The 115,343-nt window shown below is 48.9% G+C and carries 96 protein-coding genes (1 of these 96 running past the window's edge); 59 read left to right on the top strand and 37 right to left on the bottom strand.

Translation table 11 applies throughout. From position 1 onward, the window contains the following. The 19 genes from atpD to cyoE all read left to right on the top strand — a co-directional run. Window positions 1-179: the end of a F0F1 ATP synthase subunit beta gene (gene atpD, locus ABD07_RS08975; protein ID WP_160818002.1), read on the top strand. Its footprint begins 1,201 nt before the window's first position; 179 of the gene's 1,380 nt are visible here — the last part of the coding sequence; the start codon falls outside the window, past its left edge; its stop codon occupies window positions 177-179. Window positions 180-196: 17 nt separating this feature from the next. Continuing rightward, window positions 197-619 (top strand): F0F1 ATP synthase subunit epsilon, encoded by a 423-nt coding sequence (locus tag ABD07_RS08970; RefSeq protein WP_160818001.1) that lies wholly within the window; start codon window positions 197-199, stop codon window positions 617-619. Window positions 620-839: 220 nt separating this feature from the next. Further along, complete coding sequence (gene glmU / locus ABD07_RS08965) at window positions 840-2,213, top strand: bifunctional UDP-N-acetylglucosamine diphosphorylase/glucosamine-1-phosphate N-acetyltransferase GlmU (RefSeq protein WP_160818000.1); 1,374 nt, start codon at window positions 840-842, stop codon at window positions 2,211-2,213. 51 nt (window positions 2,214-2,264) lie between these two features. Then, window positions 2,265-4,121 carry a glutamine--fructose-6-phosphate transaminase (isomerizing) gene (gene glmS, locus ABD07_RS08960; protein ID WP_160817999.1) on the top strand — a complete coding sequence of 619 codons (1,857 nt, stop codon included), beginning with the start codon at window positions 2,265-2,267 and terminating at the stop codon, window positions 4,119-4,121. A 146-nt stretch (window positions 4,122-4,267) separates the two neighbouring features. Next, window positions 4,268-4,993 (top strand): YebC/PmpR family DNA-binding transcriptional regulator, encoded by a 726-nt coding sequence (locus ABD07_RS08955; RefSeq protein ID WP_160817998.1) that lies wholly within the window; start codon window positions 4,268-4,270, stop codon window positions 4,991-4,993. A 27-nt stretch (window positions 4,994-5,020) separates the two neighbouring features. Continuing rightward, window positions 5,021-5,539, top strand: a complete 519-nt coding sequence (ruvC, locus tag ABD07_RS08950; RefSeq protein WP_160818021.1) for a crossover junction endodeoxyribonuclease RuvC — start codon at window positions 5,021-5,023, stop codon at window positions 5,537-5,539. Continuing rightward, the gene (gene ruvA / locus ABD07_RS08945; RefSeq protein WP_160817997.1) at window positions 5,536-6,120 is read left to right on the top strand and encodes a Holliday junction branch migration protein RuvA; all 585 of its coding nucleotides are present in this window, start codon (window positions 5,536-5,538) and stop codon (window positions 6,118-6,120) included. Before ruvC ends, ruvA begins: the two co-directional genes overlap by 4 nt. Window positions 6,121-6,142: 22 nt before the next feature. Continuing rightward, window positions 6,143-7,189 carry a Holliday junction branch migration DNA helicase RuvB gene (ruvB, locus tag ABD07_RS08940; protein WP_160817996.1) on the top strand — a complete coding sequence of 349 codons (1,047 nt, stop codon included), beginning with the start codon at window positions 6,143-6,145 and terminating at the stop codon, window positions 7,187-7,189. 26 nt (window positions 7,190-7,215) lie between these two features. Continuing rightward, window positions 7,216-7,650 carry a hypothetical protein gene (locus tag ABD07_RS08935; RefSeq protein WP_160817995.1) on the top strand — a complete coding sequence of 145 codons (435 nt, stop codon included), beginning with the start codon at window positions 7,216-7,218 and terminating at the stop codon, window positions 7,648-7,650. A 125-nt stretch (window positions 7,651-7,775) separates the two neighbouring features. Further along, window positions 7,776-8,447, top strand: a complete 672-nt coding sequence (locus tag ABD07_RS08930; protein ID WP_160817994.1) for a Bax inhibitor-1/YccA family protein — start codon at window positions 7,776-7,778, stop codon at window positions 8,445-8,447. A gap of 89 nt (window positions 8,448-8,536) precedes the next feature. Next, the gene (locus ABD07_RS08925) at window positions 8,537-8,716 is read left to right on the top strand and encodes a hypothetical protein (protein ID WP_160817993.1); all 180 of its coding nucleotides are present in this window, start codon (window positions 8,537-8,539) and stop codon (window positions 8,714-8,716) included. A 465-nt stretch (window positions 8,717-9,181) separates the two neighbouring features. Next, window positions 9,182-10,003, top strand: a complete 822-nt coding sequence (coxB, locus tag ABD07_RS08920) for a cytochrome c oxidase subunit II (RefSeq protein WP_160817992.1) — start codon at window positions 9,182-9,184, stop codon at window positions 10,001-10,003. A 12-nt stretch (window positions 10,004-10,015) separates the two neighbouring features. Beyond that, entirely contained in the window at window positions 10,016-11,602 is a 1,587-nt protein-coding gene (gene ctaD / locus ABD07_RS08915) for a cytochrome c oxidase subunit I (RefSeq protein ID WP_108697686.1), read from the top strand. A gap of 127 nt (window positions 11,603-11,729) precedes the next feature. Then, window positions 11,730-12,272 (top strand): cytochrome c oxidase assembly protein, encoded by a 543-nt coding sequence (locus tag ABD07_RS08910; RefSeq protein ID WP_420813516.1) that lies wholly within the window; start codon window positions 11,730-11,732, stop codon window positions 12,270-12,272. Between the two features lie 12 nt (window positions 12,273-12,284). Next, entirely contained in the window at window positions 12,285-12,494 is a 210-nt protein-coding gene (locus ABD07_RS08905) for a DUF2970 domain-containing protein (RefSeq protein WP_160817991.1), read from the top strand. Between the two features lie 36 nt (window positions 12,495-12,530). Beyond that, complete coding sequence (locus tag ABD07_RS08900; protein WP_108697688.1) at window positions 12,531-13,388, top strand: cytochrome c oxidase subunit 3; 858 nt, start codon at window positions 12,531-12,533, stop codon at window positions 13,386-13,388. A 217-nt stretch (window positions 13,389-13,605) separates the two neighbouring features. Further along, window positions 13,606-14,328, top strand: coding sequence for an SURF1 family protein (locus tag ABD07_RS08895; protein WP_160817990.1), 723 nt, complete (start codon window positions 13,606-13,608; stop codon window positions 14,326-14,328). Continuing rightward, a complete protein-coding gene (locus ABD07_RS08890) occupies window positions 14,297-14,878 on the top strand; it encodes an SCO family protein (protein ID WP_160817989.1) in 582 nt (193 codons plus the stop codon). The genes ABD07_RS08895 and ABD07_RS08890 overlap by 32 nt, the downstream gene beginning before the upstream one ends. A gap of 76 nt (window positions 14,879-14,954) precedes the next feature. Then, window positions 14,955-15,848, top strand: coding sequence for a heme o synthase (cyoE, locus tag ABD07_RS08885; RefSeq protein WP_160817988.1), 894 nt, complete (start codon window positions 14,955-14,957; stop codon window positions 15,846-15,848). Window positions 15,849-15,931: 83 nt separating this feature from the next. Here cyoE and ABD07_RS08880 read toward each other — a convergent pair whose 3' ends face one another. Next, window positions 15,932-17,314, bottom strand: a complete 1,383-nt coding sequence (locus ABD07_RS08880; RefSeq protein WP_160817987.1) for an FAD-binding oxidoreductase — start codon at window positions 17,312-17,314, stop codon at window positions 15,932-15,934. A 22-nt stretch (window positions 17,315-17,336) separates the two neighbouring features. Next, window positions 17,337-17,915: a BON domain-containing protein gene (locus ABD07_RS08875; protein ID WP_160817986.1), complete on the bottom strand. Its 579-nt coding sequence runs from the start codon at window positions 17,913-17,915 to the stop codon at window positions 17,337-17,339. A gap of 154 nt (window positions 17,916-18,069) precedes the next feature. Between ABD07_RS08875 and ABD07_RS08870 the strand changes: the two genes are divergently transcribed. Continuing rightward, on the top strand, window positions 18,070-18,537 hold the full coding sequence (locus ABD07_RS08870; RefSeq protein WP_240142491.1) for a chemotaxis protein CheW: 468 nt from the start codon (window positions 18,070-18,072) through the stop codon (window positions 18,535-18,537). Window positions 18,538-18,598: 61 nt separating this feature from the next. Then, window positions 18,599-19,486, top strand: a complete 888-nt coding sequence (gene argB / locus ABD07_RS08865; protein ID WP_160817984.1) for an acetylglutamate kinase — start codon at window positions 18,599-18,601, stop codon at window positions 19,484-19,486. 22 nt (window positions 19,487-19,508) lie between these two features. Here argB and ABD07_RS08860 read toward each other — a convergent pair whose 3' ends face one another. Next, window positions 19,509-20,234 (bottom strand): RNA methyltransferase, encoded by a 726-nt coding sequence (locus ABD07_RS08860; protein WP_160817983.1) that lies wholly within the window; start codon window positions 20,232-20,234, stop codon window positions 19,509-19,511. A 317-nt stretch (window positions 20,235-20,551) separates the two neighbouring features. On the opposite strand from ABD07_RS08860, the gene rpmH reads away from it, so the two are divergent. The 5 genes from rpmH (at window position 20,552) to mnmE (ending at window position 24,775) form a co-directional block, all read left to right on the top strand. After that, window positions 20,552-20,686 carry a 50S ribosomal protein L34 gene (rpmH, locus tag ABD07_RS08855; RefSeq protein WP_090317686.1) on the top strand — a complete coding sequence of 45 codons (135 nt, stop codon included), beginning with the start codon at window positions 20,552-20,554 and terminating at the stop codon, window positions 20,684-20,686. 46 nt (window positions 20,687-20,732) lie between these two features. After that, entirely contained in the window at window positions 20,733-21,077 is a 345-nt protein-coding gene (gene rnpA, locus ABD07_RS08850; protein ID WP_164502804.1) for a ribonuclease P protein component, read from the top strand. After that, the gene (yidD, locus tag ABD07_RS08845) at window positions 21,065-21,274 is read left to right on the top strand and encodes a membrane protein insertion efficiency factor YidD (protein ID WP_160817982.1); all 210 of its coding nucleotides are present in this window, start codon (window positions 21,065-21,067) and stop codon (window positions 21,272-21,274) included. The genes rnpA and yidD overlap by 13 nt, the downstream gene beginning before the upstream one ends. A gap of 138 nt (window positions 21,275-21,412) precedes the next feature. Further along, window positions 21,413-23,341, top strand: a complete 1,929-nt coding sequence (yidC, locus tag ABD07_RS08840) for a membrane protein insertase YidC (protein ID WP_160817981.1) — start codon at window positions 21,413-21,415, stop codon at window positions 23,339-23,341. A 78-nt stretch (window positions 23,342-23,419) separates the two neighbouring features. Next, window positions 23,420-24,775 (top strand): tRNA uridine-5-carboxymethylaminomethyl(34) synthesis GTPase MnmE, encoded by a 1,356-nt coding sequence (mnmE, locus tag ABD07_RS08835; RefSeq protein WP_160818019.1) that lies wholly within the window; start codon window positions 23,420-23,422, stop codon window positions 24,773-24,775. 45 nt (window positions 24,776-24,820) lie between these two features. Here the strand turns inward: mnmE and ABD07_RS08830 are convergent, their stop codons facing one another. The 5 genes from ABD07_RS08830 to ABD07_RS08810 all read right to left on the bottom strand — a co-directional run bounded on the left by ABD07_RS08830 (window position 24,821) and on the right by ABD07_RS08810 (window position 29,095). Continuing rightward, complete coding sequence (locus ABD07_RS08830) at window positions 24,821-25,294, bottom strand: cyanophycin metabolism-associated DUF1854 family protein (protein WP_160817980.1); 474 nt, start codon at window positions 25,292-25,294, stop codon at window positions 24,821-24,823. Next, entirely contained in the window at window positions 25,291-27,585 is a 2,295-nt protein-coding gene (locus ABD07_RS08825; protein ID WP_160817979.1) for a cyanophycin metabolism-associated ABC transporter, read from the bottom strand. Before ABD07_RS08825 ends, ABD07_RS08830 begins: the two co-directional genes overlap by 4 nt. A gap of 213 nt (window positions 27,586-27,798) precedes the next feature. Then, a complete protein-coding gene (locus ABD07_RS08820; protein WP_108699640.1) occupies window positions 27,799-28,182 on the bottom strand; it encodes a DUF3106 domain-containing protein in 384 nt (127 codons plus the stop codon). Next, the gene (locus ABD07_RS08815; RefSeq protein ID WP_160817978.1) at window positions 28,164-28,532 is read right to left on the bottom strand and encodes a DUF3619 family protein; all 369 of its coding nucleotides are present in this window, start codon (window positions 28,530-28,532) and stop codon (window positions 28,164-28,166) included. Before ABD07_RS08815 ends, ABD07_RS08820 begins: the two co-directional genes overlap by 19 nt. After that, complete coding sequence (locus tag ABD07_RS08810; protein WP_108699638.1) at window positions 28,529-29,095, bottom strand: RNA polymerase sigma factor; 567 nt, start codon at window positions 29,093-29,095, stop codon at window positions 28,529-28,531. Before ABD07_RS08810 ends, ABD07_RS08815 begins: the two co-directional genes overlap by 4 nt. Window positions 29,096-29,372: 277 nt before the next feature. Between ABD07_RS08810 and ABD07_RS08805 the strand changes: the two genes are divergently transcribed. Together ABD07_RS08805 and ABD07_RS08800 are read left to right on the top strand one after the other, a co-directional pair. Further along, on the top strand, window positions 29,373-29,561 hold the full coding sequence (locus ABD07_RS08805) for a DNA gyrase inhibitor YacG (RefSeq protein ID WP_160817977.1): 189 nt from the start codon (window positions 29,373-29,375) through the stop codon (window positions 29,559-29,561). Further along, window positions 29,561-30,691 (top strand): GGDEF domain-containing protein, encoded by a 1,131-nt coding sequence (locus ABD07_RS08800; RefSeq protein WP_160817976.1) that lies wholly within the window; start codon window positions 29,561-29,563, stop codon window positions 30,689-30,691. The genes ABD07_RS08805 and ABD07_RS08800 overlap by 1 nt, the downstream gene beginning before the upstream one ends. 27 nt (window positions 30,692-30,718) lie before the next feature. Here ABD07_RS08800 and ABD07_RS08795 read toward each other — a convergent pair whose 3' ends face one another. From ABD07_RS08795 to argJ, 3 genes are read right to left on the bottom strand one after another with little or no spacing between them, the layout of a single operon-like run. After that, a complete protein-coding gene (locus ABD07_RS08795) occupies window positions 30,719-31,687 on the bottom strand; it encodes a Nudix family hydrolase (protein WP_160817975.1) in 969 nt (322 codons plus the stop codon). 3 nt (window positions 31,688-31,690) lie between these two features. Then, complete coding sequence (locus ABD07_RS08790) at window positions 31,691-32,566, bottom strand: ATP-binding protein (protein WP_160817974.1); 876 nt, start codon at window positions 32,564-32,566, stop codon at window positions 31,691-31,693. Between the two features lie 20 nt (window positions 32,567-32,586). Further along, window positions 32,587-33,813, bottom strand: coding sequence for a bifunctional glutamate N-acetyltransferase/amino-acid acetyltransferase ArgJ (gene argJ / locus ABD07_RS08785; protein ID WP_160817973.1), 1,227 nt, complete (start codon window positions 33,811-33,813; stop codon window positions 32,587-32,589). Window positions 33,814-34,117: 304 nt separating this feature from the next. On the opposite strand from argJ, the gene ABD07_RS08780 reads away from it, so the two are divergent. After that, on the top strand, window positions 34,118-34,525 hold the full coding sequence (locus ABD07_RS08780) for a DUF1353 domain-containing protein (RefSeq protein ID WP_160817972.1): 408 nt from the start codon (window positions 34,118-34,120) through the stop codon (window positions 34,523-34,525). 86 nt (window positions 34,526-34,611) lie between these two features. Here the strand turns inward: ABD07_RS08780 and ABD07_RS08775 are convergent, their stop codons facing one another. Next, window positions 34,612-34,815, bottom strand: coding sequence for a cold-shock protein (locus tag ABD07_RS08775; protein ID WP_090317641.1), 204 nt, complete (start codon window positions 34,813-34,815; stop codon window positions 34,612-34,614). Between the two features lie 597 nt (window positions 34,816-35,412). Here ABD07_RS08775 and ABD07_RS08770 point away from each other — a divergent pair. Continuing rightward, on the top strand, window positions 35,413-36,111 hold the full coding sequence (locus ABD07_RS08770) for a response regulator transcription factor (RefSeq protein WP_160817971.1): 699 nt from the start codon (window positions 35,413-35,415) through the stop codon (window positions 36,109-36,111). 81 nt (window positions 36,112-36,192) lie between these two features. Here the strand turns inward: ABD07_RS08770 and ABD07_RS08765 are convergent, their stop codons facing one another. Then, the gene (locus ABD07_RS08765) at window positions 36,193-36,834 is read right to left on the bottom strand and encodes an FxDxF family PEP-CTERM protein (RefSeq protein ID WP_160817970.1); all 642 of its coding nucleotides are present in this window, start codon (window positions 36,832-36,834) and stop codon (window positions 36,193-36,195) included. Between the two features lie 222 nt (window positions 36,835-37,056). Between ABD07_RS08765 and ABD07_RS08760 the strand changes: the two genes are divergently transcribed. Then, a complete protein-coding gene (locus tag ABD07_RS08760) occupies window positions 37,057-37,530 on the top strand; it encodes a DUF5658 family protein (RefSeq protein WP_160817969.1) in 474 nt (157 codons plus the stop codon). A 60-nt stretch (window positions 37,531-37,590) separates the two neighbouring features. Here ABD07_RS08760 and ABD07_RS08755 read toward each other — a convergent pair whose 3' ends face one another. The 8 genes from ABD07_RS08755 to ABD07_RS08720 all read right to left on the bottom strand — a co-directional run bounded on the left by ABD07_RS08755 (window position 37,591) and on the right by ABD07_RS08720 (window position 52,154). Continuing rightward, complete coding sequence (locus ABD07_RS08755) at window positions 37,591-38,877, bottom strand: TolC family outer membrane protein (protein ID WP_240142490.1); 1,287 nt, start codon at window positions 38,875-38,877, stop codon at window positions 37,591-37,593. 74 nt (window positions 38,878-38,951) lie between these two features. Beyond that, complete coding sequence (locus ABD07_RS08750; protein ID WP_160817967.1) at window positions 38,952-40,304, bottom strand: HlyD family type I secretion periplasmic adaptor subunit; 1,353 nt, start codon at window positions 40,302-40,304, stop codon at window positions 38,952-38,954. A gap of 60 nt (window positions 40,305-40,364) precedes the next feature. Further along, window positions 40,365-42,161: a type I secretion system permease/ATPase gene (locus tag ABD07_RS08745; protein ID WP_160817966.1), complete on the bottom strand. Its 1,797-nt coding sequence runs from the start codon at window positions 42,159-42,161 to the stop codon at window positions 40,365-40,367. An 83-nt stretch (window positions 42,162-42,244) separates the two neighbouring features. Continuing rightward, window positions 42,245-43,135: an NAD-dependent epimerase/dehydratase family protein gene (locus ABD07_RS08740; RefSeq protein ID WP_160817965.1), complete on the bottom strand. Its 891-nt coding sequence runs from the start codon at window positions 43,133-43,135 to the stop codon at window positions 42,245-42,247. After that, on the bottom strand, window positions 43,128-44,069 hold the full coding sequence (locus tag ABD07_RS08735) for a glycosyltransferase family 2 protein (protein WP_160817964.1): 942 nt from the start codon (window positions 44,067-44,069) through the stop codon (window positions 43,128-43,130). The genes ABD07_RS08740 and ABD07_RS08735 overlap by 8 nt, the downstream gene beginning before the upstream one ends. A gap of 74 nt (window positions 44,070-44,143) precedes the next feature. After that, window positions 44,144-45,154 carry a glycosyltransferase family 2 protein gene (locus tag ABD07_RS08730; protein ID WP_160817963.1) on the bottom strand — a complete coding sequence of 337 codons (1,011 nt, stop codon included), beginning with the start codon at window positions 45,152-45,154 and terminating at the stop codon, window positions 44,144-44,146. A gap of 46 nt (window positions 45,155-45,200) precedes the next feature. After that, window positions 45,201-47,306: a glycosyltransferase gene (locus tag ABD07_RS08725; RefSeq protein WP_160817962.1), complete on the bottom strand. Its 2,106-nt coding sequence runs from the start codon at window positions 47,304-47,306 to the stop codon at window positions 45,201-45,203. Window positions 47,307-47,429: 123 nt separating this feature from the next. After that, window positions 47,430-52,154, bottom strand: coding sequence for a rhamnan synthesis F family protein (locus tag ABD07_RS08720; RefSeq protein WP_160817961.1), 4,725 nt, complete (start codon window positions 52,152-52,154; stop codon window positions 47,430-47,432). Between the two features lie 516 nt (window positions 52,155-52,670). Between ABD07_RS08720 and ABD07_RS08715 the strand changes: the two genes are divergently transcribed. The 8 genes from ABD07_RS08715 to ABD07_RS08680 all read left to right on the top strand — a co-directional run bounded on the left by ABD07_RS08715 (window position 52,671) and on the right by ABD07_RS08680 (window position 72,172). Further along, entirely contained in the window at window positions 52,671-54,368 is a 1,698-nt protein-coding gene (locus ABD07_RS08715) for a hypothetical protein (RefSeq protein WP_160817960.1), read from the top strand. Between the two features lie 263 nt (window positions 54,369-54,631). Further along, on the top strand, window positions 54,632-56,188 hold the full coding sequence (locus ABD07_RS08710; protein WP_205010679.1) for a ShlB/FhaC/HecB family hemolysin secretion/activation protein: 1,557 nt from the start codon (window positions 54,632-54,634) through the stop codon (window positions 56,186-56,188). Between the two features lie 34 nt (window positions 56,189-56,222). Next, on the top strand, window positions 56,223-66,611 hold the full coding sequence (locus tag ABD07_RS08705) for a filamentous haemagglutinin family protein (RefSeq protein WP_160817958.1): 10,389 nt from the start codon (window positions 56,223-56,225) through the stop codon (window positions 66,609-66,611). A 39-nt stretch (window positions 66,612-66,650) separates the two neighbouring features. Continuing rightward, window positions 66,651-68,474 carry a DUF2341 domain-containing protein gene (locus ABD07_RS08700; protein WP_160817957.1) on the top strand — a complete coding sequence of 608 codons (1,824 nt, stop codon included), beginning with the start codon at window positions 66,651-66,653 and terminating at the stop codon, window positions 68,472-68,474. Next, a complete protein-coding gene (locus ABD07_RS08695) occupies window positions 68,471-68,875 on the top strand; it encodes an ExbD/TolR family protein (protein WP_132427258.1) in 405 nt (134 codons plus the stop codon). Before ABD07_RS08700 ends, ABD07_RS08695 begins: the two co-directional genes overlap by 4 nt. A 12-nt stretch (window positions 68,876-68,887) precedes the next feature. Continuing rightward, window positions 68,888-69,562: an energy transducer TonB family protein gene (locus tag ABD07_RS15280; protein ID WP_160817956.1), complete on the top strand. Its 675-nt coding sequence runs from the start codon at window positions 68,888-68,890 to the stop codon at window positions 69,560-69,562. Between the two features lie 67 nt (window positions 69,563-69,629). Further along, a complete protein-coding gene (locus ABD07_RS08685) occupies window positions 69,630-71,495 on the top strand; it encodes a putative porin (RefSeq protein WP_205010678.1) in 1,866 nt (621 codons plus the stop codon). A gap of 17 nt (window positions 71,496-71,512) precedes the next feature. After that, entirely contained in the window at window positions 71,513-72,172 is a 660-nt protein-coding gene (locus tag ABD07_RS08680) for a hypothetical protein (protein WP_160817955.1), read from the top strand. 129 nt (window positions 72,173-72,301) lie between these two features. Here the strand turns inward: ABD07_RS08680 and ABD07_RS08675 are convergent, their stop codons facing one another. The 3 genes from ABD07_RS08675 to ABD07_RS08665 are packed head-to-tail and all read right to left on the bottom strand — an operon-like array spanning window position 72,302 to window position 76,143. Next, window positions 72,302-74,125 carry a GNAT family N-acetyltransferase gene (locus tag ABD07_RS08675; protein ID WP_160817954.1) on the bottom strand — a complete coding sequence of 608 codons (1,824 nt, stop codon included), beginning with the start codon at window positions 74,123-74,125 and terminating at the stop codon, window positions 72,302-72,304. Continuing rightward, the gene (locus ABD07_RS08670; RefSeq protein WP_160817953.1) at window positions 74,118-75,392 is read right to left on the bottom strand and encodes an ABC transporter ATP-binding protein; all 1,275 of its coding nucleotides are present in this window, start codon (window positions 75,390-75,392) and stop codon (window positions 74,118-74,120) included. Before ABD07_RS08670 ends, ABD07_RS08675 begins: the two co-directional genes overlap by 8 nt. Continuing rightward, on the bottom strand, window positions 75,382-76,143 hold the full coding sequence (locus ABD07_RS08665) for an ABC transporter permease (RefSeq protein WP_164502803.1): 762 nt from the start codon (window positions 76,141-76,143) through the stop codon (window positions 75,382-75,384). Before ABD07_RS08665 ends, ABD07_RS08670 begins: the two co-directional genes overlap by 11 nt. Window positions 76,144-76,761: 618 nt before the next feature. On the opposite strand from ABD07_RS08665, the gene ABD07_RS08660 reads away from it, so the two are divergent. Together ABD07_RS08660 and ABD07_RS08655 are read left to right on the top strand one after the other, a co-directional pair. Continuing rightward, entirely contained in the window at window positions 76,762-79,407 is a 2,646-nt protein-coding gene (locus ABD07_RS08660; protein WP_160817951.1) for a beta strand repeat-containing protein, read from the top strand. Window positions 79,408-79,531: 124 nt separating this feature from the next. Beyond that, window positions 79,532-81,067, top strand: a complete 1,536-nt coding sequence (locus ABD07_RS08655) for a methyltransferase regulatory domain-containing protein (RefSeq protein ID WP_160817950.1) — start codon at window positions 79,532-79,534, stop codon at window positions 81,065-81,067. 7 nt (window positions 81,068-81,074) lie between these two features. Here the strand turns inward: ABD07_RS08655 and pyrF are convergent, their stop codons facing one another. The 6 genes from pyrF to aroA all read right to left on the bottom strand — a co-directional run bounded on the left by pyrF (window position 81,075) and on the right by aroA (window position 86,314). Next, complete coding sequence (pyrF, locus tag ABD07_RS08650; protein ID WP_160817949.1) at window positions 81,075-81,782, bottom strand: orotidine-5'-phosphate decarboxylase; 708 nt, start codon at window positions 81,780-81,782, stop codon at window positions 81,075-81,077. A 5-nt stretch (window positions 81,783-81,787) separates the two neighbouring features. After that, the gene (locus ABD07_RS08645; protein ID WP_160817948.1) at window positions 81,788-82,000 is read right to left on the bottom strand and encodes a lipopolysaccharide assembly protein LapA domain-containing protein; all 213 of its coding nucleotides are present in this window, start codon (window positions 81,998-82,000) and stop codon (window positions 81,788-81,790) included. Between the two features lie 138 nt (window positions 82,001-82,138). Then, the gene (locus ABD07_RS08640; RefSeq protein WP_090317579.1) at window positions 82,139-82,429 is read right to left on the bottom strand and encodes an integration host factor subunit beta; all 291 of its coding nucleotides are present in this window, start codon (window positions 82,427-82,429) and stop codon (window positions 82,139-82,141) included. A gap of 9 nt (window positions 82,430-82,438) precedes the next feature. Next, a complete protein-coding gene (gene rpsA, locus ABD07_RS08635; RefSeq protein ID WP_160817947.1) occupies window positions 82,439-84,151 on the bottom strand; it encodes a 30S ribosomal protein S1 in 1,713 nt (570 codons plus the stop codon). Between the two features lie 135 nt (window positions 84,152-84,286). Next, window positions 84,287-84,967 carry a (d)CMP kinase gene (gene cmk / locus ABD07_RS08630; protein ID WP_160817946.1) on the bottom strand — a complete coding sequence of 227 codons (681 nt, stop codon included), beginning with the start codon at window positions 84,965-84,967 and terminating at the stop codon, window positions 84,287-84,289. 39 nt (window positions 84,968-85,006) lie between these two features. After that, on the bottom strand, window positions 85,007-86,314 hold the full coding sequence (gene aroA, locus ABD07_RS08625; protein ID WP_160817945.1) for a 3-phosphoshikimate 1-carboxyvinyltransferase: 1,308 nt from the start codon (window positions 86,312-86,314) through the stop codon (window positions 85,007-85,009). A gap of 201 nt (window positions 86,315-86,515) precedes the next feature. Between aroA and ABD07_RS08620 the strand changes: the two genes are divergently transcribed. After that, window positions 86,516-86,764, top strand: coding sequence for a hypothetical protein (locus ABD07_RS08620; RefSeq protein ID WP_108699487.1), 249 nt, complete (start codon window positions 86,516-86,518; stop codon window positions 86,762-86,764). Between the two features lie 123 nt (window positions 86,765-86,887). Here the strand turns inward: ABD07_RS08620 and ABD07_RS08615 are convergent, their stop codons facing one another. From ABD07_RS08615 to ABD07_RS08600, 4 genes are all read right to left on the bottom strand, one after another. Then, window positions 86,888-89,404: a DNA topoisomerase III gene (locus ABD07_RS08615; protein ID WP_160817944.1), complete on the bottom strand. Its 2,517-nt coding sequence runs from the start codon at window positions 89,402-89,404 to the stop codon at window positions 86,888-86,890. A 165-nt stretch (window positions 89,405-89,569) separates the two neighbouring features. After that, a complete protein-coding gene (locus ABD07_RS08610; protein WP_090317565.1) occupies window positions 89,570-90,028 on the bottom strand; it encodes a Smg family protein in 459 nt (152 codons plus the stop codon). 55 nt (window positions 90,029-90,083) lie between these two features. Beyond that, window positions 90,084-91,190 (bottom strand): DNA-processing protein DprA, encoded by a 1,107-nt coding sequence (gene dprA, locus ABD07_RS08605; protein WP_160817943.1) that lies wholly within the window; start codon window positions 91,188-91,190, stop codon window positions 90,084-90,086. A gap of 17 nt (window positions 91,191-91,207) precedes the next feature. After that, complete coding sequence (locus tag ABD07_RS08600) at window positions 91,208-92,245, bottom strand: LysM peptidoglycan-binding domain-containing protein (protein WP_160817942.1); 1,038 nt, start codon at window positions 92,243-92,245, stop codon at window positions 91,208-91,210. A gap of 96 nt (window positions 92,246-92,341) precedes the next feature. Here ABD07_RS08600 and def point away from each other — a divergent pair, with 96 nt between their 5' ends. From def to ABD07_RS14795, 12 genes are all read left to right on the top strand, one after another. Then, a complete protein-coding gene (def, locus tag ABD07_RS08595; protein ID WP_160817941.1) occupies window positions 92,342-92,845 on the top strand; it encodes a peptide deformylase in 504 nt (167 codons plus the stop codon). Window positions 92,846-92,966: 121 nt separating this feature from the next. Beyond that, window positions 92,967-93,923, top strand: a complete 957-nt coding sequence (gene fmt, locus ABD07_RS08590; protein WP_160817940.1) for a methionyl-tRNA formyltransferase — start codon at window positions 92,967-92,969, stop codon at window positions 93,921-93,923. Continuing rightward, window positions 93,916-95,193 carry a 16S rRNA (cytosine(967)-C(5))-methyltransferase RsmB gene (gene rsmB / locus ABD07_RS08585; RefSeq protein ID WP_160817939.1) on the top strand — a complete coding sequence of 426 codons (1,278 nt, stop codon included), beginning with the start codon at window positions 93,916-93,918 and terminating at the stop codon, window positions 95,191-95,193. The genes fmt and rsmB overlap by 8 nt, the downstream gene beginning before the upstream one ends. Window positions 95,194-95,263: 70 nt before the next feature. Further along, window positions 95,264-95,800 carry a DUF4390 domain-containing protein gene (locus ABD07_RS08580; protein WP_240142488.1) on the top strand — a complete coding sequence of 179 codons (537 nt, stop codon included), beginning with the start codon at window positions 95,264-95,266 and terminating at the stop codon, window positions 95,798-95,800. Beyond that, window positions 95,800-97,977 (top strand): sensor histidine kinase, encoded by a 2,178-nt coding sequence (locus ABD07_RS08575; RefSeq protein ID WP_160817937.1) that lies wholly within the window; start codon window positions 95,800-95,802, stop codon window positions 97,975-97,977. The genes ABD07_RS08580 and ABD07_RS08575 overlap by 1 nt, the downstream gene beginning before the upstream one ends. Before the next feature lie 152 nt (window positions 97,978-98,129). Further along, a complete protein-coding gene (locus ABD07_RS08570) occupies window positions 98,130-99,392 on the top strand; it encodes a sigma-54-dependent transcriptional regulator (protein ID WP_108699508.1) in 1,263 nt (420 codons plus the stop codon). 188 nt (window positions 99,393-99,580) lie between these two features. After that, window positions 99,581-101,596, top strand: coding sequence for a transketolase (gene tkt, locus ABD07_RS08565; protein ID WP_160817936.1), 2,016 nt, complete (start codon window positions 99,581-99,583; stop codon window positions 101,594-101,596). Between the two features lie 79 nt (window positions 101,597-101,675). Further along, window positions 101,676-102,674, top strand: coding sequence for a type I glyceraldehyde-3-phosphate dehydrogenase (gene gap / locus ABD07_RS08560; RefSeq protein WP_108699497.1), 999 nt, complete (start codon window positions 101,676-101,678; stop codon window positions 102,672-102,674). A gap of 131 nt (window positions 102,675-102,805) precedes the next feature. Beyond that, window positions 102,806-103,984: a phosphoglycerate kinase gene (locus ABD07_RS08555; RefSeq protein WP_160817935.1), complete on the top strand. Its 1,179-nt coding sequence runs from the start codon at window positions 102,806-102,808 to the stop codon at window positions 103,982-103,984. Between the two features lie 15 nt (window positions 103,985-103,999). Continuing rightward, complete coding sequence (pyk, locus tag ABD07_RS08550; RefSeq protein ID WP_160817934.1) at window positions 104,000-105,451, top strand: pyruvate kinase; 1,452 nt, start codon at window positions 104,000-104,002, stop codon at window positions 105,449-105,451. 128 nt (window positions 105,452-105,579) lie between these two features. After that, complete coding sequence (fba, locus tag ABD07_RS08545; RefSeq protein WP_108699500.1) at window positions 105,580-106,644, top strand: class II fructose-bisphosphate aldolase; 1,065 nt, start codon at window positions 105,580-105,582, stop codon at window positions 106,642-106,644. A 533-nt stretch (window positions 106,645-107,177) separates the two neighbouring features. Next, the gene (locus ABD07_RS14795; protein WP_205010677.1) at window positions 107,178-107,597 is read left to right on the top strand and encodes a DUF4357 domain-containing protein; all 420 of its coding nucleotides are present in this window, start codon (window positions 107,178-107,180) and stop codon (window positions 107,595-107,597) included. A gap of 83 nt (window positions 107,598-107,680) precedes the next feature. Here ABD07_RS14795 and ABD07_RS08535 read toward each other — a convergent pair whose 3' ends face one another. The 3 genes from ABD07_RS08535 to ABD07_RS08525 form a co-directional block, all read right to left on the bottom strand. Beyond that, complete coding sequence (locus ABD07_RS08535; RefSeq protein WP_090317520.1) at window positions 107,681-107,953, bottom strand: oxidative damage protection protein; 273 nt, start codon at window positions 107,951-107,953, stop codon at window positions 107,681-107,683. Window positions 107,954-108,128: 175 nt separating this feature from the next. Continuing rightward, entirely contained in the window at window positions 108,129-109,475 is a 1,347-nt protein-coding gene (gene argA / locus ABD07_RS08530) for an amino-acid N-acetyltransferase (RefSeq protein WP_240142487.1), read from the bottom strand. An 8-nt stretch (window positions 109,476-109,483) separates the two neighbouring features. Continuing rightward, window positions 109,484-110,230, bottom strand: a complete 747-nt coding sequence (locus tag ABD07_RS08525; protein ID WP_160817933.1) for a 16S rRNA (uracil(1498)-N(3))-methyltransferase — start codon at window positions 110,228-110,230, stop codon at window positions 109,484-109,486. Window positions 110,231-110,394: 164 nt separating this feature from the next. Between ABD07_RS08525 and ABD07_RS08520 the strand changes: the two genes are divergently transcribed. The 5 genes from ABD07_RS08520 to ABD07_RS08500 are packed head-to-tail and all read left to right on the top strand — an operon-like array spanning window position 110,395 to window position 115,123. After that, complete coding sequence (locus ABD07_RS08520) at window positions 110,395-110,952, top strand: thioredoxin family protein (RefSeq protein ID WP_160817932.1); 558 nt, start codon at window positions 110,395-110,397, stop codon at window positions 110,950-110,952. Window positions 110,953-110,954: 2 nt separating this feature from the next. After that, a complete protein-coding gene (locus ABD07_RS08515; protein ID WP_160817931.1) occupies window positions 110,955-111,743 on the top strand; it encodes an inositol monophosphatase family protein in 789 nt (262 codons plus the stop codon). Window positions 111,744-111,752: 9 nt separating this feature from the next. Further along, the gene (gene trkA / locus ABD07_RS08510; protein ID WP_160817930.1) at window positions 111,753-113,201 is read left to right on the top strand and encodes a Trk system potassium transporter TrkA; all 1,449 of its coding nucleotides are present in this window, start codon (window positions 111,753-111,755) and stop codon (window positions 113,199-113,201) included. An 11-nt stretch (window positions 113,202-113,212) separates the two neighbouring features. Continuing rightward, a complete protein-coding gene (locus tag ABD07_RS08505; protein ID WP_160817929.1) occupies window positions 113,213-114,670 on the top strand; it encodes a TrkH family potassium uptake protein in 1,458 nt (485 codons plus the stop codon). Between the two features lie 57 nt (window positions 114,671-114,727). Continuing rightward, on the top strand, window positions 114,728-115,123 hold the full coding sequence (locus ABD07_RS08500; protein ID WP_338040577.1) for a response regulator: 396 nt from the start codon (window positions 114,728-114,730) through the stop codon (window positions 115,121-115,123). The last annotated feature ends 220 nt before the right edge of the window (window positions 115,124-115,343 follow it).

The following is a 115,343-nucleotide window of genomic DNA, read 5'->3' as shown; positions in this document are numbered from 1 at the left end:
AACCGTTTAACGTAGCTGAGGTATTTACCGGTTCACCAGGAAAATATGTTTCTCTTAAAGATACGATTAAAGGCTTTAAGGGAATTGTTGAAGGTGAATATGATGATCTACCTGAACAAGCATTCTATATGGTCGGCAGTATCGAAGAAGCTGTTGAGAAAGCGAAAACACTTCAATAAACCAAGAGGAAATAGAGATGGGTACCATATTTCATCTTGATATCGTTAGTGCTGAAGAATCTATTTATTCCGGTCCCGTTGAATTTCTGGTGGCACCGGCGCAAATGGGGGAAGTAGGTATTTATCCGCGCCACACACCGATGCTGACAAGAATAAAATCCGGAATGGTGCGAATCAAGGCGCAACTAAAAGAAGAAGAATTGATCTATGTATCGGGTGGAATGCTGGAAGTCCAGCCTGATGTGGTGACAATATTAGCGGATACCGCAGTGCGTAGTCACGATCTTGATGAAGCTAAAGCGCTCGAAGCAAAGCGGGCTGCTGAGGAAGCAATGAAAAATCGAGAATCCGAATTGGATTACGCAAAAGCGCAAGCCGAGTTGATAGAAGCCATGGCGCAATTAGCGGCGATTGATAAGTTAAGAAAACGCGGTCATTGATTGTGATTCATAAGTTCTAATGATGAAAAAGGCGACATAAGTCGCCTTTTTTGTATCTACTCATCAAGCATCGATCTGGTTACAATGGCTAGCTGTAAACGGCAAAAAATAATGCGCTGGATCACATCAAATCGGCGTAGAGATTTGACTGCATTTGTTGTTCAACCATGATGCATTTAGTTAAAATCCCTTAAGAACTTCATTCTGAAAGTAGATTATCGTGTCCAAGCTTAATGTAGTGATACTGGCAGCCGGTGCTGGAAAGCGGATGCAATCAGCTCTTCCCAAGGTGTTGCATACTTTGGCGGGGCGTCCACTGTTAATGCATGTCGTTGACACAGCGCGCATGCTCTCGCCAGAAAAAATCTGTGTTGTTATCGGTCATGGCGGCGACCAAGTAAAACAGTCGATCAACGGCGATGATTTGACTTGGGTGTTGCAGGCGCAGCAATTGGGCACCGGGCATGCGCTCATGCAAGTCTTACCGCAATTGAATACCGACGGATTCACGTTGGTTTTGTATGGTGATGTGCCATTGGTCCGGATTCAAACCTTGCAACAGTTAATCGCAGCAGCAGGAGAAAATAACTGTGCGCTATTAACTGCAATAATCGACGATCCTTTTGGCTACGGCAGGATTTTGCGCGACCGGGAAAGCGGAGAAGTTATTGCAATCGTTGAGCAAAAAGATGCCACAGCAGAACAACAGAGTATCCGTGAGATTAATACCGGAATAATGCTCATACCCAATCAGCATTTGCATCACTGGCTGCCAAAGCTTGAAAACAAAAACACACAACGTGAATATTACTTGACCGACATCATCGCGATGGCGGTAAAAGATGATGTATATGTCGCATCGTCACAGGCGGATAATTTCTGGGAAGTCATGGGTGTTAATAACAAGCATCAGCTGGCTGAGCTTGAGCGTGTTCACCAAAAGAACCGTGCTGAAAAGCTATTGGAAGAAGGGGTCAGCTTGCTCGATCCCAATCGCATAGACATACGAGGTGAACTGAGCTGCGGTACTGATGTTGAAATCGATGTTAATTGTATCTTTGAAGGAACCGTGACGCTGGGCGATTCCGTCCGCATAGGCGCGCATTGCATTTTAAGAAATGTAACAGTTGCGTCAGGGAGTATTATTCATCCCTTCTGCCTGATTGAAGATGCCGAAATCGGAGAAGATGGTAAGATCGGTCCTTATGCGCGCATCCGGCCAGGGACACGGCTGGCTCGGAAAGTTCATATCGGAAATTTTGTCGAGGTTAAAAATAGTCAGATTGCTGCAGGAAGCAAAGCGAATCACTTAAGCTACATTGGTGATTCCACCGTAGGGGAGAATGTCAATATTGGCGCTGGAACAATTACTTGTAATTATGATGGCGCAAACAAATATCGAACTGTCATTGAAGATGATGTGTTCATCGGATCCGATACACAGCTGATTGCGCCCGTGAAAATTTCAAAAGGGTCGACTATTGGCGCTGGATCTACTATCACGAAAGAAACCCCGGAGAATCAGCTTACCTTGTCCAGATCGAAGCAAGTCAGCATCACCGGATGGAAGCGCCCGCAAAAATCAAAAGCATAGTAAGTCTATGCAGTATCGTTCTTTTAGCTAGAGTTGTGAGGAGAATGCGCTATGTGTGGAATAGTTGGTGCAGTGGCTAATAACAATGTTGTTCCGGTATTGCTGGATGGATTATTACATCTGGAGTACCGCGGATATGATTCCGCCGGACTCGTCGTCACTTGCAACGGTCTGCAAAGACTACGAACAACAGGCCGTGTAACCGAGTTGCAGAAACTCGCACACGAAAAAAATACTCATGGCTTTGCCGGCATTGCCCATACCCGTTGGGCAACGCATGGCGCACCTTCCGAGCGCAATGCCCACCCGCATTTTTCCGGCATGCCCGATTCACCGGTGCGGATAGCCGTAGTGCATAATGGCATCATTGAGAATCACGAAGTTATGCGTAAGCGCCTGCAAGCGGAAGGATATGAATTTGTTTCCGACACCGATACCGAAGTCATCGCGCATCTCATTGCGTTTAATCTCAAGCACACCGACGATTTGTTAACAGCAGTCTGCGCTTCTATCGAGGAACTGCAAGGCGCATATGCCATTGCAGTAATGGAAGAAGCCCGGCCGGAAAGAATCGTGGTGGCGCGTAATGGCGCTCCATTGCTGTTGGGATTGGGTGAAAACGGTAACTATGCTGCTTCCGATGCCTCCGCGTTGTTAAAAGCGACCCGGAATATGATTTATCTGGAAGAAGGTGACGTAGCCGAGCTGACTCGCGACGGATACCGGATTGTAAATTGTTTGCATGGCAACTCGGTCAGGGAAGTCAAACGGACAGTCCACGAGAGTAATCTTTCCAGCGAAGCGATCGAGCTTGGGCCTTATACCCATTACATGCAGAAAGAAATTTTCGAGCAACCGAGTGCAGTGGCAAATACGTTGGAAATGGTCTTCAATGCGCAATCCATTTCACCCAATTTATTTGGTAGTGAGGCCGAGAAAGTATTCTCCCAAACCAAGAGCATTCTTATTCTGGCGTGCGGGACCAGTTATCATGCTGGGCTGGTAGCGCGTTACTGGCTGGAAACCGTTGCCGGTCTTCCGTGCAACGTTGAAATAGCCAGCGAATACCGCTATCGCGACCCGATTGCGGATCCTCATACGTTAGTGGTCGGTATTTCGCAATCGGGAGAGACCGCAGATACCTTGGCGGCGCTCAACTACGCAAAGAAACTCGGTCATCAATATAGTCTGGCGATTTGTAATGTGCCGGAGAGCGCGTTGATACGCCAAACCGACTTGCGCTTTCTCACACGTGCCGGGCCCGAGATCGGTGTCGCATCGACCAAAGCATTTACTACACAACTAGCTTCACTGCTGCTGCTGACTGTAACGTTGGCAAAAATGCGTCATAAATTATCCGCGCAAGACGAACAAGAGATGATTATGACGCTGCGCCATTTGCCGATGGCTTTGCAACATGCGCTGCAAGTTGAGCCGCAAGTACAGATCTGGGCAAAAAGTTTTGCGCAAAAACGTCACGCATTATTTCTCGGGCGCGGTGTTCATTACCCTATCGCCATGGAAGGCGCGCTTAAACTAAAGGAAATTTCGTATATCCATGCGGAAGCCTATGCGGCCGGAGAACTGAAACATGGGCCGCTGGCATTGGTGGATGATGAAATGCCGGTTGTTGCGATAGCGCCCAACGATCAATTGTTAGGGAAACTCAAATCGAATTTGCAGGAAGTACATGCCAGAGGGGGCGAATTATATGTATTCGCAGATGCGGATTCGCAGATTGCGCAGAGTGAAAACGAACATGTCATACGTCTGTCGGAACATGCCGGTTTGCTGAGTCCGATTCTGCATACAATACCGCTACAGTTGCTGGCGTATCATGTAGCTTTGGTGAAAGGCACGGATGTCGATAAGCCGCGAAATCTGGCAAAAGCAGTGACGGTCGAATAAAAATTGCTATTGCGTGCACCGGATTGGATTCAATAAGAGTGTCTGAACAGCGCTTTTTTCTTTCATGGTTCATGAAGTTTGATGCTTTATCCATGGGTTGCAGAGTGGTAATATAAAAATACTTAAACAAAAGGTATAAATAAAAAATGGCGGGTCATAGTAAGTGGGCTAACATTAAGCATAAAAAAGCTGCGCAGGATGCCAAGCGCGGTAAAGTGTTTACACGGTTAATCAAGGAGATAACCGTGGCTGCCCGCATGGGTGGCGGCGATCCGGACAGTAATCCGCGCCTGCGGCTGGCGGTGGATAAAGCATACGATCAAAATATGCCCAAGGATAATGTCGAGCGTGCGATCAAGCGCGGCAGCGGCGCGCTTGATGGTGTCGATTACGAAGAAATCCGTTACGAGGGCTATGGAATCGCAGGTGCCGCCGTCATGGTGGACTGTATGACGGATAATCGCGTCCGCACGGTGGCCGATGTGCGGCATGCATTTACTAAATATGGCGGAAATCTGGGTACGGATGGATCCGTCAGTTTCTTATTCAAGCATTGCGGACAGTTGATTTTCGCTCCGGAAACCGATGAAGATAAACTGATCGAGGCCGCGGTGGAGGCCGGTGCGGAAGATGTGATCAGTAATGACGACGGCAGTATCGAAGTGATTACAGCGCCGTACGAATTTATCAATGTAAAGGCAGCGCTGGAGAAAGTCGGATTTAAAGCTGAGCTGGCGGAAGTCACTATGAAGCCCGGTAATGAAGCTGTTTTAACGGGCGATGATGCGGTAAAAATGCAGAAACTGCTGGATGCCTTGGAAAATCTTGATGATGTGCAAAATGTATACACGACGGCCGTACTTGATGAATAAAAATTCCGCCGATCTGCAGGTGATAAAATCCGTATTTTGGGGATAGATCCGGGTTTACGCATTACTGGTTTTGGCGTGATCGATAAAAGCGGAAGTAATCTAATCTACGTCAGCAGCGGCAGTGTCAAAACCCTCGCGGGCGAATTGCCCATCCGTCTGAAATTGATTCTGAATAACTTGAGTGAAGTCATTGCACAGTATCAACCCGAGCATGTCGCCATCGAACAAGTCTTCGTCAATATCAATCCTAAAACTACCTTATTACTTGGTCAGGCCCGAGGCGCGGCGATTTGCGCCGCTGTCATGAATAATTTAACGGTGTCAGAATATACCGCGCTGCAAATAAAACAAGCCGTGGTCGGTAATGGGCATGCAAAAAAAAACCAAGTACAGGAAATGGTGGTGCGTTTGCTTAGATTGACCGGTAACCCCAGTACCGATGCCGCGGATGCCTTGGCCTGCGCGATTTGTCATGCGCATGGGGGGCTTGGTTTGGGGAAAATTGCGACAACCGGTTACCGTATGAAACGGGGGCGTTTGGTGTGATCGGGCGATTAACCGGTGTATTGCTGGAAAAACATCCGCCACAGGTTTTGCTGGATGTGCAAGGGGTCGGGTACGAGATCGACGTGCCGATGAGTACTTTTTATGAGCTTCCGGCGCTTGGCGCGCAAATAACCTTGCATACACATTTGGTGATACGGGAAGATTTGCATCTGTTATTTGGTTTTGCAACAGAACCGGAGCGGCAAACTTTCCGTCAGCTGATAAAAATTTCAGGCGTAGGTGCAAGAACCGCATTAGCAATTTTATCGGGGCTGAGTGTGTCGGATTTGCATCGTGCGGTCGTGGCTCAGGATAGTGCAAGGCTAATCAAAGTGCCCGGTATCGGCAAAAAAACGGCTGAACGTTTATTGCTGGAGTTGCGCGATAAACTCGACTCCGCCGCGATCAGTCTGGACCAAACCCACTCTGTACCTATACATGATAGTGACATACTCAATGCACTGTTATCGCTGGGTTATAATGATCGCGAGGCGGGTTGGGCGATCAAGCAGATCTCTTCGACCGCAACGGTATCGGAAGGCATACGCCAAGCATTGCAGTTATTATCGAAGGAAAGGTAGCCGACTGAATGAGGAGTAGTGAATGATCGAAACGGATCGACTGGTTACCGCAATTACTTCATCATCGCAGGAAGAAATTCTGGAGCGCGCGTTACGCCCGAAACAACTGGAGGAATATGTTGGCCAGGAAAAAATACGTGGGCAGTTGCAGATTTTTATTGAGGCCGCCAGGAAACGGCGCGAAGCCCTTGATCATGTGCTGTTATTCGGTCCTCCAGGTTTAGGTAAAACTACGCTCGCACACATTATCGCTAGGGAGATGGGGGTTAATCTGCGGCAAACTTCCGGTCCGGTTCTGGAGCGGCCGGGTGATCTGGCCGCTTTACTGACCAACCTGGAACCCAATGATGTATTGTTTATCGATGAAATTCACCGCTTATCCCCTATGGTGGAAGAAATCCTGTATCCGGCGCTGGAAGATTATCAGTTGGATATCATGATTGGCGAGGGACCGGCGGCACGGTCGGTTAAGTTGGATTTGCCGCCGTTCACCCTGGTGGGTGCAACGACACGTGCCGGTATGCTGACTAATCCATTACGCGATCGCTTTGGCATCGTTTCCCGGCTGGAATTTTATACACCGGAAGAGCTGAGCAAAATTGTGAGCCGTTCCGCAGGATTATTGAATGTGAGAATATCCCCGGATGGTGCGTTTGAAATTGCGCGCCGCGCCCGTGGCACGCCACGGATAGTGAATCGATTGTTGCGTCGGGTGCGTGATTATGCGGAAGTCAAAGCCGATGGGCATGTTACACGTGCAGTGGCGGATGCGGCCTTAAGTATGCTGGATGTAGATGCAATCGGCCTGGATATCATGGATCGAAAATTATTGTTGGCGGTGCTGGAGAAATTTAGCGGCGGGCCGGTAGGTGTTGATAATCTCGCCGCGGCGATCAGCGAAGAGCGGGATACAATTGAAGATGTATTGGAGCCCTATTTGATCCAGCAGGGGTTCCTGAAACGGACACCGAGAGGCCGCATGGCAACGGCAGCAACGTATCAGCATTTTGGTATTGCTTTGCCGGGAAATGGATTCAGCAATGATCTCTGGGAAGAAGATAATTTATAGTTATTTGTTTTAGTATCTCAAAATTTATGCAAATCCATACATTGCGCATTATCGTCGCTCTTTTGCTGACATTGGTTGTTATGTTGTATTTTTATACCGATCGCGAGAAAAGCTACTATACTAAAGCTGCAGAACCGGCCATTGTCCGGATCCTCACTGAAATTTCCAGCTGGGAAAAACAGAAATTGCTGCTTCACTTGGCGCCGGAAGCCAAGCAAACAATTAATGATGAGCAATTGGATGAGCTGTTGAAACTGTATCGCGGTTTTGGCCGATTTCAATCCATTCAGGAGCTTAATTTTTCCCGAACGGTGAGTGCATTCTCGCTGATGGGTGAGAAGCGGATCAATTATTCCGGCATAGCCAAATTTGATGCAGGCCTTGTCAGTTTGAATATTACTTTGATCGAGCGCGGTGGATTTTTTCTTGTTTATAACTTTACTTTGGCAAAAGCCAAGTAAAAATAATGTAATTAAAATATTGACATAATCCATGCTATGATAGTTTGAACTATATTCTGGATATAGTAGTCATAGCGGTCGTTAGAGGATAGTTTGGTATTAATTTCACAGGGGAGATTATTTAAATGAATCAAAATTACTCGACAGTTGCGCAAAGATCTACATCTGCGATTGCAACAAATAAAGTGCTGCGTAATACCTATTTGCTTTTATCCATGACATTGCTGTTCAGCGGATTCACCGCCGCGCTTTCAATGTTGATGAATACGCCACCGATGACCTATTTAATTTCTGTTATCGGCGGTATGGTGATCGCCATGTTTGTGTTGCCGCGTTTCGCCAATTCACCGGCGGGTATCGGGATCGTTTTTTTGATTACCGGCATGCTGGGATTTGGGCTGGGACCGGTACTGAGCATGTACGCATCTTTACCTAACGGTGGAAATATCATTACATTGTCGCTAGGTGGCACGGGAGTGATATTTATGGGCTTGTCCGCGTATGCATTGGCTACAAAAAAAGATTTCAGCTTTTTGGGCGGATTCCTGATGGTAGGCTTCTTGCTAGTATTGCTGGCAGCGCTGGCTAATATTTTTCTGCAGATACCGGCCATGTCATTAATGATTTCCGCAGTTGTCATTATGATAATGAGTGGTTTTATTCTGTACGATACTAGCCGCATTATTCATGGCGGCGAAACCAATTATGTGCTGGCTACAATTGGGCTGTACATGACAATTTTTAATATTTTCATCAGTCTGCTGCAAATATTGGGAATTATGAGCAACGATGATTAATTCCTAAGTGTTGTTGTTTGAGGCATTTGAAGCCCCGGTTTAGCCGGGGCTTTGTTTTGGAATGAGTGTGCATTAAATCAGGAGCAATTATGGATTGGATGGAAATTATTTCTGCCTTGGCATTAATCGCGTTCATTATCTTTTTTTTTCCGGCAGCTCGGGAAATGATAAAAAACAATCCGCAGGGAACATCATCCGATTGGATGGGGTTTGTCATTCCTGTAATAGCGATAGCTATATTTGTCACATTTTTGGCAATGTTGGTGTAACTTTAATTTTGTCGCAAGTGGATAGAGTTTCAATTAAAGAAAATTTCAGATTGGAATGCGGTGGTGATGTATTTTAACGTAGCATTTGTATCAATAATTAAGATGAAATTTTCTGCTTTTCGCAATGCTTTTAAGTAGCGTTCTCAGGGCAATACCATTTTATAAGCATGGGAATATTGCTATAAAAATCATGATTTTTCCTTGTTTGAGCAGCGGTGGCGTGCTAGAATTTCCATTCGATTAATTAGCATGTAGAAGATATCTATAACTAAGAAAATCTAAGTTGCGGATAATTAGGAAATTCGGCCAAGAAAATGTAATTGGCGTCAATCATGGTGTGGTTTTAACAAAGTAAGATTCTGGCGTATGACTTCCGTTAGCTGGCTGAACAAAAAAACGTACAGGTAGGTAGCGTTCTTGGTTGTACCTGAATCTGTAAAATTAGTAATCATGTGGGGGGGAAATATGAGAAGTAAATCAGTAGTAACGCTGTCGGGGATATCCGCTCTTGCTTTGTACTCAAGCATGGCGGTGGGATCTAAATACAATTTTCCAGAACCGCAGAGTGTCATAGCAAGAGATATCTACGATCAGCACATTTTGCTTATGTGGATCTGTCTGGCTATATTTGTAGCTGTGTTTGGAGTCATGTTCTATTCAATACTTAAACATAGAAAGTCTTTGGGCTATAAGGCGGCGAATTTTCATCACAGTACAGCCGTTGAGTTTATTTGGACCATCATACCTTGTATCATTTTGATTGCGATGGCTTATCCTGCAACAAAAACAGTAATTGCAATGAAGGATACATCGAGTCCTGATATGACCATTAAAGCAACTGGCTATCAATGGATGTGGGGCTATGATTATCTCCAAGGTGAGGGTGAGGGTATTAGTTTCTATAGCAAGCTTTCGACACCGCGCGCTCAAGTTGAGAATAAAGCACCCAAAGGCGAGAACTATCTGCTGGAAGTGGATAACCGTGTAGTTGTGCCAGTTGGGAAGAAAGTGCGCGTTATACTGACAGCAAACGATGTGATTCATGCGTGGTGGGTGCCGGCATTGGGTAGTAAGCAAGATGCTGTACCAGGTTTTATTCGTGACACATGGTTCACAGCGGATAAACCAGGGGTTTATCGTGGTCAGTGTGCCGAATTGTGTGGTAAAGATCATGGGTTTATGCCGATTGTGGTAGAAGTCATGGAAGCAGGTGAATATTCAAAATGGGTGGCCGCTCAGTTGAATGCATCTGCAGTTAAAACATCAATGCATGTAGAAAATAAGTAAAAGGAGATAACTATGGCAGCAGTACATGGTGACGCACACGGTCACGGACATGATGATCATCATCCCAGTGGGATAATGCGCTGGGTTAGAACGACCAATCATAAAGATATTGGTACGATGTACCTATGGTTCAGTTTTACCATGTTTCTTGTGGGTGGTTTTTTGGCTATGGGTATTCGAGCAGAGCTATACCAGCCAGGGATTCAAATCTTAGAGCCTGAATTATTTAATCAATTTACAACCCTGCACGGCTTGATTATGGTGTTTGGCGCCATCATGCCGGCTTTCGTGGGTTTTGCGAACTGGCAAGTGCCGCTGATGATTGGCGCGCCAGATATGGCATTTGCTCGCATGAATAACTGGAGTTTTTGGTTATTACCAGTAGCGGGAACTTTGCTTGTTAGCTCGTTCTTTGTGCCAGGTGGCGCCGCGGCGGGTGGTTGGACTTTTTATCCACCACTATCAACACAAGGTGGTTTGGGTGTTGATCTGATGATTTTCTCGGTACACATCTTGGGCGCATCCTCAATCATGGGCTCGATCAATATCATAACGACCATTTTGAATATGCGCGCGCCTGGTATGACGCTGATGAAGATGCCGATGTTTGTGTGGACATGGTTGATTACCGCTTATTTGCTGGTATTGGTAATGCCAGTGTTAGCAGGTGTGGTAACCATGTTATTGACTGATCGTCATTTCGGCACAAGCTTCTTCAATGCGGCTGGCGGTGGTGACCCGGTAATGTTTCAGCATATTTTTTGGTTTTTTGGTCATCCAGAAGTTTACATTATGATTTTGCCAGCGTTCGGGATCGTTTCTGAAATTATTCCAACGTTCTCACGTAAACCGTTATTTGGCTATTCATCAATGGTTTATGCTACTGCATCGATTGCTATTTTGTCGTGCGTAGTTTGGGCGCATCATATGTTCACAGCCGGTATGCCAACTGTTGGTCAGTTGTTCTTCATGTATGCAACGATGTTGATCGCAGTACCAACAGGGGTGAAAGTATTTAACTGGACAGCAACAATGTGGCGCGGATCGATGTCTTTCGAGACGCCGATGTTATTTGCAATAGGTTTTATTTTCTTGTTTGTGATCGGTGGATTCAGTGGCGTTATTTGCGCAATCGTACCGATTGATATTCAAGTGCAAGATACCTACTATGTAATCGCGCATTTCCATTATGTACTGGTTTCAGGCGCATTATTCTCATTGTTCGCAGGCGTATATTACTGGCTGCCAAAATGGACCGGTCATATGTATAGTGAAACATTGGGTAAATGGCATTTCTGGTTGTCGATGTTCTTCTTCAATCTGACATTTTTCGTTCAGCATTTCTTAGGTTTAGCCGGAATGCCGCGCAGAATCCCGGATTACAATATCCAATTTGCCGATTTCAATATGATTTCAAGTATCGGTGCATTTGGATTTGGATTGACACAATTGCTTTTCTTGTACATTGTGATTAATTGCATTCGTGGTGGTGAAAAAGCGCCACAAATGCCATGGGATGGTGCAACGACTTTGGAATGGACGCACTTGCCTTCACCGGCTCCATATCATAGTTTTGAAACACCACCTATTGTTAAGTAAACAAGCAGTTAGGAAATTGTATGTCACAAGAAACGGATTTGAGGCGCAAAAAAATTAGAACAGCAATGGTTCTATTAATGACAGTGCTAGCGCTTTATTTAACGGTAATCATAAAACAATGGGATTGATGAATAGCAATTCTAGAGCGAACGTGCTGATGTTCAAGAAACTAATGGTTTTTTCATTAGTGATGTTCGTATTCGGTTATGCATTAGTCCCATTTTATGAAAAGTTTTGTGAAGTAACTGGAATTAATAATCTGTTACAGCCAGATGTTCTAACTAAGGATAACTGGGTGGATGAAGCGCGTTGGGTCACAATTGAGTTTGATGCCAATATAAGAGGATTACCTTGGCAATTCAAACCTCTTCAGTCTAGCGCTCGCATTCATCCAGGAGAACCGATTACTGTGATGTACGAAATTACAAACAGCTCAAATCGTGAGATAGCAGGACAAGCAATACCTAGCTATAGTCCACGGTTTTTGGAAAAGCATTTAAAGAAATTTGAGTGTTTTTGCTTTACAAAACAAGTGCTGAAAGCAAATGAGACAAGGCAAATGCCGGTTCAGTTTGTAATTGAACCGGGATTGCCGGCCGATGTGGATACTGTGACGATTTCATACACTTTTTTTGAATTACCAGATGGCGGAAATACAGCCAAAAAATAGGGGATTGAGAAGTTGAGCAATGTTACTGATAAACAAGCCAGCGGAACAATTTGGCAGGTTGCAAAAGCAGTAATGTTCGCCTTTATGGGAATACGCAAAAAAAGTGATCTTGAAAAAGATGCAGCAACGTTGAAGCCAGTTCAATTAATCATCGGCGGAATTATAGGCGGTGCACTTTTTGTAATAGGCGTGATGCTTTTAGTCAGATTGGTTGTTAGTTAGAATTTGAGAAAAACATAAAAGTAGGAGGAGAGAAGAATGAGTCAAGAATCAGGACATTATTACGTCCCAGCTCCATCGTCATATCCAATTATTGGATCAACGGCGATTCTGTTCATGGGATCAGGCGCAGCTCTGACCATGAATAAAATGGAGTTAGGCTACGGTTTGTTAGCGATAGGTTTTGCAATTTTAATTTATATGTTGTTCGGTTGGTTCGGAACAGTAGCCAGAGAAAGTGAAAGTGGTAAGTATGGAGAGCAGGTAGATCGCTCTTTTCGTTGGGGGATGAGCTGGTTCATTTTTACTGAAGTTATGTTTTTCTGTGCATTCTTTGGTGCGTTGTGGTACATGCGCAACCTTTCGATACCATGGTTACAAGAAGAAAGTACGGTGTTAGGAAATACTTTCTGGTCAGCTTATGACGGTACATGGCCGACAGCAGGGCCTGGTGTGCATGAGAAATTCACGTCAATGGGTGCATGGGGATTGCCAGCATTTAATACAATGCTGCTTTTAACATCAGGCGTTACAGTGACATTTGCGCACTGGAGACTGAAAGAAAACAGACGTGACGGACTGAAATTATGGTTGTTGGCGACGATATTCTTAGGTGCATTATTTATTGGATGTCAAGCTTACGAATATATCCATGCATATAATGATCTGAATCTGAAACTAACGACAGGCGCATACGGTTCTACATTTTTCATGTTGACCGGGTTCCATGGCTTCCATGTGACAATCGGTACGATTATGCTGATTGTGATTTATTTCCGCAGCGTAGCTGGTCACTTTACGCCAGAACATCATTTTGGTTTTGAAGGTGTGGCATGGTACTGGCACTTTGTTGACGTGGTATGGCTTGGATTGTTTGTGTTTGTATATTTGATGTAAGTTATTCAGTCATAGTAAGTTAAGATTCCAGCCTTTGCACCGGAAAGTTGTAAGTTTCGAGTTTAAGTGAAAGCGCAACAGCAAAGTGTGTAAATGGCTGGAATCTTTGTTTAAATGATTAATAACTAATCTGGATTGCATCTTTCAATAAAAAATTCCGGATTCCGGCAGCTCACTCAGAAGTAATTCACAATTCTTATAGCAATATTCAAATAAAATGAATCTATTGGGGTATCGCTTTGAGCCAAGATTGTGGGCAATCGTAATCACCATTGTTTCGGTAATAATTTTTATTGAATTGGGCAAATGGCAATTATCGCGTGCGGAAGAAAAAAGTGCGCAATTTGAGCAGTTGGAACAATACGCAAAACAACCCGCCGTTTTATTGCCGGGTACCTTGGTAAAATTAAAAGACTTTCAATATCGTGATGTAGAAGTAAGTGGAGAGTACTTACCAGAGCATACAATTTATCTTGATAACAAAACATATCATGGTCGAGCAGGTTATCACGTTATTACGCCGCTTAAAATTTTGAACAGCGCGCTTCATGTGGTTGTAAATAGAGGTTGGGTTGCCACAGGATCGGATCGATCAGTATTACCAGCCGTAGCGGAAGTAAGCGGTGAAGTAAAAATTACAGGAATTGCAGCTTCGCCTGAAATCAGAACACTCGAACTTTCGGATAGAGCTACTGAAGGGCAGGTTTGGGATAGTTTCGACTTACAGCGCTATCAAGAAATCACTGGCTTAACATTGCAGCCACTGATGCTGCTACAGAAAAGTGAAGAAAAAGACGGATTGATAAGGGATTGGAGTAGGCCTGATTCGGGAGCGTCTAAAAATATTGGTTATGCGGTTCAATGGTTTTCATTAGCTGCGACAGCAGTAATTATTTTCATAGTGTTGAATGTCAAACGAAAAAATTCAAAAAACGAATAGACGTAAGTTTTTATTATTGTTAGCACTGATGTGCTCTCCGGTAATAATTTCATATGCGCTTTATTTCTTCGAATATGAGCCTAAAAGTACACATTATGGTGATTTGTTACCAATCGTGAAGGTTGCGGGAAAAGGCACCAATCTCACGGATAATACGATTTTGCGCATGAAGGATCTGCATGGCAAATGGGTGTTAGTAACAGTGGACTCAGGTCATTGCGATGAAGCGTGCAAGGAAAAATTATATTTCATGCGTCAAGTTAGGCTTGTACAAGGAAAGCAAAAGCATCGAATTGAACGGCTATGGCTTATTAATGACGATAATGCGCCCGATGCCGAGCTCATTAAAGAACATGAAGGCACATTTTTTGTGACTGCGAAAGATAGTGAGATTTTAAGTTTTATAGAAAATGCTGAAACGCAGACAAAACATATTTATCTCATCGATCCGATGGGTAATTTAATGATGCGCTTTCCAGAAAAAGTTAATGGAACAAAAATGGGGCAGGATCTAAAAAGACTGCTACACGTATCACAGATAGAACATTAAAAATGGCAGTTTTCTCCTCGTGGGAAACTATGTATTAATAAACTAAAGATATTCGATTTGCAAGGAGGTTAATAAGATGGCTATCAGTATGGCATTGCATGAGACAGCATCACGAATCAACCAGTTTTACCGGTTGACCAAACCGCGTGTTGTATCTCTCATCGTATTCACCGCAGTTATAGGAATGTTTATGGCTGTTCCTGGTGCCGTGCCTTTAGATATTCTGCTATTGGGCACCATCGGTATTGCATTGGTTGCAGGGGCTGCGGCCGCACTGAATTGCTTGGTTGAACAAAAAATGGATGCTGTCATGGCTAGGACAAAAGGCCGTCCATTACCACAAGGTAAAGTAAGCGTGCCTGAGACACTGTTCTTCTTGATGATCGTTGGCGGGACAGGGCTTTTCATATTATATGAATGGGTCAATGAATTGACCATGTGGCTGACATTAGGCACTTTTGTAGGTTATGCCATCATTTATACCGTCATACTGAAACCATTGACACCGCAAAATATCGTCATTGGCGGCGCATCTGGTGCTATGCCTCCGGTGCTTGGATGGACAGCGGTGACTGGAGAGATCGCGAGTGACGCATTATTGCTTTTTCTGATTATTTTTGCATGGACCCCACCCCATTTTTGGGCACTTGCGCTATACAGAAAGAATGAATATGCCTCAATTGGCATGCCGATGTTACCAGTGACCCATGGCGACCAATTCACAAAATTGCAAGTATTGCTGTATACCGTCATTCTGTGTGTAGTCGTCTTCCTGCCTTATGTGACTCAAATGAGCGGGATGATCTATTTGGTGAGTTCAACGATATTAAATGGCATTTTTATGTACTACGCCATAGAAATTTATCGTAATTATAGCGATCAATTGGCTCGGGAAGCATTCCGCTACTCGATACTTTATCTAGCACTGCTGTTTGTTGCGCTGCTTGTGGATCATTATTTCTTTTTTTAGATGTATAGCTAAGCTGTGCCTGTGATATTTGAAATTGCCTGGTAATGATCAAATATCACAGATGCAGTTTTGCAGTTGAAACTTTATACTTGTTCGGCTGCGGGAAATAATTTTCCCGGATTAAGAATGTTGTTGGGATCAAACAGTTGTTTGATGTTACGCATTAAATCTAAAGTCACACTATCAATTTCTTTGCTCACAAAAGCTCTTTTCTCACTGCCTACGCCATGTTCTCCTGACAGTGTACCGCGAAGCTTGATCACTAAATCGAATATTTCATCCAAGCAACGTTCCGCTCGTGCCACTTCATCTGCATCATCAGGATTAATCAGCAGGTTAACATGGATGTTGCCGTTACCAGCATGGCCAAAATTCACATTCTGTAGATGATAGTGCATGCTTAATTGCGTTAATCCATGCAGAAATTGTGGCAACGTATTAACGGGTACGACAACATCTTCATTGATTTTCTTCGGCGCAATTTCACGCAGCAGGGGTGAAAGTGCTTTGCGCGCTTGCCATAATGTGGCTGTATTTTCGACCCGACTTGCGTGAATCAAGCCGTCCGATTGGCAAGCGGATAGAATGGCAGCTATCGCATCGGCGATATCGTTGTGAAAACCATCAACCTCAATCATCAACATGGCATTTGTATTCAGCGGCAGCATGTCGGGATAGCGCCCTCGTATTAGATTCAGAGAGCCGGAATCCAAGAATTCAAGTGCACTAGGCAGTTGCGGTTGTGCCATAATCTTAACGATGGCAGCTGTACAGCTCGTTAAATCACGAAAATGCGCTGTGATGCCGGCAACGGCGCCAGGTAATGCAGTCAGTTTAAGCGTCGCTTCCGTAATTACAGCCAGTGTGCCTTCCGAACCAATCAATAGCCGCGTGAGATCATAGCCGACAACCCCTTTGGTGGTATAGCAGCCGGTGGTAATAAAATCGCCTGCAGCAGTGACGGCTTTCAAACCTAGAACATGCTCCCGGGTTGTGCCATATTTGACAGCGTGTGGTCCGCCCGCACCGGTTGCGATATTTCCGCCGACAGTCGAGAACATCGCACTGGAAGGATCCGGCGGCCAGAAAAAACCATGCGGCTTTGCTGCATCTTGCACGGCTTGATTCAATACGCCGGGTTCTACAACAATTACCCGATTAGCGGGATCAACTGAAATAATATTCAACATGCGTTCCATCGACAACGCTATACCGCCTAACTCCGGCAAACTACCGCCCGCTGTTCCGGTACCACGTCCACGTGGAATGAGCGGCACTCGATAGCGATTGCAGAGGGTTACGATGTGTTTTACTTCTGCGGTGGTGAGCGGAAACAGCACGGCATCGGGAGGAAAAATCTTGCGGCTGTTGTCATACGCATATGCGTAACAATCCACTGGGTCGGTATAAAATCGTTCCGGCGGGAATGCCGCATGTAACTCAACCAGCAGATTTTCCGGTAGCATGTTTAATTAATGACCTGATTGCCTAATTCAAATATTCAAATACTTTTACGACCTTCTTAACACCTGAAGTAGAACTGGCAATTTGCGCAGCGTTATCCGCTTCCTGCCGTGTCACTACGCCGAGCAAATAAACGACTTCATTTTCAGTCACAATCTTGACGTGATTGATTTGAAATTTCCGTTCCGCAAGAAAGCGTGCTTTCACTTTGGAGGTCAGCAGCGTGTCATTGCTGCGGGAGGCTAATGAAGTGTGTCCGGCCACCGCAATTTCGTTGAAAATCCTGCGCACGTTATCAACGCCCATCACAAGTTTTCCGATATCCGTCTTGATGTCCTCTGAGGGGGCTTCGCCGGTCAAGAGAACCATGCGGTTATAGCTGGTGATATTGATGTGCACTTTATCGCCAAATTGCTGGTGAATGCGCCGTGCACTCTTCAGTTCGATACCTTCATCTTCGATGAACATACCGCTGGTTCTGCGATCTTCAGAGATATATGCTCCTGTTCCTGCTGCGGTGCCGATGGCAAACATGGGTACACACCCCGTCAGCAAGGGCAGGAATATCAAAAGAGATAACCAGCAGCGATCGTAATATTTCATTTTTCCACTCCGTAGAATTCAAAATTTAATGACCGATAATACAGTAAAATAACCGGACAACGAACAATCAATTGCCTCGTGGTGAAGCTACAAAAGTTGTAATTTTACGCAGATGATGGACACAAAAAAATCTCTACAATCACTGATCGCACAAATGCCAGACATAGATAGCAGTGAAGCCTCATCAGCAGTGCTGGGCGTTGCGGTGGGCGAGGATCGTTATCTGATACCGATGACGGAAGTCAGTGAAGTGATAGCGATACCCAAGTTGGCGCATGTCCCGCTGACGCAACCGTGGTTTCTTGGGTTAGCCAATGTGCGCGGAAATCTTTACGGTATTACGGATCTTGGTGTTTATCTGGGCGGCGATCCGGTGCCGTTCAATTTAAAGTCACGTATTCTGCTGGTCACCCCTGAAAATAAGCTATATGGCGGTTTCATTGTCAACAGCATGCTGGGGATCAGGGATTTGTCCGAATTCACACCGGCAAAACTGGCAAAGAAAAAATTACCCAGCTACATTACAGCGCAATATAAAGATGCGGAGGGGCGGCAATGGAGGGAATTGAGTTTGTTCAAATTAATAGGTGATGAAAAATTTTTGCAAGTTGCGCGCGAATGAAAAATTTTTGTGCCATTCGTGCCCTGTTTTTGGATTTGTTTGAAAAGAGATTGAGAAAAATATGCTGACTTCCCCTATCGTTGCAAAAGACAAGGCCAAGATTCTGGCTGAAGCGTTACCGTACATTCAACGTTTTCATGGCAAGACCATCGTCATTAAATATGGCGGTAATGCCATGGTTGAAGAAAATCTGAAGCATGGTTTTGCGCGCGATGTTGTACTGCTGAAACTGGTCGGCATGAATCCGGTGGTTGTGCACGGTGGCGGTCCACAGATCGATGAAATGCTTAAACGTGTCGGCAAACAAGGCGAATTCATTCAGGGCATGCGCGTAACCGACGCCGAGACCATGAGTGTGGTTGAAATGGTACTGGGTGGATCGGTGAATAAAGATATCGTGAATCTGATCAATCGTCATGGCGGTAAAGCGGTCGGCCTAACGGGTAAAGATGGTGCATTTATTCGCGCCAAGAAAATGCTCATGGCGGATCGGGAAACCGCCGGAAAATGGATTAATATCGGTCAAGTCGGTGAGATTGAGTCGATTGATCCTGCGCTGATCGCATTGCTCGATACTCAGGATTTTATTCCTGTTATTGCGCCAATCGGTGTGGGTGCTGAGGGCGAGTCCTATAATATCAATGCGGATCTGGTGGCTGGTAAACTGGCCGAAATCCTCAAGGCGGAAAAACTGATTTTGTTATCTAATATTCCGGGCGTTTTGGATAAAGACGGTAACTTGCTGACTGGTCTGACTGCGCAAAGGGTGGATGAGTTATTTGCCGATGGCACGATTTCCGGCGGTATGTTGCCCAAGATCGGTTCGGCACTCGATGCTGTCAAGCAAGGGGTTAAATCCTGCCACATCATTGATGGACGCGTAGAGCACGCATTGCTGCTGGAGATTTTGACCGATCAAGGGATCGGTACGCTGATCAAGGAAAATTAGCGGATAATCGGACCACGCAGTGTTACCAGCGCTTGCCCAGAGCTGTCAGAATACCGCGTAGAATCTGCACTTCTTCTTTTTCCAAATGCGCGCGGGCAAACAAGCGGCGAATGCGTTGCATCAGCAGCTTGGGTTTTTGCGGATCGAGAAAACCGCTGGCGATCATCAGTTGTTCAAGGTGCGTATACAATAATTCCTGTTCATTGAAGTTTGCCGGCACTCCACTTGCGGCCGGAGGTGTTGGACTCTCGGTGAGTGCCATGCGCAATTCATAAGCCATCACTTGCACGGCACTTGCCAGATTGAGCGACGGGTATCGCGGGTTTGCCGGGATATGAATAATGATCTGGCATTTATTCACTTCCGCAGTGGTCAGGCCGGAATTCTCACGGCCAAATAGCAACGCCACCGGTTGTTGTCGTACTTGCCGCACTAATTCCATAGCACCCTGCCGCGCATCGAAAATGGTGTGCGATAGCTCGCGTGGCCGCGCGGTAATTGCGGCGGTTAGCACGGTATTGTCCAGTGCCTCGTCAAGTTCAGCGCAAACCTTAGCTTGTTGCAGTATATCGATGGCATTGGCTGCCCGAGCGTCAGCTTCTGCATCGGGGAAGCATTTCGGGTTGATCAGATACAAGGATTGCAGCCCCATTGTTTTCATGGCGCGTGCGGCCGCGCCGATATTACCGGGGTGGCTCGTATGGCTTAGCACAATACGGATGTTATCAAGCGGATCGGGTGTATTCATGTGAGTGAGTTGATCTCAAGCAGCGTGCGCGGTTTATGATTCAGTCAATGGACATCAGTCCGATTTTAGCAAAACAAAACAACCGGTAAAGCGCACCTGAAGGCGCGCCAGGATTTATTTAAAAAATGGCTCTATTCTAACGACATAAACTATGACACAACATCGCTGCCGTGGTTTGTATAATTTTCCTTACCGGAGGGTTGCTGTGAGGGTGATTAAGGTCTTTATTTGCAAATGAATTTAGAAAAATATTGACATAAAACCCCATAACAAGTTCTAATACGCGGTTCTATTGACTAAATAACTTAGAGAGAAAAATGAAACGTACTTATCAACCTTCAGTGACAAGAAGAAAACGTACGCATGGATTTCTAGTGCGCATGAGAACGCGCGGTGGTGCGGCTGTAATTCGCGCTCGCCGTGCAAAAGGCCGTGCTCGATTAAGCGTTTAAATCTGATCGGATAATTTTTATTTTTAGATTTGTTGAAACCTATTCTTTGCCGAAAAGTTACAAGTTACATAAGGCAACGGAATTCACTGCGGTAATCAATTTAAAATGTCAGACCAACGGTGATTTAATTCAAATTTACATGAAGCCGAATGAGTTTGAATATGCACGGTTGGGTCTAATTGTTTCCAAGAGAATTGAACGATCCGCAGTGAAGCGCAATAAGATCAAGCGCATTTTGCGAGAGACATTTCGCAAGAACCGGTTTTACGATCAAACAATAAAAATGGATTGGGTTATGCGGTTGCGACGGCCTGTTCCGAGGAATGAACTGAAAAAACTGGCGACTGAAACACAATTACTCATGCTTCAACTACAGCAATGTCACGGTTAATTATTGCTTTAATAAGATTCTACCAATATTGTATCAGTCCCCTGTTTGCGCCATCGTGCCGTTTTAGCCCGACTTGCTCACAATATGCTCTTGAAGCATATGAAAAATATGGTTTGTTCCATGGAACGCGATTGAGTGTTTGGCGCATCCTGCGATGCAATCCTTGGAGTAAAGGTGGGTATGAGCCTGTTCCTTGATGCCCACTCAACAACTGTAGCTAAGCATATAATTTATTGCTGTATACGTACAAAATTTTCGACAAAATAGCACTGCTATAAATGAAAAAAACAATAACTAAACGGTTTTGTCGAAAAATTAACTTGATTAGATAAATAATGGAAACAAAAAAACTCGTACTTATCATCATTTTCTCCACGTCACTATTATTTTTGTGGGATGCGTGGCAAAAAGAATTATATCCGCCCGCTTCACAAGTCATGTCCGGAGCAGTTTCGGGTTCCGCGAATCAGCGCCATGACCCATCATTGCCGGTGCCCAGTGACGAATTGACCGCTTCCGCAGCCGGAGGATCCGGAGCCATTCCGGAAATTGATGGTGTTAATTCATCCGTGACGCCGAATCTATTTACAATCGGTGAGAAAATCCATGTCAAAACAGATCTGGTTGTTGCGGAAATCGATACCGCAGGCGGCGATATCCGGCAACTGGGTTTGATTGCGCACCCATCCAGAGAGGATGTAAACAAACCCTACGAGTTGTTGCTGGATAAAGCTTCACGGTTTCAAGTTGCTCAATCCGGATTAATTGGCGATGGATTGCCCAATCACAAAACAAAATATACCGTAGATTCAAATAACTATGAACTTGAATCCGGACAGAATAAGATTGTAGTGCGTCTTCTCGCACCGGAAGTCGATGGTATACAGGTTGCCAAGATTTATACTTTCCATCGCGGCAGTTATGTCATCGATGTTGAATTTGAGATCGTAAATCATAGCGACGCTACGGTCATGCCGTTTTCGTACTTTCAAATGTTGCGAGATGGGAACGATCCTAGCGGTGCCAGCACCATGGTGCATTCGTATACTGGCGGTGCGATGTATACGGACGCAGAAAAATTCCTGAAAATAAAATTCTCCGATCTCGATAAAAATAAAGCGGAATATCCAACCAATGCGGATAATGGCTGGATCGCCATGCTTGAACATTATTTCCTGACGGCTTGGTTGCCTCCGCAAAACACTCCGCGTGAATATTTTGCCAAGCGTTTGGCGCCCAATCAATATACTGCGGGCGTTATTGCACCGGTTGGTGCTGTTGAGCCGGGGCAAGTTAAAAATATTACGATGCCGCTCTATGCAGGCCCGCAGGAGCAGAATAAGCTTGCCGAGCTTGCGCCCGGTCTCGAGTTGACAGTGGATTATGGCTGGTTAACAGTCTTGGCTGTACCGCTTTTCTGGTTGCTTTCCTTTTATCATTCATGGACCGATAACTGGGGCGCGGCGATCATTTTGCTGACACTGACAGTCAAGCTGCTGTTTTTTCCATTGTCGGCTGCGGGCTACCGGTCTATGGCCAAAATGCGATTGGTAACGCCCAAATTGCAGCGGATACGTGAGCAATATGCCAGTGACCGTCAGCGCATGCACCAAGCGATGATGGAATTCTACAAGGAAGAAAAGATCAACCCGATGGGGGGATGTTTGCCGATTCTGGTGCAAATCCCGGTATTTATTGCACTGTTCTGGACGTTGCTGGCTGCCGTTGAGCTCCGTTATGCGCCGCTGGCGCTATGGATAACCGACATGTCGGTGCCCGATCCTTATTATGTATTGCCATTGATTATGGGTGTGTCGATGTGGGTTCAATCGAAACTCAGCCCGACACCCACTGATCCAATTCAGGCAAAAGTCATGCAGATTATGCCGGTTGCTTTCAGCGTATTCTTTTTCTTCTTTCCAGCGGGGCTTGTACTGTACTCACTCTGCAATAATATTCTTTCCATTGCGCAACAATGGCAAATAACGCGTATGTTTGAGAATAAAGCGGAAGAGGAAGCCAACAAAGATAAAAACAGGAAGAAAAGCAAGAACAAACCTGAGCCAGCTAAGGAGAATTCTCAACCAGCCGCGCTGACTGACGAAGGAAAGGAAACAGCTGAAGTAGAAACTGTTGCCGCTTCCAGCAGTCAAGAAAATGAAAAACAACAGCAACAACCAAGCCAAGCGGCTGCTTCCGCTAAAGGTAAAGCGCCGGTAAAAGCGAAGAGTGTTCCGGCTGGCAAGAAAGCGAAGAGAAAGTAAAAAATCAGGTGCGGGTTATTGCTTATTATCAATAGCCCGCCATGATCAGTCACAGTAAAGCAGTCATGGAGATGATCTATAGCAGGCTCTGATATCATTGCAGCAATTGCAACCCCGCCAGGCCGGGGCGGAATTGGAGTCATTCGAATTTCCGGCAAGCATCTGACAGAACTGGCGGAAGCAATCCTTGGTAGGCTCCCGAAACCGCGTTATGCCTGTCTCAGTCAATTTCTGGATGCCGATGGGCAAGTCATCGACCAAGGTATCGCGCTTTACTTTCCCGCCCCCCATTCCTACACGGGCGAGGATGTCCTGGAGTTACAAGGGCATGGCGGCCCAGCTGTCATGGATTTGTTGCTCGATCGCTGTCTTGCGGCCGGCGCCCGTTTGGCGCAACCCGGTGAATTTACGTTACGCGCTTTTCTCAACAATAAGATTGATTTGATTCAAGCGGAAAGCGTCGCTGCGATTATCGAAGCCAGCACCCATGAAGCCGCGCGCTGCGCAATCAACTCATTGCAAGGTCATTTCTCATCGCGGATTGAAGAACTCGTAAGCTTATTGATCAATCTGCGCATGCTCATAGAAGCTACGCTGGATTTTCCCGAAGAAGAAATCGATAACCTGCAAACATTGCACATCGACGAAAAATTGGCGCAAATTTATGCGCTGCTTGAGCAGATATTTCTGGCTGCACGGCAAGGTAATTTGTTGCAGGAGGGGATTCGCATCGTTCTGACCGGAGCGCCCAATGTCGGCAAATCCAGCTTACTGAATCAATTGGTGCAGGAAGAGGCCGCTATCGTCACAGAAATTCCCGGAACCACACGCGATACGATTCAACGCACCATTTCCCTTGCCGGTATGCCGATTCATATCATCGATACTGCCGGACTGAGAGAAACTCAGGATGTGGTCGAGCAAAAAGGCATTGAACGTGCTTATGCCGCGATCAGGGGGGCCAACATGGTGCTCCGGCTCATTGACAGCAGTCAACCCCAGCCCGCTGAGAACAATCCGGCGCAACACGCTATTCCGGCCGGTAAACCGCAAATCACAGTATTCAACAAAATCGATTTAGTCGGCGAGAATCCAAGAACCGAAGATCAGGAAGGACACAGTGCCATTTATCTATCGGCCAAAACCGGTGCGGGCATTGAATTATTACGCAGCAAAATATTGCAGATCGCGGGTTGGCAATTCAATCAGGCTGGGGAGGGTATATTTATGGCCAGGCAGCGTCACCTGGAAGCACTGAGCCAAGCCAAGAAGCATTTGGAGAATGCGCAGAGATTCACTGAAGGTCAATATCAATTGGAGCTGCTGGCGGAAGAATTGAGATTGGCGCAAAACGTTTTGTCATCGATTACAGGGCAATTTACCGCCGATGATTTGCTCGGGGAAATTTTCTCGCATTTCTGCATTGGCAAGTAATACCGCCAGCGCCTATTAGTTTGCCCGGGTTATTAAAGTTAAGAACTACAGAAAATGATCCAGTAATTTACGGCTATGACGGTCTAGCGCCGTGCGATCCCGAAGCAGAAAATGAATGCCATGGTTATCGGTGATCATTAACGACGATGCGGTTAAGCGGCGGATATTCTCTTCCCCCTTCAGAATAAGTACCGCTGCGCCACGATCCGTTTCGACATGCCAGGTGCTTGGCGTGATAAAACCGGAGACTTTCGTGATGCGTTTTATCTCCGGCATAAATTCACGGCTTGCCAGCTCTGACTCTATCAACACCCGATAGGCTTCCGGTAAATCATCGAATCGTTCTATCCATGCTAATTCATGGCCATGCGAATCGATCAACGCGATGCCTTGTCCCGGATCGGTAACCGGAAATGACCGTACAGGAATGACACCTTCGTGCGTGACACCGGATTGATCGGTCAGAACCAAACGGCCGTAGGAATTCCGGGTTAATTGATAAGTAACGGTGGCGCTCATTTGTGCTCTCCCGCAATGCTGTGTTCGGTAGCGGAGATCAGTGCTCGTTCTTCTTCATCGACATTACGTGCTTGCGCCAAATACAACCGATGATAGTAACCCTCGCGCGCCATTAATTCAGCGTGATTGCCGATTTCCACAATTCTGCCGCGATCCAGCACAATCAACCGATTGGCCTCCCGTAAAGTCGATAACCGATGCGCAATTGCGATCGTGGTGCGGCCGCGTACCAGATTGTCCAGCGCTTTTTGGATATCTTTTTCCGTGGTGGTATCGACTGAAGAAGTGGCTTCGTCCAGAATCAGAATGCGCGGATTAATCAATAGCGCGCGTGCGATCGAAATGCGTTGACGCTCGCCGCCCGATAACGCTTGCCCGCGTTCGCCAACCAGCGAATCATAACCGTGCGGCAGGCGCAGAATGAACTCATGCGCGTGCGCCGCACGCGCCGCCGCTACGATTTCTGCGCGGGTCGCATCCGGTTTGCCGTAGGCAATGTTCTCAGCGATAGTGCCAAAGAACAAAAAGGGCTCTTGCAGCACCAGACCAATATGTTTGCGGTACTCAGCAAGTGGTAAGGTACGGATGTCATGCCCGTCGACCAGAATGGCGCCTTCGGTGACATCGTAAAAACGGCAGATCAGATTGACCAGCGTGCTTTTTCCCGAACCGCTGTGCCCAACCAGGCCAATCATTTCACCGGGTTGAATAACCAGATTGATGCCACGCGTGATACTGCGCGTACCGTAACGGAAACCGACGTGGCGTAACTCTATTTGCCCTTGGATGGTTGGCAGATGTACCGGATTGGCGGATTCCGGAACGCTGGACACATGATCCAGAATATCAAAAATGCGTTTGGTGCCAGCCGCAGCTTTTTGGGTGATCGATACAATCCGGCTCATCGAGTCGAGCCGGATGTAGAAACGGCCAATATAGGCAAGAAATGCCGTCAGCACCCCGACGGTAATTTCATCCTGCGATATCTGCCATATGCCGAATACCCATACGACGAGTAACCCGACTTCGGTCAGCAGGGTGACCGTCGGCGTGAACAACGACCAGATTCTGTTGACCCGGTCATTGATTTGCAGATTGCGCTGGTTTGCCGCGTGAAAACGCGCCGCTTCCCTTTTCTCTTGTGCGAAGGCTTTAACGACCCGGATACCTGGAATGGTATCCGCAAGCACATTGTTCACTTCGGCCCAGATGCGATCCACCTTCTCAAAACCAATTCGCAAGCGGTCGCGAACCAGATGAATCAGCCATGCGATAATCGGCAGCGGTGCCAACGTTACCAAGGCCAACCAGGGATTGATCGACACTAAAATGATAGCCGTCATGCAGATCATGATGACATCCGTGGCGAAGTCGAGTAAATGCAATGAAATAAAAAGATTAATCCGGTCGGTTTCAGCGCCGATACGCGCCATCAAGTCACCGGTCCGCTTGCCGCCGAAATATTCCTGCGAAAGATTCAGCAGATGCTCGTAGGTGGTGGTGCGCAAATCAGCGCCAATGCGCTCTGAAACCAGTGACAGCATGTAAGTTCGCGCCCAGCCCAGCATCCAGGCAAGAATCGCCGCTCCCAGTAAACCGGAGAGATAGAATTGTACTAAATCAGTATCGATCGGCTGACCGTTCTGATAGGGAATCAATACATTATCCATGAGTGGCATGGTTAAGTAGGGCGGCACCAGTGTTGCCGCCGTGCTGCACAAGGTCAGCAAAAAACCGATGAGTAGCCGTCCCTTGTAGGGCTTTGCGAAGCGCCACAAGCGCAGTAAAACCCAGGTAGAAGGCGGTATATGATTTTGCTTCTCACAAACCGGGCACTCATCCTGTTCAGCAGATAGGAAAGCGCCGCAATGAGGACATTGAGCCGATGTTTGCGAGGATTCAGGCAGCTTGCCGCTGACATGATAATCCAGTTGCTGCAAAAAGCATTCGATCAGCCGGTTTGCCGCCATGACATTGCCTAAGCGGTAGCGCCAGAAGGCAAGCCGTGCATGCGGATCGAATAATTCCAAACAACCAACACCGGCATGATCACGCTGTGTCAGCTGCAATCCTTGCTGATAAGCCCACGTTTGCCAAGTTCCATCGTCAGCCATTTTGGCCAGTACGCGCTTATCGGTTGCGATGACGATGCCTGTGGCAAAATGCAGCTGATGATCGAGATCGATTTCAAGCCAAGCGAGAATACTTTCGTCTTCGCTTAATTGCGCAGAAAGTTCATCTGTCCATATCGCGGGTAAGTTATTCATTGAAAAGCGAGGGGTTTTCTGCATGCATTAACTGCCAGTGGAGACCAAAAGGGTTTTGTATCGGGAATAAGCGTAAGAAAGCAAAATGTTCAACCGGCAATGCAACTAACCGCAGTGATTACTTTCAGGCACGGCTCCACGGAGAGCATGGCCTGATAGTCTCTTCGCTTATCAAATGGAATAAGATGACATTAAACAGAATCTTGTAACGCAGAGCGGTTTTTCAATGTTCTCTTCTCAAGTTTTGCCGGGTAGTTGTTCATACTCATACCACCGCTGCTTGATTTCTTGACGCTTCCGGGCTGGCAGTTGTTCCATTTTTTTATATCTTTCGCGCGCTTGTTTTCTCTGTTCCGAAGTCAGCGAATTCCAACTTTGCATTTGCGATTGAATACGCTGCTGCTCTTGCGCCGTCATTTTAGGATAACGTTTTGCGACCCCCAGCCATTTTTTCTTTCTGGTAGAGTCCATACTATCCCACGTGCCGGCTAACGGCTCCAGAATTCTTTGCTGCTGCGGTTTTAATTCATTCCATCGAGGCTTGCTGGATTCAGATTCACATAAAGCATCAACGGAGAGCAGTAACAATAATCCGAATATGATTAATCGATATCCAGCCATTCATCAAACTCATTAGCAATATAAGCATCTATCGGCAAATCATCAGCTAATATCATGGTATCAATAGCTGCATATTTATCATTTTCCCAGAATTGGTAATAGACAATATTCATCAAAATAAATAATACCGTCATTAATAACAGCACTTTCATAGCGTACATGTGCCCGCTATGCCTACCATACAAAGAAGTGCCATTACCTGACTGAATAATATTCATCGTGGGTTGGCAATTTTCCAAAGCTGCCCGACGAGCGACCTGCAACCGGTACAAAGTACTTTGTTTGATCGTCTGATCAGCACCTTGATCCAGCAGCCTAGAAATTTCTTTTCCAAACTCTTGCTCGTTCATAGTTTCACTCCTTTCTCTTTGAGTATTGTAGCTAATGTATGGACTGCCCGTGAACAATGTGTTTTTACACTTCCTTCCGAACATTTCATAATTACGGCTGTTTCCGCCAAACTCATTTCTTCCCAGTAACGCAGTATGAAGGCTTCGCGTTGACGTGGCGGGAGAACTTTTATCGCTTCTTCTATTAAATTAATGAGTTGCGATCTCTCAAGTTGCGCATCCGGATCATTCGATTCCTGCTTGACCTGTAAAGTTTCGAGAATATCGAAGTCTTCTTGGTTTTTGTCTTGATCGCTAGGTATAAACGCTGAAAACAGCGTGGTCCATAGCGAACGGATCTTCTGCCGCCGGTAATAATCGCGAATGGTATTTTGCAGGATGCGCTGGAATAATAACGGCAGTTCTTCGGTCGGGTTTGAAGCATATTTCGCCGTCAGCTTCATCATGGAATCCTGAACAATATCCAACGCCATATGTTCGTCATGAACCGCGAACAGGGCTTGTTTATAGGCGCGCTTCTCGGTTTCAATCAGAAAATCTGAAAGTTCTTGTCGAGTGGCCAGGATTTGTAACCTTAAAGTAAGTGATTAAAAATAATTTAGAAAGTTAAAACTAACGGGTGTGAAATTTTTGTAGAATACTAAAATCTCGCAGGTTGCCGAAATAGTGTTAAATTTCATCAGAGATAAGGAAAAAGGATTTTATTTTTTTGTGATCAGTTTAAAACTAAAACGAATAATTCCCTATCAGATTCATGTGTAATGATTTTATTCCTATTCTACTTATTTTTCGCTAATACAAGACTCTTATCTTAAAACAATCTAACAATGATCTGCTTTTATGCAACAGCGCACAGTCAATTGCCCGCAATGCGGTAAAGAAGTAATCTGGGAACCGGCCAGCCGTTTTCGTCCGTTTTGTTCCGCACGGTGTAAAACGAACGATCTGTCGCAATGGGCTCAGGAATCTTATCGCATCCCTGAAGCTGAAAAAGATCCGGAGAATACTATAACCACTGAGCCGATATAATGGATGAATCGATCTACGAGAAGAACCGCGAATTACAGCGTAAGCTCGATCATCTGCTCAAGCAAGCCAGAGCCAATGAGAAAAAGCAGGAGTTATACGAGACTTTTGGCTTTGAAATTATTGGCGCCAGTACACCCAAACAGCTGCGGGATTTGCTGTTATCGCAAACCGTTGAGCGCTTTCAGCTGCTCGATGTTGTTTTGTGTCTGATTGACTACCATAAAGATACCGAGCGGCTGTTTTTTGAACGCGATGAAGAAGCGCAACTGAACTACGAGAACAAGCTCCTGATTCTCGATACCTTAAAAGATGCGGAAATCATTCATTCACTGGCCGGTCATCCGGTGCTGGGCGCGGAGGCATTGAAGAATTACCGTTGGATGATCGCCAATCTGAAGAACCGCAATCAGGTCAAAAGCGCTGCATTCCTGCCGCTGCTGCGCGGTGAGCAGACAATCGGCGTGCTATTGTTGCTCAGCCATGATCCGCATCGCTATCAGGTGGGCATCGGCACGCTTTTTCTGCAAAAAATATCGGCGATGGCTGCTGTTGCAATCGAAAATTGTCTTAATCAGCAGCGGCTCAAGGAAATCAGCTACCAGGATGTGCTGACGCAAGCGTATAACCGCCGCTATTTCGATCTGCGTTTCAAGGATGAAATCGCCCGCTGCATGCGCTGGGATGATGATTTGATCTGCATGTTCCTCGATGTGGATCATTTCAAGAAAATCAACGACACCTACGGGCATCAAACCGGTGATCTGGTGCTCCGGTACATGGTCGGTTTAATCAAGGAGCAAGTCCGGTCGTGCGATATTGTGGCGCGTTACGGCGGGGAAGAATTCGTCGTCGCTTTACCGTCGACGACGTTGCAAGCGGCACATGAAATTGCTGAGCGGCTGCGTCAGGCGATTTGCTCCACTGCGCTGAATTTTCATGACAAACAGTTCACGATATCGATTTCGATCGGTATCGCCAGCCTGCGAAGTTTGTTGACCGCGCAGCAACACGACGCGGATTTTATCTGCAACACCTTACTCGATCGAGCCGATCAGGCGCTATATGCCGCCAAATCAGGCGGCCGCAATCAGGTTGCGGTATACACCGGCGCCGATCTGGTTACACACTGAAAACGGGGCGGTGCTTTCCACCTGAGTTCATTCGATTCCACGCATCATCGCAATGCCATGGGCGCCCATTTCCTGCGCAATGGATAGATCTTCCCGGTGTAACCCGCCCAATGCATAAACCGGTAGCGAATAGCCGCGAATCAACGTGGCAAACCTTCTCCAGCCCAATGGCGATAATCCCGGATGACTCAGCGTCGGCTGTACCGGACCCAGCACGGCAAAATCAAGCCCCAGCTGCCCGGCGGCAAAAAGTTCTTCGGCATTATGGCAGGATGCGCCGCATAATCCATAACTTGGATCGGGGCGGGATGACAGGGCCATCAGCTGCGACGATGTGAGGTGCACGCCATCGGCGCCAAGTTCTTGCGCCAGTGCCACGTTGCCATTGATCAACACTTTTGCTTGATGGGGCCGGGCAAGTGCCAGAACTTTCCCGGCAAAGTCACGCAGCGCATCCGGCGCCAGTTGTTTTTCGCGGATTTGCAGCAAGCGCAAGTCGTTGTGCAATGCGCGTTCGATGTGCTGTAATGCCGCTGCGATGCCGGTTTCAGCAGCGCGGGTGATGGCATAAACCGGCGGCAGCCGCAGCGATTGCAAAATCGGGCCGTTGGCGGGCAGCATCGGAGATACCTCAACCGGGTGTGGCCATTGCCAGGATAATCCCTGTTTTTCCCGGGGTGAAGGCTGGCCTCCCCATTCCACCACGCGAAAAAAATGCAGCCGCACGGTGGCGTGCGAATAGCTGAAAACGCGTGTGATCCAGGGGTGAGCCTGACGCACCTGAATGCCCAGCTCTTCCCATAATTCGCGCTCCAGTGCGTGCAATAGCGACTCGTCCGGTTCAACCTTGCCGCCGGGGAATTCCCAGTAGCCGGAATACACTTTACCTCCGGGTCTGCATGTCAGTAAGAACCGGCCATCCGGCTGCAGAATCACCGCTGCAACGACTTCAACGATGGGTGCCGATTCGGCAATGGGCGTGATTGAGTGACTCATTGATTACGAACGATCACTAGCCGATTGTTGCAGGCCCGCCAGATCGCGCGCGAACTGCCACGCCACCCGGCCGCTGCGCGAACCGCGTTCGATAGCCCATTGCAGTGCTTCGGTGCGCGCCAGCGCGGTCATCTCATGAATGCCGAAATAAGCCAGCCAATAGCGCACGATGTCCAGATACTGATCCTGATCGAACGGATAAAACGACACCCACAAACCGAACCGCTCCGACAAGGAGATTTTTTCCTCGATGGCTTCGCTCGGATGCACTTCGTCGCCGATATGCTTGGTGTCGAGATTGTCGCGCATGAATTCCGGCACCATGTGACGGCGGTTCGATGTCGCGTAAATCAGTACGTTATCGGAAACCGTGGCGATCGATCCATCCAGCACCACTTTGAGCGCTTTGTAACCCGCTTCATCGGTTTCAAACGACAGATCGTCGCAAAATAGAATGAAGCGCTCCGGGCGTTGATAAATCTTGTCCACAATGTCGTGCAGATCGACCAAATGATGCTTCTCCACTTCGATCAGGCGCAATCCATCTTTCGCGTATTTATTCAGCAGTGCTTTGATCAAGGAAGATTTCCCGGTGCCGCGCGCGCCGGTCAGCAACACATTGTTGGCGGAAAATCCCTGCACGAACTGCTGTGTGTTCTGATCGATGCGCTGCTTTTGCTCGTCGATGCCGCACAATGCGTCGAGTGTAATGCGGTGCGGCTGCGTCACCGGTTGAATAAATCCGTTGTTTCCTTGCCTGCGCCAGCGGAAAGCGATTGCTGCTTGCCAGTCGGGTTCCGGTTGCGCGGGCGGCAGTACTTTTTCCACGTGATCGAGCAACCGATCCAAACGCGCGCAGAACTTATCTAAGTCATTCATCGGATTGGTTTACCGGTCTATCAGCTGCGGTAGCTGGCATTGATCTTCACATAATCGTAAGAAAAATCGCAGGTCCACACGGTAGTCGATGCGGTACCACGATTGAGCACGACACGGATGGTGATTTCGGCTTGATTCATCACGCGTTGTCCATCTGCTTCTTGATAATCGGCGGCCCGCCCGCCTTTCTCCGCCACCAGCACATCGTCGAGATAAAGCTGAATGGTATCCACATTCAAATCATTGACCCCGGCATAACCGATGGCCGCGAGAATCCGGCCCAGGTTCGGGTCGGAGGCGAAAAACGCGGTTTTGACCAGTGGCGAATGCGCAATCGCGTACGCTACTTTGGCGCATTCCTCCGCATCCTCGCCCGCTTCGATTTGCACGGTAATGAACTTGGTCGCGCCTTCGCCGTCGCGCACGATCATTTTCGCCAGATCGGCCGCAATCGCGGTCACCGCTTGCTGCAATTGGCTAAATTCGCTGCTGTCTTGCCGGGTGATTTCCGCATTCCCGGCTTTACCGGTCGCCACGACGATGAACGCATCGTTGGTCGACGTATCGCCGTCCACCGTGATGCGATTGAACGAATGATCCGCCGCGTGCCTGACTAACTCTTGTAGCAAAGCCGGACTGATGGCCGCATCGGTGGCGACATACCCCAGCATCGTCGCCATGTTCGGGCGGATCATGCCGGAACCCTTGGCGATGCCGGTCACCGTAACTGTCTTGCCGCCGATCTGCACCTGCTTTGAGGCTGCCTTCGGCACGATGTCCGTGGTCATGATCGCGTGCGCGGCGTTGAACCAGTTATCTGCCTTGCAATTTGCCACCGCAGCGGGCAATCCTTGAATAATCTTATCGACTGGCAGCGGTTCCATGATCACGCCGGTTGAAAACGGCAACACCTGCTGCGTGGCGCAGCCCAGTAACCGGCCCGCTTCGGCGCAAGTTGCCAGGGCATGCTGAATACCTGCCTCGCCGGTACCGGCGTTGGCGTTGCCGGTGTTGACCACCAGCACGTGAATGGCCGCGTGCGCCAGATGTTGCTTCGCCACAGTCACCGGCGCGGCGCAAAAACGGTTCTGCGTAAATACCCCGGCCACTTTGCTGCCTTCGTCCAGCACCATCACCAGCAAATCCTTGCGACTCGCCTTTTTGATACCGGCCTCGGTAATACCGAGTTTCACGCCCGCAACGGGCAGTAATTGTTCAGGGGTTAATGGAGGAAAGTTGACGGGCATAGTAAATAATCAGCTTGATTGAAAGCCGTTATGCTACCGCATCTGTTGTGATGTTTGTCACAAATTGCGCCATCATTTTCCCCGTAATGCACTCTATTTTCGCTATGATTGGTTCATGCATTTAACCTTGGCAACTTCACATGGATAAAGATTCCGCGGGTAGGACTGGCCGAATGTTGTCGAGCTTGGTAAGCAATACGGTGAGTTGCTGCTGGAAATGATGACTTGGTTTTAAGCTGATGCTTGAAGCGTAATGAAGTAGAAATAACGATTTGCGATTTTGTTCACCAACGAGGAGGGAAACATGGACCTAACCATCAGCTACAAAAAACGCCGCAAATATAAATACACGCTGTTTTCCGATTACGAGCACTGTACGACTATTTATCCATCTTACCCCATTGTGACAAGGTTTATTGATCTGGATATGAGCGGTGTGCTGACGATCAAGAGGAATTATGCTTGGGATGGCGCCAGCGGGCCGGTTTTCGATACCCGGAGAATCATGCGCGGTTCGCTGGTGCATGATGCTTTGTATCAGTTGATGCGCGAGGAACACCTGCCGCAAAAAGCGCGTGAGAATGTGGATTGGTTGCTGCGAGAGATTTGCATTGAGGATGGTATGCCTAAATTCAATGCGGATTTGGTTTATCTGGCGGTGGATTTGTTTGGTGGAAATTTTACCAAACTGGATTTGCTGCACGCGCCGTAATGATTTGAAGGAAAGGAACGATTATTGGGTATCGCCCATAAAAAACCCCGGATTACCGGGGTTTTTTATTTAAGCTTTACGCTCGTTTACTGCGGCACAATGTTCGATGCTTGCTTGCCTTTAGGGCCTGTCGTTACATCGAAGGTAACGCGTTGTGCTTCACGCAGTGATTTGAAACCGTTGCTGTTGATTGCAGAGAAGTGTGCAAATAAATCTTCTCCACCGTTATCTGGGGTAATAAAGCCAAAACCTTTAGCGTCATTGAACCATTTAACTACACCTGTTGCCATGTTTATTTCCTTAATAATTAATGAATTTACTTCTTCTACAGTGATCCGTAGTGGCCATCGAATATCAAGGAAAAAGCTCAACTATAAGCATCACATTTCACAACTTGAATCCAAAAGACTCTTCTAAGATACACGTTTCCTGAAAAAGTTCAAGCATTTATTGATAATGCTGGGGCTATAATCCAAGAATTAAAACTGATTGCGGCTGTAGCGGATTGATTCGATAGTTTAAAAAGGAGCGGTAACTCAGATTGAAAATATTCCGGTTGATATGCTGTGGAGTGGATTGCGATCGTTTCGTTTTTTGCTCGTGAGCATGCAAAAGGGAAAATGTTTACCGTGCGCATCACCATCTGTCTATCCATGCTGAGAAGAAGAACGGCATGATGGACGAAAGGAGTTGCTACTATCCGCGGTGTAGCCAGATAGCTTGGTAACTTTTGAAATTGGATGCATTTTGCCGTTCATACTCGATTCAAGAAATACCTTGAATACCCGATTACCAATCCAGCCGGCTGCTGCGCAGGGAAGGGCGTGCGGTGCCCGGACTGAAAAACGGATATCCACTTAATCAATCTTGTATGAACTCATCTGTCTATGCGTTTAGGAATACTTGAAGACGAACCCACTCAGGTAGCCATTTATGAGCTACTGCTTTCGCCAGATCGCTACGAATGTGAATTTTTTGGAACCATTGCGTCCTTTCTCGATGCACTCCGGGATAAAAGATTTGACTTGCTCGTGATCGATTGGATATTGCCGGACGGCACTGCCGGGGAAGCGCTTAAATGGATCCGGGGAAATATGGATTGGCATATTCCGATCATTTGCGTGACTTCGCGTAACAGTGAATCGGATGTCGTTAATGTTTTACATATGGGCGCGGATGATTATTTCGTGAAATCTTCCCGGCATTTTGAGTTGCTTGCCAGAATAGAGACGCTGGCGCGCCGCAGTCGCGAGAAACCGCCCGCAATGCTGCAATTTGGCCCCTACAAAATTGATTCGGAAAATCAGGCAATCTGTGTCGACGGCAAAAATGCCGGACTTACTCAGAAAGAATTCGTGCTGGCCTGCTATCTGTTTCAGAATATGAATAAACTGCTGTCGAGAATTCACCTGCTGGAAAAAATATGGGGATTGTCGGCAGAAGTCGATACCCGTACTGTGGACACCCACATCAGCCGAATCCGGAATAAGCTCAATCTCGCTACGCGAAGTGAATGGGATATTCTGACAATCTACGGCTATGGTTATCGTTTGCAGCATGCCAAGACTGTTGAACCTGTTAGGTAACCGGTTTTATGGCGCTGATTTATCCATACCCAATAAAAACGGGAGCTTCGGCTCCCGTTTTCAATCCGGAATAAAGCGGGATTAAACAGCCTCTGCTTTTCTACGGCGGATGGCAAAACCAATCAAGCCTAAGCCGGCCAGTAACATCGCATATGTTTCGGGTTCCGGAACCGGTGTAACGTTAAACTCGACTTCGCTCAGGAAAACCCATGCATTACTTCTATGGATTGTCACAGACAGATCGTTACCTGTGAACGATAAACCATTTGCTACAAAAGCGAATGGCGCAGAACCGGCAGGATCCGAAATGGGGAAATTGATCCCGTTCACATCCACGCTTGCTGGTGCACTGACGCCACCGGAGCCATTTGAGTCATCAAAATGAAAAGTGACGGAACTGACATTGACAGGTGCATTCCAGTGAAAGGTGATGGTCGGATCCAGAGTCCAGCCGACATAGGGGCCATTGCCGGCGGGCGCTTCAGTGACAAACCAATTGTCGGCCGCAATGATTCCATCGGTCAGATCGCCACGGCCGCCAGACAGTGCAGCATTATCACATGTCACACAACCAGCCCCACTGTAGGTTTCATCCCAGTAGTTATAACTGCCGGTGTTGCCGTTCAGCATGTTATAGCTGTCCGGAGTGAGAGCGGCATATGCGCTGCTTGCCGCACTCAGAATTACCAGTGCGGTGATATTGGCCAATATTTTCTTGTTCATTTCACAATCTCCATCGTGTATAAAAAATTGTATTGTTTTATTTTATTGATTCGTTCGATTCTTACTTCTGCAATTTAAAACAGCACGTTCTCTGAGTATATAGGTGTCGCCTCCTCTTTTTCTGGTACAGGTGTACTAGAAATAAAGAGATACTCCGCTGATATTCTTATTCGTTGTTTTTGCTATCATCCAAGTGAACACAGTATCCGTGGGAGCTTTTTTATGATTGATGCAATTACGGTTTCAAATAATAGAAAACAGGATCGCCGTCAGGATATGCCGTTTTTCTGCATTTACCATGCGGGGATCAAAATGGGCAGGCGGATCGGAGAACGCAGAGTGTCGGAGAAAGGGAAACCGGTGTACGTCGATCGTTACACGGGGAATGTGCTGTTCTGTGTCATTGCTATTTTATTGCTGAGCGCGCTGGATGCCTATCTGACACTTAACATCCTTAATGAGGGCGGGGAAGAGATCAACTGGTTTATGGCGGTGCTGATCGAGGAAAGTACAGAAAAGTTTGTTGCTGTAAAACTGGCGCTTACCGCGATGGCGCTCATTTTACTGGCTATACATCATAACGTCCGGTTGATTGAGTTCTTCCGTGTCAGGCATCTCAAGTATGCAATCCTCACTGGGTATAGCACATTGATTGGATACGAATTCTATCTACTCGAACTGGCTGCTGCGTTTTAAGCCATGAATTGTGCAAGCGGAAAAGAATGCGGTGATCTCATTGCCAGCAGCAAGATTCTTTCAACGCAAGCCGGCTTTGAAATAGCTGGCTATATTTCTTAAATCATCCAGCGCCAGCGTGCCTGCTGCTAACTGCAAGCGCAGATAGGCCAGCAGATAATCAAACCGCGCCCGGGAAAGATCGCGTTGTGCGGTATACAGTTGTTGTTGCGCATCCAAAAGATTCAGATTGATGCGGATACCGCCACGAATGCTTTTTTCTGTCGCTTCGACCAGCAGTTCAGCCGACTTGACGGCCAGTTCCAATGATTCAATTTTTTTGACGCCGCTTTTTAATAGGTTGTGTTGTTTTTTCAATTCGACCAGTACTTTGTCGGTTACCGCGTCGAGATCCGCTTCCGCGCGTGCGTGATTCGCTTTAGCCTGAGCCGTGAGCGCATTCACTCGGCCACCCGCATACAAAGGAAGATTAACTTCGACACCGATAGTGCCAAGTTCGGCGTCTTGATTCAGTGTGACGAATGATCCACGATTATTCTTGGTTAGACTAGCGACTAAATCGACACGCGGTGTATGTCCGGCAAAACTCTTTCTGATTTCTTCCTTACCGGATGTTACCGCATGGCGCTGTGTCACCAGCTCGGCATTGCGTTCCAGCGCCAGAGCGTACCAACTGTCATAATCTTGCAACTGAATGGCGCGCGTATTAAACGCATCGGACAATCGATCCAACTGGTTTATTTTTTGCCCGATGATGGCTTCCAGTTTAAGTTGAGCTCCTTCCAGTTCATCATTGGCTTCGATAACACGTGCTTGTGCTATGGCGTGTTTCGATTGTGTTTCCAACACATCGGTCGTTGTTCCCTCGCCCTTGATTAACATACGCTCATTGACGCGTTTCAATTCTTCAAGGGAAGTCAGTTGCGCTTCGGAGAGCTTGACATGATCCTGCGCCAGTAAAGTCTCAACGTAAGCTTCTACCAGCCTTACAACCAGCTGTTGGCTGCGGCCGGTGAATTTTGCCCGGCTGGAATCAGCTTGTGCTTTTCCGATGCGATAACTGGCTACCGCTTCCAAATTGATCAATGGCTGACGAAGTGTTAATGTGCTGATCTGACTATCGAAATTGGCTGGATTGGAAAATGGGACCGCATTTCCTCTGTTATCTCTCTGTACGCCTGATATGGTTCCCGCACTTTTACTTTGAGTGTGAGTGACTGTCAGATTAGGCAGTAGGCTAGCCAGACCGATGGCTTCGGCTTGTTGTCCGGCTTCATTTTCATGATAAGCGGAACGATAAGTCGGATCATGCAGCAATGCAGCTTCATAAGCCTCTAAGAGGCTCATTGCATGGCCATGGCTGATCGGGCTCAAGAAAAACCCGGCTAAGAATAAAATTTTACGGATATCTAACATTACCGTTATTCTTCACTCAAGGCCGAGTGAACGCGATCCAGGATCGGTTTGAAGAGATAGCTCATCAGCGAGCGTTCACCGGTTTTAATGAATATTTCCACCGGCATGCCGGCGCGTATTTGTTGATCGGTCAGCTTTTTCATGCCTTCCGGTGTAACCTTGGCCTTGATATTATAAAACGGAAGCCCGCTGCGTTCATCCATAAGACGATCCGCCGATACCTGAGTGACGGTGCCCGGTATGTTAGGGGTTTGCTTTTGATTGAGCGCGGAAAAAATAAGATCGACAGGAAGATCCACGTGCACCCGGTCAATCAGATGAACCGGCACTTGTCCGGTAATGATCAGCATATCATCGCTCGGAACGATATCCATGAGCTTAAATCCCGGGCTAATCACACCGCCTTCGGTAAAAACGTTCATACCGACCACAAAACCGTCGACAGGTGCTTTGACTTCCACATTGGCCAGTTCAAAATCCTGTCCGCTCAGGCGGCTGCTTAAAGAATCAATTTCCCGTTTGATATCGGATAGCTGTTGCCGCACTTCTTTCTGGTATTCCTGCTGGCGGTGAATGCGCCGTTGCTCCAGTTCGGCTATTTGGCGCTGGATGCGGCCGATATTACCGGTTTCCGCAGAAATCTCCCCGGTCAATTGGGTATACGTGCGTTCGAGTTCCAACACGCGATTGCGCGGGACGAAACCATCCTGCGCCAAGTCGCGCAGATTGACAAGCTGCTCTTCCAGAAATTTCAATTGCGCATTTTTACTGGCTCTGGATGCTTCCAGCCCGCGCAATTGCATTCTTGAGCCTGCAATATTTTCTTCCAGTGCCGCGATTTCATGATGCAAGGCTAACTGGCGCGATGTGAATAATTGGTTCTGAGTGATGATGTTATTGGCGATGCGTGGATCATGCTGGGATGTGAGCAAGTCTTGCGGAAAAGTGATTTCCTTGCGGCCATCGCGCTCCGCCAATAGACGCGCTTCCACTGCGCGCGCGGTATACAGTTGACTGCGGGTGATTTCAGCTTGTGCTTTGAGCTGAACATCATTCATCCGGACTAAAACTTGGCCAACCGCAACATGCTCTCCTTCCTTCACCAGAATGCTGTCGATAATGCCGCCGATTTGATGCTGGACCGCTTGCAGATGACTGGCGACCGTGACCGTGCCGGGAACCGGCACGCCTTTATCCAACGGTGCGAAAGATGCCCATAGAATAAATCCGCCAAAGCCTGCCAGAACGATCCACCAGCCCAATTTGGTATGGAGTGTCTCATCGGTGTCAACCTGATGGGATAAATCGGCGGGAACATTTTCAATAACGGTCTTTTTCTCTTCAGCTGCAAGCTTCATTATTCTTCCTGTCCGGTAATCTGTATGTGCTCAAGGTAAGGTTGAAAGGCGCGGTAAAAATTAGCCGGTTTGAGAGTCGGCCGTAGGCGTGGTTGAAGGTGCTGGGGGCACTGGATTTTGCGCAGCTTGTTGCTCGGCTTTCTTTTGCGCCAGCTGCGCCTGATGCGCTTGTTGTTGCTTTGCGAGCGCCTCTACCACTTGATTGGTCGGCCCGAATATTTTTGCTGCGCCGTCCTGCAATAGCAGCAATTTAGTGGTTACACTGAGAATGCTGGTGCGGTGTGTGATCAACACAATGGTTTTGCCGCGTATGCGCAGATCGGTGATGGCGGCCAGAAGCGCCTGTTCTCCAACATCGTCCAGGTTTGAATTGGGTTCATCGAGAACAATCAGGGATGGATCATCATACATGGCGCGCGCTAAGCCGATGCGTTGTTTTTGTCCGCCGGAAAGACCGGCGCCGCCGTCACCCAGATGCGTGTCGTAACCTTCCGGCATATTCAGGATCATGTCATGAACCCCGGCGCGTCTGGCTGCCAGAATAACTTTTTCCGCATTGATTTCGCCAAAGCGGGCGATATTTTCCGAAACCGTGCCAGCGAAGAGTTCGATATCCTGCGGCAGATAACCGATATGCGGGCCCAATTCGTCCTTGTTCCATAGATAAACATCGGCGCCATCCAAGCGGACTTTCCCCGCCGCTGCCGGCCACACGCCGACCAATAAGCGCGCCAGAGTTGATTTCCCCGATCCGCTCGGGCCGATAATGCCGAGCACTTCACCGGCAGCGAGGGAAAAATTCAATCCCTTGATGACGGGAACTTTACTGCCGGGCGGGGCTGCAGTGACATTTTCCACTGCAATCACGCCGAGCGGTTTAGGCAGCGCCATGCCAGCCGTTCGTTCCGGATTCTGCTCAAGCAATTGTGTCAGACGCTCATAAGCGCTGCGGGTGCCGCCAATCTGCTTCCATACACTGATGAGTAACTGCACCGGTGCGATGGCTCTGCCCAATAAGATGGAACCGGCGATCATCATGCCCGGTGTGATGCTGTTATCCAGCACCAATAAAGCGCCTAATCCCAGCATCAGCGACTGTAATGCGACGGTACACGATTTTGACAGCGCGGTGACGATGCCGGATTTTTCGCTGGCCTCGGCTTGCAGATTGAGAAAACGGCGATGCAGCTTATACCAGCGCGCTTGGAGATTGGGCAGCATGCCCATCGCTTCGATGACTTCGGCATTGCGCAAATTGTTGGAGGCGATATTGCTGGACGCAATCGACATCGAGTTGGCTTCGGCGAGCGGTTTATGCGAGATTTTCTCATTGATGTACGCTAATGCAATCAAGATGACCGTGCCGCATAAGGCGAACCCCCCCAGAATGGGATGAAACATGAAAATCACGAACAAATAAATCGGAAACCATGGTGCGTCAAAAAAAGCGAACAAGGCATTGCCGGTCAGGAATTGCCGTAGATTGGTCAGATCTTTCAAAGCTTGCCCGGCATTGCCATCGCCTTTTTTGAGGCTTTCCTCAAAGGCGGCGGTGTAAACGCGCTTGTTCAACTTCATGTCGAGTTGCGCGCCGACACGGATCAATACAAAGCTGCGGACGAATTCCAGCGCGCCCATGAAAATGTAAGCGCCTAACATGATCAATGTCAGCATCAACAGAGTCATTTCATTGCGGCTGGTTAGTACGCTGTCATACAGTTGCAGCATGTAAATGGCCGGCATGAGCATCAGCATGTTGATGACCGCGCTAAAAACACCAATGTTTCTAAAGGTCTTCTTAAAGCTGGTCAGTACCTGCGCAATTTCATTCTGAGGCGCTTTAAATTTAAACTTCATTGGGATATAAACGCCATGGTGTTGAATAATTCATCAGTGAATACGTGATCCATTGAATTGATTCTAGTTGTCGACTGTGATTGTTAGTGTTGATCGGGTAAGTCTTGTGCCGTCAGTTTGAATGATCGAGGGAGAAAATCTAGCTCCCGTTTGGCTTTGGAACAGTCAAATTTCAAATCCTGATTCATTCTTTCCGCCATTGCCGTGGTCCAATTGCGGTACTTCGGCAGCCATCGCAGTCCCCATGTTGCGATCCGGAAAAGCCATAGTGGCACTGTCAACATGCGTGGAGTACGGTGCATCGCCGCGAATACGCGTTCAACCATTGCGCGATAGGTCAAAGTTTCCTCGCCGCTGAGGTTGTAAGTCCGGCGGCTTAAATTTTCCCTACTCAGCACGGCATAACATGCAGCGGCCACATCTTCCACGTGGATAGGCTGCCGCAAACCGCTCGCTGAGCCGAACAAAGGAAAGAACCCAAACCGGCGGATAAATTGTGCAATTTCAGCAATGTTTTTGTCACGCCCGTATCCGTAAATCAGCGTCGGCCGCAAAATGACGCATTCTACCTCATGTGCGGCAGCCCATGTTTGCAGTAACTCTTCGCTTTTAATCAACTGTTGTGCAATTTTCCTTTCGCCGGGATCGGATGAAGTATTTTTGGTGAAACGGCTGGTGGAGGATAATACGATGATCCGTTGAGCGCCATAAGCCGATAACAGATCGAAATGCCCGGGTAACACCCAAATGGGCGCCACACATAACCAAGCGCGGATTTTATCGCTTTCATTGCAAACCTTTGCGCTATCCATTGTAGCAAATTGCTGCCACGTGATTTGCGGGTGGTTTGCTGCGGTTGTAATGTGCTGACGGGAAAATGCGCTGATATGCCAGTGATTCTCGATCAGCTTCCTGATTAAGCATTCCCCCACTAGGCTTGTTGCACCCAGCAATCCGACGCGTTGCTCATTCATGCTTGAATTTTAACGTCCGGTAACAATTTTGCGCCGCGTAGACTAGCACTGTGGCGCTGAAGCGCAGCCATACACCTAGTGTAATCAGTCCCATTAATACGCCGGGATAGCGCTGACGGAAAAATTTCCGGTAGAAACGCAGCATGCCCTTATGCTTATGCCAAGAAACGAAGTACGGCCGGGCGCGGCTGCAGGTTCCCTGGAAATGAACAACCGGCGCATCCGGCACAAAAACAATTTTCCAGTTCTTTTGTTTGAACCGCATGCACCAATCCAAGTCCTCGCAATGCAGGAAATAGTGCTCGTCCCAGGGGCCGACATCGTCGATGGCTTGACGCCTTACCAGCATCAATGCACCGGATATCGCTTCAACTTCGATGGGGGTTTGGGGTAAAGGCTGTTTATCCAGATGAAAATCAAAAAACAGCTGCGGCCAATATTTTTCCAGACGATGCAAACCGAAGGCGCGCACGAAAGCCCGCCATGGCGTAGGTATGGCGCGCCGTCCGCCGCCTTGCTCGGAGCCATCCGGATTAATGAGATAGCCGCCAATCATGCCGATCCGAGGATCCGATTCCATTACCTGCAGCATACGTTGCAGTGAATTTTCCTGCAGAATACAATCCGGATTCAAAAAAAGCACATAGGGTTGCGTTGCTGCGCCAAAGCCAGTGTTGCAACCGGCGGCAAAACCGGCATTACTATTGAGGCGGATTATCCGGAGGTGATTGTCTGCGGAAAAACTGGATTCAAGTTCTGACAGACTGGAATCAGATGAAGCATTGTCAATGACTAAGACTTGCTGAACTTGCTGCAAAACGGCCTGAACACACTGGGTTAATATTCGTCCGGCGTTATAGTTGACGATTATTACCGTTATGGGTTGTGTGCATCGTTTTTTTATGTTGTGGCAGATTTGTTGTGGAGCGTGCATTGTCTATCTTCAAATAAAGCCGCTATGAGGTGAAATAACCGCTGCTCAGTATTATCGGTAATTATCTCACAGTGTCAATGGGTTGTATTTTCTAGTTTAGCCGGTGCTTTAATAACAGTTCTGCGCGGCAGCCAAGCCATCAATTGCAGCAAGCTTAAGCTAGAACAGACCCGCTGACTCTGAATTTTTTTTCTTTCCTTCAATAATGATCCGATATGCTTAAAGGCATCGATTTTAGCTTGCAAATAAAGCCTAAGACGGCCAGAAGCAGCATAAAAAAATCCCACGTAAAGAATCATGGCTAGATGGACCGGCAAGAGGATAAAAATGAGCGGACTGGGCATATTCTTGATAAATGTCCAGGTTAAGTTACGATGCCCATGATAAACAGAGAAGTCGCTCGAGCTTCCTGTGATACCTGAACCGACGTGATGGACTTTAGCATCGGGTAGTAACAAGCTTTTACCACCAATAAGCCGCAGACGAAAACCAAGATCGACATCTTCAGAGTAAGCAAAATAAGCTTCATCGAAGCCACCTAACCGGCGATATGTTCCGGTGCGGTATATTGCCGCAGCTGCACATGCTGAAAAAATCTCTACCGGCTGATTGGGAGTGATATCGCAAGGGTATCCATGGCCGCTGCGCCAATGTAATCCGGATATGTGGTAAGCATCGCCCAGCCCATCCAAGTGAGATGGCTTATTCGCGTCAATCAGTGCACAGGCAAAACAATCGACGTCCGGAATCCGATTAATATTTTTTACAATTACTTCCAGGCATTCCGGCTCAGGATAAGCATCGGGGTTCAGAAAAAAAATCCAATCACTTTGAATATAATCCGCTACAGCGAGGTTATTTGCAGCTGCGAAACCGGTGTTTTCGTTGAGGCGGACAAGGCGGCATGGGAAGTTTGTTTTCTCGGCCGCTTGCCAGGAATTATCCATGCTGTGATTATCGATTACAACGACTTCAAAATTTGCGTAAGTTTGCTCCGCTAATGCGGACAACGCTTTGGACAGCATCTCTCCGGAATTGTAGTTGACGACGATGACAGAAATAAAAGGGTTCTGCGTAAGAGTCATTCGTTTTGCAGAGCATGATCAGGTTGCATGATGAAGTATGATTTACTCAAGCATTCATTGCTTGATTGGCCGTATTCTTGGAATTCCGGCCATCTTGCAGAATAGTGCGCAGTTGGCGTTCGGCAACAGCAAATGAAAAATGCTCCTCGATATTAACTTTTCCGGCATTGGACAAACTTGTCCATAATTGTTCATCATCGTATGCGCGGACAATTTGCTTGGCGAAGCCTTCCGGAGTGTCCGCAATCAGGATGTCTTTATCGTGCGTGAGATTCATTCCTTCGGCTGCCACAGTGGTTGCAACTACCGGCACACCGTACGTCATGCTGGTGTTGATTTTGCCTTTAACGCCAGCGCCATAACGAATGGGGGCGATAGATAGTCTGATACGATCAAAAATTGGCTTTATGTCTGATACAAAGCCCTTGATAATGATATGCGAAGACGCATGAGCGGCAATTTTTGGGGGAATATTGGAGCCGATAATCAAAAGTTTTAAATCCGTTTTTAATGAATGAAGTATCGGGAAAATTTCATTAATAAAAAATTCCATGGCATCGACATTAGGCCGGTGCTCGAAGCCGCCGATAAACAGAATATCTTTTCTTTCTTGATATCCGTAAACAGTTTCCTGGTTTTGATGAATATTCGATAATAGCGCTACCGGAACATCGGGAGCCTCTTGTTTAAACAATTCAATTTCCACCGGGCTGACCAATAATGTTTTATCCGCTTTACGCGCAGTGCTCAATTCCTGCAATTTTAGTCTTTCGGCTGCGGCCAGTTGCTGCTTGTCCTGATTGATCAATGCTTGCCGCTGTTCACGCAAAAAATGCAGATCCACCGTATCGAACAGTATCATGGCATTTGTGCAGTATTTTTTTGCGGTATCTATGAATTGCTCGGCGACGTTTACCCGGCTGATTAATACAACATCATATAGATGCCCATGCGCCATCAAATGCGAATCAATCGATTCCAGATAAGGCAAATAAAAGCATTCGATACCGATAGATTGCATTTTTCGCGTATAAACCGGATGGTATGCAAGAGTTTTTGCGATAAAACTGACTTTGTATCCTAGTTTCTTGAAAATATGCAATAAATTAAACATGCGTAATGAGCCGGAATCATTATCGGGCATTAGAACCAGATCATCCAGGACCAGCACACGCTTACTGACGTCGCGTTCTTTCTCAAGATGGGGCATATCTCCGTTGGTGCGGTGAGATTGCAGCGTTTCGCGCCAGCGTCGATAAAACTTTTCATGATTAACCGTCTGATAACGTTTGGTGCCTTGTGTGACATCTGTTCCGGAAGACACGCCTTCAAAATGAATGACCGTGACGGCGGGCTGATAGTACACTTTCTTGCCAATCTTCCTGACCCGGAAAGCGAGATCGGTGTCTTCATAATAAGCCGGGGTATAGTAGTCATCCAACAGTCCGAGATCGAGAAGATCCTCCCGCTTAATCATTAAGCAAGCACCCGAGCAATAATCAACCGCCCTGCAATAGGAATATTCCGGTTTTTCCGGATCATCGCTGCGCCCATAATTCCAGGCTGAAGCATCATGCCACACGATACCTCCCGCTTCTTGCAGCTTCCCATCGGGATAAACCAGTTTGACTCCCACCAAGCCGGCATCGGGAAAATCCGAGAATGTGTTTGTTAACCCGTTCAACCAGCCGCGAGTGACAATGGTATCGTTGTTCAACAGTACGATAAAACGCCCTTTTGCGGCATTAACCCCGGCATTGCAAGAATAGATGAATCCTTTGTTCTCTATATTGTGGATGACTGTAATTCCTTTGATGTTATTGAGCATCCTGGCGGTTTCATCGGTTGATGCATCATCCACGACAATCACCTCATAGGTGCTGTCCGCACTGTTTTCATAAATCGATTTAAGGCAGGTGAAAGTGTACAAATGTTTGTTGTGAACCGGGATGATAATGGAAATATCGGGATGGGTGGTCTCTGGAAAACTAAGCGGGTGATAGCGGGTTGCTATTGCATAATCATTTTTCTGTGGAGGGGCTATCTGAGGGGTGGAAAAGCACTTTTTGTAGATTCGAGTGAGTAACGCACGTAATCCTTGTGTTCTTAGAATGTTTATTGCGGCTGGAACGTATTTGAATAATTTGGTCATTTGTAGGCTTGCTTTTGTTGGTATTGATGTGTTTCAGAAACCAATTGAAATACAACGGTTTCTAATTGATATTTTGTGGAACGGCAATTGGATGGCTATTTTATAGCACGTGGTGATCGTTTGTTAACGCACCAGACCGTGGCCATAATAATAATCATCCAATACTAATGTGCGCAGCAAATCAGTTTCGGATCCAGAAGGGTTTTTAATAAACTGCAAGAAAAGATCCTCCGCAATTTCTCCGGGTACTTCAAAATCGGTTAATAAGTTATCTCTCAGATTGATTGATTGGTTAACAAAATCCAGAATGCCGCGCCGGATTTCCGCGCGCACCGCCGCAGTTTGACGTTCTTCATGCGATTGTTCGCGGAATTCGGGTGTTATACCGGTTGAATTGGTTTTTCTGTAGCACACTACTTGCGCGTCATCGGCGCTTAGAAATTTTTCAATTGTAAAACTTTTTCTATATATGATTGGTTCGGTAGCAGTCGGTTTAGCATAATGACAATAGTAGCCCTGTGCAATGACCTGATGTTTCAAAGCAACCTGCTCTGCAGAATCAAGTGTCATTAAATAATAGCCATGTATTTTTTGTCCCAGAAGTTGATTGAGGCGTTTTTGTGTTGTCGCCGCATAACCAATATCGACAATGGCGGCAGCCGAGTCTTTGTGTAATCCAAGATGATGCAAATAGGCCATTAATCCGGGGCGTTCTTGTTCAGCCTGATTCAGGATTCGCGCTTCGAGTGCTTGCAAAAGCGGTTTCAGATGGTCGATATTTTCTTCTTCAACCGCAACCATTTTTTCCATTGGCCATATTTTGCGGTGCGCCAATTCCTGACACTCTTCGTCTGATAGTCTTAACCCGTACCGCTCAAAAATAAAATCCGGCATTGGGTTGGGCGCATAGTGAGTACATGCGATTTTGAAAATATCGTCCAGATTCGAAATCATCGGCACCGTGATTGCGCGGCGTGAGAGCACCAGATATTCAGATGCAACAGCATCCGCCTGACCGGATACCCACAAATCGTAAACTATTTTGAGTATTTGACCTTCACGTGCGAGGAAATATAACCGTTTCATGCCATCGGTTGCCGCTTTTTTAACTAACCATTGCACGAAAGACAGTACCAGGGGACCCGCGATGGTGAATCCAATCGCCCAGGGTGAAGCGGGAACAAAGTCGGCCGGATCGAAGCGGGGATAGAACACGGGATGGAAGTTGCCTTGTGTGATGATTCCGAGTGTAAGCTGCTTATTCAGGTCATTCCGGGCATTCCGATAGAGAGCTCGTTCGATAACCGGTTCAAAACGCGGAGTTGCCCGCGCAAGTTCGACAGGGCGCATAACATGTAGGGTTCTAAATCCCATATCGACCGGTATTTGCACGTCGGAATGTTCGTTATCACCGATGACCAGGATTTCATGGGGAGATACATTTTCTTCCGCCAGGAGTTGGCGGTAAAAATGACCGGTATCTTTTCTCAACCGATTGTCGGAAGATAAGTGAAACTTATGCCATCCCTCGATTCCACAGCGCGTCAGCATGGTTTCAATGACGGACCTGGGTAGATACATGTCGCTGGCAAGAACGACGCGTTTGCCGAGATTGATAGCGAGTTTAAATAAGGCAATTGTTTCCGGGCGGGGTGACACGATTGCCAGCTCGATGGTTTTCTCAAGTTCGCAGATTTCTTCAACGACGCCTGCTGAAAGGCCGGACAAGGCCGCGAATTGTTCAAAAATGGCATCCAGACCAACATCGTATCCTGCAATCCGGCGCGCCTCGTTTTCTGCTGCGGCGCGGAATTCAAGATAAAGCTGACCTGCCTGGCCACCGGCACGCCGGGCGACGATGTGCTTGATACTTTCAGGATCCAGTAGCGGACGCGTGATCAATGTATCGAATATATCGAATACTACCAGGCGTATGGCGGGGTTTTTGAGTTGAGTATGGATGTCTTCCGGTTTGTGCGACAGGTACTGGTCAATGCGCCAGCGAGACCAGTGATTCGATGGTTTATCCCAGAGAATGACCGCATTATGGCCGGATTTCCGGGTGACCAGGACGAATAAGCGTTCAATGCAATGCGCCAGTGTCGCATCGGTTTGTCCGGCTTCTTCGGGAAAATCTTCGATTTTAAGATGAGCGTTGAATAACGGTTGCAATGCTTTGGATTGCGCCCAGAACATCGATCCAGCCGGGAAGTCAAAATAACCGATTGGAAAATCGGCGATGCCCAGTTTTTTACACAGAATATATCCGTTGGTTTTATTGGAGAGCCAAGTATTGGCCCAATAAGGCAGAACGGTTGAATTATGCGGATAAATAAAGCCGGTATTTTTGTCACCGGTTAACAATGAAAAGATTTTCTGGATTTGTAACGGACTGCCCAATAAATGGGTCAACAAATATTCGCGCCAGCCATCGGCTGCGCCATTGGTATATAACGATTTCTTGCTATGAATATGCGCTATATAATCATATTCTTGCAGCGCTGCGCCAAAAGTGCAAAATATGGGGGCGATATCGCGTCCGCGGTTGGGTACGATAGTGACGATTAATTGCCCTAAGTGCGGCAAACGAGAAAAAGCACGCTGGCATATTTGGCTTGTTGCCTCATCGGGCGTTGAGATAAACAAGTCATATGGAAAAGGCATGTTACCTAGATAGCTTGCAAATTCCGCTGCCAGATCCGCGTAAAAAATATGTGCGTGGATCGCAATGCGTCCGGCTGGCGGTGTTGCTAGCGGTGCAATCGTGGAAAGATCCACCATGCCTGCCGGAGTGCCATAGGAATCCACAGTCCCTGGGGTCGAATGAACGGCCTTGCTTGTACGCCATGTTTCATAGTGTCCTATCCCGGAGAACAGTGGGCCGGCGATGCGGTAAGCGATATGCAATGCATGTTTACGCCATCGCGCCGGAAATTGCCAATAGATGGCTTTGAGTAACGGGAAAATTCTGCGCCGTACCCCATCCCAAGCAGCGTGATGCTGTCCACGGAGTATTCGAACAAGGAACCGGAAAGGGGCCGTGATTTTCCATGAGGTTGAGTGGAATAGGTCATGAATTGTTTTTTGTAGATCGCTGATAATTGCTTGCAGGGATTGCTCACGCTGCGTACTGGCAATTGTGTTTTGTGTCAGTTGACTGTGTAGTGAAGCGAGCAAATGCTCGTTATCGGCCAACTGATGTTCACAACTAGCTAATTGGTTGCGAAGACCGGATATCAAGTGTTCACTTTCCGTTAACTGATTGCGAAGACCGGATATCAAATGCTCATTATCCGCTAACTGATTGCGAAGATTGAATCCCAAATGTTCACTATGCGCTAATTGGCTGCGAAAGCTGGATATCAAGTCTTCACGGTATTCAATTAAATCTTCCAATTGCTTACCGGTCAGCAGCATTTTCCATTTATCGTAAACTTTGCTTCTCGATTCCTTTAGAAAAGTTTTATCTTGCTGGAGTCCTAAGCCGGAGTGTCCATAATTGTGGTAAATGGCGGTAATGTTGTCGATATGCAATATTTCGCTGTGCTGTGCGACTTGAATCCAGAAATCCCAATCTTCAAATACCTGCAGGTTTTCATCAAAACAGCAATGATCTTGCGTGACTAAAGACTGTTCAAACAGCATGGCATGAATCGGGATAAAGTTTCTGCCCAAAAGACGGCGCTGATCGTAAGGTTCGTTAAATGCAGTGACTTCCTGAAGTCGCCAATCCACATAGTGCTCAACGCGAACGCCAGAGTATACGCATCGAACGCCGGGATGATTTTGTAGCGCAGTAACTAGATTGGCGATGTGTTCCGGATAAAATAAATCATCGTCATCGAGGAAAATCAGATAATTTCCTTGCGCTGAATGCAATCCAATGTTGGCTGCCCGGCTCCGATCTAACGGCGCACCATTTTCAATGGTTCTGAGTGGAAAGCGCCCGCACCATTCGTCCAGTTTCCGGTGACCTTCCCCCTTTGCGTCTACTGCCACCACTTCGATATGCTGATAAGTCTGCAAAGCCACGGAGTCCAGTGCATCGGACAACGTGGGCCGATCCATGCTGCGGATAATGACGCTGACCAGTGGCAGATCGCTGCCATCCAGCGGAAGTCCCAGTGATTTTTGGCGGGTGTGCTCGGATTGATAGAGTTTGAGCGGATCGTTCGCTAACTCTTGCGCGGAAAGGAGTATGTAGGCTTCTGCCGCGGTGACATCGGCCGGCAGCGTATAAGTGCGGTAGTGATTCAGCGACGCAATATGCTGATCGTAACGCTGCTTTGTATTCTGTGAAATAAAGCAGGCCATTGCGGCGGCCTTACGTGCAACCAAATCGCTGATATCGAGTAACCGATTGGGGGGCAATGGAATGCCGACTTCGTACAACGCGATATTGACGGTATCGCCAATGCGTCTGACAGCTTCAATGACTGCCATACTCAGCGCGCGATGATCCGGGTGCATTTCAAAAACCGATGGGACATAAACCAGATCGGCGCCGGTTTCACGGATGGCGGTTAGAATTTCCTGAATCAGTTTCTCGCCATAGCAGACTTGCCGATCCTGGTGTTGCCAGAAAACCGGTGCGCCATAGCCAAGTATCTCAGCTGCGGCCACACTCTCCTGTTGACGTTGCAGAATGTATTCAGCTTTTGTCTCTTCGCTTGCACCATAAGCGCCATCGGATACTACGATAACGTGAACAGGAATGCCTTGTTCAACGTGGCGCATAATGGCTCCGCCACAACCGAATACTTCATCGTCGGGGTGAGGAGCAAATACGAGTGCGCAATTACCAGGGATTGTTCTAACAGCTTGGTAGGGAATGAGTGTGTTTTCCAATGTTTCTCGCTAAAAGTTCTTACTTTAGATTATCAATCCGGCTCTCAAGTGGTGCGGATATTCATGTCTTGAAAGTCTATGGTGGCAATGTTCGCATTTATTGTTTTAACTTGCAATTCTCCATCACGGACGTGCGGATTGCGCTTTGACATCGATACAGCGCCCCATTTCCGGTCTTCTGTTTTTATTCTCGCAATGCTGTCAGGCAACGTGCAACCAATGCGTTGATTGGCGTCGGTAGTGCTTCTTAGAGGTAATTTCTTGCAGTTAATTTTGGTAAGGAAGCCTTTCTTATATTCTAAAAGAATATAAGAATATATTTATATATTATTTCTCTTATATAGAAACTCAATCTTATAATGCGCGCAAGTGATCGGATTGGATTGGTCACGAGAGTCAAGTATCACTATGAATATGGTATTTGCAATGCACCATTAATGCTCTGCGGGGCTGGTTGTATAGCCACTGAGCATCAAGCCCTTATTCTCCTCTTATTGTTACAGTAAGGATTACACCATGAAAATAAACAAACTAAAAAGTCTTGCGGCAGCACTGTCTCTGCTAGCTGGCTCGAATATGGCGCATGCGTTGACGCCATGGAATGATGGTCCGCCTGATATCGTAATCTACACATCCGGTGGCGCTGCACAGGACAGAGCGATCGATTTGGCGGTTGTAAGTTCCTTGGTTGAACCGGGAACCGATGACTGGTTTAGTGATAAAACATCAACCGGTTCTATCGGTGGCCGCTGGCGCGCTTATTACTTTATTGGCAAATCAACGTTAGGTGAAGGTCTGGCAGGACGGAAAATTCTGTTTGAGAAACGGTCCTACGGTGCGGCCGGTTACGGGGTTATCCCTCTGGTGGCCAATGATGGCCGGGGTATTCCCCTTGAACACTTGAATATCCAAGGCTTGCCGCAAACCGCCTGGACAGCGGACGGAGCCAAACGCTGGGTTGCAACCATCACCGGCGCCAATGCCAGCACCTACCTAGCCAAGGTACCTTCAGATGCTGGTTTTCTTGGCGTCGACCCCGACATTCTGTTGAAACCGGGCACCGAGAACTATCCCGAGCAAGTTAAAGAATTGATTTCCGGTCAGTTTGAAGCCGACTGGCCGACTAATATCGATCGTTTCCCGGATACTTTTGCAGCACTATCAACCGGCGGTCTGGTGTATGGCATTAGTGTCACCGAAGATCTGTACCGTGTTTTGCAGGCTGCGCAAATCCGGTCCGGAGAATTGCCGAGCGACACAGTCATCGGCCGTTATGACGATAAAAGCTTGCCATCGCTGAACCGTACTTTCCTGGCTTCGTTATTCGCAGGAAAAATATCGGCGTGGGATCAAGTGAAGATTGTTGATAAGCTCCATGGCAATCAAGTCAGAAGCTTGACCGATTCAGAGATTCTTTCCGATGCGGGTGTCGATGCACCGGCCAAAGAATCGGTAACGGGCAGTCAATTAACACCGGTCGCCATCAGCCGCCGTAACAGAGGCGCGGCAATCGGGGCTGTAGGTCATGCCAAGTTGCTCAATTATCCTTTTGCCAAGGGATCAAATCCACCCGCACCGGTTACTCCCGATGGGGAATTTGAAGAAGAATCGACTTTACCTATTGTCAAGGCTCCGGGTGGTGCAAGACCGACCGATGATTTGCTGAAAGATTGGCAAAATGGCACAAACAGCACCGGATGGAACAATGTCTCGGATGGCGCCGGTTTTGCCAAACGCTGGGGAATAGCATTCCAGTCCGGTGACCGCAACGCGGGAGCAACGGTTGAAGGCACCGGCGGTCAAGGCTGGCGTTATATCAAAATCGATGGCTATGCACCGACCATCGCTAACGTAGCTGCCGGCACCTATCCCTACTGGGCGGAAGGCGTGGTTCTGGGGAAAATCGAAAAACCATGGGATCCCGATTGGGCCATTAAAGCGCGTGCATTGATCGCTTTTGCACAAGACTTGGGTAGCCCGACCGTGGCTGCTGCTGCAAATGCGAATTCCAATCTGACCTTCGGCCGCTCCGGAATTTTTGCTACCACAAAAGATCCTCGCGGTTTCAGGGGTGCGGTTCCATTCAACGAAAACAATCCTGTCGTTCCTTATACACATTTGAGTGTGGGTGGCACGCCTAAAGCTTTCCCATATCCAAGTCTGGAAGTTGCACCGGTTGCGGATCCCAGTGTGACGGAATTTGAGTTGAAATAAATTCCAGGACATTTGATAAGTTGACTCGCTATGCCTCTTTTGGGGCATAGCGAACGCTTTTGAAGAATCCGGTTATTTTCTTTTACTAATCAATCTATAAAGAAATATAAATGAGAGTTGTGCATTGAGCACATGCACTTTCTTTGCCTAAATAATGCTTCGTTATTTTGTTCGCGTTGTTTCATTACTTTTAATGAATTGCTAATTACATGTTCCAGATGATACTGCCTCTATTAATTTCACTGCTTGCGTCTTGTCTATCCATGCCTGCGTGGGGAGATCAAAAATCATCGGAACAGGTGCATGCCGGGCAAACACAGCCAAAATTCGATTTGCTGGTGCTGCAAGTAGATGGAAATACCATCCTGGAACAACAATTAATCGAGAAAACGGTATATCCATTTCTGGGTTACGACAAATCCATCGACGATGTTGAAAGCGCCCGCCAAGCCCTGGAAGCGGTTTATAAAGAGCAAGGCTATCCTACCGTGCTGGTTGAAATCCCCGAGCAGGATGTGGTGGAAGGGCAGGTTCGGTTGCAAGTCATGGAAGGCACTATCGAACGTCTGAAGATTACCGGGTCGCGCTATTTTTCTTTGGGGAAAATCCGTGAACAAGTGCCCGCATTGGCTGCGGGACAAGTGCCGCATATGCCGGATGTTCAAGAACAAGTGGCCGCATTGGGCAAGCAATCGGGTGACCGTCAAGTCACGCCGATATTCCGGGCGGGTTCCACACCCGGTAAAACCGAAGTTGAATTGCGGGTTGCCGACACATTTCCACTGCACGGCAGTTTGGAAATTCACGGCAATAATCCGGAAGGAACAACGCGTCCGCGCCTGGTTGGCACACTAAGGTATGACAACTTATGGCAGCGTTTCCATAGCGCATCTTTTCAATATCAAGTAACACCGGAAAATCCCAGCGAGATTCAGGTGTGGTCGGGCACTTATGTGATGCCGACCGGTTTTTCCGATACCCGCCTGGCGATGTATGGTATCGGCATTGACTCGAATACCAAATTGGGAACACCCATCGGCGGATTGACCGTTGTCGGCGCCGGTACGATCTATGGCGCGCGTTTGACCAAGCCTTTGGCTACCCGGGAAACATACAACCATAATCTGGTTCTCGGTTTTGACTACAAAAATTTTAACCAAGCCATTACCGTTCAGGGGCAAGACGAGAATTCCACTCCCATTTCGTACACGGCATTTCAATTGGGCTATGACGGAAATTGGCGTTACAACAAAGCTGTGACATCTATTAATGCTGCTGTCAATTTTGCGGTACGCGGCTTGGGAAATGAAACGCAGGAATTTGAAGACCGGCGCTTCAAGGCGCAAGCCAATTATGCTTATCTGACTTTAGGGGCCAGGCATTTGCAAGAGCTGCCGGGCGACTTCAGAGTGGCCGTACGGACAAGAGGCCAAGTCACGAATACACCGCTCATCAGTAATGAGCAATTCTCTGTCGGAGGTCATCAGAGCGTGCGCGGTTACCACATGACGCAGCAATTGGGCGATCACGGCGTTAATTTTTCGATTGAATTGCAGAGCCCGATGCTTCAACCGACCAACTGGGAAATCATTCGCAGTTTCCGTCCGCACATATTTTTCGATTATGCGGCTTTATGGATTAAAGAGCCGCTCCCCCGGAATCCTGATTTCTACAAACTGGCAGGCGCTGGTGCAGGCTTCAGAATGCAATTGCACAAATTCTTAAGTGGCGAGTTTGACTGGGCTTACCCGCTGTACCGGCAAGGAAAAGTCGATGTGGGCGATCAGCGCTTTGACTTCCGGTTGAATTACGAGTTTTAGATTTTTCTGAGCGCCTATCAAATAGAGGTTGAGTATGAACAAGAACAAGAACAAACAATCAACATACGCGAATGATAGTTTCCAGCTAAAACCATTGTTTTTGGCGATACGCACTCTATTGGCCGGTAGCATCACCTTGATAAGCAACAGTTACGATGTCCGCGCCGAATTGCCGGTGCCGGTTGATTCTGCCGCACTCGCATCGCATGGGCAAGCTGCCGCCAGTATTTCCGGTGACAACATGATTATTAAACAGATCTCGGACCGGGCGACGCTGGAGTGGCAGAGCTTCAATATCGGTGAACATAACAGTGTCAGATTTGATCAGCCTTCCGCAACGGCTATTTCATTAAACAATATTCACCAGGCCGATCCCAGCCGTATTCTCGGTTCCTTGACGGCCAATGGCCAAGTCTATCTGGTCAATCAAAACGGCTTTCTTTTCGGTAAGGATTCGCAAGTCAATGTGAATGCCTTGGTAGCCACTACCTTGGGTATCAGCGAAGAAACATTCCAGCGTGGTATCACCAAGGTTTTCGATATCAATAATGCCGCAGCCTTGCAAGGCAAAAATGAAATTTATCTGAAGAACGAGCTGGGGCAGTTCATCCTGGATCCGAATGGCGAAAAAATAAAGATTCAGATTTTTGTCGAACCCGGCGCGCAGATTAAAACCAGCGGTGATAGCGGCCGTGTGATACTGGCGGCGCCTGTGGTCACCAATGCCGGTACGATTCAAACACCGGGCGGACAGACCATTCTCGCCGGGGCGCAAGATAAAGTGTATTTGCAGGAGGCCGGCACCAAATCCGATATTCGCGGGCTTTTGGTCGAAGTCGGAACCGGCGGTGAAGTCAACAATATCGGTAAGATTCTGGCGGAGCGCGGCAATGCCAGTTTGATCGGCTTTGCCGTGAATCAGGAAGGCATTGCGTCGGCGACTACGTCGGTGCAATTGGACGGATCAGTCCGGCTGCTGGCGCGTGAAGGCATTCAGGATCCGAGCGGCACGGGCGGTAAATTAACAGGCAGTGTTACAACACGCAGAACTGAAAAGGATGATGGTTTAGGCAAAAGCGCTACCGTGACGCTGGCCGAAGGCAGCCGCACCAGCGTTGACCTGGATGCCGATAAGACGGCGAAGGCCATCGATGCGCAGCCGCAGGAATCCTCCAGAATTGAAATCAGCGCACACGAAGTTCATTTGAAAGAACGCTCCGTGCTCGAAGCAAAGTCCGGGATTATCGATGTCAAGGCATTGGATAATCTGGCCGATGCGTCCATTAAAGGAAGCGCCCGCATCTATCTTGAAACCGGCAGCATAATCGATGCATCCGGGGTCAAGAACGTCGTGTTACCGATGGAACGTAATGTGGTGCAAGTCGAGTTGCGCAAGAACGAATTGCGCGATGCCCCTTTTCAACGCAATGGCGTTTTATTTGCCGAGAAAGTATCGGTTGATTTGCGCGATGCAACGCTGGTTTATGACCCGAATACCGGCGTACTGACCAGCGCCACCATTCCGATCGCCGATATCAAGGGTGCGGTTGATCGTATTGAACGGAATATCGATGAGCGCAGCACAGCGGGCGGTTCCATCAATTTGACTTCCAGCGGCGATGTCATTACGCAAGCAGGCAGCAAGATAGATTTCTCCGGTGGTACGGTTGCCTATCGCGATGGCTATATCGAAACCACTAAAGTAGTTTCCGGCGGCTTTGTTTCCGATATTGCACACGCCGATCCCAACCGTCCTTATGACGCCATCCTGAATCAATTCACTAAATTTCATCCGAAATGGGGCATTACCGAAAGCTGGACGATTTCCGGCATGGCGCTCAAGCACTTTGAGCACGGCTATATCGAAGGTAAAGCAGGCGGTAATCTGGCGATTAATACCTATGAAGCGATGCTCAATGGTGTTCTGGATGGCACGACTGTCGATGGTTCCTTGCAAAGACAACAAGCTCAGCGCGCCGATGGCAGCAATCTGTCGATCGATTTAAGCCAGAACAACCTGTTCGGTAAACAAAACGTCGTATTCAGCCAGAACATGGATCCGCCGGTACCGGCACTGAAACCGAATGCGCCAATACCGCGCGAGGCTAATAAAAAAGAACCCATCGCACTGAATATCGATGCGGAAAATCTGAAAAAATCCGGAGTGCGGAACGTCAGTGTCACGACCAACGGTTCGGTTACCATCGGCCCGGATGTGCAACTTGAGTTGCCGATAGGCGGCAAGTTGACGGTAGCGGCGAGCGGTAGCGAAATTCAAGGATCGCTGACAGCACCGTCCGGAGAAATCACTTTCAAGCCGGTGGTCGTCAATAGCGATCAGTTGCTGCCGAACCCCATAACCTTGGGCGCGCATTCACAAATCGATGTCAGCGGGCGTTGGGTGAATGATCAGCAAAACATCCGTTCGGGCTTGCCATTGGCTTCGGTATCGGTTGATGGCGGCTCGGTCACGCTGATCAGCGAACAGGGGGATTTGCGGTTAAATGATGGCAGCCTGATCAATGCCAATGGCGGCGCTTGGTTGCAAATCATTGGCGGCACCCGGGCGGGACGCGGCGGATCGATTCATCTTGAAGCGGCCACTGTCGAGCCCGGCGGTAAATCATCCAGCTTGATACTCGATGGCGAGTTATCGGCCTTCGCGCTCAATCAAGGCGGTAAGCTGCATTTGGCTTCCAATGAAGTGGTTATTGGCAGCGCCGCGGATGTGCCCGCGCGTTCCGCTTCGGCTGTCCAGCCTTTGGTGCTGGCGCCGGAATTTTTCCAGCAAGGCGGTTTCTCCGATTTTAGTTTGAGCGCGAATCTTTACGGACTGAAAGTGGCCGATAATGTCAGCGTCCGTCCCGTTCAGCAGAATTTTTATTTGTCGACCAATGCTGCTACCCAGCCTACCGGCGCTGATTTGACGGCATTCAGTTCGATCGTGACATTACCGGAAGCCATCCGCCAGCCCACCAATCTGCATCTTTCAGTCGCGCCGTCGATCGCGCAGAATCGCCAGGAGCAATTGAAAATTGGCGCAGGCGCATCGATTAAAACCGATATCGGCGGCCGGGTTGAGATGAATTCGGCAACTTCTATCCTGATCGAAGGCAGCATCGATGCACCCGCCGGAACAATCAGCGCAACCATCGATCCGCCAGCGCGTGGCGACACCGGTTTTTATAACGCGCAAGGCATCTGGCTGGGTGCAAACAGCAGTCTGAATGCACGGGGTGTTTTCAAAGAACAGTTGAATCCTTATGGCTTGCACATGGGCGATGTTTTGCCGGGCGGGCATATCGATCTCATCGCCAACAGGGGCTACATCGTCAGTTATGCCGGCTCTTTAATCGATGTGAGCGGTACGCGCGAGCGCGTTGATTTTCGTGAACCGGATCAAAGCGGCAATGCATTTGTGCCGGTCTCGCGCGATATTCCTTCGTTTGGCGGTCAAGTCACTTTGAAAGCGGGCGAAGGAATGCTAATCGACGGTACCTTCAAGGCGGATGGCGGCACGGCTTCCGGCGGCGGCACACTGTCCGCCGAAATCAACAAAGGGCTGCGCGATAAACCCGAATTTCCCGTGGGCGGCGGCTTTTTCCCGGACGATGTGACCGCGCTTACCAATAGACCGCGCAGCATTGTCATTTCAGCCGCGTCAGACTCTGTGATACCGGGCGATTTATCGCTGGGCGGTAATATCAATACGGAACGCTACAATGGCTTGGCTTTTTTCAACAATGATCAATTAAGCCACTCGGGATTCAACGCATTACAGCTTAAAACCGATGTGCTTGGCGGCGATGGGCAATATCGCGGAAGCATTCGTTTTAATGGCGATATGCAGCTGGCAGCACATAAGGAAATCATTCTGGATACGCCGAGTATCGAGACTTCCGGTAGCCAGGTCAGTCTGAACACGACCTATGCAGCGCTGGGATCCACGCAAAGCCGTATCGATACGCAATTATCGCAAGGCTTATTCGATTCCCGGCTGGCGCCGAATGCAGCAGGCGGTGCAGGGCGGTTTTCGGTGGCGGCGAAAGGGATTGATTTGGTTGGCGGCCTGAGTTTTAACGGTTTTGGCCAGGCTGAATTGTTCAGCGAAGGCGATGTGCGTGCCGTGGGCATTCAGATAAGACCGGACACGAAAAACTTTCTCGGCACATTCAAATTTGCGGGCGATTTGGCGATAACCGCCTCGCAATTGTATACCGCGACATTGACCGACTATACCTTTGCGCTCGGCGGTACAGGCCAGGAAACACTGACCATTCAGCAAGGCGCCGGTGCACAAGCACCTGTGCTCTCCGCAGGCGGCAGTCTGACGATCAACGCGCCGAACATTAAGCAGCAAGGCACCATCAAGGTTCCATTCGGTAGTATCAATCTGAATGCCGGCAATTATTTGGAATTGGCGCCCGGCAGTTATACTTCGGTATCGGGCAACAGCTTAACCGTACCGTTCGGCCGCGGTGCGGCGGGTATTAATTGGTTGTACCCGATGACAGCCGATGGCGCAATTAACCGGCTGATTTCGTCGCCGCCGGAAAAACGGCTGGTGCTGACGGGCACCAACATTGAGTTACAGCAAGGCGCCAAGCTTGATTTGTCGGGCGGTGGCGATTTGTATGCCTACGAATTCATTCCGGGTCCGGGCGGATCACGCGATATTCTGGATTCGCGTGTTGCCGGTTATGTTCCTAAATTCGCAGTGCTGCCAGGTTTCAATCCGGCTCTGACGCCGATCGATCCGCTGGAGTTTTCATCAGCGAATTTGCATGTTGGCGATAGCGTGTATCTGAGCGCCGGTTCCGCCTTGAAAGAAGGCTGGTATGCCTTACTGCCCGCACACTACGCCTTGTTGCCCGGCGCGTATCTGGTCACACCAAGACCGGACATTCCGGACATTACACCGAGCCAGCGCTTTACTGATTTTACCGGTGCAACGATCGTTTCCGGGCACTATGGCACAGCCGCCGCCGATATTCAAAATCCCCGCACGCAAGGTTTCTCGGTGGCGCCGGGAACACAGGCGAGAGTCTTCTCCGAGTACACCAATTATTCTGCCAATCAGTTTTTTGCCAAAGCAGCAGAGCAAAAGGGCATCGCCCGTCCACAGTTGCCCGAGGATGCGGGCAGTCTGGCAATCACCACACGTGAGCATCTGACGCTGGCAGCCGATCTGGCGGCGTCTCCAGCCAAAAACGGCAGGGGCGGGCAAGTGGATATCAGTGCCGACCGCTTAGCCATTGTAGGCCGCCAGGAGGATTTGCTCGCGCCGGTTCCCGGCACAGTCAAATTGCTGGCTGACGATCTGAATCGCTTAAATGCACCCAGCCTGCTGCTCGGCGGGGTGCGTGGAAAAGATACGAGAGGGCAGCGGGTAACGGTAACCGCACAAAACCTGAATATCGATGGAAATAGTCATTTGCAGGGCCAGGAAGTTATTCTCGCGGCGCGTGATGAAGTGAGAGTTTCTTCCGGTGCGCTGATCGAAAGCAAAAAAGATGGCAGCGGCACGGCAGCGGATCTGTTTATCGAGAACAGCGGGGCAACCAATAGCGATGGTGCATTGTTGCGGGTTTCTTCCTTCAATCAAGTAGGGTTGAACCGTGACCGCAGTGTTACCGGCAGTACCGGTGTTTTGACCATTGAAGAAGGCGCGCGGCTGAAAGCGGATGCTTCAATGGCGCTCGATTCCACCAGAAATACGGTATTCGACGGTCTTATCGATATGAATGGTGGTTCGCTGGCGTTGAAATCCAGTCGCATCAGCGCGGGCGCCGCGCCGCTTGGCACCGAAGGGCTGGTGCTGAAGAATATTCCCTTGAATCTCACTGAGCTGAAGTTGATCAGTACATCCGATTTCGATTTGTACGGCGATGTCGTTTTGCAATCGAAGCAGCTTGATATCAATGCGGCGCGAATCAATGGCTTCAATAATGCGGGTCTCGGTGCGCAGATCAATGCGGATAGCGTTACTTTCAGAAATCCGGGCTTCAATTCCGCTCGGACCGGCACGGGCACAGGCGCGTTAACGCTGAATGCGAAAAATATTCTGCTGGCGGAAGGCGACTATGCCATTTCCGGTTTCGGTAACGCCACCTTCAATGTGTCCAATGCGATTACCGGATTGGGGTTAATGCAGGATGCGCAAACCGGCAATAGCACTTTGGCCAAGCCAGGTTCGTTAAGCGTAGCCGGAGACCTGAATTTGAATGCCGCTTATTTTGCCGGTAATTCCGGTTCCACTACGCGTATTGATGCCAGTGGTCACCAAATCAACTTTAACCGGCTGGGCAGCACTGTGCCGGGAAGATCGGCAGGGCTGGGATCGGCATGGTCGCTAACAGCCAATGCAATTGCCGGTAATGGTTTCTTTGATCTGCCGGGGGGTATTCTTGAGTTACATGCGCTGGCCGGTGATATCAATCTGAATAACGGTGCGCAGATCGATGTTTCGGGCCGTGCCGTGCCATTCGCAGAACTGACTCGATATGCGCCAGCGGGGCGCGTTGTATTGTCGGCCGATGCCGGGAATATTAATTTTGAAAGCGATGCGAACATCCGTCTTGCCGGTGCGGCGGGTAGCGCAGCCAATCAGATTGAGCATGCCAGCAAGGCCGGTACGTTGCACGTTCAAGTTCCCAAAGGTCAGTTCAATTGGCATGGCGACATTGATGCATCGGCTTCTGCAAACACCCGAGGCGGAAGCATCCGCTTGGATGCGGATAATTTTGGCGCGGATGGTTTGTCGGCGTTGAATGCCAAATTAGCGGAAGCGGGATTTAATCAGGAATTGAGCCTGCGCCAGCGTCATGGCGATATCGCAATCGCTGCGGCTGATACGATCAAAGCCGATCAATTCAATCTGACTGCCGATCAAGGGAAAGTCACTATTGCAGGCCGGATCGATGCCGGGGGCGATGCTGCCGGTTCAGTCAATATCTATGGCGCTAATGGCATCGCGTTGGGCTCCACCGGCGTAATTGCGGCTAAAGCAAGTGCGAATGGCGCACAAGGCGGCAGCGTGACCTTGGATACCGTGCACCGGCAGGATACTGGCAGCGGCTTGCTGGATTTATCCGCTTCCGGCGCAACGATCGATGTTTCCGGCGGTAGTGGCGGCGCTGGCGGGGATGTCCATTTACGCACCGGCAGGGATACGAATCATGCCGTTAACGTTACAGCGATCAATACGCGCATTACCGGCGCTGATCCGAATCACGCTGTGCTCGAAGCGGCCCGGGTTTATTCCGGTCAATCGGTGATTACGAGTGATGCCATTCAAGCGTGGAAAGCCGACACCGCTGCATTCATGGCGAACAGGCCGTCGCTGGCGAATCTTTCCGGAACGGCTCTGCAATTTTTGCCGGGCATAGAAATACAAAGCAAAGGTGATTTGACGCTGCAAGATCGCTGGGATTTCATGGAAGGTGCGTGGAATGAAAAAACGCTGAGCTGGGATTCCAACTGGCGCTATTCGGCTTCGGACGGACAAAAAACATTGCCGGGCTTTCTCACTCTGAGAGCCAATAACAATCTCAATATCAATGCTTCATTAACCGACGCCTTCGCGAGAACCCCCATCGTAGGCCAGAAACCGGAAAACCGTTTCCCTGACATGATACAGCCAGGCTTATCCTGGAGTTATGGTCTATATGCAGGCGGCGATATCAATCTGGCAGCAACCGATACTCGATCAAGCCCGGCCCAGGTGGTTGTCCGGACAGGTACCGGCAGTATCGATGTGGAAGCGGGAAATGATGTGCGCTACTTGAGTAATCCCGACGATGCAAAAGCCGCGGCAGCGATGTATACCATGGGTACCCCCGCACAGTACACGCGCGGTCAGTTATTAGCGGGCAGTATCCCTGGCGCTCCTGCGCGTTTTTCCGGCGAGTCTGACGCCAATTATTTGAACCGGCTCGATCCGGCGTGGTTAAACAGCGTGTTGCGGTATGGTTTTGCCAATGAGGTTTTGCTGGGCACGCAGTTTGTTGTGGCGGATTACCCGACGCAAGGCGGCGATATCTCGATCCATGCCGGGGGTGACATACAAGGCATTGCTACCGGCCAAAAAATCAGTGACTGGCTGGTGCGCAGCGGTGTTTGGGATGTGAATCACAGGCCCACTGCCTGGGGTATCAATATCAGCGGCGATACTTTCAATAGCCGCGGCGTTAGAACATTTAACCAGAATGTCGGGGCGCTTGGCGGCGGTGAAGTTACGATTGAAGCCGGTGGCGATATCCGCAATTTATCCGCAATGCTGCCTACCACGGGTAAGCCGCTCGGGACGATTAACGCCATTTCCGGTTTTTCCACCACTTGGAGCGCTAACGGTACGGTGATTAATGGCGGTGGCGCATTGTCGGTTACGGCGGGCAATAACATCGCCGGTGGTGAATATTATGTCGGCAAGGGACAAGCCAATATAACCGCGGGTGGCAGTTATTCCGCATCGGCGGAAGCAGGCACCGCACTTCATCTGGGCGATGCGCAGGTCAATGTCAGTGCGCGCAATGACCTGGTTGTGGCATCGGTGGATAATCCCACGATACGCGGCCAGGATTCTTTACCGGCCGGTTCCGGCGGTACCGATTCGCGCTTCTTTACTTACAGTGATCGCAGTGCAATTGCACTTTCGACAACCGGCGGCAGCGTAGTCCTGAATAACAGCGCCGAACCGGGATTCGGTTTCAGCGTGTATCCCGGCACTTTGAAAACGGTTGCGTACTCCGGCGACATTCGTGTCAATAATTCGATGACATTGTTTCCGTCATCCCAAGGTCAATTTGAGTTGCTGGCGCAGAGAAATATATCCGCAGATAGAAGCGCCGCGCAGTTCTTTAATATCGGCATGTCCAATACGGATATTTCATTGCTGCCAGGTATCGCGTCACCCGCGCAGCAAGTCGAAGGTAATTTGGTCAGCGGTATTATCCGCGCGCGCGAACGTCTTAATCTGACCACGCCGGATCCGCTCCTTATCAATGCGCCGGTCCCGGTGCATTTGGGCAACGCCAGCAAACCTGCGGTCATTGCGCATCTGGGTGACATCGCATTCGCCACCGATAAGGAAGCGACCTTTTATTTACCCAAAGCTGCCGAGTTTGTTGCTGGCCGGGACATCAAGAATCTGACCCTAAAAGGCCAGAATCTGGCGGCTGATGATATTACTCGCGTACAGGCGGGACGAAATATCCTGTACGACACGATCATCAATAACGATGGAAATATTCTTTCCAATATCAGAAAGCTGGAGCTTGGCGGGCCAGGTCAATTGCAAGTGCTGGCTGGGGAAAGCATCAATCTCGGCAGCTCTAACGGCATTCAAACCATCGGTAATTTATTCAACCGCACGTTGAGCGACGAAGGCGGCGCGGCGATTACGATTCTGACCGGTTTAGCCGGGAAAATGGATTTGACCGGTTTTATCAAGCGTTATGAGAATACCGACAAATACCGAAAAATCCTGCAAGGGCTTGCCGATTTGCCGGAAGCCGAACAACGACAGCATCTGGGTACGTTGTTGAATGTTTTTTACAATGAAATCAAAGAATCCGCATCGGCTGCGGCGGCTGCGCCCGAATCAAAACGCAAGGATCTTTACGAACGCGGCTTTGAAGCGATCAAAACGCTTTTCCCGGATGAATCCTATAGCGGAAATCTCGGCTTGGTATTCAGTCAGATTAAAACGCTGGACGGTGGCGACATCAATCTGGCGGTGCCTGGGGGTAATGTCGATGTCGGTCTGGCCGGACAATTGGCGGGGATTCGTAAAACCCCGGAACAACTGGGTCTGGTCGTGCAGCAGAAGGGTAATCTCAGTGCTGTAGTCAATGACAATTTCAATGTCAATCAGTCTCGCGTCTTTACCTTACTCGGTGGAGACATTCTCGTGTGGTCGTCCGAAGGCAGTATCGATGCCGGTAAAGGCGCTAAATCAGCGATCTCCGCACCGCCGCCAGTCAGCGTGGTAGACGAACGCGGCAACATCGTCACCATTTTCCCGCCGATCGTGTCCGGCAGCGGCATACAAGCGGTCGGTAAGGGAAATGTGGTACTGGCCGCACCGGTGGGGGTGGTGGATGCCGGTGAAGCGGGTATCAGCGGCAGTCAAATTGTGATCGCAGCAACGGCGGTGATTGGCGCTTCCAATATTCAAGCTTCGGGCGGCACGGTGGGTGTGCCAACCAGTGTTGTCGCGCCGACCGGCGTGGCCGGGGCGGATGGCGCTGCTGCCAGCGCGGCGCAATCGGCATCGCAATCCGCGTCGCGTGGAGGCTCCGGGCGCGATCAGGATGACAAGAATAAACAGAAGGGAGTCAGCATGTTGAGCACTGATGTGGTGAGTTATGGCGATTGCAGTGTGAAAGACATCAAGGAAGGAAAGAAAGGTTGCGGTGATTAAACGCACGGTATTTATTTTTGATATGGGAATCGTTGGTTAATGAAGAAATTTTTGTTTATGCATCGTTTTATATTGCTGTTGATACTGACATTAGTGTCTGTGGAGGGTCGTGCCTGGTGGAACGATGCATGGCCTTCACGCAAACAATTGACGGTTGATGCGAGCATCACCGGGGCTGATATACAGGGTACCGTGCAGGATTTTCCGGTACTGGTGCGCCTGCACAGCGGTAATTTTGGTTTTTTTCTCGATCTGGCGGAAAACGGTAAAGATCTGCGCTTTATGCAGCAGGATAAAACCGCGCTGAAGCATGATGTGGAGAAGATCGATTCATTGGTAGAGCTTGGATTGGTCTGGGTCAAATTACCCGTGGTTCGTGGCGGTATCAGTAGTGACAATTTCACTATGTATTACGGCAATGCCAATGCGGCAAACGGTTCCGATCCCCAAGGCATTTACGATGTCAATCAAGTGCTGACCTACCATTTCAAGGAAGGCGAAGCGCTGCCTCAGGATGCGACGGCTTATTTACTGCACGCAAACGATTCCAAAGCCATTATCGATCCGAATGGATATATCGCCGCTGCTGCGCGCTTTGAAGGGCAAGGCGGAATTAAAACAGGCGCGCAGCCGGCGCTGGAGATCGATCCGGAAAATGGCTGGACATTCAGCACCTGGATTAGAACCGAGCAGGAGCAGAATGCCACGATTCTGCAGGCCAAGGACGCTACTGCGCAGCTGGAAATCAAGTTACAGGGCGCATTTGTACAAGCCAGTTATCAAAACGGCAGCGGCAGCGCGAACCAAACTGGTGCAATCAGCTTGACGCCGGGACAGTGGCAGCATCTGGCGCTGGTGGTTGAGAAAAACAATTTGCTGCTTTATCTCGATGGCGTACAGGTGGCTAATGCGCCGATTGCATTGAAACCATTTTCACCGGCACTTTTAATCGGCTCATCCGAAACAGGGGCGCATCTGACCGGTTGGCTGGATGAAGTGCAAATCGCCAAGATTGCGCGCAGTCCGGATTGGATTAAATTGCAATTCCGCAGCCAGAGCCCCGATTTTACCGTGATCAATTTCGGTTCCGACGAATCGGCGGAAGGCGGCGCCAGTGTCAGTTATGGCCGGATTATTCTGGAGAACCTGACGGTCGACGGTTGGGTCGTGATCGCGTTGTGCGGTGTGATGCTGGTCGTCGGTCTGATGGTCATGATTGGCAAGGGTGTCACTTTGAACCAGGCGAGAAAGGAAAACGCCGCGTTTCTGCATCAATACCGGAATATTAATGTCTCCAACTTGGATTCATTGGATCAAGACGACAACGAAGCGGATCAACCGGCCGAGGATTCCGATTTTCTGGCGATGTTTGGCAAGCACGACCACTTCCAGGGTTCTCCGATCTATCGTGTTTATCATGTCGGCGTACAAGAATTACGCAAGCGGATCAATGGCAACCAGACCGCACTGAGTTCCGAAGCATTGAACGTGATTCGCGCCCGGCTGGATGCCGCAGTTGTCCGGGAACATCAAAAACTCAACAAGAATATGGTGTTGCTGACAATCTCGATTTCCGGCGGCCCATTCCTCGGGCTGCTGGGCACGGTCATGGGTGTGATGATTACCTTTGCAGTGATCGCCGCAACCGGCGACGTTAATATCAATTCAATCGCCCCCGGTATTTCCGCGGCATTGGCCGCAACCGTTGCCGGTCTTGCCGTGGCCATTCCGACCTTGTTTGCCTACAACTATTTGCTGGTGCAAATCAAAGATATCACGGCTGATATGCATGTATTCACCGATGAGTTTCTGGCCGTGGTTTCCGAACGTATCGCCGAAAGACAAAAAAGGAGTGAGTCATGAAAGTTGGAGAGGACGACAAAATTTATGACGATATTAACATTACCCCAATGCTGGACGTGGCTTATGTATTGGTGATCGTTTTTATCATCATGACCACCGCGTCAGTGGAAGGGATCGCGGTCAACTTGCCGAAGGCCAGCAGCACACCGTCATTAAGCAAACCCAAAACCAAGGCCATTTCGATTACTCAGGACGGCACGATCTATTTGGATACCTATCCGGTATCAATTGCCGACCTGGAAACCCGCTTGGGTCAATACAAAGCGGCCAATCCGGATTTGCCGGTGATACTCAAGGCGGATGCCACGATTCAATACGAAAAGGTCATTGAAGTGCTCGATGTGGTGTCGCGGCTTGAGATTAGCCAGCTGGGCTTGGTTACACAGAAACTGGTGAAGTAGGGTTCGTCCGAAGTGAAAAAGAACGAGCACTGGCTACGCCGCCTGCCCATCATTATCGGAGTGATACTGGCTGTCAGTATTGTGGCGGTCATTTATTACATCCAAAGCCAGTTCGATAAACCGGTGCAGACTAAAAAACCAGTCCAGCAGATTACGGTTATCCAGCCGCCTCCACCTCCGCCACCGCCTCCACCCGAGGAAAAGATTCCTGAACCGGAGCCGCAACCCATCGAGGAGCCTGAGCCTGAAAGTGAGCCGGAACCGTCGCCGGACGATTCTGATGCGGACGCACCTGCCGGTGATGAGCTGGGACTGGACGCGGAAGGCGCTGCCGGGAGCGATAGCTTCGGTTTGCTCGGTAAAAAGGGCGGGCGCGGTTTGCTGGGCGGAGGCGGTGGAAATGCCATTTTGTGGTACGGCAACCAGGTCAAGCAAAGTTTAGAAGAAGAATTACAAACGCTGCTGGCTGACAGCGGCGCACGGAAAGAAAGATATAGCGTGTTGCTGAATATCTGGATCAATCCCGATGGACGTATTGGCCGCGCGGAACTGATCGGCTCTAGTGGTAAGAAAGATGTCGATCAGAGCATCCAGGCGGCATTGCCCAAGCTGCGCATCGCGATCGGTAAAGCGCCACCGCAAAATATGCCGCAACCGCTAAAAATAAAACTGATATCAAGGATTTAACGTGACGAAGCAAATGATGACTTTATTTACCGCTAACCTGAAACCTTCTCTTTTCAAGAGAAACATCATGATTTCGAGAACGATCATCGCCGTTTTACTGGCCAGCATGATACCGGTGCCGGTCATGGCCGATGAGAAGAGCGAATTGCTCAAGCTCAAGGAAAAAATCGCTAACGAGCGCGAGGAGCTTCTGGAACTCAAGAATACCACCACCAATTTGATCGAATTGTTTGTTGAGCAAGGGTTATTGGACAAAGAGAAAGCCAAGGTGCTAGTGAATGCGGCGAAAAAGAAAGCAGCGCAAGAAGCCAAAGATCAAATAGCGAAAGAACGCGCCGAAGAAAAACAGGTGGCGGAGCCGAAAGTTGTAAAAAGTACGGCGCCGGATAAACCGGCTGGCGAGAAAGTAAAAGGAAAGGGGCCGGTTTTCGTGGGTTATGTGCCGGAATTCGTCAAGGATGAGATACGCCAGCAGGTCCGCGCGGATCTTAAAGATGAAGTTGTTCAGGAAGTGAAGGCCAATGCGAAGAAAGAGGCATGGGGTGTTCCCGCTGCTTTGCCGGAATGGCTTAACAGAACGAGATTTACTTTCGACATGCGTTTGCGAGGTTCTCATGATTTCTTCGGAAACGGCAATTCCCCTTATCTCGATTATCTGGCGATTAACCGTGAAGGCGGTCATATCCCGGCGTTTCAGAACAATGCGGAATTTTTAAATACACAGCAAGATCGTTTGGCTTTCAGTCAGCGTTTCCGTGCCGGTTTTGAAATGGATATTACCGATAGCCTCAAAGCAGGTGTGCGTTTGGCGACCAGTAATATGCGAAACCCGGTTTCTAATGATCAGAATTTGGGGGTTACCGGGCAGAGCTACGAGCTTGCAATCGATCGAGGATTCTTGCAATACGATTATCGCGACGAAAAAGGCAAAGATCGGTTCAGTGTGTACGGCGGCCGTTTCCGCAATCCGTTCTTCTCCACCGACGTGATGTACGATTCCGATTTGAGTTTCGAGGGATTCGCGGCCACTTTCCGGCAACGTTTCAACGAAGATGCACCTAATATCAAAAACTATAAACCGCCTGCACTGGTGGATTTGGGCGGCCGCTTCGGTATTAATATGGGGCCGCAAACACCGAATACATTGTATGCGACCGTGGGCGTTTTCCCGATTCAGGAAGTCAATCTGTCGGAAAGGGATAAATGGCTTTTCGGCGGACAAGTCGGTGTGGATTGGCTGGTGCAAGATCAATCCCGCTTCAAAATGGCGGCCAGTTTTTATCACTTCCAAAATATCCGCGCCCGCGCCAATGCGAGCAATAGCTTCACCAACGATTGGACAGCGCCGCAATTTGTGCAGTGGGGCAATACCATGGTGCCAATTAACGTGAATGAAGGGAATGAACTTGACGGTACGCCGATCAATAGCCGTTGTACCAATATGCAAAGCTTCGTGGGGCAAGGTTGCTTGTATGGACTGGCATCCGGTTTCGATATCTTCAACTTTACCGCGTTATACGATTATGCTGGTTTTGCACCAGTTAATGTGATGTTTACTTTTGATTTTACAAAGAACTTTGGCTATAACGCCAATCGTATCCAGAACGAATTCAATAATCGCCTGCTCGATAATCGCAGTAAAACGACCGCGTATCAATTCCGTATGGACGTGGGTGACCGTGATGCGCTGAAGTTCAAGAACTGGAACGCATTCTTTGCTTACCGCTATATCGAACGTGACGCTGTTCTGGATGCCTTTACAGATTCGGTATTTCATCTGGGCGGCACCAATGCGCAAGGCTGGTGGATCGGGGGTAATTATGGCATTGCCAATAACACTTGGGTTAACCTCCGCTGGATGAGCGCTTCCGCTATTCATGGACCGACACTCAACGTGGATTCGCTGTTGCTGGATCTGAATGTGCGTTTTTAGATGAGAGGCCTGGATTAATGAGAATAAAAGAAACAGGATCAGCTGTTTTAACATCCTTGCTGTTTTGCTTGCTAGTATTGAACGCGCCAGTAATTCATGCGCAAGCGCCTAAGCAGAGTAATGCCGGGGATCAAGCGTTAAGAAAAGCGCAAGGCATGTTGCGGCAGATAGGTCAGGAGAAAGCGGCGCTGGAAGCGGAGAAATCCGAACTGTTGCAGCAGGTTAAAAATCTGGAAGCGGAAGTCAAACGATTGCAGCCGTTGCAACAAGAGATTGATCGTTATCGCGCCAGCACGGAAAACCTTCAGGGTCTTAAAGGTAAGCTGGAGTCTGATTTGGAAAAAGCGCAGAAGCGAGCGCAGAAACAATTAAAGAAACAACAGAAAATTATTGACCAGGCCCGTCAGATTCAAAACGATAATCAGCTATTGGTAGCTGCGGTGCAGGAGCGCGAGCAATGGATCAATGTATGCACTGCGAATAATACCAATCTGGTTGAGATTAATCAGGAATTGTTGAATAAGTATCAGAAGAAAGGTTTTTTTCAGAAGCTGGGTGAGCTGGAGTTGCTGACGGGTATTTCCAATGTAACGACTGAAAATTTGGTCGAGAGTTATCAGTATCGGTTGGAAGATTTGACGGTTACCCGGATTCAAAAGGCTGCTGAAAACAATTGATTCAATCTTTTTTGCGGCGATTTGGAACAGCGGCTGGCTGCGATGACAGCCAATTGGAACGTGCGGTTATTTCAGTAATGTAGAACTCGTACTGGCAGTTTTTCCCCGCTCTGCCGGGTTCTTTCCGGTTCAACGGAAATCTTTATCGCCGCTCATTAGCCACCAATGATCTTTCAGTGTCTCCGGGAGGGGACCATCGCTCCAGGTGTTTGCGGGTATATGGATGTTCACTGCCTGTTGAGTGCCGCCGGTAACGGCAAAGTGGCGGGCGAAATTCTCTGTAATCCGGCAGAACACTCTTGCGGCACCCCGCAGGCCAGCCAGCCTTCTGGCATGAGTGATCAATAGCGGGATTTCAGCCAAGGGCGCAATCAAATCAAGGATTTCACAACCTTCGGGATCGAAACGCAGTACCAGGATGCCGCGCGCGCGCGGGCTGAAACGGCTTTTTACCAGTATCACCTGGTAGCGTTGCTGCGGATGATTAAGGTATCGGTGCAGCACATATTCCCAATCGCGCACACCGACAATCGCGCCGTGCAGATCTTTGGCCATACGTTGCCAGCATTGATTAACCGTGGCTTTTGTAAGGCTGGTTTGATCGTGGCTAAGCAGGTGCAAACGGGTTCCCCACAATGGGAAACGTGATCGTGTGCTCCATGAGAATTCAGTCATGCGCCCGACTGCTGCATATAATCCATGTCGCTCCGCAATTTTCATGTGGCGTTCGTTCGGAAAGCCAAAACCGACCAGATAGGGTTTGCCATAGCCGATGAAGCGTTCCAGAAAAGTCGCCGTTGTCAGGAAAAATGGCCCCTTACGGGTGAGTATGCCGCGTTCACTGGTATCAACCATGACATCGCAAATCTGCACAGCCATTTGCGTCTGGCCGAAGAACAGAATTTTCCGGCCTACGCCGCCATAATGAGCGATCAGTTTATCGCCCCGCCACGCGCCCACTTGATGACTTAAATTGGAGCCGTATTTCCACTGCCAGATAGCCGGCGTCATGTCATGATGAAAGGTATCTTTGAACAATCCGAGCATTGCCGGGATATGGTTTTTGCCCAGAAGCTGCAAGCGCCATTTGGGGGGTGATTTTTTTCTGAAATGCAGCAAAGCGTAGCCACGATGGCCGCTCGCATATTTATTGCGATAATTCCGGTTAGATTCGTCCAGCTGTTGCAGTTGCTCGTTGTTCAGAGCAAGGTCTTGCAGCAGATTTCTCCGGTGGATCGTGGTCATCCGGAGCAGGTGATCCAATGTAGGAGCGGCCATCGTGGATAGATCCAAGTGTTCAAGCAGTTCGAATCCAAACCGCCCGGCCAGTTCTATGATGTCCTGCAACAGATGGAGTCTGCTAATCCCGACGCTATCATACTTAAGCGCGAATTCATCGATAATGATTAAGTCACCCGATAAGGTGAGCAGATTCATCGCTTTCTTGAAAATCAATAGCGGTTCGATGTATTGCGCCGATTCCTGGAATAATACGGCATCGAAGCTGCCGGGTCCGGCTGTGAATGCCTCCAAAGAATGGTGGCTGACGGAAGCTTCCGGCCCCAATGATTTCTGAATGTATTTTAGTTGTTGGATATCGGCAGTGATGCCATGCACATCATAACCGTGCTGGCGAAGTAAAGAAAAGGTGGCGCCAAGGCCAACGTCGACTTGCAGAATACGGCACGGAGGGAGCGGCAGCCGCGCCATCAGCAGATTGGTGGAGAATTGCTGTGCGGCGGTTAAGCTGGTTTTGTCATTCTCAAATAATCCATAATGCAGATAGACGGCTTTATCTTCCTGTAATGACAGGGCATGGGCATAGACATTCGCCGGAAATGTCAAATCTCTAAAGGGGGAGGATGGTGTAGACATGCCCGCAGCGGCAAAGGTGTCGGCCTGCCGGTAGTGCTGAGTGTCTGGTAGCGGATGATGATTAATTGACTTAGTCATTATGGGGAACTGCGTTATTTTCCCATTGATGAGGAATTGAAAAATATCCTTGTAAGCGCCCCGCTTGTTTGACTTGCAAGTTTGCTACAGCTTCGGCTGCATCATAAAGATGCAAACCGCGTTCACACAGCAAATATACATTAATCAGATATTCGCCTTTAAGCAGCGGCAACTGATCCAATCCGAGGCAAACCTGTCCTGCACCAGATGGCGCACGCTGCAGAGCAAATTGATCTTCCCATGTTGCTGCACTGGTGATCGTGCGTCCATCCTTTGCTTGTATTGTCATGGCGATGGTGGGACAGGGCAGCGCGGGATCGGAAGTAAACGCCACTTCCAGTATCATGCGAGACTCGCCGCTTGTGATTATAGCCTGTTGAACAGGCATATCATCGACATGTAATTTAATTCCTTCCAGACGCGCGCTACCGGTTCCATGTGGTGTATTTGCTGCCGGTTCAGTGCGAGCGGAGGCGGGAGTTTCAAGCGTTGCATTCCAAGCGTTTGTATCCAGAAATGTTTGATAAGCGGATACCACTTGCGCTGATTCACCATCCAATACGATCTCGCCTTTATTGATCCAAATGGCGCGTGCGCACAAGGATTCAACTTGAAAGAGCGAATGTGAGCAAAACAATATCGTTTTTCCGGCATCGCGCATCCGCATGATACGATCGAATGATTTTCGGGCAAAAGCGCCATCGCCGACGGACAAAGCCTCGTCGATCACCAGAATATCGGGGTCTACATTAATCGCAACGGAAAATGCCAGACGAACATACATGCCGCTGGAATAAGTTTTGACCGGTTGATCGATGAAGTCGCGCACACCGGAGAAATCAATAATGTGTTCAAGGCGATCAGCAATTTCGGATTGACTGAGCCCCATGATCGCCGCGCTCATGAGAACATTTTCGCGTCCGGTGAACTCGGGATTGAATCCGGCGCCGAGTTCTAGCAAGGCGGCTATCCGGCCATTGACTCGAACATTGCCGCGCGTTGGTGTTAAGGTGCCGCAAACCAGTTGCAGCAGCGTCGATTTTCCGGAGCCATTTTGGCCTACGATACCGACTACTTCCCCGGGCATGATCGTTAAATTGATATCGTGTAACGCCCACAGTTCACGATAGTATTGCCGCGCACCTAGCCAGCGGTGCGGCCATAAGAATTGTTTGAGACGATCCGTTGGGTGTTCGTACAGTTGATAGCATTTGGAGAGATTGAGTGCTGCAATAGCGGATTCAGAATTTGCGGTACTAAAGAACATCAGCAAATCCTTTGCGCGTTTTGTTAAACCACAGCAGACCAGTCCAGGCAATGAGCAAAGCGAAGAGATAGTACAGAATCAAGCTGCTCCAGTCCGGCAATTGCCCGTACAGAATGACTGCTCGCGCTTGCTCGATGATTAGAGTCAGCGGGTTAAGGAACAGGTAATCACGAACAGACTCCGGCAACGCGGAAGCAGGATAAAAAATAGGGCTAAGAAATAGCAGCATGGTTAAGACCAGGCCAATAAATTGGCCGATATCACGAACAAAAACTCCGATTGAAGCCAGTATCCAGGATAATCCCAGGGTAAGCAAAACGAGCGGCAGCAAAATCACCGGGAGAAAAATAATTGTCCATTCAATAGGATGACTGGTGATCAATAAAAAAGAAAATAATACTAAAAAACTAATCCCGGCATGAAACAGTGCAGAGCATAAAGAAATCAAAGGCAGAATCTCAAGGGGGAAAATGATTTTCTTGACATAATTAATATTGGCCAATATCAATCCGGGAGCGCGAGCAAGACATTCGGAAAATAAGTTGAATAGAATTAATCCGGTAAATAGCAGCAAGGCAAATGCAAATTCATCATCATGTATCGCAGGGCCGTTGTGCGAATCCAGCCGTATCTTAAACACCACACTAAAAACAAACGTATAGATAGACAGCATTAAAATGGGATTGATGAATGTCCATAGCAAACCCAGAAATGAACCGCGATACCGGCTAATTACTTCCCGCTTGGCCATTTGCAGGATGAGTGGATAGTGCTGCCGTAAAGTAAGAAAGCTATTAAAAAAAGTAGTATTGAGCAAATGCAAGAATTTGGATGGACAACAGTGAAATTGACGGGCGTATTATCGCAGAAAAATTAACAAAATATCGGATAGAAATGGGATGATTTAACTTGGTTAATCTCTTCAAGGCATTCTGAAGCGGATTGCATCCAAATTCGCTAATAATTTAAGCGCTTATTTGTCAGTATCGTATACTCTGCTCCGCATCGAGCGTTTTAATGGCTGTATGCGCCATATTATTTTGCAGTTGTTTTTACAAGTAATATGTGAGTCAGTGTGAGAAAAAGCACATTTTGCCTCTTATTTTAAATTTAGAATGTCAAAGTATTCTGTTAAGGTATTAAATATTCAATATTGTTGCAAATAAGCAACATATTCAATGTAAACTTCCATCGCATACTTGCAAAGCGGTTTTGTTTTCGGCAGAATGTACTTTAACTTGGCTTTTGTGGTATCTTCTGGTAGATATATTGGCTGCATAGAAGCCGCATAGAGACAAAGTGAAAAGTGAAAAACTTGCAAGTAATTTACTTTCGTAACTATTTTTAATTTCTTATCAAGGGAGCTCCCATGGCTATAAATGAGACACAGAAAACAGAAATTTTGAAGGTTGTTGCAGGGTTGTTCAATGCAGCGCCAGGCGGGATCTATCTGACTGAATTGGCAAATTTTGTATCGAGTGGTGGAACCATTCAGCAATTATCCAATGGATTAGCTGCCAACCCGATATTTACCACAAACGTTCTGGCTGGAAAAGTAACATTTGAGGATCAAGTCGATGTTCTGATGAGCCACTTCGGTGTTACTGCAGATTCTGATCCTGCTAGTGCGGGTTCTCAAGCGCATGACTATTTTCATGCGCGCCTTGAAGCGGGAGATAGCTTCGGTGATATCGTCTATAATGCGATAACCTTTTTGTCGACAACGACCGATGCTGCATTTGCCGAAGCTAAAACCTTGTTGGAAAATAAAGCCAAAGTTGCCGATGCTTTTTCTAAAGTAAGCACTTCAACCGATTTTAGTACGCTTCAACAAACTTTAAGTAAAGTAACGGGTACGGCGCCTTATACAGCGGAAGATGTCCAGGCGATACTGGATGGCTCGGGTGGTATTGGAAAAACCTTTACGCTTACTGTCAATCAGGATAGCGGCACGGCTTTTGTTGGTACTGCGGGTGTTGATATCTTCGAGGCGGCGGCTCAAAATGTTTCTGGTACTCTTACCAATACACTCCAGAGTGTTGACTCGATCGATGGTGGTGCAGGCATTGATTCTCTGAATGCGACATTGGCTCAAGCAGCCACCGTAGCTGCAACGATCAAGAATATCGAGAAGATCAATGTGCGGTTTGCTGATGGCGGTGCCAAATTGGATTTGGCCAATACTACCGGAGCAACCACGGTGACAGTTGCCGACAGCACAACTGCTGGTGCTGTGAACAATATCGGTGATATCGCATCTTTGGCTATCAAGAATCAAAAACAAGATGTCAACATCGGTGGTACTGCAGGTACTGCTACCACGCTGGCTCTGGATCTGAATACGGTTGGCGCCGATGGAACGAATATTATCTTGGATTTGGGTGTTGATAACGCCAGCAAAGCGACTACTGCCAACATCACGGCAAATAATGCATATGTCGATGTTAATTCGACTAATCCGGATGTATTTAAAACTGCATCAATTGCTGCGGCTGGTACTAACGTTCTGACATTTGAAGACAGCGCCGCAACACTTACTAGCGTTACTATTACCGGTAGCGGTGCGGTGGATCTGACAGGTAAAGCACTGGCTGCAGTTACAACTTTTGATGCTTCCGGTTCGACAGGCGCTGTTTCGGCCGAGCTTACCCAGGCTGCTAAAGCCGTCACCATTACGACCGGTGGTGGTGACGATGTAATTGATGGTGATGCGATTGCGACAGCGGGTTCTTCAGCAAACTTGGGCGGCGGTAATGATACGCTTTTCGTGGGTGCCAATTTAGCGGCCTTCGACAAGGGAGCGAATGGCGGTGATGGTACAGATATTATCAATATTACCGACGGTTCAACGTTGACTTCCACTACCGCTAAGTACATCACAAACTTTGAAACTTTGGATGTGTCTGGTGCTGCAGCAAGTGACTACGACGTTTCATTGAATAGTTTTGCTACTGTGCAGATTGATGAAGCTATTGCCGGTGCATTGGCTGGTGATATCAATTTCAAAAATGCTCCGGATACTTTTGTGTTGAACATTGCGAGTGAAGCGGAAACTGACGCAAACTTCGATGTTGCGAAAAACATTACTGTAACTGGCAAGGATTACACCGGTACTACTGCTAAGGGAACTGCCGAGTCATTTACACTGGTTGCTACGATTAATGATGGCAACAAAGATAACGCAGCAGATGGGGATATCAACGCACAAACAGTGACTGTAGCAGGTGTTGAGAATTTAACGATCCAAGCTAAAGCCGGTACACTGGATGGTGGTAGTGATGCATTGACAGCTTCGAAACATACACTGACCGCTAAGGTTGTTGCAACCGAAGCTGAAACCCTGACTGTTACCGGTGATGCATCCGTTGATCTTAGCAGTGTAACCACTATTGGTGCGGTAACGAAGGTAAATGCCAGTGGCTCGACAGGAGATGTTAAGATCGATTTTTCAACACACGCTAAAAGTGTCGCTTATACCGGTTCCGATGGGGTGGATACATATACTGCGGGTACAAAAGGTGACATCATCTACACCGGTAAAGGTGCCGATGTGGTTACACTTGATGCTAAAGCAGGTGCTGCAGGCGCAGTACGTGACACCTTTGTTCTGAAAGCAGCTACCGATTCTCAAGTAACCGACACCAGTAAAGATGCCCAAATTACTTTGGGTGCCGATACTGGATTTGATGTCGTTACAAACTTCGACTCTGTTGGTGATCCAACTCCAGTAGCAAATACATCCGATCGTTTGGATTTGACCAACTTCGGCTTTAGCGGTACTCAGCGGGCGGTTGTAGACGTATCTGGATCTGTTGATGGAACGACTGATTTAACAAGCATTATCGATCTATTCGACTCTCCGGCTGGCGATCGCGGTGTGGCATACACAAGCTTCGGCGGTAATAGTTATGTGTTTGTCGATGCCAATAAAGATGGTAATTTCACAGCGGCTGATGATTTAGTAGTAGAGCTGGCGGGTGTTACTAGCGTATCCGAAACCATGATCAACTTCTAATAGCGCCAAGAATTATTCAAGTTTGATCATAGTTTAATAAACCCCGCCTCCTGTTAAAGGGGCGGGGTTTTTTTTGGCAGTATAAATCTTGTTAAAAAGAATCGTTTAGATAAAGGGAATAGCGATGAGCAACTGGACTGCAGGGTATGTGGCTGATATCGGCTACACGTATGGTTATTATACTGAATTGAATCCGCAGCGGCTCAAATTGCCATTTCTTGCAAGTGGGCAGGTATTGCCTGAAGTAAAGACAGCATGTGAGCTTGGCTTTGGCCAAGGAATGAGTATCGCTATCCATGCTGCGGCTTCTCAAATAACATGGTATGGAACTGACTTTAATCCTGCACAAGCAAGTTTTGCAAGAGAAATTACAGCAGCTGCTGGTGCGGATGCATCAGTATTTGATGAATCGTTTGAAGAATTCTGTCTTCGTCCGGATTTGCCGGAATTTGATTACATTGGCTTGCACGGTATATGGAGTTGGATCAACGATCAGAATCGCCGGGTTATCACCGATTTCCTGCGGCGGAAATTGAAAATAGGCGGAGTGCTCTACATCAGCTATAACACGCAACCGGGCTGGGCACCTATGGTGCCAATGCGTGAATTGCTCAGCTCACATATAGATGTCATGGGCGCTAGCGGTCAAGGAATCATTAATCGCATTGATGCTGCTTTGGATTTCGCTGAGCGATTGTTTGCCGCCGAGCCGCTTTATACCAAGATTAATCCCCAAGTTGTAGAACGTGTCAAGCGTATGAAAGAACAAAGTCGCCATTATTTGGCGCATGAGTATTTCAATCAGGACTGGCATCCGATGTCATTCAACAGATTGTCAGAATGGTTATCAGCCGCAAAACTCGATTTCACATGTTCTGCACACTATACTGACCACGTTGATGCAGTCAATCTTAGTAACGATCAGCAAGTTTTATTGCAAGAGCTGTCAGATGTTACGTTTCGTCAATCAGTTCGGGATTTTATGTGCAATACACAATTCCGCCGCGATTATTGGGTTAAGGGTGGACGGCAGCTGGGAGCATTTGAACGTGGCGAGCAACTTCGCGCGCAACGGGTGATGTTGGCGTCGGAGAGCGCATCTGTTGAATTCAAAGTTGGCGGCGCTCGAGGCGAAGCGACGCTCAATGAGAATGTTTACCGCCCCATTCTGAACATACTGGCAGATTATAAACCGCGTAGTCTAGGTCAAATCGAGCATGAAATGAAGAATGAAGGACTGGTGTTTGCGCAAGTGCTGCAAGCAGTTATGATATTGGCAGGTAAAGGCGACTTGGGGCTTGTGCAAGAAGATATAGTCATCAATAAAGCAAAGCGAGCTACTGACAAGCTGAATCTTAATTTACTGAATAAGAGCCGCAGCAGTAACGATATTGCTTACCTTGCAAGTCCCATTACCGGTGGCGGTATTTCTGTTAACCGTTTTCAACAATTATTTTTGCTAGCTCGTAATCAAGGCATCAAGCACCCGCAAGAATGGGCTAAGTTTGTCTGGCAGCATTTGGAGATTATGAATCAGCGGCTTACCAAAGAGGGCAAAAGTCTTTCAACATCCGAAGAAAATATCACTGAATTAACGCACCAAGCGCTGGAGTTCTCGGAAAAGCGCTTGCCTATTTTGAAAGCACTGCAAATTGCGTGAGAATCATTCAGTGATTCGAGGCCAGTTTAGCAATTTCGGAATTAATTTGTTGACATACTGAAACTGGGTTTTTTGCTTGCGTGATTGGTCTACCGATTACCAGATAATGTGAGCCATTGAGGATGCCTTGCTTAGGAGTAGTAGTTCGTTTTTGATCATCGGACTGACAATCGGCAGGCCGGATTCCCGGCGTTACTAGACAAAAATCATTTCCCAGCTGCTGGCGTAAGCGGCTTGCTTCGAGGGCTGAACACACAACGCCATCAAGTTCGCAATCATTTGCGAGTCTCGCCAAGCGTTCGACAATTTGTTCCGGTTTGCCTTGTAATCCAATATCCATAATATCACTCTGATCCATGCTCGTCAGTAAAGTGACCGCGATAAGCTTAGTTGCAGATCCATGCGGAATAGCTTCACGCGCTGCCGTTAGCATTTTCCGGCCGCCCAGTGCATGAACGTTGATCATCCATGCGCCTAGATTAGCCGCTGCTTTGCAAGCGCTGGCAACGGTATTGGGGATATCGTGAAACTTGAGGTCCAGGAATACTTCAAATCCTTGATGCGTGAGCTTCTCAATGAGCTGCGGCCCAACCGCAGTAAAAAGCTCCTTACCTACTTTCAAGCGGCACAAATCAGGATTTAATTTTTTTACCAGGAGGAGCGCATCTTCAGCACTGGGAAAATCCAGTGCCACAATAATGCGAGGATCATGCATAGGGATTATTGATTATGGCAGCGGCATCGAACAAACACAGCAGTGATGAGTACACCCACCGCAAAGAAAATCAACAGTGCTACGCTCAAGGGAAGCTCAATGGATTGCGCTGGATCCAGATAATATTGAAGCACGACAGGCTGAGAGTTTTTTGAAGCAAATATGGCAAGAACAACAAAGACTGCGATACGCAAAAGCCAGGTAATTAGATTGATCATGATGAGTTTGCCTACGAGTTGATAGATGTCTTAATTATTGAACTGACAAGAAAGCTGATTCACAACTTGCCAGAAGAAATTCTGGCGCTTTTTTGGGAGAGCGCACCAAAAATTCAGCAGCGCTCTCCATGCTATCTTTTATTTCCTTTCTTTATAATCAACACGCTCGCGCATTTCTTTTCCTGCTTTGAAATGCGGAACATATTTTTCCGGTACCTTAACTTTCTCACCCGATTTCGGATTCCGTCCAATCCGCGGTGGCCTGTAATTCAGGTCAAAGCTGCCAAAGCCGCGAATCTCAATACGCTGACCTTTTGCCAGGCTTTTGGCCATGGCATCAATAATCATTTTGACTGAGAGTTCGGCATCCTTGGTAACCAATTGCGGAAATCGTGCCGCAAGTCGAGTAATTAATTCAGATTTTGTCATGAATTTTCCTTATTGCTCTGTATTCTTGCTATCCATTTTGGCTTTCAGCAAAGCACCCAGGCTGGTAGTTCCAGCGTTGGCCGGTGTTTTGATTTTTTGCATAGCAGTGGATTCATCCGATTTATCTTTCGCCTTGATTGAAAGATTGATGGTGCGGTTTTTACGGTCGACATTGATAATCATGGTTTCGACCTTGTCGCCTTCTTTCAAATGGGTGCGAATATCTTCAACGCGATCACGCGATACTTCGGAAGCGCGCAAATAGCCTTCCACATCGTTTGTCAGAGCTATGACAGCGCCTTTCGCATCGATGGCTTTTACAGTGCCTTCGATGATACTGTTTTTATCGTGTTCAGCGACAAAACTGGTGAAAGGATCGCCTTCCATTTGTTTGATACCGAGAGAAATACGCTCGCGTTCGACATCGATGGAAAGAATAATCGCCTCAACTTCATCTCCCTTCTTGTAATTGAGCACCGCTTCTTCACCGGGTTGGTTCCAGGATAGATCGGACAGATGCACCAGTCCGTCAATATTGCCTGGCAAGCCGATAAATACGCCAAAGTCGGTGATGGATTTGATTTGACCGTTAACTTTGTCGCCTTTTTCATGGGTTGCAGCGAATTCTTCCCATGGGTTGGTTTGACATTGCTTCATGCCGAGTGATATACGGCGGCGTTCTTCATCGATCTCAAGAATCATGACTTCAACTTCATCACCTAACTGCACAATCTTGGAAGGATAAACATTTTTGTTGGTCCAATCCATTTCCGAGACATGCACCAATCCTTCAATGCCTTGTTCGATTTCAATGAAAGCGCCGTAATCGGTCAGGTTGGTGACTTTGCCGAACAGGCGGGTACGTGCCGGATAGCGCCGTGACAAACCAACCCACGGATCTTCGCTCAGCTGTTTCATACCCAGTGAAACACGATTTTTTTCCTGATCGAATTTGAGAACCTTGGCAGTGACTTCATCACCGATATTGACGACTTCGGAAGGATGTTTGACGCGGCGCCATGCCAGATCGGTAATATGCAGCAGACCGTCTATGCCGCCCAGATCGACGAATGCGCCGTAGTCGGTAATATTTTTAACGATACCATTAACAACCGAACCTTCCTGCAGATTGGACAACAAGGTTTCGCGATCGGCGCCTTGTGTCGCTTCCAATACCGCGCGGCGTGATACCACCACGTTATTGCGTTTGCGGTCCAGTTTAATAACTTTGAATTCCATTTCCTTATTTTCATAAGGCGTGGTGTCTTTGACCGGACGGATATCCACCAGAGAGCCGGGCAAAAAGGCGCGGATACCGTTGATCATGGCGGTCAAACCACCTTTCACTTTACCGTTGACCATACCGGTCACTATCTTACCGCTTTCCATGGCTTCTTCCAGATCATGCCAGGCGGTCAGGCGCTTGGCTTTGTCACGGGAAAGCCGTGTTTCTCCATAACCGTCTTCGAGAGACTCGATGGCAACACTGATAAAATCGCCCGGTTTAACTTCGATTTCGCCGCGATCGTTTTTAAATTCTTCGACCGGGATAAAACTTTCGGATTTGAGGCCGGCGTTAACAACGACGATGTTGTAGTCAACACGAACTACTTCGGCGGTGATTACTTCGCCGATACGCATTTCCTGGCGCGAGAGGCTTTCTTCAAAAAGTGCGGCGAAACTATCGGGAGAGTTCTGGTTTGCAGTAGAAGCTTTAGTCATTATAAAAATACCTGATTTATCATTCCGCCTGGACTGGTATCCTGCGGATTGGGTTGGTTAATAAAAATGTTTGAAACAATCACTCCATTTTCTTTTCTGCACGGGAAAGTTAAGAAAAGCGGCTTTATTTCGTGTTCAAACGCGGGTTTTTGCAAGGACGTCATTATACCAGGAGAGCACTGCATCTTGCGCCTGGGATATGGTCAATGAAGTCGTATCCAGCAATTTGGCATCAATCCCTTGTTGCAAAGGCGCGATACTGCGATTGCTATCGCGTTCATCCCGTTTTTGGATATCCTGCAATAAGTCGGCGATATTAGCACTCATTCCTTTCTCTATCAACTGCTTATGCCGTCTTTGCGCACGTACTTCCGCACTGGCGGTTAAATAAATTTTAAGAACGGCATCGGGAAAGATAACGGAACCCATATCACGTCCATCCGCCACCAGCCCGGGCAGCTGACGAAATGCGCGCTGCCGCTCGGTAAGCGCGGCGCGAACTTGCGGGTAAGCGGCCAGCTGGGAAGCCACGATGCCGCATTGCTCGGTACGGATAGCGTCCGTGACAATGATATCGTCCAGGTAAATGTGCTCGTCCTTGAAAAAGACATTCAGATGGATGGCAATTTCCGCGGCTGCGCCGGGATTTTGAGTATCCGCATGCAATTGTATCGTTTTCAATGCGACCAGACGGTAAAGCGCGCCGCTGTCGAGGTAATGGAAACCAAGCTTGCGGGCAACCAGCTGAGCGACAGTGCCTTTACCGGATGCGGATGGGCCATCGATGGCGATGACGGGAATCTTATTCGTTTGCATGCAGCAGTTTTGTTATGAATTAAATGGGCGGGGTGCAGATTATTTCATTTCGGGGTGAATTATTTGTGAAAATTTCTCAAAATAATCAGGAAATGTTTTGGCGACGCAATCAGGATCGTTAATCCGCACCGGTGCTCCCAAGGACGCCAAGGCAAAGCACATGGCCATGCGGTGATCGTCATAGGTATCGATGGCGGCATGGGGAATTAAGCCATGCGCGGGCGGCGTGATGCGCAGATAATCCGTGCCTTCCTCCACAATTGCGCCTAGTTTGCGCAATTCCGTTGACATGGCGGCGAGACGATCCGTTTCTTTCAAGCGCCAGCTGGCAATATTGCGTAACGTGCTGGCGCCTTCGGCGAATAACGCCGTGACGGCCAGTGTCATGGCCGCATCGGGAATATGGTTGCAATCCAGATCGATCGCGCGGAGCAGTTTTCCGTTGTTGCTGGCTTCAAGCCAATTTTCCCCCATCGATATGTCTGCACCCATCTGTTCGAGTGCTGCGGCAAAGCGGATATCGCCTTGCGTACTGTCGCGACCCACGCCTTGAACGCGAACCGGGCCATGTCCGATCGCACCGGCTGCGAGGAAATACGAAGCGGACGATGCATCGCCTTCGACAAAAATGTGGCCGGGGCTGCGGTATTTTTGTTGCGCCGGTATGATGAATTGCTGCCAGCCGGAATGTTCGACTTGCACGCCGAAATGGCGCATTTGCGCCAGTGTTAATTCGATATAGGGCTGGGAAATGAGCGTGCCGGATACATTGATGATGGATTTTTTTCCACTTAATGGCAGTGCCATCAGCAATCCGGTGAGAAACTGACTGGAAACATCGCCTTTGACGGTCACGGTTTGAATGCCGGCCTGGTCTAGCAATGCAGCCGGTTTGATCTCTACGGGAGGAAGGCCGGGATTGCCCAGATAGCTGATATCCGCGCCCAATTGCCGCAATGCATCGACCAAGTCCGCAATCGGCCGCTCATGCATGCGCGCTACGCCGGATAAACGATAATGCCCGCGCAGCAAGGATAATACCGCCACCAAAGGACGGAAAGCAGTGCCGGCATTGCCGAGAAATAGGTCGGCATCTTTGACCGGAAATACACCTTCCCCGCCGGTGATCGTATAATCATTATTGCCGGTGTGCGTGATGGGCACACCCAAGCGGGTCAGTGCATCCAGCATGCGGGCGGTGTCGTCGGAAGCCAATAGATCATGAATTTCCGTAGCGCCTTCCGCCAATGCGGCAAGCAAAAGAATGCGATTCGAGATACTCTTTGATCCGGGTAATTGCACAGTGCCCTGAGCATTCTTGGCAAACGGGAGGTCAAGCCATTTCATGGTATATGCAGGTGAAAAATTGTAAGATGATATCCCATAAAGATATTGAAAGCGTAATTTTATTGATTCCCGGGAAGTGCCGGTTCCATGGAAATTGTGTGCATAGATTTATTGCATTTGGAAAAATCTTTATTAAACTATCGCGTTTGAGGTAATCTATCTTTTTTACAAAAAAGACACTTTATTAAAAGAGGTTGATGAATGGAAGATGCAGAAATTGTTTTAATGTTTTCTTTGCTGATGATCCCAGCGGCTATCTGGTTGCAGTTGTGGGTGAAGAATCGTAGAGAGAAACGCAGAAATGAATTGGGTGAGGAGGAATTTGAGAATACCGCGCGGGCGTTCGGGTCGATTATTCTTGAGGGTACGGCGATTGTAGGCGGACTCATCATGATTATCATGGGCTCCAGCGGTGTGCTCAAGTACGTCCTTAATTTTTATAATACATAAAAACCGTATTCAGTATTAACTGTCCGGGCATGAGCGCAGGCTGATGCCCGGAAATTTTTTGTCACTTGCAATTTGGCTGTTACCGTCGGGCTGACATGAAGCCAGCGCTGCGTAATGTATAGATCATGAAGTAGTACTGTCGGCTGCTGGTGCTTCTGCTTGCTTCGTTTTAGATTTTGTTCCGGCTGCTTTCTTTGGCGCTTTCTGCTCAAACTCAAAACCGATTTTTCCATCCGCATTTCTGACCAGATAAGCTGAGAAAGGCTTGCCTTTCTTGGAAATGAATTTGGTCAGCAGATCAGTTTTTCCGGTTTCCAGCAATTTGGTGATTTGTTCGTGTTCTATCGGGCGTTCAAGGATGATTTTGCCGGTTTTGAAATCGCAGGTACGGTTAGTACCGGTAGATTTCTCGCAGACATACTGTAAGCCGTGTTCATACACCGAATGACTGCATTTCGGACACTTGCCCAAGGATACCTGGCCGCTGAAATCGACTTCTTCTTGATTGTCATTGTTGTTGCCAAAATCAAATTTCATCTCGAACGTGTCGGTGAGTTTGATCATGGCGTTGAACGACTGCCCCATTTTGCTCCGGAAGCCTTGTAGCGGACCGACTTCCCGCTGGGTGATGAGCGTTTCCATCTCTTCCACTTCAAACTGACGGCCCGCCAGAATTTTCCATAGTGCGAAATCGCATTTCTGGCATTGAAACTTTTTATAGGTTTCGTGCACGGTTCCGCCACATTTTGGGCAGGGGGATTGGAGTGTCGCAAAGTCTCCCGCAATGGTTTCGCCGCGATGCGTTTTGGCTTGCTCCACGATATGCCGCGTCATTTCGGCGATTTTTTCCATGAATGCGGCGCGTTTAAGATGACCCTGTTCAATTTGGCGCAACTGGAATTCCCAATTACCGGTTAGCTCGGGTGAAATCAATTCAGGGATCTTGAGGCCGCGCAATAGCGTGATCAATGAAAAGGCTTTGGCCGTCGGATGCAGTTCACGGCCAATGCGCTGGATATAGTTTTCAAATACCAATCCCTCGATAATCGCTGCCCGGGTTGCCGGAGTTCCCAATCCTTTGGTGTTCATCGCCGCACGCAATTCTTCATCCTCTACCAGTTTGCCTGCACCTTCCATCGCGGAAAGTAGTGTCGCTTCATTGAAGCGTGCCGGTGGGCGGGTTTGATTGGCGATAATTTCGATCGCTTGAGTGGTGACGGATTCACCGGGTGTAATCGCGACAAGCGTTGTATCTTCTTCCTGGTCATCCGGTTTGACAGACTTGCCGTAAACCGCTTGCCAGCCCGGATTGACCATGACTTTGCCTTCCGTTTTGAACGGTTCACTTTCAACCCGGGTGATGCGGGTAGTGACCAGAAATTCAGCAGCGGGAAAGAAAATAGCCAGGAAACGCTTGGTGACCAAATCGTATAGCTTGGCTTCGATTTCGTTTAACTTAGTCGGATTTAACGAGGTCGGAATGATGGCAAAGTGATCCGAGATCTTGGCGTTGTTGAAGATGCGTTTGTTCGGCACAACCCAGTTGGACGCCAGAACTTGCCGGGCAAACTTGCCATAATCGGTATTTTCCAGGCTGAGCAAAGTGTCTTTGACAGTGGCGATATAATCTTCCGGCAATGCGCGCGAATCCGTACGCGGATAAGTCAGCACCTTGTGTTTCTCATACAAGGCCTGTGCCAGCCCCAGAGTCGTTTTGGCGGAAAAACCGAAACGGCTGTTAGCATCGCGTTGCAAGCTGGTCAGGTCGTAGAGCAACGGACAGATTTCTTTGCTGGGTTTGCTCTCTTCGCTGACGTGCCCCGGTTTTCCCTGGCATTTGTCGCGAATGGCTTCAGCTTGCTTTTGTTCCCATAGCCGTTCCGGTTTTGCTTCCTGAGCGGCTTTATCCTTGTTGAATTTTTCATCAAACCACCGGCCGGTGTAAATGCCATTGCTGGCTTCAAACGTACCGTGAATCTCCCAATAATTCTGCGGGCGGAATTTTTTAATTTTTTCTTCGCGCTCGACCAGGATTGCCAACGTAGGCGTTTGTACCCGCCCCACAGTGGTTTTGTGGAATCCGCCTTCCTGCGAGTTGAACGCAGTCATGGCGCGCGTACCGTTAATGCCGACCAGCCAATCCGATTCCGACCGGCTGACCGCTGCTTCTGCCAGCGATTCCACGGCTGAATTATCCAGTAACCGGGTGAATCCATCGCGTATGGCATCGGGTGTCATCGATTGCAGCCACAGGCGCTTTACCGGCTTGCTTGCGCCAACATGGCGCAGAATATAATAAAAGATCAATTCGCCTTCGCGTCCCGCGTCACAGGCATTGATGAGCGTTTCGATATCCTTGCGTTTGATGAGTTTGCTGAGCAGTTTCAGCCGCGCGGAGGTTTTCTCGATCGGATTCAAATCAAAATGCGGCGGAATAACCGGCAAATTGGCAAAACTCCATTTGCCGCGTTTGACTTCGTATTCTTCCGGAATGACAAGCTCAAGCAGATGACCTACCGCGGAAGAAACCACGTATTGATCGCTTTCGAAGTAATCCGTGTGTTTGGTAAAGCCGCCCAATGCCCGCGCGATATCCGCTGCAACAGAAGGTTTTTCTGCAATAATCAGCGTTTTACTCATTAATTTCCCAACAGAAATCATTCATCGGCACTGTGTTTCCCAGCCTTTGGGTTACTTGATATATCAGGGTTGCAAACATGGTCAGAATTTAATGCGTGTATTGTGGAGGTATTCACTCCGGCAGCCATTGTTTTAGATGCGGCTTAATATGAAATGGATTTTTTCTTAGTGCCGGTAATGCGAGTCGCTGACGATCAGCAATTTCTCAAGAACAGCATCATCAGTCAGCTGATTTTGAATCCATAGTTCGGTTAAAACAATCAGTTTTATTTTTTCCAGACTGGAGGAATTTTCATCCATGGCCAATACACGGTCGATTAACAATTCGCGTTGCAGCGGGTTAATGATGCGGGCTTGTTCCAGGAAGAAAATAAATCCCCGTCCTTCGGTGTCGATTCTTTCCATCTCATATTCGGTATAGCAGCGGAAAGAATCGTTTTCGGCGAAACTGGCGGGATAACTGCCAATATCATGGCGTTCGAGTTCCGAGAGCCAGTTCAGGGTCTCATGGATATCCTCGTCGGCGAATCCGGCCATGGTCAGTTTGCGCGTCAGTGTCGCAGAATCCGGATAGCTGCCCGAGTCAAAGAAATTTTCAAATAAATAAACGAGTATATCGAACATAATTGTGTCTAAAAAAGCGAGTATGTTTACAGATCAGTGCTTCCGGTTAATGCCATCACATCGATTGAATCCGCTGGTAACATCCTCCCGGCAAACTGCTGATCTGACCGTCAAGCTCGAGCGTTAATAGCATGGCTGATACAACCTCAGCCGTCAAGCCGCTGCGCGAACAGAGCGTATCAATATCAACGACATCATAACCTAGGTGTTTGAGTAATACCGTGTTTTCGGCTGGCTTTGTGGCGGAAAATTCTTTTTCTACGGCGCTACTCTCATGCCGGGTTAAGGGTAAATAATTCAATTCATCCAAGATGTCTTGGGTATTTTCAACCAATTTGGCGCCTTGTTTAATCAATGCATGACAGCCTTTTGAGAGGGGTGAATGTATCGAACCCGGAATTGCCATGACTTCGCGTCCTTGCTCCAATGCTTGCCGGGCTGTGATCAATGACCCGCTTTGTAATGCCGCTTCCACCACCAGGCATCCATGACTCATACCGCTGATGATACGATTTCTGCGCGGAAAGTTCCTGCCGATGGCAGGGGTACCCAGTGGAAATTCGGAGATTAATGCCCCATCTTTGGCCAGCTTGTGCGCGAGCGGGTGATTCTTTGCCGGATAAACGATATCCAAGCCAGTGCCGACAACGGCAATGCTGGAGGCTAAGCCGCGCAAACCGCCGTGGTGCGCGGCGGTATCGATACCCAGCGCCATGCCGCTGATGATGCACAATCCGGCGTTGCTGGCGGCTTCGGAAAAGGCTTCCGCATTCGATAAACCCTGCGGCGTGGCATTGCGGCTGCCGACCACGGCCAGCGCCGGATGCTGCAACAGCTCCCGCCGGCCTTTGAAATACAGCAGCGGGGGCGGGGCGTCAATATTGAGTAGCTGCGCCGGGTAATCGGAATCGGCCAAAGTGATGACCGCGTTGACCGGATCCTCCAGCCAGCGGAGTACGGCTGCGATTTTATGTGGATCGGCGCCTTGCGAGATGCGCTGCGCGATGGGTTTTTTTACGATGCGCTCCAAGGCGCTGATATGCGATGACAGGATGGCCGCGGGATTGCCAAAAGCGATCAGAAGTCTGCGGATGGATTCGCCACCCAGACCGTCGATCAGATTAAGACTCAGCCATGCTTCAAGATCCGGTGCATGTTTCATGACGATACGCGTTAATTTCAGGGCGTTTTGACGGCGTCCAATACTTTGATGGCTTGCGTGCTTTGTACGACCAGTGCATAGGATATTTTCTCAAAGACGCGGAAGATGAATACCAATCCGGTTCTTTCATCAGGTAATTGCACCATTTGCCCTTTGAGCGACTTGGCCTGGCTTCTGCGGTAGATTGCCAGAACATGACCCATTTCCAGGCCATCTAACCCGCCTTTATTGAGTGTGACGATATCGCCTCTGCCGATCTCGGTGACACCACCATAAACCGAGATAATCCTGCCCTTGAGCGAAAAATCCGGCGCATGCGGAGCGTAGTTATTGAAGATCGTATCGGGCGCCGGAACCAAACGGTCGCCTTTCAGAATCTCTTCCGAAGCGTGCGTGATGATGACCGTGCTGACATCCGAAAAAGCATTCACTTTGGCATTGCCCAGGTAAGTCGCTTCAAAACCGAGAACGGCGCCTTTTTGATCGGGGTCTTTCAGTGCTTTGCCGGGACGGAAAATTTGCCAGGCCGAGCCCTTGTCTTTAGGCAGTTCACTGACATAAGCGATATTGCCCGTGCTCAAAGCGACCCGGCCCTCGCTCGAGCCTAATATATACGGTGCATTGTCGAGACCGTCTTTTTCGATGACCAGCGGCTGGCTCAGGAAAGGTTCGATTGCCGCTGCCGGGATGCTGGGGATTGCCGAAGTGCCCGATTGTTCCGTGCGGATTTTCGGTGATAATTTAACGGTTTTTACACCGTATTCATCGTCCTCCGAAAGGCGTAAACGGATTCCGTGCAGTGATTTTTCCAGTATCACAACATCGCCGGGGTAAATCTTGTGCGGATTTTTTACCTGCGCGCGATTGAGCCCCCAAATTTCCGGCCAGCGCCAAGGATCTTTCAGAAACCGGGAAGCGATTCCCCATAGCGTATCGCCCGGTACGACCACATGATGATCGGGCGTGTCACTCTGCAACTCGATCTCTTGAGCCTTTGTTGACGTGACGGAAAGCAGGCCCAGAAATAAAATCATAGTTATAATAGGCTTTCGCATGGATGATCTCACAGGCAGTGATAATGCATACAGAATGATTGGTTAATGATACGGTCTAAATGCGGAATTGGGTTTATTAAACTACACATTTTTTTCATGGCTATTCTAAAAATACTACAATACCCGGATGAAAGGCTACATACTGTAGCGGTTCCCGTAGCACAAGTCACGGATGAAATCCGTTCGCTGGTCAGCGATATGACCGAGACGATGTACGCTGCGCCCGGTATCGGGCTGGCTGCAACCCAGGTGGATGTGCACGAGCGCATCATTGTGATCGATACTTCGGAAGCGCGCGATGAGTTGCTCGTGTTGATCAATCCGGAGATTATCGCCAGTAGCGGCCTATCGGATTATGAGGAAGGTTGTTTGTCAGTACCCGGTATCTATGGGAAAGTGCGGCGCGCCGAATCGGTCACTGTGAAAGCTTTGAATGCGCAAGGCGAATCTTTTGTTCTGGATGCTGATGGATTATTGGCAGTCTGTATTCAACACGAAATGGATCACTTGGCGGGAAAAGTGTTTGTGGAATACTGGTCAAAGCTCAAGCAAACGCGCACGTTGGCTAAATTAAAGAAAAAACAGCGCAGCACCATGTAGCAGGCGCATGTTGGCATAAGATCGTGCTGTGTGCTGCATCCGGATCTTCTGAATAAATAATCCGGTCCATTGGTACGATTGAATCCCGCTATCCCAATTAACAAGTAATCGATGCGCTAGCATGAAAATCATATTTGCTGGAACCCCTGTCTTTGCCGCGACGGCGCTGGATGCGCTGATTCAGGCAGGGCATGAAATCGTCATGGTGTTGACCCAGCCGGACCGCCCTGCGGGCAGAGGAATGAAAGCCGCAGCCAGCGCCGTTAAATTGCTGGCCGAACAACATCATCTGGCATTATTGCAGCCCTTGACCCTGAAAACTGCCGCCATACAACAGCAATTGCAGGCATTGCATGCGGATGTGATGGTTGTGGCGGCGTATGGATTGATTTTGCCACAAGCGGTGCTGGATATTCCCCGTCTGGGGTGTTTGAATATTCACGCTTCGCTCTTGCCGCGCTGGCGTGGCGCCGCGCCGATTCAACGCGCCATTCTGGCCGGTGATCGTGAGACCGGCATCACCATCATGCAGATGGATGCCGGATTGGATACCGGCGCCATTTTGTTAATCCATCGCGTGGCGATCACGCCGGACGATACCACGCAATCGCTGCACGATAAATTAAGTGCGTGCGGCGCGCAAAGCATCGTTGAGGCGCTGACGCTGCTATCTCAGAAAAAACTGGTTCCCGTGCTGCAAGATGCGGCGCAAGCCTGCTATGCAGCCAAGATAACCAAAGCCGAGGCGGAAATTGATTGGCGGCACAGCGCGCGGCAGCTAGACCGGACGGTGCGGACATTCAATCCGAGTCCGGGCGCCTATGCGCATTTCCGGGATATGGCGCTGAAGATCTGGCAAGCTGAAGCGCTGGACGGAAATGCAGGAAAGCCGGGAGAAATCGTTGCGGTGGATCGTGCGGGTATCACGGTCGCCTGCGGCTCGGGTTTGTTACGGATTGCAATGGTGCAGAAACCTGGCGGCAAAAAAATGAGCGCGGCGGATTTTCTTGCCGGCAATCCGATAGAACCTGGCGAGTATTTCATGACAGCGCATCAGCCTGCAGCATCGCATGATTAAGGCGCAGCTGGCGGCAGCTTCCGCGATCGGTAAAGTGTTGACGGGATCAAGCCTGACCGGCGTGCTGCAGGATGTCTGGCGCGCCGATCCGATGTTATCGAAACAACAAAAAGGCGCCATTCAGGATCTAAGTTATGGCGTCCTGCGTTTTTACGGCCAATTGCAAGCGATTCTCGCGTTGTTACTGAAAAAACCGTTGCGCGATAAAAGTTTGCAACAGCTGTTGCTCGTGAGCTTGTATCAATTGCAGTACAGTAAAGCATCCCCGTATACGGTAGTGGATCAAGCCGTATCTGCTTCGCGCTCCTTGGCGCATGGTCAAGGAATGCAGGGGCTGGTGAATGCCGTTTTGCGTAATTTCATCCGCCAGCGTGAGCGTTTGTTGCAACAGGCGGCCGCTCATGAGGACGGACTGTACTCATATCCGCAGTGGTGGATTGACAAATTGCGGCAGCAATATCCGGAAAAATTCCACACGATACTGCAAGCCGGTAATAAACGCCCTCCGATGACGTTACGGGTGAATCAACGCAAAATAAGCGTGGCGGCTTATTGTGACTTATTGGCGGAACAAGCGATGCCAGCGGAATTGCTCGGGTCAGGCGCGCTGCAACTGAGTCAGCCGGTCGCGGTGGAGTATCTGCCCGGTTTCAGCACCGGGCTGGTGACGGTGCAAGATGCCGGCGCGCAGCTTGCCGCAACATTCCTGGATGTGCATGATGGCATGCGAGTGTTGGATGCGTGCGCGGCTCCGGGAGGGAAAAGCACGCATGTGCTGGAATTGGCCGATGTCGCATTGACGATCCTGGATAATGAAGCGGCAAGATTGGCTCAGGTGCAACAGAATTTGCTGCGCTTGGATATGACGGCGGAAAAGGTGGTGTGCGGCGATGCGTCGGATCCCGCTGCCTGGTGGGATGGCCGTTGCTATGACCGTATTCTGGCGGATGTGCCTTGCTCGGCATCCGGAGTGGTTTGCCGGCATCCGGATATCAAATGGTTGCGGCGTGAAAGCGATCTGGTCAAATTTGCAGAAATTCAACAAGCAATTTTGCATGCCTTGTGGAAAATTTTGAGCAAGGGTGGTAAGTTGCTGTATGTGACTTGTTCAGTGTTTGCTGAAGAAAATACCATGCAGATTGAAAAATTCCTTAACCATCACCCCGATGCAAGCTTACTACCGCTTTCCGCAGCGGCAATGGCGGATGGACAACTGTTACCCGATATTCGACATGATGGCTTCTTCTATACCTTACTGCAAAAAGCCTGATCCGCAAGTGCGCCAAATAAAGCGACCCTCCCTCAATCTTGTACTTTTGTTACTGATTTTGTTATTGCCCATGTCTGTTGTGCAGGCGGAAGGTATCCGGATTAAGTCTGTCAGTCTGGCGGCAACCGAGCAAGGTTATACCATCAGCATGGATTCCGAGATTACGCTGAACGAGACTCTGGAGCAGGCGCTGGAAAAAGGTATCGTGCTGTATTTCGTCACTAAATTCGGCTTGCTGGATGCGCGCTGGTATAAGCTGAATGAGGAAGTGGCGCGCAGTAAGTTTGTGGTCGGCTTGCGCTATTATGCGCTAACACGGCAATATCACCTGAATCATCCGGTGTTCTCACAAAGTTATTCTTCATTAAACGAAGCATTGCAGGCATTGGGGCGGATACGCGATCTGCCCCTGACGGCTAAAGCCGGATTAAAACCGGACGCCGATTATGTGGCGTCGTTGCGAGTCTGGCTCGATCTGACGCGGATGCCAAAGCCGTTCCAAGTTGAAACATTGGGTTCCAGCCAGTGGAATTTGAGTTCGGATAAACTGGAATGGCACCTGAAGCTGCCAGTACCCGGGGAACCGGCGCAGATTAAAGGTCATTGATGAAATACGTGCTCATTGTGGGTGCCGGTGTGGGGGCTGTGATGCTCTTTCTGCTGGCTACCGCGGGCGCCAATACCGAGTTTTTTGAACGGAAGTACCGCTTATTGCTGGGCATCAATATCGCCTTTGTGATCTTTCTCATGGCGATCCTGGGATTTCTGCTGTGGCGGTTCAGACGCCGCCTCAAATCGGGTGTTTTCGGATCCCGGCTGGCGTTACGGTTGATGCTGGTTTTTTCCATGATGGCGACACTTCCCGGTGTTTTGGTGTATGCCGTGTCCGTTCAGTTTCTTGAGAAGAGTATCGAGTCCTGGTTTGACGTTAAAGTGGATCGAGCCCTGGAGGGCGGCTTGAATCTGGGCCATACCATGCTGGATAATCTGCTGGAGGAGTTGCAGCGCAAAGCGCAGTCGACGGCGTTAGTATTGTCCGATCCGGCCAATCCGCCTTTGTTGGTGCTGAATGAATTACTGCTGCAATCGCAGGTGGAAGAAGCGACTTTGTTTAATCAGGATGGCAAAGTCATTGCTTTTTCCAGCGAGAGTAATCTGGCGTTATTTCCTGGGATGCCGAATGCCGTCGTCATGCGCTATATCCGGATGCAGAAAGCGTATGGCGCGATTGAGTCGATTGCCGGTAAAGGTTTGTATTTGCGTGTGGTCGCTCCGGTTAATGTGCTGAGCTTGAAAGAGGATATCCGGATGCTTCAGTTGCTGCAGCCGGTTCCACTGCAATTGGCAAAAGACGCCGAACGGGTGCAAGCGGGTTATCAGGATTACCAGGAACTTTCCTTGTCGCGTCACGGATTGACCCGGCTGTATAGCGTTACCTTGACGCTGGCTTTGTTGTTATCGTTGTTTTCGGCATTGGCCACGGCTTCATTGCTCAGTGAAAAACTGAGCGCGCCGCTGGGCATGCTGGCGGAAGGCACGCGGGCGATTGCGCAAGGCGACTACAGCCGCAGACACCTGGTGCAAAGTAGTGACGAATTGGGTGTGTTGACGGAGTCCTTCAACTTGATGACACAACAATTGGAGGAAGCCCGCGCAGCGGCGCTGCATAATCAGCAGGCGGTCGAGAGCGCGCGCGCGCACTTGGAAAGTATTCTGGCGAATTTGTCATCGGGCGTGCTGGTATTCGACGATCAATTGGTATTATCCAAGGCCAATCGCAGCGCCGAGCAGATCCTGCAAATACCGCTGATCAGTTTGGACGGATCGATTATCGAAGGCTGTGTGAGCAATGAACCGCAACTGGATACCTTGATTGTCGAGATCAAAGCGGGATTTAATTCCGGGGAAACCGGTGTTTGGCAGCGCCAATTGACGCGTTCGGAAGATGGCCGTAATCAGGTCTTGTTGCTGCGAGGGACACGCTTGCCCAAGATATCCGGTGGTGGCGGTGTGGTGGTTTTTGATGACATCACCAATCTATTGCAAGTGCAGCGCGCGGTTGCCTGGGGTGAGGTTGCACGCCGGCTGGCGCACGAAATTAAAAATCCGCTTACACCGATTCAACTGTCCGCCGAGCGCGTGCAGCACAAATTGATCAATAAGCTCAATGAAGAAGATGCCAAGATATTGCGGCGTTCTACCGAAACCATTGTCAATCAGGTGGAAGCCCTGAAGCGGATGGTGAATGAATTTAATCAGTATGCGCGCGTGCCTGAGCTGCAATTGCATCAACTCGATTTTAACCGGCTGGTGCGCGAGGTATTGTCGCTTTATGAAACCGCGAATATGGCGGCTGAGAATAGCAAGCATGTGCAAATCCAGCAGCTATTGGCGGATGATTTGCCGCTGATCAAAGGCGATTCGGCGCAATTGCGCCAAGTGCTGCATAATTTGCTGCAAAATGCGCAAGACGCGCTGATTGATACGCCGCAACCCGTGATCGAGGTAAAAACCGAAAAAGTGCATGGCGGAGTGCAACTCAGTGTGCGTGATAACGGTTGCGGTTTTTCGGATGAGATCAGAGCGAGGGTTTTTGAGCCTTATGTCACCACCAAGGCCAAGGGAACCGGATTGGGATTGCCGATTGTGAAGAAAATTGTTGAAGAACATGAAGGGATTATCCATATCGAAAATATTAAACCGCAGGGCGCGCAAATTTCAATTATCCTGCCAGCGGTGGAGAAAAGCGCATCCACCCACGATAACCGGCTGGCGGTTCATTAGAGAACAATCGGTGATGCAGAACAGAGGAATGAATTTTTCCTGGCAAGATATCCGTCAATCAAAAAACTTGGAATCCATAATGATCGTGAAATTTGACAGTTGTGGCTAAGCTGATTAGATTTCAGTAGTGGAGATAACACTCAATGATATCAATGATAACGAACAATACAATACTGGTTGTTGATGACGAAATTGGCATCCGCGAATTGCTGTCTGAAATTTTGCGGGATGAAGGATATCGCGTGGCGTTGGCCGAAAATGCCGAGCAAGCCCGGGTCTGGCGCGCGCAAACGCGCCCCGATCTGGTGCTGCTGGATATCTGGATGCCCGATACCGATGGTATTACGCTGCTGAAAGAGTGGGCGAGCAATGGCCTGCTGACGATGCCGGTGATTATGATGTCCGGACACGGCACGATTGATACGGCGGTGGAGGCCACCCGCATTGGCGCATTCGGTTATCTGGAAAAGCCGATACCGTTACAAAAGCTGTTGAGCACGGTCACCAAGGCTTTGCGCGGGGCGCAGAATAAACAGCAATCGGCACTGTCACTGGCCAGTCTGGGTAAGGGCGCTTTGATTCTTGATCTGAGAAAAAAGCTGGAACAAGTGGTGAACTTGAAAACACCCGTGCTGCTGATGGGTGAGCCGGGCGCGGGCGCGGAGATCTGCGCGCGTTTTATGCATCGTTCGGGTACACCGTGGGTGGAGCCCGAGACGTTGACGGGATTGGCCGAATCACCGCTGGATTTGCTGGAGCATGCACGTGACGGGCTGTTATTTCTTAAGGATGTCGGTGAGATCAGTAAACTGGCGCAGAAAGGTTTGCTGTTATTGTTGAGTAAGTTGGAGAAGTATAACGTCCGGCTGGTTTGCGCTACATCGCAACCGTTGGCGGAGTTGACTGCGCAGGGCGCTTATCATCCCAAGCTATACGAGATATTGAGCAGTCTCAGCATCGGTATTCCGGCATTGCGGGCGCACCGGGAGGACATTCCCGAGCTGGCCGGTCAAATCTTGTCGCGTTTCGTTGAATCGGGAGAAGCTTCGTCCACGTTACAATTCAGTACCGCAGCGTTAAATTGCCTGCGCAATTACGACTGGCCCGGCAACCTGACGCAATTAACCGGCGTGGTGCATTCGCTGGCGCTGACTTGCACGTCTGATGAGATTTCGGTCGAAGCCGTGCAGCAGGCGATGGTTTTCCCGGAATCGGCCTCGTCATCGGTTTCGCCGGAGATTCCTCTCGATCTTTCCCTGCGCGAAGCGCGCGATTTGTTTGAAAAAACTTACTTTGAAAGATTGATCGACCAAGAAAATGGCAACATGACGCGAGTCGCGGAACGCGCTGGATTAGAGCGGACTCACCTGTACCGCAAAATAAAATTATTGGGAATTAAACTACGGGGCAACTGATTTTTTAAAGAAATTCCGCTGCTACCGGATTGGTTTTAGGCGCAAAAAATGAAGGTCTCTAGTTGTCGTATCCCCTATCTTAGGGGATAATATCGCATTTATTTATTTGCCGATACGATGTGTTCCTATTCAATTAGCGCACAGTTCGATCTTTTCTATTCGTTTAAAATATTAGGGAGTTAGTGTTAATGGGGACATTCAAGGATTTTGACGCGCCGGTGTTTAAGGATTTAACCAGCGCAATTCGTGCATTGGCGATGGATGCTGTGCAAAAAGCCAATTCCGGTCACCCCGGTATGCCGATGGGAATGGCGGAAATCGCTGAAGTACTGTGGATTCATCATCTGCGTCATAATCCTGGCAATCCGGGATGGGTTGATCGTGACCGGTTCATTCTGTCCAACGGGCATGGATCGATGCTGATTTATGCTTTATTGCATCTGACCGGCTACGATCTGCCGATGGAAGAAATTAAGAAATTCCGGCAATTTCATTCCAAGACACCCGGCCATCCGGAATATGGCTACACACCGGGTGTGGAAACCACAACCGGCCCGTTAGGCCAGGGTATTACCAACGCCGTGGGCATGGCGCTGGCGGAAAAAATACTCGCCGCAGAATTTAATCGTCCCGGTTATAACATTGTCGATCACCATACCTACGTTTTCCTGGGCGATGGCTGTCTGATGGAAGGCATTTCGCACGAAGCTTGTTCCTTGGCGGGTACCTTAGGTTTAGGGAAATTGATTTGTTTTTACGATGATAACGGTATTTCCATCGATGGTCATGTGGAAGGCTGGTTTACCGATGACACGCCGAAACGGTTTGAATCTTATGGCTGGCACGTGGTGCCTAACGTCAACGGGCACGACCCGGTGGCCATAGAAGCAGCGATTGAAGCCGCTAAAAAAGTCAGTGACAAGCCAACAATGATCTGCTGCAAAACAGTTATCGGACTGGGATCACCCAATATGGCCAATACCCACTCGGTGCACGGTGCGGCACTCGGTGACGCGGAAATCGCCGCTACTCGTCCGCACATCGGCTGGCATCATCCGCCTTTTGAAATTCCGCAAGAAGTGTACAGTGCCTGGGACGCAAGAGCGAAAGGGCAAGCACTGGAAACGGAATGGAATCAGAAATTTACCGAATACGCGGAAAAATATCCGGCTGAAGCAGCTGAATTCAATCGTCGCACCGCTGGTGAGTTACCTGCGAACTGGCGTAGCCATGTCGACGGCGTTATCAATCAAGTTAACGCAAAAGCGGAAACCATTGCTAGCCGTAAAGCTTCGCAAAATGCGATCGAAGGTTTGGCACCAGTTCTGCCTGAATTGCTCGGTGGTTCCGCTGATCTGGCCGGATCCAATTTGACGCTGTGGTCGGGTTCCAAAGGAGTCAGCAAGCAAAACGGCGGTAACTACGTGTATTACGGTGTGCGCGAATTTGGCATGAGTGCCATGATGAATGGCTTGTCGTTGCACGGCGGCTTGATTCCTTACGGCGCCACTTTCCTGATGTTCTCCGAATATGCGCGTAATGCATTGCGTATGGCCGCACTGATGAAAATTCGCAATATTTTTGTCTTTACACACGACTCCATCGGTCTGGGTGAAGATGGTCCGACGCATCAGCCGGTAGAACAAACCGCAACCTTGCGTTTAATCCCTAACATGGATGTATGGCGTCCTTGCGATACGGTTGAATCGACCGTGTCATGGGCACGTGCCATCGAACGTAAAAACGGCCCGTCGACATTGATATTCAGCCGTCAGAATCTGCCATTCCAAAAACGCGATGCCACTACCATTAAGCTGATCGATAAAGGCGGCTATATATTATCCGAAGCCGGTAATGGCAAGCCGCAAGCAATTTTGATCGCGACAGGCTCCGAAGTGGGACTGGCCATGAATGCGCAAAAAGCGCTGGCGGAAGAAGGCATTCATGTGCGCGTGGTTTCCATGCCGTGCACGAATGTATTTGACCGTCAGGAACCATCCTATAAAGACAGTGTCTTGCTGAAGGGTGTCAAACGCGTCGCGGTGGAAGCCGGGGTAACTGATTTCTGGCGTAAGTATGTTGGACTGGATGGCGCGGTAGTCGGTATGGATACCTTTGGTGAATCAGCGCCTGCGGATGTGTTATTCAAACATTTTGGTTTTACTGTCGAGAATGTTGTTAAAACAGTGAAAGGCATTCTCTGATCGAATATATGATTAAAGCAGAGAGGCGGTGATTTTTTCCGCCCGCAAGCAACAAGTTTCTTATTCAAGGAGTTTTAGTATGACAATTAAGGTTGGTATTAACGGGTTTGGTCGTATCGGGCGTATGGTTTTCCGCTCAGCTGTGCAGAATTTTTCGGATATCGAAATCGTTGCCATTAACGATTTGCTGGAGCCGGATTATCTGGCTTATATGTTAAAGCATGACTCAGTGCACGGCCGCTTCCAGGGTGACATTGCGATTGATGGAAATACCTTGGTAGTCAATGGAAAAAGAATCCGGTTAACGGCTGTTAAAGATCCGGCTGAGCTGAAATGGAATGAAGTCGGCGCGGAAGTTGTGGTTGAATCGACAGGTCTCTTTCTGACGAAGGAAACCTGTGAAAAACACTTAGCGGCTGGCGCCAAGAAAGTCATCATGTCAGCACCTTCCAAAGACGATACACCGATGTTTGTGTATGGCGTGAATGACAAATCCTACAAAGGCGAAAGCATTATTTCCAATGCTTCCTGCACCACCAACTGCCTGGCTCCGATCGCCAAAGTATTGAACGATAAATGGGGCATTAAACGTGGTCTGATGACTACCGTGCATGCCGCAACGGCAACGCAAAAAACCGTCGATGGCCCATCCAATAAAGACTGGCGCGGTGGCCGCGGTATTCTGGAAAACATTATTCCTTCTTCAACCGGTGCTGCTAAAGCGGTCGGCGTTGTGATTCCGCAACTGAACAAAAAACTGACCGGTATGGCTTTCCGTGTTCCGACATCGGACGTATCGGTAGTAGATTTGACGTGTGAGCTGGAAAAAGAAGCAACCTACGACGAAATTTGCAAAGCGATGAAAGAAGCTTCCGAAGGTTCCATGAAAGGCGTGCTGGGATATACCGATCAAAAAGTGGTATCCACCGACTTCCGCGGTGAAAGCTGCACCTCAATTTTCGATGCCGAAGCAGGGATGGCGTTGGATAAAAGCTTCGTCAAAGTGGTTGCGTGGTACGACAATGAATGGGGTTATTCCACCAAAGTACTGGAGATGGTGCGTACTGTCGCCAAGTAGTTTTACATGCTCGGATAGCAATCAAACTAGAGTGTTTTGATTGCTATCTGATTAAATAGTTAATTTATTAAGACATAAAGGGTAGCGCTGCTATCCTTTATATTTTGTTAAAGACATTTCTGGAGCTTATTGTGTCCGTTATTAAACTAGTTGACCTTGACCTTAAAGGTAAACGTGTATTTATTCGCGCTGATCTGAATGTCCCTGTAAAAGATGGAAAAGTGACCTCGGATGCACGCATTACCGCCTCGATGGCGACCATTAATCACTGCATCAAACAAGGCGCGAAAGTCATGGTGACCTCGCACTTGGGCCGCCCTGAAGAAGGCGTGTGGACTGAAGAGAATTCTCTGAAACCGGTGGCTGATAATATTGCCAGCCGTCTGGGAAAACCGGTGCGTTTAATCAAGGACTGGGTTGATGGCGGATTTGATGTTGCGGCTGGAGAACTGGTCGTGCTGGAAAATTGCCGCATCAATAAAGGCGAAAAGAAAAATGTTGAAGAGACCGCGCAAAAATACGCAAAACTGTGCGATGTTTTTGTCATGGACGCATTCGGCACCGCGCACCGCGCGGAAGCTTCAACCCACGGTGTCGCTAAATATGCGCCGGTGGCTTGCGCCGGTATCCTGCTGACAGAAGAACTGGATGCGCTGACCAAAGCGCTGTTGAGCCCAGCGCGCCCGATGGTGGCGATTGTCGGCGGCTCAAAAGTTTCAACCAAGCTGACCGTGCTGGAGTCATTGTCCGAGAAAGTCGATCAACTGGTTGTGGGTGGCGGGATTGCCAATACCTTCCTGAAAGCGACCGGTAAAAATGTCGGTAAATCACTGTGTGAAGATGATTTGGTTCCAACAGCCAAGGCCTTGATGGATAAAATGGCGAAACGCAATGCCTCGATTCCAATCGCGGTCGACGTAGTGACCGGTAAAAAATTCGATGCCAATGAACCGGCGGTATTGAAAGATGCCGGCGCTGTGGCGGACGATGACATGATTTTTGATATCGGTCCGAAAAGCGCGCAAGAGCTGGTGGATATCATCATGAAAGCCGGTACGGTGGTATGGAACGGCCCGGTCGGTGTGTTTGAGTTAGATCAATTTGGCGCCGGAACCGAAAAAATCGCGCGTGCAATTGCGGAAACGAAGGCTTTCACGTTAGCAGGCGGCGGTGATACCATTGCGGCTATTCAAAAGTACGATATTTACGACAAAGTTTCCTATATTTCAACCGCAGGTGGCGCATTCCTGGAGTTCCTGGAAGGTAAAAAACTCCCGGCAGTAGAAATATTGGAGACGCGTGCCAAATAATCAACCAGAAAAATCATGATCCGAAGAACAAAAATTGTAGCGACCCTGGGTCCCGCCTGTAACAATCCAAAAATTTTGGATCGTTTAATCCGGGCCGGTGTTGATGTTGTCCGGATCAATTTTTCGCACGGCACGCGCGAACAGCATATCGAATTCGCCGAGACGACACGGTCGCTGGCGCGGGCTGCTGGTCTTACAGTTGGCGTACTGGCCGATTTGCAAGGGCCGAAAATACGTGTCGGCAGATTCGAGCACGGCAAGATCAGGCTCGAAGTCGGTGATCAGTTCATTCTGGATGCCAATTGTGAATTAGGCAATCAAGAAAGAGTCGGTCTGGATTATAAGGAATTGCCAAATGATCTGGAAACCGGCGCTACGCTGATGCTGGACGATGGCCGGATTGTACTCGGTGTATCGCATGTGAAAGGTCATCAAGTATTCTGCGTGGTTGAGCAGGGCGGAATACTGTCCAATAATAAAGGTATTAACCGTAAAGGTGGCGGACTCGGCGCACCAGCGCTGACCAGCAAGGATCTGGAAGATATCAAAACAGCAGCCGAACTGGGCGCGGATTACTTAGCCGTATCGTTTGTCCGCTCAGGCGACGATATCCGCCAAGCGCGCGCGTTATTTCAAGAGGCGGGCGGCAGAGGCATGATCATGGCCAAGATCGAACGCTCCGAGGCCATTCTTGCTTTGGACGATATTCTCGAAGCCTCGGATGCCATCATGGTAGCGCGCGGTGATCTGGCGGTTGAAGTCGGCGATGCCGCCGTTCCGGCGTTGCAAAAACGAATGATCCGCTCCGCGCGCGCCAACAATAAAACTGTGGTAACCGCCACGCAAATGATGGAGTCGATGATTACCAATCCGATTCCAACACGTGCAGAAGTGTCGGACGTGGCTAACGCGGTGCTGGATGGCACCGATGCGGTCATGCTGTCGGCGGAATCCGCTGCCGGGGAATATCCGGTGGAAGCGGTCGAAGCGATGGCCAGAGTTTGCCTGGAAGCGGAAAAGGAATATCTGGTCAACACCGACCGGCGGATGCAGAATATTAATCCGGCCACTATAGAGGAAGCCATTGCCCGCGCTACAATGTATACCGCCAGCGGCTTGCAGATCCGTGCCATTGCGGCATTAACGCAAAGCGGTGTGACCGCGTTGTTGATGTCGCGCCGGAGTTCCAAAGTCCCTATTTTTGCGCTGAGTCCGAATGAAGAAACGCGCAGAAGGGTGACATTGTTCAGAGGTGTATATCCGGTGGAATTCGGCGCGGGATTGAACGATCCGGAAGAAATTCTGAATCTGGCCGAACAGGAATTACTCAATCGCGGTGTGGTGCGCAGCGGTGATATCATGGTGATGACGATCGGCGAGCCGGTGGGTAAAACCGGTGGCACCAATACGATGAAGATCATCAGAGTCGGCGAATGGAAAACAAGACAAGGTATTGATGCAAAATAAACTGTCTGCGGATGCGAATCTGGCATTGGAGCAACGCGAACGGCAGTGGAAAGAATCAAAAGGTATTCATTAAGAATATGCTTATACTGGTATACAATTTTATTAAGATAATCAATAAGGAGATCTAGATGGCACTCGTATCATTAAGACAACTACTCGATCACGCAGCGGAAAATGGTTACGGCTTGCCCGCTTTTAACGTCAACAATCTGGAACAGATCCAGGCGATCATGCAAGCCGCGGACGAATGCAACAGCCCGGTCATCATGCAAGGTTCCGCCGGTGCGAGAAAATATGCCGGTGAAGCGTTTTTACGTCATTTGATTGAAGCAGCTGTTGAATCTTATCCGCATATCCCGATTGTGATGCATCAGGATCATGGTGCTTCTCCTTCCGTTTGTGTCAATGCGATTCGTAGCGGTTTCTCAAGCGTCATGATGGACGGCTCGTTGCAAGCAGACGCCAAAACACCGTCTTCGTACGAATATAACGTTAATGTCACAGCCGATGTCGTTAACATCGCGCACTCTGTCGGTGTTTCCGTCGAAGGCGAACTGGGTTGCCTGGGATCTCTGGAATCCGGCATGGGTGAAGCCGAAGACGGTCACGGCGCGGAAGGCGTGTTATCGCACGATCAACTGCTGACCGACCCGGAAGAAGCCGCCGACTTTGTGCGCAAAACCGGCGTGGATGCACTGGCGATTGCTATCGGAACATCGCACGGCGCGTACAAATTCACCCGCAAACCCACCGGCGATATTCTGGCGATTCAACGCATCAAGGAAATCCATGCACGTATCCCCAACACGCATTTGGTCATGCACGGCTCCAGCTCAGTACCGCAAGAATGGCTGGAAATCATCCGTCAATTCGGCGGTGACATCAAAGAAACCTACGGTGTTCCGGTCGAAGAAATTCAACAAGGGATCAAGTATGGCGTGCGTAAAGTCAATATCGACACGGATATCCGTCTGGCGATGACCGGCGCGATCCGCCGTAGCCTGGAAAAAGACAAAAGCAATTTCGACCCGCGCAAATTCCTGAAAGAAGCAACCGCAGCGGCTAAAGATATTTGTAAAGCACGCTTCGAAGCCTTCGGCTGCGCCGGACAAGCCGGAAAAATCAAACCAATTTCCCTGGAAAGTATGGCAAATCGCTATGCTAAAGGCGAATTGAACGCGGTTATTAAGTAAGTCAAAGTTCAGTAGTATTCAATGTTTCCATGATTGATTGTGCGGTTTGCATTATCAATCATGGAATTCAAGTTAGAAAACTGTAGTAGTTTTTTCTTTCCTCACACGTGCCTAGTGCAACAATCAAAATATTCCTGGTTTACGGAGATCCTAAACGGCTTCGTACTGCGGAATTGTCGAATTGGACTGGAAAGGCTGTCGCCGGTCCCAGAAGCGAGTTTGAAGGAGTCTTCTCTCGTGAAGAATCAGGCGGTGCGGGAGTCTATTTTTTGACGGGCTCCGATCCTGAGTCCGGAAAACCAGCACTCTATATTGGTGAAGCTGAGAGCATTCGTGATCGAATCAAAGCTCACTTGGAGAAAGATTTTTAGAATCAAATCATCTTTTTTATTAGTAAAGACGAGAACTTAACTAAGGCGCATATCCGTTTTCTTGAAGGAAAGCTAATAGATCAGGCGCGCAAATCTGGGCGAGCCGTGGTTACAAACGGCCAAAGTAGCAGAGCTCGATTGCCTGAATCTGACCGAGAGGATATGGAAATATTTTTAGAAAAGATTAACCAACTATTGCCAGTTCTTGGGGTCGAGCTCCTCGTGCCAACCGCAGCAAAAGCCGTCACAGAATCCGAACATAAGAGACTGTTCTGCGAGATTAAAGGGATTAAAGCAGAGGGTCATTTGGCGCCCAATGGTTTTGTGGTGCTTAAGGGTTCCCAAGCTATTTTGAACGATCGAGCTTCAGCACAAAAGTGGCCATGGACGATGAATATGAGGCAGTGCTTAAAAGATGAGGGGGTATTAGAGACCAAAGACGATACATTGGTATTTACAAGAGATGCGGAATTTACAAGTCCGAGTTCGGCAGCAGCGGTGATTCATGGCGGGCATGCAAATGGACTCACCGCATGGAAAGATAAAAACGGAAAGACTCTTAAGGAAATAGAATCTTTATAACCAGCCATTCCACACGGCGCTGTGTGATAAGGGGGTACCTGTGATTTGAATGTTATGTTTTAGGTATATGTCAAAAATTAAGATTAATTCTTAGGCGGCACATACCCCGCTGCCTGTTCCGCTCCCTCCCCAAAAAAATGTGCTTCCATTTGTTCCGCTAGATATTTCCGCGCTTTGGCGTCTGAGAGATTTAAACGGTTTTCGTTGACCAGCGTAGTTTGGTGTTTGATCCACTGGCTCCAGGCTTCCTTGGAGACATTCTCAAAAATTCGTTTGCCCAGTTCGCCGGGGTAGGTTTGAAAATCCAGGCCTTCGGCTTCGCGGCCTAGTTTGATGCATTTCACCATTCTTGCCATTTGGTATCCTTGCTCCAAGTCAGTAAAAGAGTATTGGGAATTCTCTGAACCACATGTTGCCGTTTGTCCTGAGCTTGTCGAAGGACATGGTCAGAGTTTCCTGTTGAGGAAAGTCCGGCATTATGAAACGTTCGTTTCATTGAGTAAACAGCCGGGGCGTATTTTGTATGAAAAATTACAAGTGCTTGATCAGCACTTTCGAACGGCGCTGATAATTGTATAAATTCTGTTTGGCTTTGGGTAACTCAGCCGGAGTGGCTGGATTGAAGCCGTGTTCGATGAACCAATGCGTGGCATGCGTGGTGAGTACGAACAGTTTGTGGATGCCTTGCGCGATGGTTTTATTTTCGATGTGCTTGAGCAAGCGTTCGCCGTGTCCCTGATCGCGGTAATCCGGGTGAATCGCCAAACAGGCGAGTTCGCACGCGTGTTCTTCGGGAAAGGGATACAGCGCGGCGCAGCCGAGGATGATGCCGTCGTGCTCGAATACGGTAAACCGGTCGATTTCGATTTCCAGCAATTCACGCCCGCGCCGCACCAGAATGCCTTCGGCTTCGAGCGGTTCGATCAGCTGCAGAATGCCGCCGACATCGTCGATGCGTGCTTTGCGCAGCGCCTGCAGCGTTTCCTGCGAAATCATGCAGCCGATGCCGTCGTGCGTAAACAGTTCTTGGATGATGGCGCCGTCGATATGCCGACTGACCAGGTGCGCGCGCGTCACACCCAATTCACAAGCTTTGGTTGCGTATTGCAGCGATGACCGGATCGCATCCGGTATCGGCGCTGCTGTTGCCGGTGTTTTGTTTTCCAGCAGCAATTTGCTTTCCGGTAAGGTGAGTTCGCGCGGCAGTGCTGCGGTATTGGCGTTGTCCAGCAGAAGAATCAATTTTTCGGCGTGGAGCGCGATGGCGGTCTCAGACGTCACATTTTCCATCGTCAAGTTAAAAATCTCACCGGTAGGCGAGTAGCCCAGCGGCGAAATCAGCACCACATCGCCTTGTTCCAGGCGCGAGTGAATCGCCGGTGCGTTGATTTTGCGCACTTTGCCGGTATGCATCAGGTCGATGCCCTGAATGACGCCGTATGGGCAAGCGGTGACGAAATTCCCGCTGGTCACGCGGATGGCGGCATTGGCCATCGGTGAATTGGGCAAACCCATCGACAGCAAGGCGGCAATCTCGTGGTGCACGCGCCCGACCGATTCCTTGACGCACTGCAACGCGGCCGGGTCGGTGACGCGCATGCCCATGACGGTTTGCGTTTCCAGTTGCGATTCATCCAGGCGCAGTTGTATTTGCGGACGTGCGCCGTGCACCAGGACCAGCCGGACGCCGAGGCTGGCGAGCAGATTGACGTCGTGAATGAAATCGACAAAGGTGGCGTTCGTGACCATTTCGCCGCTGAAGCCAATGACGAAGGTTTTACCCCTGAATGCGTTGATATAGGGAGCAACCGAGCGGAACCAGGCGACAAATTCGGCAGGTGTATTCATGGTCTGTGAAGATAGCGGATTTTTGTTCATGCGATCGGTTAAAAATCACCCCACAGGGTTTGTAATGCGGCAATAGCCGTCAAAGCCGCGCTTTCGGTGCGCAGGATGCGTTTTCCCAGACGCACCGGAACGAAACCGGTTTGTAAAACAGCCGCTTCCTCTTCCGGCGTAAATCCGCCTTCCGGTCCGATCACGAGCGCCAGATTGGCATCGGCGGATGGCTTGGCAATCTCTTTTAAACTTTGCGTGGCTGTCGTGGATAATATAAAGCAACCATCATGAGGCGACCGGTCAGTTTTTTTCCGGCTCAGCCACTCCAATAGCGAAATCAACGGCAATACTTGCGGCACGTAATTTCTGCCGCATTGCTCGCACGCGGAAATGACGATTTTTTGCCAGTGTTGCTGGCGTTTGTCGGCGCGCTCACCGGACAAGTGCACGATACTGCGCGCCGTGGTCACGGGTTGAATGCGCGTCACGCCCAATTCCACCGCTTTTTGTATGATCCAATCCATTTTTTCATTGACACAGACGGCTTGGGCCAGCTCGATCGACAGCGGCGATTCCCGATCCATCGCGTGATAGGTGTCGACCCGGACGGTCGTGCTGGATTTGGTGATGCTGGTGATGTGCGCGGAGAATTCACCGCCCTGTCCATTGAACAGCGTGACCGTATTGCCTTCTTTCAAACGCAATACCCGCGCGGCATGATGTTTGTTCTCGGTCGATAATTCGATGACCGTTCCAGCAGTGATTTCTTCGGGATGGTAGAAGCGCGCATGCATGATGGGGGCTGACCTGGGTAAGTAGCAATTCGATAAATGGACTCATGATAATATAGCACGTTATTTATCCGGCATTCATTGTCTGACCGCTGTTTCAATGGGGGAGCGCGGCAGGCTGGAGAAGCGGTTTTCAAGATTATTATCGATAGTAGGAGAAAAAGAATATGGCAAGTTTGGAGACACCGGTTTGTGATTTTGGCTGGAAGGCGGTTGATTTTGATTTGTTGGGCGTTGACGGCAAGCGCCATAACCTGGCTTCCGCAAAAGGGGAGAACGGTCTGCTGGTGATGTTTATCTGCAATCATTGCCCGTATGTGAAAGCGGTGCAGGATCGCATCATTCGCGATGTGAACGAGTTGAAATCGCACGGCATTAATGCCATCGCGATCATGTCTAATGACCCGGCCGATTACCCGGAAGATTCATTTGAAAACATGGCGCTGGTGGCGAAACAATTAAATTATCCTTTTCCATACGTGTGGGATGAAACACAGGAAATAGCCAAACGCTATGGCGCGGTGTGCACACCGGATTTCTTCGGATTCAACAGCAAACTGGAATTGCAGTATCGCGGCCGTTTGGATGCATCGCGCAAAGAAGCCGCGCCGGCCGATGTACGCCGGGATTTGTTCGAGGGAATGTTGCAAGTCGCCAAAACCGGCCGCGGTCCGGCGGAACAAATCCCCAGTATCGGCTGTTCGATCAAGTGGCGGTCGGAGTAAACGTGTTAGAGGAAGTGATTGCGGCGGTAAGAGAAGTCGCGCAGCAAGTCGTTATGCCGCGCTACCTGCAAGTCGACCGTCAAATTAAAGCGGACGGCAGTTTTTTTACCGAAGCGGATGTCGCGGCACAGAATGCGTTGCTGGAGAAGCTGCAAAAAATTCATCCAGCCGCCGCGATGGGCGAGGAGATGACAAAACAAGAGCAGGAAGTGCAGTGGATCGAGGGGCAATCCGGTTTGTGGAGTATCGATCCGATCGATGGCACATCGAATTTTCTCAATGGATTACCGTACTTCGCCATTTCGGTGGCGTTCATGGAGCAAGGCAAGAGTGTGCTGGGCGTGATCTACAATCCGGCGACGGACGAGATGTTTTATGCCACTAAAGGCGGCGGCGCTTTCTTGAATGGCGTTGCGTTGCCACTGAAGACGTATACACCGGCATTATCGGGCGCCATGGCCAATGTCGATTTAAAGCGTCTGGACCGGAAATTCGCGGCCAGAGTGGCTGCATTTCCTCCATTTGCTTCGCAGCGTAACTTCGGTGCGTGCGCGCTGGAATGGTGTTATACCGCCGCCGGTTATTTTGATTTATATCTGCACGGCGGACAGAAGCCATGGGATTACGGTGCGGGTTCGTTGATTCTTGCCGAAGCGGGCGGACATATGTGCGGCTTTGAGCAGGATGATTACTGGGCGGGATCGCCGTGGACGCGATCCGTGATAGCGGCGCTGGATCCCGGGCTATTTGCGCAATGGCGCGACTGGGTGCGCGAGAACCGGAAAGGGTAGGTTGTTCAAGTGAAAATTATCATTCTGGGTGCGGGGCAAGTCGGTTCATCGGTGGCTGAAAGCTTGGTCAGCGAGGCCAACGACATCACGATGGTCGATGTCGATCCCAAACGTTTGGCGTTATTACAGGATCGCCTGGATTTGCGCACCGTTGTCGGCAACGCATCGCATCCATCGGTGCTGGTGAATGCCGGAGCGCATGATGCAGATATGATATTGGCGGTTACCGAGCATGATGAGACCAATTTGGTGGCGTGTAAACTTGCCGCCACACTATTCAACACCCCGACGAAAATTGCCCGGATCCGCTCCACGGAGTATTTGACGCATCCGGAAATTTTCTCGACCGAGAATTTCTGTGTCGATTTTGCCATTTCTCCGGAACAGATACTGACCGAATATATCGAGAAATTGATCGAGTTTCCCGAGGCTTTGCAGGTGCTGGATTTTGCCTCGGGCAAGGTGAGTCTGGTGGCGGTGCGCGCATTGGAAGGCGGTTCGCTGGTCGGGCAGCAATTGCAGGAATTGCGCAGGCATGTCCCCAATGTCGATACGCGTGTGGCAGCTATTTTCCGTAAAGACCGTCCGATCATACCCGAGGGCGATACGGTGATCGAGGTAGAAGACGAGGTGTTTTTTATTGCTGCGACTGAAGATATCCGTACCGTTATGCGCGAACTGCGGAAAATGGATAAGCCGGTCAAGCATGTCATGATTGCCGGCGGCGGGAAAATCGGCAGACGTCTCGGCATCACGTTGGAAAAAGACTATCAAGTCAAAATCATTGAGCATAATTATCAGGTCAGTGAGCGCCTAGCGGAGGAGTTGAGTGATGCGCTGGTCTTGCATGGAGATGCCACCGATGAAGCGCTGCTGGAAAGTGAGAATATCGCCGAGATGGATATGTTTTGCGCGCTGACGAATGACGAAGAGAACAATATTATGTCGGCCCTACTGGCGAAACGAATGGGGGCGCATAAAGTGATCGCGCTGATCAATCGCCGTGCGTATGTGGATCTGGTGCAAGGCAGCCGTATCGATATCGCGATCTCGCCAGCGCAGGTGACGATCGGTTCATTATTGGCTTACGTCCGTCACGGCGATGTTGTTGCGGTGCACAGTCTGCGGCGCGGCGCGGCGGAAGCATTGGAACTGGTCGCGCATGGCGACGCCAGGTCATCGCACGTCGTCGGGCGGAAAATTGAAGAAATCAAACTGCCCAAAGGTGCGACGATTGGTGCAATTGTGCGCGGTTTGCCCCGGTCTGATGGATTATTTGGCGGAAATTTGCTGTCCGGGGATGAGGAATCGGCTGAACCGGCTAGACCGGTACAAGTCATCATTGCGCACCACGACACGATTATCGAATCGGAAGATCATGTGATTTTATTTGTGGTCAATAGAAAAATGATCCGCGAAGTGGAAAAGCTGTTTCAGGTTAATGTTGGTTTTCTGTAGCGCATCATTCCATGAATCGGTTGCTTACGGTTGTTAATGTGCTGGGCAAGATGGTGCTGGTATTCGGCCTGACCATGCTGATTCCATTCGGTTTGGCGCTATGGATCGATGACGGTGCGCGTTTTGTTTTTGGCGAATCTATTTTGATTACCTTGGGTTGCGGTTTGGTCATGTGGCTAGCGACACGCCGCTATCAACGTGAATTGCAGACACGCGATGGTTTTTTGCTGGTGGTATTGGTGTGGTCCGGGTTGCCCGCTTTTGCCATGCTGCCATTATTGCTGTATTTGCCCGAACTCAATCTCAGCATGGCTTATTTCGAGGCTGTTTCGGGATTAACCGCTACCGGCGGTACGGTATTGTCGGGGCTGGATGCGTTGCCGCCGTCCATCAACTTATGGCGCGGTGAAATCGTGTGGCTTGGCGGTATGGGTCTGATTGTGCTGGCGGTAGCGATCTTGCCGCTGCTGGGTGTCGGCGGCCGTCAATTGCTGAATGCCGAAATACCGGGGCCCATGAAAGAGAACAAACTGACGCCGCGCATCGCCGAGACGGCCAAAGGGTTGTGGTCGATCTACGCGAGTCTGACCTTGGCGTGTGTTTTTGCTTACAAGTGGGCGGGCATGGATTGGTTTGATGCGGTCATGCACGCTTTTACGACTTTGGGATTGGGCGGCTTTTCATCGCACGACGCGAGCTTTGGCTACTGGGATTCTCCGCTCATAGAATCGGTTGCGATTGTCTTTATGCTGATTGCCGGGATAAATTTTGCGACCCATTTTCTGGCTTGGCGCGCAAAAAGTGTAACGCCTTATCGCTACGATTCCGAAGTCAGTTGGTACGTCATAATCCTTTTTCTCAGTTGCGCCGGATTGGCGTTCTATCTTTGGTCAACCGGTGTCTATTCCGAACCGCTGATAGCCTTGCGCTATGCCGCTTTCAATATCGTCTCCGTGGCCACGACGACCGGCTACAGTAACACCGATTATAATCTGTGGCCGATATTCGTTCCTTTATGGATGTTATTTTTATCCGGATTCTGCACCTCTTCAGGTTCCACCGGCGGTGGCATTAAGATGATACGAGCCCGTATTCTCTATCAGCAGGTTTATCGTGAAATCATTACGATTATGCATCCGAATGCGGTGATGCCCGCGAAACTGGGGAGAAGTGTGCTGGCAAGCCGGGTCATTCTCGCAGTCTTGGTATTTCTGTTTGTGTATACGGCGAGTATTGTGCTGATGATGCTGATGCTCACATTGAGCGGATTGGATGTCATTACGGCCTTTTCCGCCGCAGTGGCTTGCATCAATAATCTAGGACCAGGTCTTGGGGAAATTGGACCGGCCACCACTTATGCATCGCTGACGGATTTTCAGACGTGGATATGCAGCTTTGCCATGTTGCTGGGTAGATTGGAATTTTTTACGGTGCTTGCTATATTTACGCCCGCATTCTGGCGGAAATAAAATTCATGATGATCGGCTGGGTTTATAAATATATGTCAATTCTCATAAGGAGTCCGGGTGGATAATACCGGTGTATTGAAAGGTATTAAAGTCATGGTGATCGATGACAGCAACACAATTCGGAAGAGTGCCGAAATTTTTTTAAGACCTTTTGGGTGCGAAGTCATCTTGGCAGAAGATGGTTTCGATGCGATGTCCAAGATTGTTGAGAATCAGCCTGATATTATTTTTGTGGATATCACAATGCCGCGCCTGGATGGTTATCAAGCGTGTAAGTTAATAAAAAATAATCCGATTTATCAATCTACGCCGGTGATTATGTTATCGAGCAAAGATGGATTATTTGATAAAGCACGGGGCAGGATGGCAGGATCGAACGATTACCTGACTAAACCATTTACCGCAGAGGGTTTATTGAGCATAATACGCAACCATACTTTGCAGCAAAATTAAGTGGTGTGATTTAGGTATGGTAAGTAGTAAAAATGTATTTTCGTCTTCTATTGAGCTTAATATGAAGAATGAATTTATTTTGAATATACTTGAAGAATGATTTCTTAGTCTTTGTCTGTTAAGTAGAATCGGGCGAGTTGTCTATGAAAATCCCTGGGGTTGGGTAGGAGATTTTATGACAAATGACTTGACTTTGAGGGGTAAGGTCGACTAGCCTGAG

The organism is Nitrosomonas oligotropha, from assembly GCF_009833085.1.
In the GTDB taxonomy this organism is placed as follows: Bacteria; Pseudomonadota; Gammaproteobacteria; order Burkholderiales; family Nitrosomonadaceae; genus Nitrosomonas; species Nitrosomonas oligotropha.
Note: the sequence above shows the minus strand (reverse complement) of the source record. Positions and strands in the feature narration are given on the sequence as shown.

Coding starts and splice junctions, on each gene's coding strand:
- ABD07_RS08970 (WP_160818001.1), top strand. CDS start 197: ATGGGTACCATATTTCATCTTGATATCGTTAGTGCTGAAGAATCTATT.
- glmS (WP_160817999.1), top strand. CDS start 2,265: ATGTGTGGAATAGTTGGTGCAGTGGCTAATAACAATGTTGTTCCGGTA.
- ABD07_RS08955 (WP_160817998.1), top strand. CDS start 4,268: ATGGCGGGTCATAGTAAGTGGGCTAACATTAAGCATAAAAAAGCTGCG.
- ruvB (WP_160817996.1), top strand. CDS start 6,143: ATGATCGAAACGGATCGACTGGTTACCGCAATTACTTCATCATCGCAG.
- ABD07_RS08935 (WP_160817995.1), top strand. CDS start 7,216: ATGCAAATCCATACATTGCGCATTATCGTCGCTCTTTTGCTGACATTG.
- ABD07_RS08930 (WP_160817994.1), top strand. CDS start 7,776: ATGAATCAAAATTACTCGACAGTTGCGCAAAGATCTACATCTGCGATT.
- ABD07_RS08925 (WP_160817993.1), top strand. CDS start 8,537: ATGGATTGGATGGAAATTATTTCTGCCTTGGCATTAATCGCGTTCATT.
- coxB (WP_160817992.1), top strand. CDS start 9,182: ATGAGAAGTAAATCAGTAGTAACGCTGTCGGGGATATCCGCTCTTGCT.
- ctaD (WP_108697686.1), top strand. CDS start 10,016: ATGGCAGCAGTACATGGTGACGCACACGGTCACGGACATGATGATCAT.
- ABD07_RS08910 (WP_420813516.1), top strand. CDS start 11,730: ATGAATAGCAATTCTAGAGCGAACGTGCTGATGTTCAAGAAACTAATG.
- ABD07_RS08900 (WP_108697688.1), top strand. CDS start 12,531: ATGAGTCAAGAATCAGGACATTATTACGTCCCAGCTCCATCGTCATAT.
- ABD07_RS08895 (WP_160817990.1), top strand. CDS start 13,606: ATGAATCTATTGGGGTATCGCTTTGAGCCAAGATTGTGGGCAATCGTA.
- ABD07_RS08890 (WP_160817989.1), top strand. CDS start 14,297: ATGTCAAACGAAAAAATTCAAAAAACGAATAGACGTAAGTTTTTATTA.
- cyoE (WP_160817988.1), top strand. CDS start 14,955: ATGGCTATCAGTATGGCATTGCATGAGACAGCATCACGAATCAACCAG.
- ABD07_RS08880 (WP_160817987.1), bottom strand. CDS start 17,314: ATGCTACCGGAAAATCTGCTGGTTGAGTTACATGCGGCATTCCCGCCG.
- ABD07_RS08875 (WP_160817986.1), bottom strand. CDS start 17,915: ATGAAATATTACGATCGCTGCTGGTTATCTCTTTTGATATTCCTGCCC.
- ABD07_RS08870 (WP_240142491.1), top strand. CDS start 18,070: ATGCCAGACATAGATAGCAGTGAAGCCTCATCAGCAGTGCTGGGCGTT.
- argB (WP_160817984.1), top strand. CDS start 18,599: ATGCTGACTTCCCCTATCGTTGCAAAAGACAAGGCCAAGATTCTGGCT.
- ABD07_RS08860 (WP_160817983.1), bottom strand. CDS start 20,234: ATGAATACACCCGATCCGCTTGATAACATCCGTATTGTGCTAAGCCAT.
- rpmH (WP_090317686.1), top strand. CDS start 20,552: ATGAAACGTACTTATCAACCTTCAGTGACAAGAAGAAAACGTACGCAT.
- yidD (WP_160817982.1), top strand. CDS start 21,065: ATGTCACGGTTAATTATTGCTTTAATAAGATTCTACCAATATTGTATC.
- yidC (WP_160817981.1), top strand. CDS start 21,413: ATGGAAACAAAAAAACTCGTACTTATCATCATTTTCTCCACGTCACTA.
- ABD07_RS08830 (WP_160817980.1), bottom strand. CDS start 25,294: ATGAGCGCCACCGTTACTTATCAATTAACCCGGAATTCCTACGGCCGT.
- ABD07_RS08825 (WP_160817979.1), bottom strand. CDS start 27,585: ATGCAGAAAACCCCTCGCTTTTCAATGAATAACTTACCCGCGATATGG.
- ABD07_RS08820 (WP_108699640.1), bottom strand. CDS start 28,182: ATGGCTGGATATCGATTAATCATATTCGGATTATTGTTACTGCTCTCC.
- ABD07_RS08815 (WP_160817978.1), bottom strand. CDS start 28,532: ATGAACGAGCAAGAGTTTGGAAAAGAAATTTCTAGGCTGCTGGATCAA.
- ABD07_RS08805 (WP_160817977.1), top strand. CDS start 29,373: ATGCAACAGCGCACAGTCAATTGCCCGCAATGCGGTAAAGAAGTAATC.
- ABD07_RS08800 (WP_160817976.1), top strand. CDS start 29,561: ATGGATGAATCGATCTACGAGAAGAACCGCGAATTACAGCGTAAGCTC.
- ABD07_RS08795 (WP_160817975.1), bottom strand. CDS start 31,687: ATGAGTCACTCAATCACGCCCATTGCCGAATCGGCACCCATCGTTGAA.
- ABD07_RS08790 (WP_160817974.1), bottom strand. CDS start 32,566: ATGAATGACTTAGATAAGTTCTGCGCGCGTTTGGATCGGTTGCTCGAT.
- argJ (WP_160817973.1), bottom strand. CDS start 33,813: ATGCCCGTCAACTTTCCTCCATTAACCCCTGAACAATTACTGCCCGTT.
- ABD07_RS08780 (WP_160817972.1), top strand. CDS start 34,118: ATGGACCTAACCATCAGCTACAAAAAACGCCGCAAATATAAATACACG.
- ABD07_RS08775 (WP_090317641.1), bottom strand. CDS start 34,815: ATGGCAACAGGTGTAGTTAAATGGTTCAATGACGCTAAAGGTTTTGGC.
- ABD07_RS08770 (WP_160817971.1), top strand. CDS start 35,413: ATGCGTTTAGGAATACTTGAAGACGAACCCACTCAGGTAGCCATTTAT.
- ABD07_RS08765 (WP_160817970.1), bottom strand. CDS start 36,834: ATGAACAAGAAAATATTGGCCAATATCACCGCACTGGTAATTCTGAGT.
- ABD07_RS08760 (WP_160817969.1), top strand. CDS start 37,057: ATGATTGATGCAATTACGGTTTCAAATAATAGAAAACAGGATCGCCGT.
- ABD07_RS08755 (WP_240142490.1), bottom strand. CDS start 38,877: ATGAGCCTCTTAGAGGCTTATGAAGCTGCATTGCTGCATGATCCGACT.
- ABD07_RS08750 (WP_160817967.1), bottom strand. CDS start 40,304: ATGAAGCTTGCAGCTGAAGAGAAAAAGACCGTTATTGAAAATGTTCCC.
- ABD07_RS08745 (WP_160817966.1), bottom strand. CDS start 42,161: ATGAAGTTTAAATTTAAAGCGCCTCAGAATGAAATTGCGCAGGTACTG.
- ABD07_RS08740 (WP_160817965.1), bottom strand. CDS start 43,135: ATGAATGAGCAACGCGTCGGATTGCTGGGTGCAACAAGCCTAGTGGGG.
- ABD07_RS08735 (WP_160817964.1), bottom strand. CDS start 44,069: ATGCACGCTCCACAACAAATCTGCCACAACATAAAAAAACGATGCACA.
- ABD07_RS08730 (WP_160817963.1), bottom strand. CDS start 45,154: ATGACTCTTACGCAGAACCCTTTTATTTCTGTCATCGTCGTCAACTAC.
- ABD07_RS08725 (WP_160817962.1), bottom strand. CDS start 47,306: ATGACCAAATTATTCAAATACGTTCCAGCCGCAATAAACATTCTAAGA.
- ABD07_RS08715 (WP_160817960.1), top strand. CDS start 52,671: ATGAAAATAAACAAACTAAAAAGTCTTGCGGCAGCACTGTCTCTGCTA.
- ABD07_RS08710 (WP_205010679.1), top strand. CDS start 54,632: ATGCCTGCGTGGGGAGATCAAAAATCATCGGAACAGGTGCATGCCGGG.
- ABD07_RS08705 (WP_160817958.1), top strand. CDS start 56,223: ATGAACAAGAACAAGAACAAACAATCAACATACGCGAATGATAGTTTC.
- ABD07_RS08700 (WP_160817957.1), top strand. CDS start 66,651: ATGAAGAAATTTTTGTTTATGCATCGTTTTATATTGCTGTTGATACTG.
- ABD07_RS08695 (WP_132427258.1), top strand. CDS start 68,471: ATGAAAGTTGGAGAGGACGACAAAATTTATGACGATATTAACATTACC.
- ABD07_RS08685 (WP_205010678.1), top strand. CDS start 69,630: ATGATTTCGAGAACGATCATCGCCGTTTTACTGGCCAGCATGATACCG.
- ABD07_RS08680 (WP_160817955.1), top strand. CDS start 71,513: ATGAGAATAAAAGAAACAGGATCAGCTGTTTTAACATCCTTGCTGTTT.
- ABD07_RS08675 (WP_160817954.1), bottom strand. CDS start 74,125: ATGACTAAGTCAATTAATCATCATCCGCTACCAGACACTCAGCACTAC.
- ABD07_RS08670 (WP_160817953.1), bottom strand. CDS start 75,392: ATGTTCTTTAGTACCGCAAATTCTGAATCCGCTATTGCAGCACTCAAT.
- ABD07_RS08665 (WP_164502803.1), bottom strand. CDS start 76,143: ATGGCCAAGCGGGAAGTAATTAGCCGGTATCGCGGTTCATTTCTGGGT.
- ABD07_RS08660 (WP_160817951.1), top strand. CDS start 76,762: ATGGCTATAAATGAGACACAGAAAACAGAAATTTTGAAGGTTGTTGCA.
- ABD07_RS08655 (WP_160817950.1), top strand. CDS start 79,532: ATGAGCAACTGGACTGCAGGGTATGTGGCTGATATCGGCTACACGTAT.
- pyrF (WP_160817949.1), bottom strand. CDS start 81,782: ATGCATGATCCTCGCATTATTGTGGCACTGGATTTTCCCAGTGCTGAA.
- ABD07_RS08645 (WP_160817948.1), bottom strand. CDS start 82,000: ATGATCAATCTAATTACCTGGCTTTTGCGTATCGCAGTCTTTGTTGTT.
- ABD07_RS08640 (WP_090317579.1), bottom strand. CDS start 82,429: ATGACAAAATCTGAATTAATTACTCGACTTGCGGCACGATTTCCGCAA.
- rpsA (WP_160817947.1), bottom strand. CDS start 84,151: ATGACTAAAGCTTCTACTGCAAACCAGAACTCTCCCGATAGTTTCGCC.
- cmk (WP_160817946.1), bottom strand. CDS start 84,967: ATGCAAACGAATAAGATTCCCGTCATCGCCATCGATGGCCCATCCGCA.
- aroA (WP_160817945.1), bottom strand. CDS start 86,314: ATGAAATGGCTTGACCTCCCGTTTGCCAAGAATGCTCAGGGCACTGTG.
- ABD07_RS08620 (WP_108699487.1), top strand. CDS start 86,516: ATGGAAGATGCAGAAATTGTTTTAATGTTTTCTTTGCTGATGATCCCA.
- ABD07_RS08615 (WP_160817944.1), bottom strand. CDS start 89,404: ATGAGTAAAACGCTGATTATTGCAGAAAAACCTTCTGTTGCAGCGGAT.
- ABD07_RS08610 (WP_090317565.1), bottom strand. CDS start 90,028: ATGTTCGATATACTCGTTTATTTATTTGAAAATTTCTTTGACTCGGGC.
- dprA (WP_160817943.1), bottom strand. CDS start 91,190: ATGAAACATGCACCGGATCTTGAAGCATGGCTGAGTCTTAATCTGATC.
- ABD07_RS08600 (WP_160817942.1), bottom strand. CDS start 92,245: ATGCGAAAGCCTATTATAACTATGATTTTATTTCTGGGCCTGCTTTCC.
- def (WP_160817941.1), top strand. CDS start 92,342: ATGGCTATTCTAAAAATACTACAATACCCGGATGAAAGGCTACATACT.
- fmt (WP_160817940.1), top strand. CDS start 92,967: ATGAAAATCATATTTGCTGGAACCCCTGTCTTTGCCGCGACGGCGCTG.
- rsmB (WP_160817939.1), top strand. CDS start 93,916: ATGATTAAGGCGCAGCTGGCGGCAGCTTCCGCGATCGGTAAAGTGTTG.
- ABD07_RS08580 (WP_240142488.1), top strand. CDS start 95,264: ATGTCTGTTGTGCAGGCGGAAGGTATCCGGATTAAGTCTGTCAGTCTG.
- ABD07_RS08575 (WP_160817937.1), top strand. CDS start 95,800: ATGAAATACGTGCTCATTGTGGGTGCCGGTGTGGGGGCTGTGATGCTC.
- ABD07_RS08570 (WP_108699508.1), top strand. CDS start 98,130: ATGATAACGAACAATACAATACTGGTTGTTGATGACGAAATTGGCATC.
- tkt (WP_160817936.1), top strand. CDS start 99,581: ATGGGGACATTCAAGGATTTTGACGCGCCGGTGTTTAAGGATTTAACC.
- gap (WP_108699497.1), top strand. CDS start 101,676: ATGACAATTAAGGTTGGTATTAACGGGTTTGGTCGTATCGGGCGTATG.
- pyk (WP_160817934.1), top strand. CDS start 104,000: ATGATCCGAAGAACAAAAATTGTAGCGACCCTGGGTCCCGCCTGTAAC.
- fba (WP_108699500.1), top strand. CDS start 105,580: ATGGCACTCGTATCATTAAGACAACTACTCGATCACGCAGCGGAAAAT.
- ABD07_RS14795 (WP_205010677.1), top strand. CDS start 107,178: ATGGAAATATTTTTAGAAAAGATTAACCAACTATTGCCAGTTCTTGGG.
- ABD07_RS08535 (WP_090317520.1), bottom strand. CDS start 107,953: ATGGCAAGAATGGTGAAATGCATCAAACTAGGCCGCGAAGCCGAAGGC.
- argA (WP_240142487.1), bottom strand. CDS start 109,475: ATGAACAAAAATCCGCTATCTTCACAGACCATGAATACACCTGCCGAA.
- ABD07_RS08525 (WP_160817933.1), bottom strand. CDS start 110,230: ATGCATGCGCGCTTCTACCATCCCGAAGAAATCACTGCTGGAACGGTC.
- ABD07_RS08520 (WP_160817932.1), top strand. CDS start 110,395: ATGGCAAGTTTGGAGACACCGGTTTGTGATTTTGGCTGGAAGGCGGTT.
- ABD07_RS08505 (WP_160817929.1), top strand. CDS start 113,213: ATGAATCGGTTGCTTACGGTTGTTAATGTGCTGGGCAAGATGGTGCTG.